This is a genomic window from Paenibacillus sp. G2S3 (assembly GCF_030123105.1).
Taxonomy (GTDB): Bacteria; Bacillota; Bacilli; order Paenibacillales; family Paenibacillaceae; genus Paenibacillus_AQ.
The window spans coordinates 4,902,074-5,017,416 of sequence record NZ_CP126095.1; the positions used below are offsets into that span (position 1 = coordinate 4,902,074).

Genomic DNA, 115,343 nt, shown 5'->3' on the forward strand with positions numbered 1-115,343 from the left:
AAGGCTTCTTGAGAAAAGAAAATTAAACCGGGCATTCTCCATCCTGCTCATTTATTTCCTGTTCGCGGGGTTATTCGTTCTTTTTTGGATTTTAGTCTGGCCAACGTTGCAAGAACAAATTCAGAATTTTATTGATAATACTCCTTACCTTGTTCAGGGACTACAGGATCAGTTCAATGCATTAAAGGAAAATCCGACACTGTCACGCTTTTTTACAGGAGAATCGGACATTGCCGCTCGTCTATCAGAATATCTTAGTGATGCTATTACCTGGGTGACTAACTCGATGTCTAATTTGATCGGCGTAGTTTCGAGTATTGTTATTCTAATCGCTACCTTGCCCATCATTCTGTACTACATGCTGAAGGATGACTATAAACTGTCACCAAAACTACAGGGCTTAATCCCTAGAAAGTACCGTAAGGAAGGAAAAGAGATGTTTGGAGATATCGACAGTGCGCTCAGCAGTTTCATCGTCACGCGTGTGGTGCTAAACGTCGTACTCGGTATTATGTTGTATATCGGTTTCCTTATCATCGGACTGCCCTACTCACTGCTGCTCGCAGTAATTTCTGTACCGCTCAATTTCATTCCTTATGTAGGTTCTTTTCTTGCGGGAGTACCAGTAGTTATTGTTGGATTCATTGAGTCACCTACGATGGCCATCTGGTCCCTGGTCGTCATCTTCATTGCACAGCAAATTCAGGATAATGTGCTCTCCCCGATCATTTACGGAAAATCATTAGATGTTCATCCACTGACCACTGTCATTCTTGTTCTTATAGGTGGGGATTTCTACGGTATTATTGGCGTGCTTATTGCGCTGCCCGTCTATATGATTGCCAAAATTATTTTTCTGCGAGTGTATGAAATTATTGTTGCAGATCGAGAAGAAGAATCTGAGCCGCTCAAGAATGAGAATCTATAGCACTTACGAACTGAATGCAGTTTTATAAATAAAAAAAGGTGCCGTCTCCAATTGGAGACGCACCTTTTTGTTTTTCTTTTATAGGGTTACTGAAATTAACCCCGTAAAGAACGAACCACAAATATGTGATTGCCTTTCATAAGGTTCTGTCCATCTTGTAGTGTAACTGAACCTTTCGTATGCGAAACGATGGTCGTATTCAGAGCAATCAATCGATCCTCTTTCCAAACGCTTACCGCCGATTTAAAATACACTGCATTATCAAATTGCTGCCGTTCCCTCATCACATAACCCACAGAATGCAAGACTGGAGGCAGTGCTCTTTCTCTAGGAGCCAAAGCCTTGATGACCACAATATCCTGAAACGGCACAGCGATTTCCTGATGACCGATAACCGCTACAGAAGCGGAAAGATCCCATTTGCGCAAAATGCCCTTCATGATTGTGTAAGGTTCGTCGCCGCAGTACATGATAACCGGTTTACCAACCCAATGCTTCATAGCTCCCTCCTCCTTCCCAACATCCCATTAGCTATAAGTCCGAAATGAACCAATCGATCCCTTTCATTCCCTTCGACTCCAAAAACTGATTGACCTTCGAAAAAGGACGACTGCCAAAGAATCCACGATATGACGAGAGCGGACTCGGGTGTGGAGACTGAATAACCTCATGTCGACTTTGGTCTATGAAGGCGCCTTTTTTTTGTGAATGACTTCCCCATAAAATAAAAACCATCGGTGTAGTTCTTTCATTTAACTTCTTCATTATGGTGTCAGTAAATGTCTCCCAGCCTAGACCTTTATGAGAATTCGCTTCTCCCTCACGTACCGTTAGTACCGAGTTGAGCATAAGCACTCCTTGTTCTGCCCATTTCATTAAGTAGCCGTGGTTTGGAATCGGTGCACCTATATCCTCCATTAACTCCGTATAAATATTACGAAGAGAAGGGGGTATACGCACCCCCGGATTTACCGAGAAGCTCAAACCATGAGCTTGCCCCGCTCCATGGTAAGGGTCCTGTCCCAAAATAACAACCCGTGTCTCACTATAAGGTGTATGCTTTAACGCCGTGAACAGTAATTCTTTTGGCGGATAGACTGTATGTTCCTTATATTCATTTTCCAGATTAGCCATTAGCTCCAGAAAATAGGGCTTTTGCATTTCATCCTGTAATATCTCATCCCAATCGTTGCCGAACATCCCCAATTCTCCTCCTCTAGCCGAAACCCAGAACCTTACTGTACCTATTTCCGACCATAATCTGCTTTGATCTCGCCCCACTCTTTGGTCTGCCACTTAAGTACCTTATTGTCATATGTATTGGTTTGCAACCAACGTTCTGCCCGATCAATAAGCACCCATATTTCCTCTGTTGAAGCATCACGTGGCAAGGTTGTAGCAACCTTTTTCTGTTTTACCCACTTCATTGCATTCACAGAGTCACTGTAGACCGTTTTAGTGCTTCCTTCTTTCTTCAGGAGCGCCAAGGCATGCACAATCGCTAAAAACTCACCTAGATTATTAGTGCCCTTCTTAATCGGACCACAAGAGAAAATAATATCGCCCGTTTGTGTATCCACGCCTTTGTATTCGACTGGACCCGGATTTCCACGCGTACCTACATCCACAGAAATGCTGTTGTAATCGATCTCCGCTGAGGTCTCCACTGTAGCGCTTCGTTTAAAAGAACTTGTCCCTTTAGTCTTAGCCGCACCTGATGCCGATGCCCCAGTTCCCCAATTACCTTTCCAACCTGCTGTATAAGCCGCATCTGCCGCCGCTTTAGATTCATACGATTTATATTTGGCTCCGGTATAGTGATCGGTCTGCGCCTGGCATTCTGCCCAAGTGCTGTAGACTCCCGGCTGCTTGCCTTCCCATACTACATAATATTTCTGTTTAGCCATTGGTACAGCTCCTTTTTTCACCTTAACTTATTGTAATCCAAAATGCTGCTTCATCAAAAGAAGAATGTTATTTTCCGTAAATTTCTTCGAATAATTCATTTTTTCCAGGTCATACTATACGCCAGAGATGTCCAGGCCTATATTACCATTTGTAGAATGATCGGTAAATATTATTGTGTCCACAAGCAGAAACGGCTTCAGCGTACCTCAAGGACGGTAAGCGTTTGTGTGAGAAATATAAGGATAATGTATGGCGCGAAAATTATACTTTCTTATATTTTATGAAATACAGCACATTAATAGGAACTAATCAGTCTATATTAAGCACGAAGGATATCAGTACAATTACTCAGGGAGGTTATACAGATGAGAAAGATAGCAAGCGTAGCCGCAGTATTTGCAATTGTGCTATTGGTCGGATGCGGAAACTCAACCAATAACAACGCTAACGTCACCCCCACCGCCACAACTACACCTGGTAACACCAATAATGCTGGCAACACTAATAACACCACAGATGCTGTAACCTCAGCGTCGGTAGTGGACAATGAAGAGGCCTTTAAAAAGGCTATCAGTGCAGAAGGTACTTGGATTGCTGCTACACTGAAAGACTTGACCTTCACAGAGGATCTCGTGCTGGACGGACAATTTACGAATAAAGATGAACCCGCTCGTAAAATTGCTCTCTACACACAAGATGCAGATCACAATATCACCAACTCCTTTAAACTAACTGCACCTAAACTTACAATCAAAAGTAAAAACGCTCGTATTCAAGGCGGTACATTTATTGGTGATGTATACGTAGAAGCGGATGGCTTCAGCTTAGTAAATGCAACGGTTGAAGGGAATGTTTACTTCGCAGATGCTAAGTATCAATCCACCTTCGATACCTCGGATCAAGGAAAAGTAACGGGTGTAACAGAAGTGAAAAAATAAGCAAAAAGGTGCTCTCAAGTCGATAAGACCTGAGAACACCTTTTTTCATGACTTCATTATTCTTGATAAAATCCATTTTTGAAAAAGTTATACCATCCATCGATTTGTTCTAATGGTATAACCTTTAACTTCTTCAAAACTTCCCTTGTAAATTCCAATGAAGCTGTGCCATTAGCAGTAATGATATCGTCACTCGAAACGGTCTGTTTTTCTAAAAAATTTGCGTGTCCTTTATAATTAGGAGCGAACTCTTTTAAGTAATCTAATGAATTTCCAGTGTGAGGAATCTCATCTAAATAGCCATGTTCTGCTAAAAAGGTTGATGCGTCACATATAGCGGCTATAGGAGTTCCATTCTGTATACATCTTTCAATCACTGGAGTAATTGCTGAATTATCTTTCCAGCCTGTACCCCCAATTAAAATTAACATTTCAAACTGGGCGGGTAAACTGTCTATAGTATAGTCTGGAATAACAGTAAATCCGCCCATAGATTGTACATTGTCATTATTTAAAGAAACTGTCCTAACTTTGTATTCACTTTCTGGCTTGTTTAGTTCAGCACTTATATACCCAGCTTCCCAATCCGCGTATCCATTAGAAATAAAAATCAATACTTCTTTTTTCATTTACTGACCCCCTCAAGTTTCAACAACGTATCTGCAACTTCCCGCCCGTTAACCAACAACACAATCCGATGTTCCCCGGGATAATGACGACGAGTGGTTAAATCCGCCCAGCGATGCGTCCGTTTGCCCGACAGAACTGTACCCCCAGGTACTGTTTTATCCGATAGTAAAAAAGATTTACGAGAGGTTCGACCTGAAGCCTTCACGAAATAGATTCCATATTCTATTCGAACACGGGCAGGAGTTCCTTCACAAACTTGAAGTTCGTATTGTAATTCAGAGCTTTCGCCAATCCGCAGGATAGAAGGATCAATCCCGATGGAGGCACTCGTTATTAGCGGTGTTGCTTCGTCTGCTTGCTCCGCATAACCGAATAAAGCCATAATCTCCGGATTAGCTTTACGGATTAATGAACGACAACCATGCCGCACAATCCAGTCTGTAAGGGGATCTGTACCTATCCAGCGGCGAGCTGTCTCAAGTACCACCTCGGGGTGATCCTTCGCAATATCGTTCAGATTGTTAGCCACGCTTTTGCGCACATATAAGGAGGAATCCTTCTTCAGTTGCTCAAGTACAGGTAACACAGGGGCTGGATCTACCTTAAACATTGGGAGCGCCTGTCCCCATGGTAGACGAGGGCGACAACCCTCACTTGCTAATCGTCGCACATGCTCATCGGGGTGCTTCGACCATACTAGCATTTGCGCCATCATCCGCTCCGGTTCACGCAAGAGAAACGGTCTAACCGCAAACTCTGCTGATGATTTCGGTGTGAACCTTTCCAGCGCCTGCATAGACAACTCCCAATGCTCAGCCCCTTGACCAAATACCTCAACAAAATCTGGAAAGATCAAGTATGGAAATCCCACACAATCCTCAGTAATGGCGAACAAAATCGCCAGCGCTTCCTCATAAGGAAGCTGTAAATGACTTCCCAATGTCTCCGTAATCCGCCGCATCCTCGCCTTCAGTTCAAGCGAATCCCAGGGCTCTGTCATAGCCGAAATTACAAATGCATCCGTGTCGAAAACACTATGTACAATGCGAATCTTTTCGCCGAAATTATGCAAAAATTGTTCATTATACATCGCTTTTAAAGGTTCAGCCATTGTGTATCCCTCATTTTCTTCTATAGATCATCAGAGTTAATCTGTTATGAAATCGTAGCACACCCAATTTGACAACAGTATGTCAACTTCAGCCACTCCCTAATCTAGAATATCAACCTGCCTAGTCTCGAGATTAATAATGCGACTTCTCGTATCATTACGCGAAATATAAATAGGTTGTCCGGTAGAGTCGATCCAATATGAGATGGGAATCGAGATTTCACAGTTTCGGTAAGATCCGTCAGCATGGCTTGTCCCAATAATCATCGTGTTATATTTCACGGCGATCCTAGTGGCTTCCTCGATCCATAATGCAAGCTGGTTTTCGCTGAACATGCCCACCCCAATCGGATGCGCAATGAAATCTAACGACTCAGCCTGTCCTTCCAAACCAACATACCCCTGCAGCAGCTCAACGCACAGCAAATAACCAATACTGAGGCCATCCGCTTCCGCAACTGACGGGCGATACAGCTGTTCATCCATCGGCGATTTGGCTCGTTCCAAAATGATGTCCCCAGAAGAATCAACCATTAGCGCTCTATCCTTGTTATTGCTGTTTCTATATCCTGTAATGATCAGCTTTTTATATGTTTTGGCGACTTCACATAAGGTCTTTACACTGGCTTCATCTGCTACATAACCTTCTGGATACAACACCGCGTCAAAAGAATCCTGTCTGCTCATTTCTTCGAGCAACTGCTCCAAATGGGGTTCGTGATTAGGTTGCGCTACGAGTAATCTCATATTTCCCCTCCAATGGTTAATTAATTAGCACCTTCACCTGTTCTAAGCTTTGCTCTGCACGACTATTCAAAGCTCTCTTATCTTTTAGGCCAAGCTCCTTAAGCTCATGTCCAGGGTCAATGACCAGCGGCTGAGAGATTACATTTTCGAGAATTTGCACAGCAACTTTACAGGCCTCAAATAACAGTTCTTTTGGAATCACTTGTTTATGAGAGCCAATAATTCCAACCAGTTTCTCTGCGTAGATCAATCTAACCAGACTATCCGCACTCATCATATTACGCGAGGCAAAAGAGGACACTTTCTCCACAATCCAGCTATCTTGATAAATTCTCGCTAAGGCATCTAATGCAGTAATTGCACCCCAATCTCGGATCGACAACTGCTCGGCGTGCTCCGAGGCCATTTCATTGAGCCATTCTATCTCTTGTTCTCTAGGAATTTCAAAACTCTTATACTCTTTAAGCAAACCTGCCTTGTGCATATTTAAAAAATGACCCAGAAATCGTGTGTATAACTCCTTGGCTCTTTGTAGCTGTTCTGTCATTTGGCGATCATCCTTTCACTACACAAATCATATCCGTCCGCAGGATTCTTTTCAAACCAGAAAGTAAAAAAAAGACAGACAGCGAAACAACTTCGCTACCTGCCCTCGTATGATCTTCGGATTTTAATACAATTACAACCAAATTTCGCATATTTTTGAGCAAAATCAAGTAATTCCTCCTCAAAATCATCCGAAAATCGTGGTAAAATAGTTCCTTAGGATTATTTATATTCATACATGTTGAAGATATCACCGGAGGGAATACCATGCCACATACACTTAATAAAAATATTGATTTTTTTATAGCTGCTTTATCCCAAACTTATATCACTGCCCTACAGCTTGACCCTGATGGAATGTATTCTGAGGTAGCCTCAGGAATCGTTGAACAGTTCTCTGATGAACAGGTACGCCTAAGAAGATATGATGGCTCCGTATCGCACTATGCTAGGGACAATACAAAATTCCAGCGCAATAAAGGATAGGCTAAAATGCACAACAAAAAGACGTGACTGGAGGAATCATCACAATGATCTATCCTCCAGTCACGCCTTTGCATCCTCTATATCCTACTAGTTAAGTACAATCCATTCTCCTTCAGCATTCGCTGACTGTACTTCCGCCTCTATGATTTCCAAAGATTCTGCTGCACTCTCCGGCGTACAAATGACAATAGGCTTATCTTGAACAATCGCATCCAGGAAATAAACCAGCTCTCTGTAGTAACCCGCATCCGGGGATAGCTCCACCGTAAAGCCTGCTCCATCATTGGGATTCACCTTGACTTCACTACCATCAAATACAACATTTCCTCGCTCGAAATTCACCCGATAGCCCATGTAAAAACCGAAATCGCCCTCCAGTGTCCAGTCCACCTGAGCATTGATCACCTTGGCATCCTTATAAAAATAGTGTGTAGAAGCTATATCATATCCGCTTCCCGGCAGAACGTTCCGTCCCAAAGTCGATACTTTATCCGGTCTGCCGAACAGATAGTTAATCATATCCGTATCGTGAATATGCATATCCACAATGCATCCACCGCTTAGCTTCTCATCCAGAAACCAATCTTTAGGAGCCCCTGATCCACGGTAGAAATACCCTTCCATCACTTTACCAAATTGCTCAGTTTCCACTACTTCTTTCAAATACTCATACCCCGGCCAAAAACGAAGACACTGTCCGATCATTAGCTTCTTTCCACTGCGTTCCGCGGTTTCTACCATTTTCTGCGCTTCTACTGAAGTTCTAGCCATCGGCTTCTCACAGAAGACATGATATCCTCGTTCCAGCAGCGAACAAGCCATTTCAGCATGCAGATAAGTAGGAACTGCAATATCGATCATATCCAGTTCCTCATTCGCTATCATTTTCTCCAGATCATCATAGAGACTGTAAGCTGTTAAATCATACACTTCTTGAGCGGTACTCATATTGCCGTCCGCTTTACCGTCCTTCAATTCCTCAATTCGCAAGTCACAGATGGCTTTAAGGGCGATGGGATGCCCCTCTTCCGTTAAGCGAACATAATTATCAAAATGCATCCGGCCCATAAAACCAAAGCCAATCAAACCTATTTTCAACATAGTGAAGCCTCCCCAGCTAAATGATTAATAATTAAACAAGCTCTATCCAAGCACCTTCCAGACCAGCGGATTGTATCTCAGCCTCAATGATTGCTATAGACTGAGCATCGCATTCCCCCTTACTTTAAGCTTTGAAAGTGGTACGTCCGAGAATGGCATCCATAGCTGCGGAAGTATTAAAAATAATCTGCTCCGTATAATGTTTGTATGACGGTATCATTTCACCGGTAACATAATTGTCGTATCCAATGTCTTCAAGCGCTTTCATGACTGCTGGATAATCCACATCCCCAGCGAGCAGATCAACAAATCCGTGAAGCCCACCAGCCGTCCGACGGTAATCCTTGAAATGCACCTTTTTAATTCTATGGCCTAGAATCCGTATCCACTGCTCTGGATAACCGGAATGCACGATATTCCCAACATCAAGATAGGAACCTACATAACTGGAACCGACGGTATCAATAAAAGTACGTAATTCGAGCGGAGACAACAGGAATTTATTCCACACATTTTCAAGACCAATAGAAACGCCTGCTTGCTCAGCATCCTTGGCTAAATGACTAATCGCTTCCAGCGCTCTATCATAAGCTTTTTCATAATCAACAACCTCACAGCCCTCGATGAAATCCACACCAACAGCGCCAGGAATGACAAGAATCGTATCTACACCAAGCGCAGCTGCCAGCTCCAGTTGCTTTTTGCATACGTCGATTGCCTTAGTTCGATTAGCTTCAGATTCACTAGTCATTGCATAAGACCAATACAGACCTGTTGCCAGACCAGCGATCTCAAGACCTGTTTCATTAATAGAATCCCGAAGGATACGTGCCTCTTTCTCAGTGGTTTGCAGACCAAGTTCACCTGACTCATTTAATGACAGCTCGATCCCCTCAAATCCAGCCGCTTTGGCTAGGCGTACGCATTCTTTAATTTCAGTTCCTTCGCGAAACGACCAGATGTTTATTCCCTTTTTCATTTGAATCCTCCTCCTATTTGTTCTTTTCCGTTTTCCACTTTCTAGACTTAGATACACTTTGTATCCCTTAATTATTTATATTATACTAGATTTAAAATTCGATTTATTTAGGCGAAGAAGAGACTTTTTGCATTATTCCGGTCTATTCTATTAAACATTCAGGAGGCAGTGACATGTCTGACAAAGATCCCTCTTACCCACTGAGAAAGCAGGTACCCTCTCGTGATTGGTCACCCGGAATTCACTATGCACAATTGCAGACACTTCCCCCTTGTACCTTCCCAAGAAGAAGACTATATGACTTCGAGCTACTATATGTTCGCCAGGGCAAATTATTAACAAAGATGGATACGGAGGAATATATACTGAACGCTGGGCAGCTAATTTTCCTCTCATCTGGGGTATATCATCAGAATGCTATCCTGTCAGATTCAGATACTAAGCTTATTGGAATCCATTTTGATTTCTTTGGGGAGTCAATCATTACACATGATGAAGATATGGTAGTTAATGAGGATGAAGTCATGCACGATAAATTTGCCTTTGAAGCCGTAACCGCTCCTTTCATGCCATTATCACAAGAACCGATCTACTCCCCGCCACCCGAATGTGTTCATGCCATGGAACAACTCGTTCATGAATTCACCATGCGGCCTGTCGGCTATGAGTGGGTCTGTCGAGGGCTACTACTTGGTATTCTGACTTCGTTGCTTCGAACGCAAAACTCCCGAGATGCAGCTAAATCTTCAGTTCACACCGAGCGGATCAGGGCATTAATAGATGAGATAGAAGAGCGGTCAGCAGAGCGCTGGACCAATAAATCCATGGCCGCAGTCATGAATATGCATGAGGACCATTTTGCCAAGCTCTTTCGTGAAGTAGCGGGTATGCCCCCTGGAGAATACCTCCGCTCGATCCGGCATAGGGAAGCGCGTAAGCTACTGCGAGAAACGGATTGGCCGATTGAGAGGGTGGGCGATCAGGTCGGCTATCCCGATATCCATTATTTCAGTAGAGTGTTCACGGCGAATGAGGGGATTTCTCCGCGGGCGTATCGCAAGTTGTCTCGGATTCTCTAGATACGGAAACCCCAGAACATCTCAATCCAAGTAAGAAGAACTCGCCAAAAACATTGCGGTTGATGGATTCATGCTTATGATTAAAAAGCAAAAGCCCCCTTCCCTGAAAAATGGAAGAAGGGGGCGGTTCTAAAACTAATTAGGGAAAAACTCCCTGAAAATAATCAAAATTCGCTCTAAACGAACGAAATCAGGGAATTCCTCCCTAATAATAAGGGGGATTCCTTTAATTGCTATCGAATCAGCTAAACTTTAGGGAGGTTTTCCCTGATTATTAGTCTAATGACCAAAAATCCCGGAATTTCAGGGAGAAATTCCCCAATTACTCTATCGAAGCGGTACAATTCAGGAAAGTTTGAGACAACAGCGGCCGGAAGTCCAAATATTCTCCGTAGTTACGACTGACTCCTTAAATGTATGTCTTAAAGTGAAGTTACATATTCATGTCCATCCACACACTTTCCATCCCGTTCAATTCCAGCTCTATTCTCAAATCATTCTCCATCAGGATCGTCGTCTTTTGGGTCTCCGCTGTGTTATTTATAGCACAATATCGGCCAGTTTCAGGGTAAGCATGACACTCCACATTCGGATTCAATGAGAACCAAGAATACAATTGTTCCTCTTGATGTGCAGCCCAATAGATCGCCCGGCTCAGTAATCTAGTATTCTGGATACTATACGGCAGTCCTGCAATATAAACGCCTCGCCCCTGCCCAAATGAATTCACGGCAAGATTGCAGCTATTGTCGTGCACATCCAAGACTTGTGCTCCAATCTCCGCTTGATAAATCATGGTCATCCCTTCACCATAATCAATGTCGCCTTCCAGATCTTCCGTAATGAAATGCTCCTTTACTGGCGTTACCTTAGGCTTATTAACGCTTGCTGTAAAACCCATTTCCTTTTGAACACCTAAAATATCTGCTAGTTGAAAGAGAACCCCTTGATGCTCATAAGCCGTTGGATCACCAATTCCAATAAAGCCGCCGCCTTGATGCACCCATTCACGAATGCTAGAAACCACTTTTGGATCGCCCCAATGATCTCCGCCACTCCAAGAAGTATGAACATCACCCGCGTTAATAATCACACCGATAGTAGGATCAATCCCGTGTTGTCTAATATCATCAAAGCTTATAAATTCAATGTCGAAAGGCAATCCTGCGAGTGACTCCAGTGCCCCTATGTAGGAATAACATCTTTGATTCCATAAAGAGTGAGCCACTTGGTGCGTCTGCCAGCTGCGAATGTAGCCCCAAGTATTAAGAATCGCCACTTTAAACGATGCCTTATACGGCAGAGTCCCTTCAGCATTTGCATGAATTCCTTTAAACTGAGTCGCAATCTCCGTCACATGATCAATAAAATTAGGGAATTGGTACGCCAGACTTAGATATCCACCATACCCCATTCTTCCAACCGATTTACGCATAAGTGCCCGGCGACATTTTATCCAGATCGGCATGGACTCTCCAACAGGATCTCCACCTTCAAAGAATACATCTGGGAAGAAGTACGGGTAGAACCGGGCTTCGGTATCCTTAATCGGAATATCCGCGATCATACGGGTCGTAACCCCATCTCCGGCAGCCCCGACCACTGCATCTAGCCCAATCTCGGAAAAATATTTACCATAAGGCTCTGTCCCTGCCCAGTGATCCCCAAAGAACATAATGGCTTTCTTACCGAAATCATGCACCATATCCACACATTGTTTGGCATAGCCTGCAATGAATTTCTGATTAAATTCCATCCAGTCCAAATACCTTGGCGTCGGATTCATAAACGGTGTGTTATATCGTCCTTGATCCACAAAATCTTCCGCAGTCAGACGATATCCATAAGCTTGCTCAAACTGATCTAATGCTAATGGACTTACGCAGCTTAGATAGCCAAACCAATTCACTTGCTTCTCCTTACCTTCCTTATTAAAAATCAAGTCGAAATTATAAAAGAAGGTAGTAAAACGAACGATATCAGTCTTCGGATGCTTTGCTAGCCAATCTTTCAGCACCTTCAATACATGCTCTTGCGCCTCGGGATAACGAACATCCAGTGGTAAGCGATGCTCTTCCGTCCAGTTATTCGTGATGTGATTGTACATAGAGACCGGTTCCCAAATCTGATAGGCCAAGAAACTGACGGTATATTTGTGAAACTGTTCCGCCTGCTCAAGCGTGACGATCCCCTCTGCATAACTCCAATGTGCCAAAGGTACTATTTCTCCTGTGGTCCGGTTTACAACCTGCCAATACTTTTTAATATCCACATCTGTGTTAGGAACAAATTGATCGGCAAAAAAATCTGCCATAATATCGATGGTCTTCACCTTCGATGTCACAATCAATGGAGCAGACATCAGATAAATCTGCTGTCTATACTGTGGATGCTGCTTTGCCCACTCGTTGTCCTCACGTACCAGACAAAGCGTTGAATAGATTTGCAGACCCATATCAAGAATGTCCTGCGATAGACTCGTACCATCACTGTCACGTACAGCATCTACGCCCCATCTCTCTACAAGATCGGCTATGACCTCTTCCATTCCTGTTTCACCAGGTAGTGTAAATCTTCCTTTGTCCACACAAATTCCCTCCATGACTTTGTAGTTCAGCCCTTAATTCCACCAGCGCTTATTCCTTGGAGCAATTGTTTTTGTCCTACCACATATAGGAGAATCGTTGGAATGAGTACCAAGATCAATGCGGCAAATAGTGCGCTCCAATCTGTAGCATACCTTTGAACCTCAAACAGATTGGCTAAACCCACCGGTAATGTTTTTTTGCTATCCGTTTGAATTAGAACTAATGCCAGTGGATACTCATTCCAAAAGCCCATCGCTGCCAGCATACAGACCGTTACAATTCCCGGCTTAGCTAGTGGCGCAATGATTCTGACGAGTACCCCTGTATTCCCGCAACCGTCAATCTTGGCGGCCTCTTCATAATCTCTAGGGACAGATCTTAGAAATCCGCTTAACACAAAAATCGCAAAAGGAAACTGAAGGACAGCATAGATCAAACCGAGCATCCCGCGATTGTCCAGCATTCCGAAAGAATTCACCTGAATAAATAAAGGAACCATGATATAAGAAGCTTGGAGAAAGATACAGGCCATATAAATATTAAGAATCATTTTAGAACCCCAAAACTTAAATCTCGTTAATACATAAGCTATAGGGACCACAAAAATAACTAGAATCGCAGTGGAAAGCACCACTAGAAAGATAGAGTTCAGGAAATAACTCCCCATCTTGGATTTCTGAAAAGCACGTACATAGTTATCCAAGTGTAAGGCTTGTGGAAAGGAGAAAGGATCGGTTAGAAATTCCGTGTTGCTCTTAAATGAGGCTAAAAGATTCCATACAAACGGATATAACAAAACAATAGTAGCTACAATCAGAAACAGCCGAGTGATCCAATTGATAATGTTCATTTTCAAAAGACTCTGTTGATTACTATTCACCCTTCTCCCCTACCCTTCTGCTCGATTTGTAAGTAGTCTAGACAGAAAAGAAAGGACAAAGGCAAATGCAAGCGTAAAGATTGCGATAGCCATGGCATAACCAAAGTTCGCATTTTGGAACCCTTGAGTGTACATGTAATGGAGTAATACAGTAGTACCACCTGCCGGTCCACCGCCGGTCATGATTGTTACGACGATAAAGCTTAAATTGATCGTACCCGCCAGGGACAGCACGAAGGTTATTCCAATGATTTCTTTTAACAGTGGGATCGTAATGCTGACAAGCTTCCGGAAATACCCCGCACCATCAATGGTCGCCGACTCGAACACATCCGCGGAAATCCCATCTATTGCAGCGATATACATCACCATATAGTAACCAACCGCCTGCCAGATCAGTGTGACCGCTACGCACCATAATGCAGTTCGGCTATCCCCAAGCCAAGTCATAGTCAGTTGATCCAGCCCAATACTTGAGAGAATATTGTTCAAGATCCCCATGTTCGGATGAAACACAAAGGACCATATGATCCCGACTACCGTCAAAGAGATAATGCTGGGGAAAAAGAATACCGTCCGGTAAAAGCCTCTCTCTTTCAGCTTCGTCTGCGTCAATAGAAAAGCAAGCACTAAGCCAAAGGCTAAGGTAACCACTGGCACGACCAGCATCAGCTTGAACGTATTACTAAGCGCTTTGAGGAACATCTCATCTTGGAACATATATTTATAGTTATCCAGAAAGATAAACTTGTTCTCATCACTCATCCCGGTTGCATCCGTAAAAGACATAAAGAATGCCCGAAAGGTTGGAATGATCATAAATACGAGAGTCAACAGGAGCGCAGGAATGGTACAAACGGCTATGAATAGCTTCGGATTTTTAGTTTTCGTTGGCTTAGTCTTTAATTTTCTGTTTCTAGGAGCTACTTCCGTTAGTTGCATCTCAGACATCTTTCTCACTCCTCTTCATGCAAAATGCATCCTGTTCATTGATGTCCTTATCCATTCTTAACAGGATGCATTGGCATGAGATGCTATAAATTATTTACTAGCTGCTTTCTCTTTACGAATCTGTGCAAAAGCTTTTTCAACATTATCCATCCATTGGTCAGTGGTCATTTGACCTGTCATGACTGGCGTCATCGTATTTTTGAACATTTCAGTGACTACACTAACTTTGGAGCCCTTCGGTAAGGATTGCCAGCCTTGCAAAATTGAAATGGAACCATTGTAAGCCTCAAACATGTCATATACACCTTTGGTCAAGTATGGCTTCGACAGCTCCTTCGCACCATTAAGTGCGTACGCACCATTAGCTTTTTCCGCGAATAATTTAACGGACTCATCCGTATACAGGAACTTTAAGAATTCTTTAGCCAGCTCTGGATTTTTAGCTTTTGCTGGAATGGAGAATTGCTCATAGCTGGAAAGCACGTACTTCTGATCTCCTTTATTAAATACAGGGACGGTTGTCATCCCAAATTCAAAGCCATTTTCTCTTGGTGAATCCTTCATTTCATTTTCCATCCAGTTGCCGTTTACAATAAACAACGCTTTCCCCATCATCATATCGGTCTGCGATTGGGTATGGTTCAAGGCGACCGTGCCATCCATCAGATATCCGTCTTTAGATATTTTGTAGAATATATCCAATACTTTTTTGATCGTGTCGTTCTTAAATGAACCTTCCTCATAAGCAAAGACTTTATCTAATGTTTCTTTACCACCCGCACTAGCAATGGCAGGATACAGAATTTCTTCCAAGTAGTCCGGATAGATGCCTTGGTAAGTGAACAACGCTCTTTTCGTTTTCGTCCCATCTGCATTGACTAAGAAGTTTTCTTCTTTTTTCAGCTCATCCCCTAAAGCAAAGAACTCGTCCCAAGTCTCAGGAACACTCCAGCCTTTTTCCGCGAACAAAGTTTTGTTGTAAATCAAGCCCATCGGTCCAGCGTTAAAAGGTGCCAGATAGATCTTCCCGTCTTGATACGGCTGGAATCTTGTGCTGTCCAGCATCCCTGGAAGAATCATATCCTTAAGCGTCTCATCTTTATCTAAGGCCTTGCTTTCGAATACATCAGTGATGTCTAGAAGTCCTTTTTCTTTAATGAGGGAAAGCATAATCCCACTTTGCTCTGTATCCGTAACGGATAGGAAGTCAGGAGGATTACCGGCAACAATCTGTGGTCTGATCACTTCACCAACCTTAGGGTTGATCGTCATATTCACTTTTACCCCTGGATAAGTACTCTCGAATTTACTAACAATTTCATTCCAATAATCGGCGCCATATCCACCTTGGAAGACAGCAATACTCAGTTCCTTGTTATCAAAATCCTTCTTAACATCCTCTTTAGAAGTATTCTCGGCGTTCGTTGTACTTGTCGCTTCCGCTGTACTCGTAGCTTTTGTAGAATTAGAATCCTTTGAGGCAGCAGGTGTATTCGTGCTATTCCCACAGCCAATCAACCCCACACCCAGCAGCGTAACTGCTAATAACGTACTCATCGTCTTTCTCATAAACGCCCTCCTTAAGATGTTCTTGCTAATGACCCAACCACAGATTAAATATTGAAAACGCTTTATCTGATGACTTAAGTATAGAAGTGTTTACGTTTTATTTACATTTACAATACAAACGTACCTATGTATTATTTTATCCATCTATCATTCAGGTTTCAGATATGCTTATTCATCAGAATCACATGACTTGTAAACTTAGCGGTCAAAGGAATGGATAATACTAACGATTCCATAGATTATTCTTGCTTTTCGCCCGTGCATATATATTCCATTCTTCTTTTTATGTTAACTTGTAAGTAAAGGATATCGAATGGGAGGTCATCCACCTGAGTCATAACAAAGGGAAGCGGTATTTTCCTAGTCCCCCACAAATCATACGAAAAATTAAAATTCAAAATCGCTTAACCGTTATCTTCTTAATCGTTTCCGTGATTCCCATCATCTTTATAGGTTTCTATTCCTATACTATCTACTCCAAATCCATTCACAATAAATTAAGCAAATCTACCTTTCAGGCTTTGACACTGCTCAATCGAACGATGTTAAGCGAGCTTAATAACTATCAATATCTTGCCGGATCTGTTTCTACCAATCCTATTATTCAGGAGCGTTTAACGGCAGCACCTAATGAACCCGCTCCTAGCAATGCTACCATTAACCACGCTATGGATAATGTGTACAGAACCATTTATCCGGGATATGTTCAGAACGTTCGGATCATAGATTCCAAGAACGAACCTATTTATGAATTAGGCTATGATGGCATTCCCAATCCAAAGTATGGGGAAATCATGAAACAGGTAGATCTGAATGCCCCTTATGACAGTCTTAATTATGTAAAAAGCTATCGTGCTTCCCATACGATTGTCCTGGGGCGTAAAATTTTTGATCAAGATGACATTGGCGTTCCATTAGGTTATGTGTTTGTTTTTATCGGCGGGGAGTTATTCTCAAAAGTCATTCTTTCCAGTGTGGACTTAGGAACAGGTTCTAATCTGCTTATCATGAATAGAGAAGGAATAGTGATGTCCTCCAACCTAAAGGGTACAACACTTGGAGAAGCCTATGATAAAGGTCAACTGTTGAAGCAAATCAAGGAACAAGAGGCTCAGAAGAACCATTCCTTTCAAGGCTTAGTCAATGGCAAAATGCATCAGATCTCCTATATCAATAATAATCAATTAGGCTGGTATATGATTTCTACGGTTCCTTTCTCTTATATTAATTCTGAGACAAGTAAAATCACCACTGGACTCCTTATCGTCGTCAGCATCATTGTAATCCTTTGTATCCTAATTATCATCGTCTTGTATAAAAGTATCCTAAAGCCTATCAAACAAATTATTGTCTTCTGTAATCAAATTTTTTATGGCAATTTATCCAATCGTATAGAAGATCACAGCAACGATGAGATGGGTGTTCTGGCTAATAGGATTAATAGCATGGTCAGCCGGATTGAGCAACTGATAGAGGATCAACAGAAGGATCAAAAGAGGCAGCGTTCGCTTGAATTACAAATGCTACAATCACAGATTAACCCTCATTTTTTATTCAACACTCTAAATTCCTTGCGATGGCTCGCAATGATTAACCAGGTTCCGGTGCTAAGTGATGGTATCTCCTCTCTCGCAGAATTACTGCGCAGTACCATCATCGATCAAGATGAGGAAATAACTATCAAGCAAGAGCTTAATAATCTGGACAATTACTTTGCTATTCAAAAAATACGTTATGCTGATCGATTTGACGTTGAATATGATCTAGATGAATCGGTATTACATAGTCTGATCCCTAAACTTATTCTGCAGCCGATCGCTGAGAACGCTATCATCCATGGGGTTACGGATATTGGAGGAAAAGTTCTTATCCGCATTAAGGCTTACGCAAAAAATGAATACACACTTGTTATAGAAATCATTGATAACGGAAAAGGCTTTGACACGAAAAAATCGGAAAAGGCTGATACGCTGTCCGGTATCGGAATTTCTAATGTAGCCGATCGCATTAAGCTTCAATATGGTGAGAGCTACGGACTATTCATCACAAGCTTGGTGGGTCAAGGAACCTGTTGCCGCCTGATTATCCCCAAACAAACCTACGAAGAAGATAAGGGGTGATACTAGTGTATCCAATGTATAATGTAATGCTGGTGGATGATGAACCTATTGTAAAAGTCGCGCTCAGAACCATGATTCCATGGGAAGAGCTTGGGTATATGATCTGTGCTACAGCCTCTGACGGAGTTGAAGCTTTAACCCTTGTTGAGAAGTTTAATCCCCATATCATCATTACAGATCTCAAAATGCCTAATATGGATGGCTTGCAGCTGATAAAAGAACTGAATAACAGAGGGTTTGCAGGAAAAATTCTAGTGGCAAGTAACCACGGGGAGTATGAGTTGGTTCGTGAAGCATTAGTTCTTGGCGCAGTAGATTATATGCTTAAGATTAGTATGAAGACTGCGGACCTCATCCAGTTGCTGGAGAAATCCACGCAGCTAATCCAAGAACAGCTTCAGTCCAGACAGCAGCTGGAGACACAATCTCAGCTATTGCAACATAATTTAAAGAGTGTAAAGAATGCGATTTTAAAAGATTATTTTACTGATCCATATTATGATATGAACCAGCTTGAGCAGCAAAATTCTATAACATTCTCTTTTAGTGAAAACAGCTGCTACTTGTTCTACATCACCTTTGAGCAAAATAGCGCCAGCCCTAGCGAACGGAAAAACCAACTTTCGGTATCCTTCATTGAAAACATCATCTTAGATATCCTGGAAACCGTAGATCAATTCGAGATTATTCAGCTTGAGTCGAATGCATTGTTGCTGCTTATCTCCACTGATACCTTAGACAATCAGCAAATTATCCGTACCGACTTCATTCATAGAGTCATTCAGTTGATCAAAATGTATATTTCCATTACTCCTACCATTGTTTATTCCCAGCCCATTAGAGGATATGCTGAGGCGAAAGTAATGCTAGAGCGATGTAAAGAATCCTTGGAAATCCAATTTTACAACGAAATAACGATTATTGATCCCGAGATTGTCCATTTAAATGATACGCTCGATTTCGAAAACGTTCATGAGTTCTCTAAGAATTTAATACAGGCCTGGAAACGTTCCGGCGTTGAAGCCGTTAATCAAGCCACTCAAAATTTTCTTGAGACCTGCAGATCTAAACAATTAAAGCCCGCTGAAGCCAAAACATTCATCGTTAATTGTCTGCACTATCTTCCATTATGCGATGCTCATATTATCGTTGAAGATCCAAAGCTTTTGAAAACAACTATTGAGAATATAGCAAATAGTAAACGAAGTGCCGAGATTCTAACGCAGATGGAGCTTTTGTTTCAATTATTCTCACATCAAAAACAACAGATTGTGACTACCCATAATAGGGATGTTAAACAAACGATTGATTATATCAATGCAAATTATCAGAAAAAGCTGACCTTATCTCTGATTGCCAAGCAGGTCAACTTAAGTGAGAACTATCTATCCAGAATCTTTAAAGAAGAAGTCGGCCAAAGTATCATCCATTACATTAACACCGTAAAAATGGAGAAAGCTGCAGAGTTAATTCTAAAGGGCAACCCTTATGTCAAAGAGATTTCTACTCAAATCGGTATACATGATCAATTTTATTTCACCAGACTTTTCAAGAAGCATTTTGGAGTTAATCCGAGTGAATATAAAGATTATGTTCAAGCGACGCTTGGTTCAGGAACTTAAGATCCTTTCTTTTACGACGAAAGGCCTTTGCTGTAGATCAGCAAAGGCCTCTTTTTTGGTATTACATCACTTTCCGAAACAATTCTTTGTTTAATCGCTCCAGCTGCAGAAGATGATGACGATAGTGCATTTCAATAAGTAGGAACCATTCCTCCGCACATAGTCCACCAAATCGCGGGTGAGATACGGTGTTTTGTTTGGACGCTTTTTCAAGGGACGGTTGGATCTCCCTCATTCTCTGGATAACTGAATGTAACCCTTGAATTAATTGTTCTTTGCTCTCCGGCTGCTCCGGTGTATATTGGGCGGAAGGCGGAACCTGAATACGAATGGGTGGAAAGCTTCCTTGTGCAAATATAGCCGCACCATCCTCGGTTTTCCCTACATAAGATGCTAAGGGATCTTGGTTGGGCACTAGACATTGATCAATATTACGAAGCTGCATATACAGTGCCGAGTTAATGAGATGTTGAACCATCTGTCCGATGGACCACTCGTTTTCACTCGGCTTTTGCTTCAGCTGCTCCAGATTGAATCGCTCTAATTCATGAATATAGTATGTCGCAGTTTCTTCAAAACGTTGTAAGGCTTCTTTAGTTGTAATCATTATATATCAGCTCCTGTAGTCATTGATTATCCAAGTATACAAAAACGCTACTGACAGCGTTATGTCAGTAGCGTTTTAACATTATTTCTAGTTCGTTTCTAACTTGATGGCGAAAAGATTCCGGCTCTAGCACAACCATGCCGCCTCCCCAGCCCAGCACCCATTGCAGCAATTCCGCTGGCTCTCGAACTCGAAAAGTAACCAGTAAGCCTTCCGCATGATCCTCTATAGTTTCCATATAGAAATTGTTCGATTCCCTTACCTTATCAGCTATGTCAGAATGGACTAAGATAAGCACATGAAAGTTGCGATCATCAGGAGGTTGGTATACCTCCAATTGAAAATCCGCTGGCCGTATAAATTTATCTTCCAGATCAATAAGCTCCCTCATTCGGGATAACCGGAAATGACGGATGTCTTGACGCAATTCACACCAGGCGACGAGTACCCATGATCCTTGATGAAGCACAAGTCCGTAAGGAGCAACCGTACGAATACTTTGACGGTTCCCATCGGCTTCGGCGATTCTTTTGGAATAACGAAATCTTATTTTCCTTTCCTCCAATATCGCTCGACGAATGGCTTCCAGACATGCCTTTTCTTGTATTGGTGCTATATCTGCTGCGGATGCAAATAAACGAAAACTTTTGCGGATCTGTGATGCTTCACTGCGGATGGCTTCTGGCAGGATAGCTTCTATTTTCGCTTTAGAACTTCTAGCCTTATTGCCATAGTGGGCATCAAACCACTGCTCGATAAAGTCAGTCCCGATAAGCAATGTCACTGCTTCGTCCAGCGTGAAACTAACGGGTGGCAGGAAATAGCCCTCAATCAAGGAGTAGCCCTGCCCTGGCGCTCCTATTATGGATACGCCCGCTTCACTAAGTGCCTGAATATCCCGATAAATAGTTCTCACGCTCGTTTCAAACGTAGCCGCCAAATCCTCCGCTCGCAACACTTTATTACGCTGCAATTCAAGCACTATAGCTAACAAACGGTCCATTTTGTTCATACGGCTCTCCCTCCCCGAGAAATTGATTTTCTATCTCTAACGACAATGCAAAAAACCTCTAAAAGCTTCTATATCTATAAACCATTTTTATATTAGATATTATAAACATTAATTTTACTTATATCGCTCTAAAAGGGTATAGTAATATAGGGTTTATAACCATTACTTATATATAGAGTATACTCTTATAAGAGGAGAGATCATATTGGAAAGAGTAGTTGGAACAGTAGTACGTGGACTCCGCGGGCCTATCATTAACAATGGGGATAACATTGAAGAAATCGTAGTGCAAACGGTATTGAATGCAGCAACAGTCGAAGGTTTCACGATCGAGGATCGTGATATTGTAACCGTAACGGAATCCATTGTGGCTCGGGCACAAGGAAACTATGCGACAATTGATAATATTGCTGCTGATATAAAGGCAAAATTCGGTGAAGAAACTGTGGGTGTTATTTTCCCTATCCTTAGCCGTAACCGATTTGCTAACTGCTTACGTGGAATTGCCAAAGGAGCAAAAAAAGTAGTCTTAATGCTAAGCTATCCAGCTGATGAAGTGGGCAACCATCTTGTAGACATCGACGAATTAGATGCTAAGGGCGTTAATCCATGGACGGATGTGTTAACAGAGGCTCAATTCCGTGAGCTTTTCGGCTATATTAAGCACCCATTCACAGGTGTTGACTATATCGAATATTATAAAGGTTTGATTGAAGCTGAAGGTGTGGCTTGCGAAGTCATCTTCTCCAACAACCCAAAAACCATTTTAAACTATACAAAAAATGTATTAACTTGCGATATTCACACTCGCTTCAGAACCAAACGCATTCTCACAAACAACGGTGCTGAAAAAGTATTTGGCCTGGATGATATTCTTACACAATCCATCGATGGCAGTGGCTTTAACGAAGCTTATGGTCTGCTTGGATCCAATAAAGCAACAGAAGAAAGTGTAAAGCTATTTCCAAACAACTGCCAACCTATCGTAGATGGAATCCAAGCTAAAATCAAAGAGATTACAGGTAAAACTGTAGAAGTTATGGTTTATGGCGATGGAGCATTCAAAGATCCAGTCGGTAAAATATGGGAACTGGCAGATCCAGTTGTATCCCCTGCTTACACTGCAGGACTTGATGGAACACCAAATGAAGTGAAATTGAAATATTTGGCCGATAACAACTTCTCTCATCTTCGTGGTGAAGAGCTGAAACAAGCCATTTCTAAATACATCCAGAATAAAAATGATGACCTGGTTGGTGCGATGGAAGCACAAGGGACTACTCCTCGTAGATTAACGGACCTGATTGGTTCATTATCTGATTTGACTTCTGGTAGTGGCGATAAAGGAACACCGATGATTTATATTCAAGGTTATTTCGATAACTATACAAAATAAGATTAGTACAAACAGGGAGTCTCGTAAATGAGGCTCTCTTCTTGCTATCTGGGGTATAATAAAGCAAACAGCGGTAAGCGGAGGATCCTATGAACATAAGAAGGATTAAATATTTTATTGATCTCGTTGAATGCAGAAATTTTACCGAAACAGCTAAAAAGAACTATGTATCGCAGACCACCATTAGTCAACAAATCGCCGCGCTTGAAGAGGAATTCAACATTCAATTGATTGACAGAAAGCAGATCCCTATCGAACCAACCAAAGCCGGATGGCTTTTTTATGGCGAAGCCCTCATCCTCTGGAAGCAATACAATCATATGAAGATAAGTATGGAGAATTTCCAAAAGTATAATACGCAATCCCTGAGTATCGAATATGCGGCGATGACAGATATCCAAAGCTTGTTGACATTGATTCCCTCGTTCCAGGATCATCATCCGAATATTAAGCTTGAACTGAATAAAGTATTGCTGAAGGATATTGCGGAATACTTACAAAAAGGAATTTATGACGTAGCGATTGCCTTTGACTCCGAGTTTCATGGAAAAGAGGACATTGTAACCTATCCCTTATATAAGGGGCGGTATTGCGCGGCTGTGAGTCATCACCATCCCCTTTTCCATCATGAATCGATCACTAAAGAGGAGTTATACGAACATGCACTTGTCATGTTGAATCCAACGGTTATTGGAAGCTCCTATCATCTGATGATCCAGCATGCAATTGAAGACGGGTATCAGCCGAACATTCTTCGAACCGCGGACGATGTGGAGACAGAGTTGTTTTATATCATCACGGAGAATTTAATCGGTTTTTTTCCGGATAACTATCAGCTCGCCTATCTTCAAGATAAAGTCCGGTTAATTCCATTAGATGATTCACATCATACCTTTGCAATCGAAGCAGGGTATCTTAAAAACAATACAAACCCTGCCCTGCCCTCCTTCCTTCAGCAAATCCAAATTGGTTTTAGCAATCGACCATAAGTTTTATGTGTTAGACTATGTTCATTTTTTCACATACTATAAGGATATAAATCATATCCACAAGGAGTGACGATGATCATGGGTAAATTATTGTTGACAGGTGTCGATGGAAATCTAGGGAAACAAGCAGCGGAATATTTGTTGGAACTGGTAGATAAAGACCAACTTATTTTTTGCGCCTACGATCCAGCCTGTTTGAAGGAATATGCGGAACAAGGGATTGAAACACATGTGACCAACTTTAATAATAAGGACGGCCTTGCCGAAGCTTTTGCTCATGCTGATAAACTTGCTCTGATCTCCATGCCTTTTGTTGGGGAGAAACGCCAAAATGCACACAGAAATGTGGTCGATGCTGCCAAAGAAGCCGGAGTCAAACAGATCATTTATACTTCTCTAGTAAACGCGGCTGATGAAACCAATCCAAGCGTTGAGAAAATTGATCATATTTATACTGAACGTTATGTTCAAAGCGTGGGTTTAGATTATATTTTCCTTCGTAATTCCCAATACGCGGAAGCGATGATTACCAACTACTTCACTTATGTGAAGGGTGACGGGGTATTAACAAACAATCAGGGTGACGGTAAGATGGCTTATATCTCGCGGAAGGATTGCGCAAAAGCCGTTGCTCATGCCCTAGCCTCTAATAATTATCATGAAGCGATCCTTGATATCAATGGACAAGAATTAATGACGATTACCGACTTCATTAAGATCGGGAATGAAGTAACCGGTAATCATATCACCTACAAAGAAAACACGGATGAAGAGAATTATGCCGTATTTGAAGCCATGGGTGTGCCTAGAACTACCGACGGTGCATTTAAAGAAGGTTCCGAAGCGCCCTTTTCATCCGAAGGCATGGTTACTTTTGGACAGGCTATCCGGGAAGGGAAAATGGATATTTTTACAGACGACTTTAAAAATTTGACGGGGCAAGAGCCACTAACCGTGAAATACATGTTTGAACATGCCGATGAATTTCAGGTTGGCGAAAGACATGCTAAAGACAATTAATAAGTGGCACCTCATACCTCTTAGACTAAATCACCCCCGTTTATAAACGGGGGTGATTTCTTTTATGCTGAGGGTGGCACAAAAACAACCCGTTCTCCAAGGTGAGAAGGAGCATTCCAAGCTTCCTCTACTTACTGAACACTCACAATTTTCTGCCATTGCAACCACAATCGTGGGCAACTCAGCAAGTGGCGCGAGTTAATAATTCCAAATTAATTCTCTGTCTCTCTGCTCCGTAAAGCTCAATCGTATGCTCGCTCTGGAGATAATTAGGGAATTCCTCCCTTATTATCAGAGGATTCTGGTCATCAGACTAATAATTAGGGAATTCCTCCCTGAAATTCGACTGATTTGACGGTAAAACTTGATTTCACTCTGTTTTTTAGGGAGGAATTCCCTGATTCCATTCATTTAAAGCAATTATCGGCTTTTATTAGGGAGCTTTTCCCTAATTACTCTCAATCCACTGGTATAGTGACAGCACGCCAAGTAAATCCATGTACACTCTTTAAATCAAAATACACCTTTAACCGTACGGATAAACATCCGAATGGTTAAAGGTGTATTGTCTCTGTCTACTTTTTAATTAGAGTTAATTCCAGATCTCTTCAGCAATCTCTTTAATATAAGCAAGCTTACGCCATTGCTGCTCTTCTGTTAGGTGGTTGCCTTCTTCCGTCGAAGCGAAGCCGCATTGTGGGCTCAGGCATATCCGGTTTAGATCGACATATTGCTTCGCTTCCTCAATACGCTTCAGAATATCTTCCTTGCTCTCCAGCTCACCAAATTTGGAAGAGAACAGGCCAAGCACAACCTGCTGATTGTCTTTCAAGAAGCGCAACGGCTTGAAATCGCCTGCACGTTCTGTATCAAACTCCAGGTAGTAACCTGAGTAGTTATTAATGTTCAGAAGTGTTTGCGCGATAGGCTCATAACCTCCACCTACTCCAGCATAAGTAGAAACATAATTGCCTCGGCATACATGTGTCGTTACAACGAGATCTTCCGGCAGACCGGATACCACTTCCTCGTTCAATTTTGCAAGCTCGTTCGCATATTCAGCTACATTCACACCTACCTGATCCATAAATGCTATAAACTGTTCGTCGCACAGCGCTCCCCACGTGCAATCGTCGATTTGAATGCTGCGGCAGCCCGCTGCATAAAAGGCAAGAATTGAGGCTTTGTATGCTTTGGCAATATCCGAAATTAGCTCAGCACGATTCGGGTATAATTCATTCGTGCTTTCCTTATTTTCTGCCCGATCCAGCTCAAACAGGAATTGCGCAGCCGCAGGAATCGATTGACGCGCAACAATGTCCTCACCAGCAGCGCCTTTTAAAAATTCATAATGTGATACAAAAGGGTGGCTGCTGTAGCTTATTTTTCCGGTCAGTCGGGCAGTTTCTGGTCTCGACTCCGCGCCATTAAATTGGTAGCCTTGATCAATAATGGTCCGCTCTACACCGTCAAAGCCCCAGAAGAAGTCGAGATGCCACCAAGAGCGGCGGAATTCGCCGTCGGTTACCGCTTGAAGACCTACCTCTTTTTGTTTTTGTACGAGCTTCACGATCTCGTCGTTCTCTACTTCCTTCAACTGCTTAGCAGTAATTTCGTTGTTTTTGAATTTCAATCTAGCCTCTTTTAACGCTTGAGGGCGCAGGAAGCTGCCAACAATATCATATCGAAATGGAGTAACAGTCCGCTTTTTAGGTTCGGTTTGAGTGCTCATATATTAATCTCCTCGTATAAAAAATTATTAAAATTAATATAGCACATCCGACCAATTATACCGTTACACCAATGAGCTATGGCAGGCTATAAGTATTAGCTATACCCGGGCGGTGAAACGATTGTGTACGCTAGTATTGCCCCAGAAGACCCTTCTTCATGGCTATTTTCTCGCAGCGATCAAACACAACAAGCCCTAGAATCAAATAAACCAGCGAATTTAATATTAATACGCCATAGTCAGATAAAGGTAAATCCGATAACGTTAGATTCTCTAGCATCACCGTTCTTACCATATTCACTCCTTTAACGAAAGGGGCAAAAGCTAAAAACGGAGCTACAGTTATCGGAACAAATACAAGTCCCATCAAGACAAATTGGAATATCTGTAGAAATGCTTGAATTTGTTTCACAATAATAGCCAAACCAGCAATCATAAAACTAACGCCTACCATGCTTATCATAGTAACTATAATGATTGGGATCGTTGTCATGGGATTAAGACTCAACCACTGTCCCGAGGTTAGCATCGCACCAAACAGCAAGAGAATCATAATGACGGACTGTAAGCCCAATTGACTGACGATCCGCGTGAGCATAATTTTCCACACACCCATGGGAGACATATATAACTGTTCTAACGTTCCACGCGTCGCTTCTGTGATTACCGAATAACCAATAAAGTTCATCGTCATCATCGTTAAGCTCCAAAAGACCACACTGACAATTGAATATTGAACATTCGTATCAAAACTAGCTGGATCCCCTATAAACATAATTCCAAAAAATGCAGCCAGAAATATAATATAAAAAGTGACTACTAATGCAATCGTGTTCGGTAAATAACGTTTCATCTCAATATATTCCTTACGAAAATTAGCATTAAATAAATGGAGCCATTTCATGAGTCTTACCTCCCTTCACAATCTGAATAAACACTTGTTCAAAATCAATGGTTATTCGATCAATACTTTCCACCATCGTTCCCTCCTCTTTCAGAAGGTCGAACAACTCGTAGATATCCTGACCATGCTCTAAATTCACTTCCACGATCGTTTCATGAGAGCTTGCTTTATAAGTACTTAAAGGAAATATACTCAACAGTTTGTTCTCCTGTTCTAGGCTTAATTGCTCGCCCAGCTTAATGGAATATGCTCTTGTTTCAAATAGCTTAAGTAAATTCTCCACCCTGTCGTCAATCACAACTTCACCTTTGTTAATGATAATGGCACGGTCACACAGCTCCTGAACGACAGGCATATCATGTGAGCTAATAATGATCGTACGTTTCTCTTCCCTCACTATCGTTTTTAGAATATTTCGTAATTCATAACTAACCTCAACATCCAAACCGAGCGTTGGCTCATCCAGCAAGATGACATCCGTATTAGCTAATAGCGCCACAGCGATTGCCAGCTTTTGCTGCATCCCCCGAGATAATCCATTAACCAGCTCATCCTCCTTTTCTTTAAGGTTGAATTGCTCTAATAATTTATCTGTTTGATCGGCTATTTGCTTCCGAGAGTACCCCCGGTTACCTGCAAAATATTCTAAATTTTCCCGAACCGTAAGACGCCAATATAAATTTCGGTTCCCTTCTAATACAGCGCTGATATGCTCTAGCGCTTTGAGTCTCTTCTTACAAATATCTAAGCCATTAATGGATATAGAACCCCCATCCGATTCTAACAAACCACAGAGCATCTTTATTGTTGATGTTTTCCCAGCACCGTTGGGACCTAGTAAACCAAGCACCTCTCCACGATTCACATGAAAAGAAACATCGCGAACGGCATGGATCTTTTCTTTCGTCTTTCTTTTCTCGTACACCTTGCTAATCCCTCGTACTTCTATAATTTTCTCCACCTTATAACCATCCTCTCTCGTACGATTTAACAGAGTGTTCCATTGTTAAATTCATTTTATTTTAGTATCTAAATTTAGATAACTGGCTCCAGATGGATACTTTCTCCGTCTGAGGAATGAGATTTGGGTATGGTGTGCGAAGGCTTTTTAAGTTCTTTTATTCACAATATTGACACAAACTAATAGACAGGTTACTATAGTAAAACAATAAACTTTATAAAAGTAAGAAGCTAAACATTAATAAGCACTTGCGATTGTGAAGTTCACTGTAAAGGTATTTCATCATAGAGAAAATGAGGCGAACATCATGAACCACAACAAGAGAAAATCCATTTCGCATGGTGGGTATTAGTAGGACTAGCTTTAATGGTTGGAGTTGCAAAAGGTGGCGTTATGACAGCAGGCGGACTATTCTTGACACCTGTAACACAGGATTTAGGTATTGGTATGGGGAGTCTATCCTTATACTTTAGTATTTCATCTATAGTAACGATGATATTTCTTCCAATTGCAGGGAAGATGATGGGTAAATTTGATATTAAGGTGCTGTTAATCGGAGGGGTTATTCTACAAGCTGGATCCTTCGCAATGTTTGGATTTATGAACTCGGTATGGGGATGGTACTTATTCTCGATCCCTATGGCAATTGGTTCTATATTTGTTACTCAAATGGCGGCTCCCGTACTTATCAACAACTGGTTCAAAAAACATAATGGATTAGCCGTGGGAATTACAGTGGCTTCAGGTGGTATCTTCGGAGCTATCCTTCAGCCTATGGCAGGTAACTTAATCGCTAGCGAAGGCTGGAGATATACCTACATCTTCTTGGGCATATTAGTAATGGCAGTTGTTATTCCAACGGTTATCCTTACAATCAAAATGGCTCCAGGGCAAAAAGGCTTGCAAGCCTTAGGCGCGGATGAAGTAAAAGAAGAGAATACAGCACAAACAACTACAGCTAAAGGCATCAAAGCAGCTGTAGCAAGAAAATCTACTGCATTCTATGCACTACTTCTGTTCTTTTTCTTTATTACTTCCATCGGAAGCTTTGGTCAGTACGTAGCACCGTTTGCAATGGGAATCGGTTATGATGTCACATTTGCAGGTAGTGCAATGGGTGGCTGGTCTATCGGTGTAATGATCGGGGCATTAGCTTTTGGAGCATTAACAGATAAAATAGGCGCTAGAAATACAGCCATCTTTGCAATGGTACTAGGCTTAGTTCCAATTATCTTACTGACAACTATTCCTGAGAATCCAGTCGTCTTTAATATAGCTATTGCAATCTATGGGTTCGTAGTCGCTTCAATCGGAACATTAGGCCCCCTACTCACAACTGCATTGTTTGGGAATAATAAAGAATATGCACAAATCTATTCTTCAGCTGTTATCGGATTAGCTGTCGCAGGTATCGTCGCACTACCAGCTTACGGTTTCATCGCTGAATGGACTGGCAGCTATTCCTCCATTTTGTATGCAGTTGGGATTATGTTAATCGTAAATATTGTATTACTGGTCATAGCTTTCAACGGTAAGAAGAAACTAGAAAAAGCAGGACTTTGGAATTAAACAACAGTTCGGCATAGAGAAGAGCATTGTTCACAAAATATATTAAATACGTTAGGAGAATATAAAATGAAAAGATTAGACAATAAAGTAGCTATCATTACAGGCGGTGCTTCGGGTATTGGCGAGAGCATGGTAGATCTGTTTGCACAAGAGGGAGCTATCGTTATTGCTGCAGACATTAATGAAGCAGCGCTAGAAAAAGCAAGCCAGAAGCAAAATGTTTATGGAATGAAATTAAATGTTGCCTCAGATGAGGATTGGAAGGCGCTAGCAAAGGAAATACATGATCGTTTTGGTAAGATTGATATTCTTGTCAATAACGCTGGTATTTCTTCTGAAAAACCATTTGATCAAATTAACATTGAGGATTGGCAGAAAATCAACTCCATCAATGGCTATGGTCCATTCGCTGGGATTAAACATGTCGCACCTTATATGGCAGCCCAAAAGAAAGGCTCGATCATCAATATTTCTTCTTACACAGCTCTCATCGGCCAAGGCTTTAATCACTACTCGGCATCCAAAGGCGCGGTTCGCGCATTGTCTAAAGCGGCTGCTACAACCTTTGGTCGTAAAGGCGTACGAGTAAACACTCTATTCCCTGGCATCATTGAAACACCAATGACTCAAGCTTTAAGCACCTCAAAGGACCTGTTAGACCAATTAATTCAGGCAACGCCTTTGCAGCGTTTGGGCCAAGCCATCGATATTGCCCAAGCGGCGCTGTTTCTGGCAACAGATGAATCTTCGTACATTACAGGTTCGGAAATAGTCATCGATGGAGGATTCTCAGCTCAATAACGATAAAGACAGCTCTCAAGTTTAATGAGGGCTGTCTTTTTTTGATTACAAGGCCATTAGAAGATCCATATGAGTAAGAAAATAACCGCAATTATTGCCACCGCGATCAACAGATTGGTTACCTCGCTCCAAAACCCAGGGACGCCTTGTGTATGATATTTTTGCGCATTGACATCATGGTTTGCTTTATGACCACCAGGATCCGTCATATTTGAATTAGATCCTGGATCAAAAAAGTCTGACATAGGAATCAACCCCCTCCATGATTATAAACCATATTATACCAGTTAATTCCCTTTTTAAAAATAATCTCCTTTGCTCAATTCATTTGAGAATAAAAATAAGGTAAGTGTTTCTTTGATAGAGCTTTTTCGATTAGTTCTTGATCGTAGCCATATTTTTGCAATGCAGTAATAATCGCTTGTGTCCTGTCTGACCGTTGTCGTCTTAAATTAGATTCTAGCTGTATTTCTAGAGGAACCGTAGGAATAGTGTACCGTCCGATTGTCACATTCTTAAAATGGCTCCAAATGAATTGTCCGCCTTCCCATATCCCATCGCCATCCATAGAATCAGGAATTCCCGCTGAGTTGGAGATATGAACGACTTCCACTTTAAATCCATCGATGATCCAACTCCCCTTTGTCCATGAAAAGCCCGAAGAAAAGGTCTGCGTGTATGTAGGTTCTTCTAAAGAGGATAACCAGTTCTCTCCATGAGGGAATTCACATTTATCCAGCAGGGAATAAGCTTTAAATAGTTCTGCAAATTGTGCAATCCCCTCTTTATTCTTTATATAAATATCAACGTCTCCCGGAGTCATTTCGCAGCCCTGTAAAACCGAACCCACCGAGCCAACCAAGATCCATTCTAATTCCGAATTCACATCCGATGAAAAATAAAGCTCACATACCTTTGACAAAGCTGTTTCCCAGCTATTCATAGCTCCACCCCAAATTGACTTGATAACGATCCGAAATATTCTACAACTACCTCACGAAATTCCAAAGCAGCCCGAGAAATGTACCGACTCTTGTGCCATATTAGAGCAATTTCCCGTACCAATTCGTGATTCTCTATTTGGAGATATTTGATGTCTTCCCGTGAATTTCTTGCCGTACTTGGTATGAAGGCTAGTCCGATTTCAGCTTCCACAAGAGTGATTAATCTTGCAGGTTCATCCCCCTCATACACATATTTAGGCGTAAATCCAACCGATTGGCACACAGAGTCTATTAAATCGCGAGTTCCATAACCACTCTTAACACCTACAAACCATTCATCCCTTAACTCAGTCAAGGATACACTGCTTCGATCTGCCAAACGATGCCCCTTAGGTACAGCGACAAGGATTGGGTCGATAAACACGATTTGGCATTCGATGTCATCCCCTTCTATAGGAGGGGATGACAAGCAAAAATCCACCTCTCCTCTATCCAAAAGTGTAACCATTTCCTTCGTAGTCAGCATCTGCACATGAAATTGAATATCGGGTCGCTTTTTCCGAAACTCGCGAAGGATATTGGGTAATGTACTGGCGGTGGTCACCGCTAATTCTAGCGTGTTATGTTCCGGGTGAGATAAATCGCTAAGCTCCTGCTTTCCCTGTTCCAATTCAAACAAAGCTCTTTCCGCACGGCGAAGGAATCTTCTTCCGAACTCATTCAGACGCAGGTTCCGCCCTACTCGATCGAATAAAGGTACCCCTAAATCCTCCTCCAAGCGCTGTATTGTTTTGCTAAGTGATGATTGAGTAACGTGCAGATTTCGTGCAGCTTCGGTCACATGTTCCAACCGAGCTACCGCGAGAAAATATTGCAGCTGTAGAAGTTCCATTTCGCACCCCATTCATTCCTTTAGGTCAATGAGAATATAACATAAAATGCGTTGGAATGAATAATTAAAATCAAGTAGGATGACATTAATACGCTTTAGGGGGACCCAAAATGAGTGCTCGTAATCGGTGGTTAATGATTTCAGTGGGTCTAGGGATACTATTGAACCCATTAAACTCTTCAATGGTTTCTGTTGCTATTCCAAGATTGCAAAATGTATTTCAACTTGACTATACAGGTGTTTCCTGGATTATTTTTTCATTTTACATTGCTAGCAGCATCGCTCAACCCGTCATGGGAAAGGCCAGCGATTTATTTGGTAGGAGGAAGATATTTCTTACCGGGCTTGTAGTAGCCTTCATTGCCTCATTATTAGCTCCATTCGCACCAAGCTTCGCGTGGCTCATCGTGTTCCGCATTGTGCAAGCCATTGGAACAAGCATGATGGTTGCCGTTGGGATGGCTATAGTGCGAATTCATGTAACGGAAAAACAAGCGACAGCGCTGTCTGTTTTGTCCATCTTCCTATCCGGTGCGGCAGCCATTGGACCCTTTATTGGCGGGGTTATCATTCACTGGTGGGGCTGGCCGGCTATCTTTTTCGTCAATATTCCATTTGTGGTAGTGAGCTTTCTATTGTCTTGGAGAAATATCCCTAAGGAAAACTCTTCATTAACCGTTGCATCAGGCATGTCCCTTCGCAAATGGTTCGATTGGATGGATGGATCAGGGATCCTGCTCTTCACAATGGGTCTGGTTGCTCTCCTCATTGGATTACTCTCAGCAAAATCATCTGGGCACATCGCTTTAGAAAATGTCATTGTTTCACTGATAGGACTCGCTCTGCTGGGAGTATTCGTACGACATGAGTTAAAAGCGGCCTCACCTTTTATTCCTTTACGCACATTCGCTAAATATCCTGCGATGACTTGGGTTAATGTAGAGTTCATGCTCGTTAACGTACTTTATTACTCACTCTTTTTCGGAATTCCGTCCTACTTACAAATGGTTCGCCATATCAGCGAGTATCAAACAGGGATACTTATGCTAACCTTAGGCCTCTGTTCTCTAGTTACTTCGCCAATAGCAGGACGATGGATCGATAAATCCGGACCAGGACCGGCATTGCTGGTCTCTGCAATTTTAATGACTTTGGGATCGGTATGGCTCGTGACCTTGAATCAATCTTCACCGGTTATTAGCGTGTGTCTGGTTTTGGCTGCATTCGGGATTAGCAACGGGTTGAATAATGTAGGTATGCAAGCAGCTTTGTTCCAAAGTTCACCAAAGGAAATCATCGGTGTAGCATCCGGATTATTTAATACATCAAGATATATGGGAACTATCCTCTCTTCCTTGTTGATAGGAATCGTAATGAGAGATAAGTTCAGCTTCGAGGGGTTTCAAGTACTTGGGATTATTCTCACGATTATTGCATTATCTTTAGTATTCATGAGTCGTCGGCGCCGGAAGACAGGGGAGTTGCAAAAGCACTTAAATTGATTAACTACTAATAAGTTTGCGAATTTCTTTATAATCTTCATCCGTTATCAGTCCATCATAACTTGAGAAATCTAAAGTGAATTGCTTTTTAATAAAGAAAGTCCCTATGAATGATCGCATCATAAGGACTTTCTAATTGCAGCTTATTAAAGATTCTCCGTCACTTTTTTCTTGTGAATAAATAATCGAGCAGGTGACAACAAATAGACAATACTAATCAATCCAAACAAACAGGCGCTTACTTGAAAAGGCAACAGTTCATTTCCTGAGCTTCCCAGCCAGCCTCCAATTAGTGGACCAATAACTACCCCTAAACCTTCTATGGAAAACAATAGTCCCCAGCTGATCCCTACGGAATCTTCGGGAATGTAGCCAGCCATTAAGGCATTCCAAGAGGGAAGCAAAGCCGCATAAGCACACCCCAGCAGAAGCGAGAGCCCAATGGCGGCGGAGAAGGAGTTAATAGAAGTTAAGCCGAACAAGGCAACTGCAAACACGCCAAACCCAACGACAAGGAACCATTTACCTCCCACTTGATCGAACCATTTTCCCATAGGTACAAGAAATAGAACTACGCCTACGCCTCCCATAAATAACACGATAGACAGCTGAGAATGGGACAGACCCAGATGAGAAACAGCAAAGCTTGTTAGAAAAGGTACCAGTATCCCGCCCGCTGTAGTCTGCAGCAACATGCCAGGGACTAGAAATCCTCCCTTCTTCACTTTTTTCCATAGAGATACAAACTGCTCACCTACGGATATATCCACACACTTCACCGAGACCTTGTTCATCCTTACAAGACCTACCATGCTCCAGCCTGCTACGAAAAATAATCCAATGACGGCAAGGGACAGTGACAGCCCACCACCAATTAACAAATTCATCATTACGGGGCCCAGACCTAGACCAGCCATCCAGTATACGTACAAGGTTCCCATCTGCTGTGCTCGTTTTTCCTCTGATACCTGGCTCATACATAGAATCCAGATCGGTGAGAATCCAGCACCCAAGCAAGCTGAAGCTACAATAATCATCCACGGACTATGCGTTGTCACCATTATCAATAATCCAATAAACCCAAGAAAGAACCCTCCATGAAGCACGGTGCGCCCAGGATATCTATCCAAGAGATAACCGATAAAGCTTTTGATCAAACTGTCTGTTAAATAGTGTATAGAGACCGCAAGGGCTACCACTGAGGTTGTAAGATCCCCATTCGTCAATACATAAGCCGGCAAAAAAGCGATCAGAACAGCCCCTCTTATCCACTCCATAAAAAAAAGAATCACTGCAAGGCGGGTAAACGTCTGCTGTGATCTTTCTTTCTTACCAATAATATCCATGAATCGTTTTCGCCTGCCCTTCAACAACCATAGATTTTGCAGATACAACGGAAGGCTGACGCAATTTAATAGCCTCTAAAGCTTCGGTAACGATAATATCCGAGGCTGATTTTCGCGAAAATCCCTTCATATGCCGTTCTCTTTCATCGCTGTAGACCGTATCCTCTAATCGTTGAAGCCGCTCTACTAACTGCTCCTCATTTCGTGCGATCTCTATCAAATGGTGCTCAGATAACCATTCTGCATTGCCTGCCTCCTGGCCAGGAAGCGGTCGATAGACGATAACCGGAAGTGTCTGAGCCATCGCCTCCGTCAATGTAATCCCACCTGCTTTGGTCAAAAGACAGGAAGCTATGCACATCAGCTCCTGCATTTCTTCCGTATATCCCAAAATGTGAACTCGTGGGTTCACTTGAAAAAGCTCCATCGTAGCTGTTCGAAGCTTATGATTATTCCCGCACAATACGATGACATCGAAGCTTGATTGAAGAAGTATTCGTTTTATTAAACTGCCAATGTCACTTAATACGCCATAAGCTCCTGCCGCTAGTAATAGATATTGACGATTTCCGTTTAACCCATGTTTACGCAAAAGCGCTTCACGGTCCTGAGTCTGTTCAAAAGCCTCGCGAATAGGAATCCCACTGACTACAAGCTTCTCTTCAGCGATCCCTGCTGACATCAAAGTTGCCTTCATGCTTTCTGAAGCGATAAAATATTTCGTCGTTTGTGGATGAAGCCACCTGCCATGAACCACATAATCCGTCATAACGGTGAACAGAGGCATTCGACTGCCTGTTGTTAATGCTAGCTCAGCAGCGGCCAAATAAGGAAAAGTATGAATAATGATATCCGGCTGTATCTCGTTGATGATCCTTCGTACTTTTCGTTTGCCCATAGAATGTAAGAGTTTACCCATGAACTGTTCTGGTCTCATCTTGCTCGTCACCGTGTACAAGAATCCATAAAATTCTTGCGTATACCCTGTGTTGTTTAAATAGAATTTTCGGGACAACTCATTCAGGGTAGGATGGACTGCAGCGAATAGATCCAAGGTGGTAATCCGACTAATCCCTCTACGTCGAAATGAATGTTCGATGGCCTCAGCCACTTTCATATGCCCGTCTCCAAATGCCGAAGTAACAATAAGTACCTTAGGATCTGTGTTCATGACAAAGCTCCTTTTTCTCATGGCCTCCTTTAACTCTAACTCTGAATCGTAAACTGATAGTGAAGGGATTCTTAACTGAATATTAATTTCAATATTTATAAAAAAAAGATCTCGTCTTTGTATGACCTGCCATTCTCTTTAGAACGCAAAAAAACGCTGACTTATGGCGATTAGCCTATAGTCACCGATTCGAAATAAGTATTCTGATTAATAACATCAGCAAGGTATGGATATACATAATTATGACAAAAAAGAAAAATTAGTTAGTAAAATACCGATTAAAGCGTTGATTGTTACAAAGTTATATAGTATTTTATGGAAGAAAGGTAATTTAAAAGAAGGGAGGAATTAAACATGGACAAGATGTGTATGGAAATGATGATGAACATGTGTATGGATGATATGATGGCGAAGATGAACTGTATGAAGATGGGCATGGAAAAAATGTCTGAAATGGGCATGATGGACATGAACATGGATATGATGATGAAAAAAATGCAGGACTGCGATGAAATGATGACTATGTGTATGACAATGATGCGTGAAGGAATGCAAATGTCTAAGTAGCCAATAGACCATCGTAAGTTTGGCAGAGCAGACTAACTGCATGCCTTTTTTTATTTTCTCTTTAGAAACAAAATAGGCTTGAATTATATCCTGATAAATCTATTCTGAATTTTCTTCGATATATTAATCCGTTCCAGCTTTAACTCCCAGATTTTCTCTTTCCACCGATACTGCTCTACTAGATCTCCACTTTCCCTCAGCTTACTAAATAAATCCATTAATATTGCGTTTATATCATCGAATTGAATCCACAGCTCTTTCACGCTTTGTTCTGTTGTCTCAGCAGGAGAAGCTGTATTCAGCTTTTTCAAATGGTCTATGATGTCAGCTTGCCACTGCCCATCGTTAATTGCTTTGGCGTAGTTTAGTAGATCCAGATAATCATCGACAGACATTTTCACCGACTCCTTATTCTGTGTATACCCAGTATTATACTCGGCATTATAGAAATTGCAATAGCAATACCTAAGAAAAGGCATCTTTTCAGATGCCCTGACAATAGGATTCTTAATAATTCACTGAACTTTTCCACCTTCGACTACAAGCTCATCGGTAAACCCTTCGCCGTAAATTTCATTTAATGTTTCTTTGTAGGCTTTGTGGATAAATTGTTCTTTACCCAGGGTATCAAGTTCTGTATTAATCCAGTCCAGCAATTCCTTATTCCCCTTGGCCACCGCTGGGGCAATTGTATCCTGTCCCCCGAAGGCAGGAATACTGACTGTAAATTCAGGATTGGATTTAGCCCAAGCAATGAGTTCTGTATTATCGTTAGCTATTGCCGCACCCCGGCCATCTTTAAGTGCCGCGAAGATCTCTGTGTATTGATCGAATTTGAGTAACTCAATGTCCGGATATTCTTTAGTAAAATAGGTTTCTGCTGTCGTCCCCTTAGCCACAATAAGCTTTTGATTCTTCCCTTTCAATTGATCGATAGAAGTAATTGGAGCACTGTTTGGAGATACAATTCCAAAGGATAATTTCATATATGGATTGGCAAAATCCACTTTTTCCTTTCTTTCATCAGTGACCGTAAAGTTAGCCAAAATGATATCAACCTTACCCGATTCCAGATAAGCCACGCGACTGGCCGCATCGACTAGCACAAATTCAACCTTCGATTCATCTCCTAAAAGATCCTTAGCAAATCGCTTGGCAATATACACATCAAAACCTTGGTTTTTACCCTCAGAGTCCACATAACCAAAAGGTGGTTTGTCTGCAAATACACCAATCTTTATCTTCCCTTTCTTCTTTAGCTGTTCAATAGAAGTAAATTTAGATGATGATGAATCACTATTGTTATCCGAAGTATTGCCGCAAGCTGCCAATCCCATCAATAATATACTAACTCCTACCAGCATCGTTAGCCATTTCAACCTTCTCTTCATTTCTCTTCATCTCCTATTTCTATAGTTTATCGTACTGAAATATATCCAGAAAATGCTGAGCACGTTCTGTCACAGGGAGGGTGAAAAATTGTTGGGGTACAGCGATCTCACATATCTTGCCTTGATCCATAAATACGATTCGATCTCCAACCGACTTGGCAAACCCCATTTCATGGGTCACGATGATCATCGTCATGCCTTGCTGAGCAAGCCCCAGAATTACGTCAAGTACTTCTCGAACCATTTCAGGGTCCAGTGATGCCGTCACTTCATCAAATAACATGATTTCCGGATTCATACATAAAGCTCTCACTATAGCTATTCTCTGCTTCTGTCCTCCGGAAAGCTGTCGTGGGTAGTCCAGTTTCCGCTCAAGCAGCCCAACCCGCTCTAATAGCAGTTCCGCCTGCTGCGTGGCTTCCTTAAGCTCTCTCTTTTGGACCTTAAGAGGGCCTAAAAGTATGTTATCTATAACCGTCATATGCGGGAATAACTCATAATTTTGAAACACCATTCCGATATGCTGCCTCAATTCACACCAATCTACTACTGCCTCCGCAAGGTTCTGCCCGCGATATTGTATCGCACCTCCCTGAACCGGTTCCAGACCGTTAAGACAACGTAGGAATGTACTTTTCCCACATCCAGAGGGACCGAGAATAACGATTACTTCTCCTTTTATCACCTGCAATTCAATACCGTCCAGAACCTTTCGCTCTCCAAAATATTTTTGTAATTGTTTAACCTCCAGTAAGAGTTCTCCGGAATCTGCCATTACAAACGTTCCTTTCTAAGCCTTAATTTTGCCATCTAGTTTCAGCTCTTTTGGAGAGTTTAGACAATGGAAAGCACACAGAAAAATATAATATAAAGATGAAGCCATATACCCAGACTGAAGCGGTAGGTGCTTTTATCACGCCGAGTTCAATAATCTGCTGTCCGATCTTTACCACCTCTATTACTCCAATCAGTACCACAAGCGACGTTGTCTTGATCATTCGTGTAGCAAGATTAATCATTCCCGGTAGCATTCTGCGTACCGCCTGAGGAATCAAAATATGCCGATAGAGTTGTATGCTACTCAGCCCAAGTGCCCTTGCTGATTCCACCTGATGTTTCGGCATAGATTGCAAGGCTCCACGAACAAGATCTCCAATCTCCGCAGCCCCCCATAAGCTGAACACCAATACAGAAGTAGCCTCCCCGCTGATATCGATATGAAGTAAGGGGGAGAAGCTGAAATATACTACATACAACCACACCAAGATCGGAATAATTCTAAAGGTCTCCAGATAAAGACGTAATAAAAACCTTAATGGCTTCGATTCCAGCGTCCTAAGTAATCCCATAAGAATGCCTAATAGCGTACCAATAGCAATGGAGAGGAATGAAATTTCAATCGTTACAAGCAACCCTCCCAATAAACGTTCAAAATTAGAGCCTTCAAACAGCACCTCAATCCCCGAATTCTGCATATCTCACCTTCCTTTCCACCCAAGTCAACAAAAGCGACAAAGGCAGGACTAACACAAGATAGGCAAGTACCAGAAGAAGCAGGGATTCCGCTGTTTTGTAATGCAAGCCGATCAAGTCTTTTGCCACATTCATCAGATCCATTAAAGCAATGGCACCCACAATAGAAGTCTCCTTCAGAAGAAAAATAGCATTTGCCCCCAAAGAAGGGATACTTATCGCAAAGGCCTGGGGGAGGATGACATATCTGACCAGCTGCACCTTAGACAATCCAATGCTCTGCCCTGATTCTATCTGTGATTGACTAACTGCCTCGATCCCACCGCGAAAAGCCTCCGTCATATAGCTCCCACCCAAAAAGGTCATACCTACAATCGCACAGGTCATCTCACTAAAGTGAATTCCAATCTTAGGTAAGCCATAGTAAAGAAAAAAGAGCTGCACAAGTAAAGGCGTGTTCCTTGAAAGCTCGATGTAGATCTTAATAACATCACTAACGACTCTGATCTTATAGTACAAGACGACACTGAACATTAATCCAATAACGAGTGAGAATAGAATAGCTAAAAAAGCCAGCTTCACAGTCAACCACATAGCGTCACCATAAAGCGGTAAACTCTCGTAGATAAACTCCCAGTCAAAATTCATAGGCACTTACCTTCTATTTGATAGTGTATTAATCCGATAAACACGATCTCCTTTTTGTAATTTCTAATAATTATCAAAATCTTACATTAATCCTTACGCGGGGTGATATGATTTTATTCATACTATTCCAAGTAATTAACTACGATTTAAAAAGTTGGATAAAACCCATAAAAAAAGAAAACCGCTAAGAGATTACTCTTAGCAGTTTTCTTCTTCTATAGTCTAGCTTCGCCTCACTCTAAACTCCCACTACCAATATCCTCGGATTCCAGTTTGCATGCGGATTAGAGCTTCTAAGTAATAATAGTCTCCCCAAATCATATGACCATCAGGCACACGTCCACCTCTAACATGATAGGAGCCATGCTTCAAAAGTCCCTCCGCCTCCGGATTTCCAGCCGTCGCATAATGTTCCACTAAGGATTTCATGCTGCGGAGTAAGGCTGCTTCATAAATAGCCCGGTCTGGATCATCAGCGTCTAGAAGATCCAGCAGCTCCAAGAAACCTGAAGCCGCAATTGCCGAAGCCGAGCTGTCACGAGGGGTTCCCGCTTCCACCGTCACATCGAAATCCCAATAAGCCACACTGTCCTCTGGAAGATGACTGATAAAATAATGAGCCAGGCTTTTAGAGGTATTCAGAAAATCTTCATTCTGCGTATAACGATAAGCCAGAGCAAAACCATATATTCCCCAGGCTTGACCACGAGTCCAGGTCGATCCATCCTCATAGCCTTGATGTGTTCCACCACGAATTGCACTTCCCTTAGCCGGATCAAAGTAAAAAGTGTGATAAGAGGAAGCATCCCCGCGCACAAGAAATTTCCGGCTCTTTAACGCATGTTCGAGCGCTATATCATAATAGCGATTGTCCCCTGTTTCCTCCGTAGCCCAGAACAGCAGAGGCAAATTCATCAAGCAGTCAATAATGATACGTCCCGCATTCTCGGGATCACTCTCTAAACCCCAGGCCTGGAGGATTCCAGCGGTTTCCCGCCAGCGATTGCATAGTGTATCCGCAGCCTGTAGACCGACAGATCGGGCTTCTTCGTTGCCTGTTATTTTCCACTCCGCCACTGCAGTCAGTGAATACAAAAAGCCAATATCATGATGGTCCAGGGCGATGCGCTGATCCAGACGATGCTTAAAGTCTCCTAACCAAGAAGCTGCCGCCTCCTTATAGAATGAATCTTTGCTATATTCATAAGCAAGCCACATCATGCCAACATAAAATCCCTCTATCCAATCGTCATTATCTCCCCATTCGTATTGTTGCCCCTCTGCGATATGAGGCAGTTTGCCTGGATGTCCCGTGATATTACTCCGGATCTTGCGAATAGCCTCTTCAATTGCCGTTGTCCACATCTTTGTCTCTCCTTTCTGATACATCAACAGTATGGAGTACTTCATGGTTACGAGGATCGTAGATAACAATCCTTCCGTCCGGCTGTCGCTGAATAATCGGCGGCGAAGCCATACTGGCCTGGTTCTCTGGGGTATTCGTTGCTCCGAAGACAGCAGAGATCAATACTTGATCTCCAGGCTCCAGTCTGGAGATCAAGCTCGGAAGAAGAGTCCGTGACTTCAGCAGATTAGTATTCGGTTCGGGTTGCACGCACTCACCCCGGTCAAAACCGCTTAGCATATGTATCGCACTAATTCCCCAGGGCAACTGCACCGAGACAGCAGTGTTAGATATATTAATGATTTCTCGTTCACTGCGCGGGAAGCCAGCAGACTGGCCAATGGCAAATCCCCCCTCCGCTACGTCGAGACGCCGGGCGCTGTGAATGCTATGAATACGGACATGCCATAGACCTGCTGGAATAATCCATGTCTGCACATTTACATCGCTCCAAGGATGCCAGCGGGAATATACATAACGCTCTCCAATTTCCCAAGTCTCGCAGAATCTACGTACGCGGTAGTGTTCATCACATTCGCACAGCGCTAGTGTAGAGTCGTAAGCACCTTGACTCAACCCATATCCTGACTTCGGCACACTGAAGCCAAACAGCGTAGAATAAGCAAACTTGGAATATTTGGCCGCGCTATGGGCCATATCAAAGTTAGCCATCTGACCAGAGGTATAGGCAATAACATGCTTATTTCCTTCCGGACGACTCACAAGCATACGCGCCTCTTGAAGCGGCAGTTGATCTTTCAATACAGGCAGAGGTTCTTCTTCCGCTTGCCAAAAAGGATGATCATCTGGCAAGGCAAGAATAAGCATAGCTTTAAAGGCCCAATACGGTGATCCTGGGGCATTGTAGTTCTCTGTCATTACCAGATTCGGGTAAGCATATCCGATGCTTAGTAGTCCGTCTATTCCCACAATAGGTTTATCAAACCACCAACGAAAATGACGCATTATAATTCCTTTGAGAACGCCATATGAAAAAGGAAGGACCTCGGCATACACCAGCGCACTCCAGAAAGAGACCTGTGCAAAACGATAGGTCAGACTACGTCCGAAAGGAATGGCACTTCCGTCCTCAGCAAACCAATAAATAAAATCCTGGGCAAATTGCGCGGATCTTTCCCGGTATACTGCAGCCCTCTGAGGATCATCATCCGCCATCAATTTAGCGTATATCAACGTGTAATAGTGCATAGCAAAAGCAATATAATAGTCTCTCTGGTCGGTCAGCCCGTCGGAATACCAGCCATCACCGAGGTAGTAGGTATCAATCTTCTCCAAATAATCATCCATTATCTCTTGATCGTAAGGCAATCCGATTTTCTTAAAACCCACGTTTACAAGGACCGTGAACATTAGCCAGTTATTCGGATTGGAACGATCCACATGATTGATCTGGTTCAACCAGTTATATACATTCTGCTTCTGAGTCTCGCTCAACGGCTCCCACAGCTTATGCGGTGCAAGAGCAAGTCCCAGTCCTAGCACAGCCTGTTCCACCATACGCTGGTCTTTGGTCGAGAATTCACCCCAATATTCTTCATGTTCAGGATCAGTCCCATTAATGATCCCCTCTAGGAACATCGGCCAAAGTGCACTTTCCCCTCCACCACTAGCATGGGGAACAAGTCCCCATAAAGGACGGGCGAAGGCTTCCATAAGCGCAGTAGCTTCATTGTATATAGATCCTGTCGCCCCCATTTCGATGCCTGCACGACCAGCAGTAAAGCGATTCTCTATTGGAGCATATAGGTCATTTAAGAACATTTGTAATTCGTTTTTAGTACCCTTCAGTTCCACAGTAATGGTCCCTCCAATCCATACTCAATGCCAAGCCGCATATTCACTGGGCCTCATGCCCATTTCTCGTTTAAACAGCTTGATAAAATAACTTTTGTTGGCATAACCCAGATACTCGGAGATCTCTTCCACAGTCTTTCCAGACTGATTAAGCAGCTCTTTTGCCTTTTGAAGCTTTAGCATATTTACATATTCAATGAAATTCTGGTTTGTTTCCCTTTTGAAGAGACGACTAAAATAGCTGGCATTCAAGTTCAGGCGTCCAGCCATGTCCTCTAGCGTTATTTTCTCCGTTACATGACTAATCACGAACTGCTGGGCTTTGATAACCTCGCTCCGTTTGGACTTAATGGAGAAAATACTTATTTTCCGCGCTAATTCCTCCAAGTACTGAACTAACCAATCTTCCAAATGCTCTAGGGTTTCAATGTCACCCACCACGCTGAACAGCTTCTCTTCGGCCATAGGCAATGGAGATTGCAGCAGCTGTTTCGTCTTCATTTGCAAGTCCATCAGCAAGCGGAGCACACATTCCTTGACTTCATTGGGATGGAATTTTTGCGAGTACACCCATTCTCGCCATTCCTTTATATGAACGCGAAGCTCCGTGTCCCTGTTCAGAGCAATATCATCATTGATAACAGCGTACAGGCTTCCATATTCGGCATAAATATCTTCCATTGAAAAGCAAATCTCTTCAAAACGGTGGATTCCTGCCGTAGGAAAATAAAAGCGTTGGCTCTTCTCCCTTAACATCCGTTGCAGTGTTCCGCGAATTTCCTCAGGACTGCGCGCCTCAGCGCCAAATATGCAGGAGACGGACAGCTTGAGATATTTCTGCACTGCAGATGCTGCATTTTGAATAGAATGATAGATCGCTTGGTGGTCTTTGGATGGCTTGTCGCTACAAAAGAGAATGACAATTTCCTTATGGCTGTATCTCGAAATAAACAAGCTGTGATCAGCCTCAAGCACTTCCTGCATGATATTCTCAACTGCAAAAGAAATCGTATATTCACTCATCCGGCGCACCCTTGAAGCTTCCTCAGGTCGGTCAATTACAATAAGCAACGGAATATAATTCTTAGCATGGATCAAGATTCCGTTTGACCTGGCTTGCTCGATCCAAGCCTCCTTGTCCCAGGACTGATACAGTGTATCTTTTAGAAACTTTTCCTTCAACGCGGCGCGGTTTTGAGACTGTTTTTGCTTATAAACTAGCATTTCTGAATGCTGCTTCCTATTCAAACCCACTTCCGTCACAAGGGTTTTAAGGGCTTGCTGTAGCTGCTCGATATCCAGTGATTCCTTTAAAATGTATTCTCCTACGTTTAATTTCAGCGCCTGCTGAGCGTATTTGAATTCGTTGTGGCAGGAGAGAATGATCGCACGGGTTCCGGGCTTCACTGCTCTGAATTTCTCAAGCATCTCCAGACCGTTCATCTTGGGCATGCCAATATCGGTAATGATCAGATCTGGTGGATTCAGCTGTGCTTTTTCCCAAGCCTCGAGACCGCTATAATAACATCCGATAAGTTCAATACCGAGTTCGCTCCAAGGTACGGCCTGCGACAAATAACGGATAACCGGATAGTCATCATCCACCAATATTGCCGTCAGCATTCACCACACCCACCTTTCCCTCATTCAGTGGAAACTCCAGACAAATCTCCGTACCCACATCAGGTTCGCTTTGAATATTCAGCTTGAAAGAAGCGCCATAAATCATACTGAGGCGTTGGGCCACATTGCGTAAGCCTATGCCAGAGAAGCCTTTTCTGTCCTCTTCTGCAATTTGCTCACTGCTGTATGCGGTTTCACGAAGCCTTTTTAAATTCTCCTGTGACATTCCCATGCCATTATCCTTAATCGTGATAACCAGCGTTCCGGTAGTTGCAATTATACGAGCATCAATGTAAATCTCACCACCAAACTGCTCGAAACCATGGATGATGGCGTTCTCGATCATTGGCTGAATCATAAAGCGAGGTACTAGCGCTTCAGCGCTCCCATCCGCTAAATTCATTTCCAGCCTGACCTGATTGGCATGACGAAAATTCATCAAAGTCACATAATGAGATATCGTGTCTGTCTCCTCACGAAGCGGGATAAACTCATTGTCTCTGTTAAAGGTCATACGGAGCAAAGACGACAGCGAACCAATCAGCTCGGCGTTCTCCTTGTCTCCTTGCATCAGAATATTTAACCGGATCGAATTCAACAGATTAAACATGAAGTGCGGATTGATCTGCGCCTGCAACATCTCTAATTCAGCTTTTCTTTTTCCCGTTTGCTCATAAGTAATTTGTTCAATCATAGACTCGATTCGATCTAGCATTTGGTCTATGGTGCGGGCTAGCTGTGCCGCCTCATTATTTCCTCGAATGAATGAACGTTCGTCCAATTGACCACGACCAATTCGCTTTACAAAAGTACTTAATTTTACGATAGGCTGAGTTAGCTTAGAGATAAGAACGGTTAAGAGAACGGAAAACAAGGTAAAGAATAGAATTTGCACGGCTAAGCTGATAAATAAAATCTGTTTATTCTTTGACAATGCCGCCTTCATAGGGATAATGCTCACCATCTGCCATCTGTTGCTGCTCAGCTCCTGGTCAACATACAAAAATTTCTCCCCACTGATCTCGACAGTATCAAGCTCACCATCCTTTTTCCACCACGTCATCGTTTCACCAATTTGAGCCTTATCAGCATGCGAGACGACAGTTCCCTTGTCATCCAAAAGCATCATCTCTTTGCCATTGTCGTTATTCAGATAAGGGCGGAGTTTACGCTCATTAATGTTGATAATCATATATCCGATCGTGCTACTGGAAGTCGATTGAATGGGTCTCGCAATGGTTACCCAATTAGCTGAGTCCTTATCCGAGTAGTTATAGTAAGTATCGTGTTCCGCTTTCCAATAGGTCGAGATAGGTTGAATCTGTTTCATCAGCGACATCCATTGCTCGTTATAAAAGGTTTTCGGATTGAAGTCACTGTAAGGATAGCTGGTATAAATAAATCCATTTTTTCCTATCAGCGTTACTTTCAAATATTCTGTTAGAACGAACATATCATCCAGCATCCGTGACATACGGTTGTACTGGATGATTTCCTTCGCTGAACGGAGCGTTTCTGCATCGGCAGACATCATCTGCCTGATTTCGCTGTTCTGAAGCACGAAATTGGACTGCTCCAGCGTTTGTTCAAAAATGGCATTCATATTGGCACTGGATGCATTGAGAGATTCTCTTGCGCTGCCAACGGCCTTCTCCAGAATCAGATCCCGGGTTAAATAATCTGTAACCATGTAAATGCAGACTAGCGGGATCAGTACGCAGATCATTGAAGACCAGACAAGTTTCATTCGAAGTGATTGATGCTTTCTAAACACGGATGACAGGCCCCATATCTGTTTTAAATTTGGAGCAGGAGGCAGAAATGCTTTCCTGCCCCCACATTATAAGCCCCCTTGGGGAAGCCTACAATCAGTCTCCGCCTACTTTCCGCTGTTGTTCTGAACGACTTCCGAAATTTTCTTATCGATATTGGCAACGGTGACATCCAGATCCTGTTGGCCAAGGAGATACATTTCCGCTTCTGGAATAACGTTGTTCTTCGCTTCATCCGCATATTTAGCCGGAACTTGCGTCGCACCAGGTGTCGAATTCTCCATCGTATATTTCAGGGAATCAACATCAATCTTAGATGGATCCTTAGAACCACTCACAATCGTATCCACCAATTTGTTCGTATCCGATTTCGCCCAGCCAGAGAAGACACGTCCGCCGATTTCCAGTCCTTCTGAGGTATACCAGCGCACAAAGGTGTAAGCAGCTTCCTTATGCTTAGATTTAGCAGCTATCCCCATATAGGTTGGCTGAACAGGTGAGTAATGTTTGCTCTCACTATCCAGTCGAGGGATCGGGGCAAACGCTGTAACGAAGGTTGCTGGAATGGCATCCGTTCCACCCGATTCTGCAACCATCCAGTCTCCCATCGGAAGCATCGCTGCTAAACCGTTAAAATACTGATTCCGGTAGGCAAGTTTCTGCGAAATAATATCCTCATAAGGAGTTGCACTCTTATCCTCGTACATCATTTTCTTCATCATCTGCAGATTAGCCTTAAACTGCGGGTCCAGGGCATTGGAGGTTCCGTCAGCTTTCAGAAAAGTATTATTCTCAGGTTTACTCATTAGCTGGAGTTGGAAATAATCCGGCCAATTGTGCAAATATGCGCCAAAACGCTTCGTTGCACCCTCACCCTTGGTCAGTTTCTTGGCATACTCTTCGAAATCCGCCCAAGTCCAGTCGGTCGGAACCGGCAGACCAGCCTCATCTAGCATTTCTTTGTTGAGGAGCACGAACCAGCGCTGCATAGAAGACGGTAACGCATAGATTTTGCCATTGACCGAAGTGTCCACTAGGTATTCATCTGAGAGCTTATACCCTTCTTTCTGAATATAGTCGTCCATCGGTGCTAACAAACCGATATCTGCACGCTGCGAATAGTTGGTATACGGCAGTTCGACAATATCCAGCGGATCACTTGCAGCGGCCATCAAATCCAGCTTCTGCATGGAAGCTACAGAATCGCCTTTTTCATTTAGTAGATCCACTTCTACATGAATGTCGGGATGCGCCTTCTCAAACTCTGCGATAATCGTGCTCCACTTCGCTTTGGCTTCCGTCTGCCAGGTACTCAGCTTCAGCGTAACCTTCTCTGCTGCAGGCTCCTTATTTCCACCAGCATCAGGCGCATCTGTTGCTCCTGCATTATTTGTTTTCGCATTTCCACCGCAAGCAGCCAATGACAACGCCATAGATGTGATCATAAGCACGGATAATAATTTCTTTTTCATATAGACCCTCCTATTAATGTGTTGGGTATACCTCGCTTTACAGCCAAAGCTATGTAACTGCTTACAAGAACATCCTAACATGCAGGATAGACGAGGAAAGTTCTCATATTCTACCGAAGAGAAACTATTTTGACTTTTATTATCCTTTCACGCCTCCGAGGGCAATTCCCTCAATAACCTGCTTCTGACCGAGAGCAAAAATAATCAGCAGTGGCAGAATTGCAGATACCGCACCAGCCATCATGAGGGAATAGACATCCCCATATTGGTCCCCAAACAACCGAATACCTAACTGAATCGTAAACAGCTCTTTAGATTTCAAAAAAATGAGTGGATACTGATAGTCGTTCCAGGTCCAGATAAAACGCAGAATAGCATAAGTAGCTACAGCGGGACGGATCAGCGGAAATGCAATTTGTAGAAAAGAGCGAAAATGACCTGCTCCATCCATCCGCGCCGATTCAAGATACTCGTTGTTTACCCCCATAAAAAATTGCTTGAGCATAAACGCACCAATAATACTAAAGCTGTTAATTAAGATCAATCCTAGGTGCGTATCAATCAGATTCAGCCAGTTAAACAGTAGAAACTGTGGAACTAGCGAAGCCTGCGGAGGAACCATGTAAAGCGCCAAGACAACTACAAACATGGCATCTCTACCCGGAAAACGTAGCTTGGAGAATCCATAAGCAGCCAGTGCGCATATCAGCACATTAATTATAGTCGTGGCTAGCGTAATATAAATGGAATTTCCATAATAGCGAGCGAAGTCACCCGACCAAACCTGTTTATAATTTTCAATGAGGTTCCACTGCTGTGGCAACCATTGAATTGGAAAGTTAAATACATCTTTCTCCAGTTTAAAGGAAGTGGACAACATCCATAGAAATGGTAAAAGAAATGCGATGCCTAGCAGGCCCATTGCGATTGTCCAGATGGTTCTGGATAGAAGCTCTTTTCTCACTGTAATTTCTCCTTTCTGCCTTTAATAATTGACCCATTTTTTTTGCGCTAACATCTGCAGGGCTGTAATGATCAGGCAGATGAGGAACAGGACAAGTGCCATACTAGAAGCATAACCCGTCTTTAACTGGTTGAAGGCAGTGTCATATAGCTCATATACGATAACTGTCGTGGAGTTAGCAGGTCCGCCTTGTGTTAGTACTTGTATTAGATCAAAGATCTTAAAGGAGCCGATGACCCCCGTAACCAGCAAGAAAAAGGTGGTTGGGGAAATGCAGGGAACCGTGATATTGCGGAATTTCCGCCAGCTATTGGCGCCATCAATATCAGCTGCTTCATAAAGATCCTTCGGAATGCTCTGCAACCCTGCGATAAAAATAATAATGTTGTAACCGAGCTGAATCCAGATTTGGATCAACATAAGCGACGGCAAAGCATAATGAATATCAGCTAACCATTTTGGCGGATTACTCCACCCCAGTGACATCAGGAATTGATTGACAGGTCCTAGTGAGGGATGGAACATTACCTGCCAAACCATAGCGATGGCAACTACACTGGAGATGTACGGAAGGAAATAAATCACTTTAAACAAATCCTTCAGAAACACCTGTTTATCAATCAAGATAGCCAGCAATAGCGCAACGATGATCGTAACCGGTACTGTGATAATAAAGAGCAGATTGTTCAGCAAGCTTTTCATAAAAGCATCATCATGAAAAAGCCTTATGAAATTATCCATGCCCGCGAACTTAATCCCCCCTAGCCCAGCCACAAAGTTCCAGTTCGTGAAGCTTAACAGCAGTGAGCCCAGCACGGGGATCAACGTCAAGATGACCAGCCCCAACATAAGTGGAGCGACGAATAAATACCCAGCGATTGCTTCGCGTGTATCCATTTTAAGATGAAATTTTCGTATCATAGTTCTCCTCCTTTACTTATCCATAATTGTAGAAAAAGTAGGCGGTGATCATAAGAACTATAATTGTTCATTTTGGAACTAATTTTACCGATCCTTTAGTTGCGAAATCTTCTAGACAACCAAATATAAACACCTTTGGCGTCCTTATAAGGACGCCAAAGGTGTTTATGCGAGAAATATAAGACATAAAGTATATTGTAAAACTTATACTTTCTTATATTTGCAAAAAAGCGCGAGCCAAGCTCCCGTCATCCACTACATTCATTTCTCGTATAATAGAGATCCTCCGAACTTTTATAGACTTGAATTTACTTTCTGTAGTAAAAACTTTAAGGTTGCAGTTTCTTCTGAGCTGAGTGCTTTTGTAATGCTTGCTTCTACCTCAGAAAAAATCTCATTAAACTCCTCAACCAACAGAGCACCCTTTTCCAAAACAAAAATACTCTTCTGTCGTTCATCATTCTCAGGAGTGACTCGCTTGATATAGCCTTTCTTCTCTAGCCCCTGAAGCATGCTGGTGATGCTCGCTCCTTTTCTATTAAAGACCTCCGCCAAATCCTTCTGAATAACACCTTTTTCTTGATTTTCAAAAATATAGCTGATCATATGTCCTTGCTGTGAATTCAAACCTAGCTCATTTAACCTAGCGTCAGCTGTACTTTTTATTTTCATCCCGATCTCTCGAATCAAATTAGAAAAAGGTGTATTTTCAACGTGTTTGTTCATTATTAATTCCTCCTCATACCTATTAGTTAGAACACTTCCTAGCATCATTATCCTAATAGTTAGAATTCTAACTGTAAATGTTCTAACTAAATTTAAAAAGCTCCTCTCCAGCACTTGTCGAGTAGACAGGTACTGAAAAGGAGCTATTAGAGCATTTTACTTCACAAGTTCCTCTAAACTTCCGAATAATGCTTTTGTCGATTTCAGCTTCGACGCATTGCCGACCACTGTGAAATAGTTCTGTTCCGTCACAGCCTTAAGTAAATCGGCGTACTGTCTGATGTCTTCCGGTGTGGTCGACAAGATTTCATCCCGTTCTTGCTGTAGCTCGGCTTCCGTCACCTGTTCAAAATAATGTCGGTCTGCCCGCCGCCCCTGAGCGCTGGGACTAAGTGGCTGGTCCAGCATGGACAAGGTGCCGATGATCGCTTTGGTCATCTCGTCGGCATCTGCTTCATATCCCTCAGCAAAACGGTACGCCTGATCATAAACCTCCAGCGTCTCCTGCAAATTCGGATCACGGTAGGAAGTGAACATCAGCATCCCATCTCTGCGCAGAACCAGGTTTCCACCATAGGCACCGCCCTTCACACGCACCGCATTCCACAGATAGGTGAGGCTCAAGATTTTTTTGAGCACCTGCATTTTGCCGGAATACGTGAATCCTAATTTAGTAAAGTTGTATCCCTTGACCACATATTGTACCTGGCTGGAAGACATAAATCCTTCATTGTTTGCATGTCCCTGCGCCGTAATCTTTGGCATACTCACTACTGGTCGATCCTGGATATCCAGCCTCGCAACATTATTGGCGAATTCCTCATACAAGTCAGGTGTTCCGGTCACGCTGATGATCAAATTGTTTTTATTGAACAAAATCCCACAGATGTCCTTCAGTGTGTCTGCCACCTGAGCTCCCTGTTGGTCGAATGTCTCAGCAAGCTCACGGATAAAGCGGTAATAAGTTACACCGCCCTGTTGCTCCTGATACGCTCCCATATCCGAGAAATAGGACATCAGGCGGCTGGCCGCAATCTCATTCCCTCTTTGATTCAGAATCGATTCCATCTGCGAGGCTTCCCGGCGGACGATTTCCTGCAGCTTAGTCAGATTGTCAAGCGCACTTGTATAGAGGATCTCTCGCAGCAGATCCAGTGATTCACCAATATGCCCCGCCATCACCTTCACCAACGCAGAGAATTTAGGCTGATAACCCGCCCCCGTAGCTTTTGCAGCGCCAAAGAGCTCATTCCTGAAATATATGCCCCCGGTTTTGATCCCGATTTCACTGGTAAGCTCTTCAATGCTGTAGGATGCAGTCCCCATTTGGCCCAATACCTCTGCCAATAGTACCAAATAAGGAACTCGTTCAGGAGCTATAACACCCGTATCCCAATAAAGCTTGCAGTAGGCAATCTTATGGGTAGCTACCTCATGGTGGATCACCTTTATGCCCTCATGGGTTTGTTCATGGGTCGGCACCTGAGGTTCTATGCTCCGGTTAATGTCCTGTAGCGACAAGCTCGGTAGCTTCTGCAAATCTTCGGCTGCATCCGGACGACTCTGCCGCGCCAAGAGGTTCTGTGTACGCTGAACTAGTTGCCCTAGTTCGTCTGGTTGCAGTGACGCTTTGTATTCACTCAATTGATGCTGAGTGGATGCTTCCTTTTCAGCTGCGATCGTCTTGGACGGGTTCAGCACCACCAGACTGCAATGATCACTGTTCAGCAAATAATCCTCAATCAGCTTCTCAAAATAACGGTCCGCAAGCTTTTCCCGAATGGCCGTGAGCACCTCTTCATAGCGCATGTGAGTAGTCGGCTGACCGTCATAGAGCCAGGACTTCATCACTTCGATATTGTAAGTAAGACCCTTCGGATACTGGTTAAAGTCCCCTTCCCGCAGTTCAAATTCCTTGCTGTTGACCGCTGCCAGCACCAGCTTCTCATCTAGTCCGTCCTGGGCCAAACGCTTTAATGTAGTCTTCACCAGCTCCACGAAGGCATCTTTGGAGGAGGCATTGGAATGCGTCAGCGTAATGCCAAGCAGCGGTTGAACCATACTGTCAGAATAAAAAGCAAACGCGTCTTTGCCCAGTCCGCTTTCGAGCAGGGCTTGCTTGAGCGGAGCTGCGTTGCTGTCCATCAGCATACTTTTTAAAATATCAAAAGCCAGGTTCAGTTCCCGATTTGTAGAGGTTCCAATCACATAATTTAGACTCAAATAAGTCTTGTCTGTGGCGGCTTCTGCTTCCAGAATCGGATAATCCGCTACCAGCTCCGTCATTCCAATGGGCTGTTGTAGGGGAATGGAAGTATCGAAGCTGTTTCGTTCATAAGACTCAAGATATTCTTGGTCTATAAATTGCAGCTTTTCTTCAATATTAACGTCTCCGTAGAGATAAAAATAACTGTTGGACGGGTGATAATAATTACTGTGCGCCTTAAGAAACTGCTCATACGTTAGCGCAGGAATCTCCTGTGGATCTCCACCTGAGGAATGGCGGTAAATCGTGTCCGGATACAATGTCTTTTTGATTCTGTCCATCAATACCGTAGTCGGCGAGGAATAAGAACCCTTCATTTCGTTGTAAACCACGCCTTTATAGATAAGCTCATCTTCGGTATGCCGAAGCTCGTAATGCCAGCCCTCTTGCTCAAAGATTTCTTGTTGCTTATAAATATTTGGCTTAAAGACACTATCCAGATAAACCTCCACCAAATTGGAGAAGTCCTGATCGTTCCGGCTCGCCACTGGATACATCGTCTTGTCCCCAAACGTAAATGCGTTCAGGAACGTCTGCATTGAGCCTTTCAGTAATTCTACAAAAGGTTCCTTGACCGGATATTTCTCTGAACCACATAATACGGAATGCTCCAAAATATGAAAGACCCCTGTACTATCCTCAGGTGGGGTCCTAAAGCTTACGCTAAATACCTTGTTGTCATCCTGATTCTGCACGAACAGCAGCCTGGCGCCGCTCTTTAGATGTTCCAGCGTAAATACGTTGGATTCGTTCTCCCGGATATATTCCTCATTAACGACCTGAAATCCATAATAAGTGTTCCCTGTGATCAAACAGCTCATAGATTTCCCTCCTCTGTTTAGGGATATGATAACTCTACATGAGCTTATCATATCCCTGGGCGATTATTCCATCAGTAGAAGGTTTCCGGGATTAATTTCTGGTTCACATAAAACAAGACCACGCCAGTATAATCACTGAAAAAGCCTTGTTTTATTTCAAATGATCTTTTAATATTGCTCCGAGTTCAGCTGTGTATTTAGTTAACCTTAAGCTTATCTCTGTACGCATAACATCTCGAGTTAATCCAAAGCGTTCCTGATATCCTCGGCAAAAGATTTTGTAATACACCAAGAATTCCTCCTGTTCATCTGCCAGCACCCTGATATTTCGCTGTTTCAGCCCTTTTTGCAGCCGATAGGTATCCTGCATGATCCGGCGTTGAATGGCTTGACCAGCCATCAAATAGGCACGTTTAAGAATGTTGCTGGAGGGCTCAATCTCTTTCAGGCTCTTGCTAACCATAGTATCTATATAAGGAAGCAAAATGAGGTCTCGAACCATCGTACGTTCCTCCATAGTTATCATTTTATCTGGGTGCTCACGCTGCTGTTCCTCGTACTGCTCAACATGCTCGGTCATGATCATTTTCGTTTTCCAGCGTTCATTACCCTCAAGTTTACTCATTTATAGTGACCTCCAATCTGTTCAGCTCTTTCTAGGGCAACACCGGATTCAAGCATAGATGAAGCTCTGATTAGAGCTTTACTGCCATAACGGGCTTTTATTTGATCGATTGCACGTTCTTTGTTGTAAGCCCGAACCCTGTCATCAAAGAGTGTAAGTTGGATGACGCTATCATCTGATAGGTTAGACAAGGAAATCGCTAATCGACCTATCGGGAGACCCGACCAGTTGTCTGCAAATAATTTTTGCGCAGCTGCAGCTACTTCGTGTGTTAGTGATGTTGGTTCGGGCAATGTCATCTGGCGCTCGTAAGCGTTTGAACGCTCTCCGTCCGTCTCAAAAACTGAAATAGATACTACCGATCCCATATAACCATACCGCCGAGCTCGCTGGCATACTTCAATGACAAGCTCAAGCAGCACAACCTCAATATCCGTATGCCTGGTGTATAAATTCCAGCGCAAAGCCTTGCCATGTCCCACTGATTTGATTTGATGACGCATTCCTGTGACCACTGGACTAGGATCTAGCCCTCGCGCAGTTTGCCAATAATATTCCGCTTGAATATCACTTTGCTTGCCCATGGTAGTTCGCATTCGTTGCTTAAACTCTGACAGTTCCATTCGCGCAATATCTCCAATTGTGGATATACCCATACGCCAAAAATTCTTGGTCATTCTAGCCGCTACCATAAACATATCCTGCACGGGAAGTTTCCAAAGGGTCGTCTCTAATTGGTCAAAAGAAAGTTCATAGATCCCATCCTTCATCTTTTTGGCGTAGTTATCTGTCGCCATCTTTGCCATAACCTTAGTAGATCCAATACCTACCCGTGTCCAGACTCCCGTCGAAAGTAAAACATGGTGCTGAATTTTATGAATCATATCCTGCAGCGATCCTCCGAAATACGCAAGAGATCCTGTAACATCCAGAAACTGCTCATCGATACTGTAGGGTTCTACCAGATCGGTATATGTTCGGTAAATCTCTGATATTAAGAGTGATACTTTAATGTAAGTCCCCATACGTGGTCTTATTACGATTAGCTCTGGGCATTTTGCTAAAGCTTCACCTACACGCGAAGCCGTTGTTACCCCCTTCGCTTTTGCAAGCGGGCAGGCTGCCAACACAATACCGTTCATTCTTGTTGGATCCCCTACTGCAACAGGTTTATCTCGATATTCAGGGTGGGCAGCTTTCTCCACAGAGGCGTAAAATGCCTGGCAATCAGACAGTAGAATGACGCGATTCTTAGGCATGACGTTGTTCCTGCACGGGTTGCCATGAAAGAATATTTGCTTCCAAGAATATGCGAGGCGTTCCTTTAGTTAGACAGCTTGCTCGTATGCGGCCGTCACGGATACTGTGTATTTCAATTTTCCGCTGGCTGATATTTCTCGCTTTATCCTGATATATAATTTCAATTATTTGGCCGATGCTGATTTGCATGCGATCGCCTCCATAAAAATAAGAACACTTGTTTGTATTATATGCGTAATCGGGAATTTTAAGCAACAAAAAAGGTGAGGTAATTTCCCCCACCACACCGGATCTATTTTTTTAGAGCTGAGAATAATCTAACCCAAACCGAACGAGATCACAGTTCATTAGAGTGCATCCATATGCTATAAAAAATGAGTATCCAGCCTTGCGTATTCAACAGAGATTGAACAGATAACGAAAAAAGTTTACACTTTGATAGAGTAAACAACAGTAGTAAATTATTGATCTGTACTCAAAAGCTTTTTCTAGAAAGGAAAGTTGCTAATGTTCCGTTCCTCCTACACCTTTCGCTCGGAAGAAGAAGCTTCCATGCTTCTGTTTGATTCTATCGGCTGGGAACAACTTGATTCACCTACCTACTCCTTCAACGGCCAGAACCGGACGGAGAGAAGTTGTGTTATTTTTCAGTACACATTATCTGGAGAGGGTAGAATTGAAATAGATGGGGTTGTTCATCGGTTAACGAAGGGCAAAGCTTTTCTAGTGACTGTCCCCAGCATACACAGGTACTATTATCCGGAAGAAGGCACCGAGCCTTGGGAAGTTTTATGGCTCAATCTACGGGGGCCTTTAGCGATTTCACTTTGGAACCAACTCGCTGCTCATTGCGGTCCAATTGTAGAACTCCCCCAAGAATCGGTTTCGATTGATTTATTGTGGAGTACATTCAAGGACATTCAGGTTCATGAAGAAAGAGATTTGCATCTTTTAACGGGAAAAGTCTTTCAATGGATCTTGTCCATGGAGAAATACCTCAAGAAACCAAATTTGTTAACCACCTATATAAAAAATGACAAGCTTCACGCCGCTATTCAATTTATGAAGGATGATCTGCATAATAATAATCTAAGCTTAGACGATGTTGCCGCTCATGTTGGTGTTTCCAAGCATCATCTTTGCAGACTGTTTCAAAAAAACATCAATCTTTCACCCTTTGAGTATTTAAAAAGACGGCGGATCGAGTTGGCAGCTTCTAAACTTAAAACAACAGATTTGAGTATCAACCAGATTGCGACGGAAACCGGATTTGATAATGCCAGCTATTTCGGAAAGGTTTTTCGGTCCTATTTTGGGGTCAATCCTTCGACGTACCGCGAGCAGGATCTAGAGTTCCAAACCAAACATGTATTTTTCGAGAATTGATTCAGCGTGGTGCACCCTTTCGAGGTCATAATCGTCGAATCATAAACCCTGCTGGTTCCGAGTCATCACCATGCCCCCGCTACTTTCGAATCATAACCACCTCCTTTGGCTATTGGACTCAGATGACGCTATTTGCCAATTCTTCGCCTTTTGAGCCTAGTTTCGGACTCCAGTGCAGCTATTCACTCGAAAGTGACTAATATTAGGTGGTTTTCGTGACAATAGCGACTATGCTGTCCGACAAAACTCCAAATGTGTGAAAATGTCGCGTTTAGCGGCATCTGAGTCCGACTCATAACCACCCCCTCTGGCTTCCGGACCCAAATGACGCTATTTGCCACTTTTCGTCCTTTTAAGCTTAGTTTCGGACTCCAGTGCAGCTATTCCCTCGAAAGTGACTCATATGGGGTGGTTTTCGTGCCAATAGCGACCATGCGGTCCGACAAAACCCCAAATGTGTGAAAATACTGCGTTTAGGGGCATCTGAGTCCGAGTCATAACCACCCCCTCTGGCTTCTGGACCCAAATGACGCTATTTGCCACTTTTCGTCCTTTTAAGCTTAGTTTCGGACTCCAGTGCAGCTATTCCCTCGAAAGTGACTCATATGGGGTGGTTTTCGTGACAATAGCGACTATGCGGTCCGACAAAACTCCAAATGTGTGAAAATGTCGCGTTTAGCGGCATCTGAGTCCGATGCGGCATCTGAGTCCGATAGCGGCGGCTGAGTCCGATAGCGGCATCTGAGTCTGATAGCGGCGACTAAGTTAGTATCTTGCTGGCGCACCCATTCAGCCGCCATCTCCCGCTGGGACTCACCCTATTCGTGAGCAACTTCGGACGCGCAACGAAAACTCAAAAAAAGGGAGGGTATCCCAAAGCCAATGGCTTGTGGGACTACCTCCCTCTTTTATTAAACTTCTTTAAGTACAATGAGTAAACTCTTGAAATCGCCCTCAAGCTGTGGAAGGGAGAGTCCGAAGTGCATCAGCTCATCCCCTCTGTATACTTCACCGTTAAGCTCAAGTTTGTAGTTTTTAGCTGGGTCGAGTCCTTTCAACCGCAATCTGCGGAGAGGTGCATTAGGCTCGGCCAGAACTCTGAAATACGTGGCAAAAGCTTCTTTTTTATCATCCGAAACAAACATCCACGCAGTCTGATTCCCCTCAAATGGACTAAGCAGTCGATAGAAATCACCGAACTGAATCAGCATTCTCAGTTCTTTGTACTCAGAAACCTGCTTGCGGATATCTTCGCGTTCAGCTTCAGTGAGCTTGGTCATATCTAGTTCGTAGCCGAAGCTACCAGACATCGCGACATGACCACGTGTTTCCAAAGGCGTGATACGGTGCACCTGATGGTTAGGAACAGCCGATACGTGAGCACACATAGAACTTGAAGGATACACAATACTTGTTCCATATTGAATCTTCAATCTTTCAACGGCATCTGTATCATCGCTAGTCCAGGTCTGTGGCATATAGTGCAGCATTCCTGGATCAAAGCGTCCACCACCGCCGGAGCAGCTCTCGAATAGAATATGTGGGAATCGGGTGACGATACGTTCCAGCACATCATACAGCCCAAGAATATAACGGTGAGCCGTTTCGCGTTGACGTTCCGCTGGCAGAAGAGCAGATCCAATCTCCGTCATATTCCGGTTCATATCCCATTTCACATAAGTAATCGGAGCCGATGACAGCACGGAGCTAACCGATTCTACAATATAATCACATACATCCTTACGGGATAGATCCAGAACAAGCTGCTGGCGAGCTAACGTTCTTTTGTGCCCTGGTACATGAAGACACCAGTCCGGATGCTTACGATAAAGATCGCTTTCTGGCGATACCATTTCCGGTTCGAACCATAATCCGAATTCCATGCCCATTGCCGTAATGTCTTCCCCGAGTTTTCCGAGACCCTCTGGAAGCTTGCGGCGATCCTCTACCCAATCTCCGAGTGAGCTATCATCATTGTCTCGCTTCCCAAACCAGCCGTCATCCAGAACAAACAGTTCAAGGCCAAGGTCTTTGCCTGCTTGAGCAATTTCTTTGATTTTATCTGCGTTGAAATTAAAATAGGTCGCTTCCCAGTTGTTGATGAGAATAGGGCGCTTCCGATCACGAAACTCGCCTCTGCATAAACGGGTCCGGTACAGACGGTGATATGTTCTTGATAATCCACCAAGTCCTTGACTGGATCTTACCAGCACAGCTTCAGGAGCCTGGAAGGATTCTCCCGGTTCAAGCAACCATTGAAAATTAAAAGGTTGAATGCCGATGCCCACTCTGGAAATGCCGTATTGATCCACTTCCGCTTGCGCAAGAAAGCTTCCGCTATACACAAGGCTGAACCCGTATACTTCACCGTGATCCTCTGTTGCATCTTTTGCAAGCAAGGCCATAAACGGATTCTGCTGGGAGCTACTAGCGCCGCGCTTACTGTCAATTCGTTGGATACCAGGTACGAGTGGTCTTTTGTGAATATGACGTTCTCTCGTCCAAGTACCAGATAATTGCAGCATGTCATAATCAGAATCATGGAAGTCAACATTTGCGCTTAACACACGCTTCAGCACCACATTGTCATTACCTTGATTCTCAATCCGTACAGAACGTGTGATCACATCTTGATTATTAAACACGGTGTAGCTCAATACAGCAATCAGTCCGCTTTTGTCATCCTGAAGAAAAAGTTCCAGTGTCTCTGCTTCTTCTTCACTTTCAACATAAGTGGATGGCAGTCCCGTTAATTCAGGCTTTCCTTTATTGAGCTTATAGCTCTTATACAGGAAATCCGTAACGGTCGTACCATCTACCAATTGAACCTCAAGCGCTGGTTCCCGGAAGTCACCATTCCCATAAGACGGAAATTCACTTGGAATAGTGTCAAGGGAGATTCTCTTGTCCTCCATCGTATAGGTCGGGCTAAAGGAGCAACGTTCCACTAAATTCAGCGGTTGTACTATTCCTTCTAATTTAGGACCCCAATAGACATGCGCTGGAAGCTCACCTCTAACGACTTCAATAACGTAGCTGGATTGCTCAGACTGTAAATGAAAAACCTTGCGGCTGTCATCATAATAAATACTCATAATATCCTCCTACTCTTCTTATCAGATCTTGTTGTAATATAACTGGCTTAATTTATCTTGTTGTTTGAAGTCTATTTTAAAGATAATTGGAAGGGGATACAATCTTAATATCTATACCTTGAATAGTAAAATATTGATCTATAAAAAAATCAACTTCATGTTATTAAGCATTGCAAAACAATAAATGATTATTAGCAGCTATAGTAAAAAAAATACATAAAAAAGAGGCCCCAGGTTAAGGGCCTACTTCCTGTGAATCTTCCTATTTAAATATCAAAAACAGAGCGTACAGTAAGCTGTGCACGAAGTTCTTCCGCCGTAGCTGGCTTATCGAGATCTTTTTTAGCAATTGTAATGGTCCTAGTTGTGCCACCCGACATATCAAAATAGTTGTCGCTGAAGATGGCATCTCTTGCCTTGAAGTCTAGGCCGACAAAACGAGCATAAGCCTTAGCCTTCACAGAAATGACGAATTGCTCTTCTTCCTCGGTAAGTACCGCTTCAAGCTCAGGGTCAACGAAGCTAAAATGCTTCGGCTTAACAAACAGGACCGTTCCACCGCTCTTCGTCTCGCCATCTACCTCAAAAGAATACTCCAGATAAGTCTCACGTTTCTTCCCTTTCGTATCCAGGATGCGGCCGAAATCAAGCTGCTCGAACTCATCAGTGCTTAACGCGGCAATCTCCACTGGCTTTGTACCTTCCAGCAAGACCTCCGATGCCCGAGTGAGCAGTCTCCAACTCAGTTCACCAATAACTTGTTCTCTGCTTTCGTTAGAGACATGAAGGGAGACCTTCGTTCCTTCGTCATGGGCAGAAACAAGAATCGGCGCGAAGAAATGTTTAGCCGCATAATGCATGGCCTTCCACCGGCCATAATAGTCGATACTAGACCAAGAAGCTACCGGCCAGCAGTCGTTCAACTGCCAATACAATGCACCCATACAGCGCCCTCTATGTCTGCGCCAGTGCTCAACGCCGCAGCGCATCCCTTCTGCTTGGATCAACTGCGAGGCATATAGAACAGACTCGAAATCTTTCGGATATTTGTAGGTCTCCCCGATATAGTAGAGAATTTTCTCATTCCCGGTATTGTTCTTCTGATGAGACTCCATCACATAAGAGAAGATATTGCGATCCTCCGGAAGCGTGAACGATTCGATAGTCTTCAAGCCCGGAAAAGACTGCAATCCGAATTCAGACATATAGCGCGGATATAGCTTCCGGTAATCGGTAAACGGTTCCTTCCCATGCCAGACCCCCCAGTAATGCATATCTCCGTAATTCTCGTCATTCGGCTTGTCAAAGCTACCCTTGGAGGAGGGTGAAGCACGCCAATAGAAGGTATTCGGATCAATTTCTTTAGCGATTGCCGGTAGAAGCACCTCATATTGCTTAATATAATCTGCCTTAAGCTGCAGTGAGTAATGCTTCTCCCAGTCCCATTCGTCCCAAGCCAGCTCCTGCTCGTTGTTGCCGCACCACAAGCCTAGCGAAGCATGATGGCGAAGACGTTTCATGTTATCGATGGTCTCGTGAGTGATATTCTCCTCGAAGGCTTCCGTCAGAGCATAAATACCGCAGGCATACAGATGATCCTGCCAGACGATGAGGCCATATTCATCGCAGAGATCATAGAAATAGTCATCCGGATAATACCCGCCACCCCATACGCGAATCGTATTGAAATTGGCAGCGACACAGCTTTGGAGCAAGCGATCCGTGCGATCCCTAGTCACGCGAGGTAGAAGATTGTCTTCCAGAATATAGTCGGCACCTGTAGAGAAAATAAGCACACCGTTGACTTCAAAAGCAAACGATTCTCCCCACTGATCTTCTTCCTGCTTCACAGTAATGGTTCTAAGTCCAATCCGCAATTCTCTACGATCTAACTCCTGCGCCTTTTCCTGAATTACAACCTCTACGTTATACAGTGGCTGAGCACCGAGATTATTCGGCCACCACAGCTCTGGCTCCATAATTTCCAGTGCAATATGATGATCCGTCCCAATCATTTCAGACACACGATGCTCCATGCACAGACCCGCTGGTGTGTGAACTTTAACCACAATTTCTCGATCAGCCGCTTGCCAGCTCTCTGTTCTAACTCGAACATCCAGCATGACCTTATCCTTCTCATGGAATTGAGTAATATAAACATCATCAAGGCGAGCACTGTTGTAGCCCTGAATAGAGAGACTACGCCAGATTCCTAGATCGGGTAACTTTGGACCCCAGTCCCAGCCGAACATGGAGTGTGCTTTGCGCAGATGCGATATCCCCTCTACCGCATCAGCACATCCACTGAGCGGCAATTCTGCTTGCTTCCGTATAGTGAATTCTACTGGGGAGCGAAAAATGGCGTGGATAGTATTATCACCAGGCGTCAATACAGACTTGATATCCACTTCATACGTCCGGTGCATATTGTCACTGTTCAGAATATTAGTTCCGTTCAGGTAAAGCTCACAAAGCGTATCCAACCCTTCACACAGCAGAAATACTCGATCATGTTCTAGTACGCCTGCTTCCAGCTGAAAACTACGCTTATATTCGTAATCGTAATTGGACAGTTCCAGAACCTCATACTCCTGCTCGCGGTAGAACGGATCTGGCATTTCACCAGCATTCAATAAATCATGGTAGACGGAGCCTGGCACACTGGCTTCCAGCCATTTCGGTTCATGAAGCCGTTTCATTTCCCATTTTCCGTTTAGATTGACAAGTTGCATATTTTCGCCTCCACAAATGTGCTATTTTGACTTCTTGTTTTAAAATCTTAACAATAATATGTATACATATCTTCTATTGTTTTCGCAAAAATAGTGTGCTATTTTAACATCAATAACACTGGAGGAAAAACATGATCAAATACACCGAGGCAAGCCATATTAACCCCGAATTGCTAGCTGATCCCTTCTGGGTAGAATCTCTGAGTCAGGTATCCCCAGAACATACGCATGATTTTTATGAATTTTTCATACTCACTGAAGGTCGATGCCGGCATATCGTCAACGGGGCTACCCAGCTTCTTCAATCTGGCTGCCTTGTCTTCATCCGGCCCAATGATACCCATCGCTATGAAGCTGACGGGGATAGCGATTGCCGCTTTCTGAACATTCCCTGCCGAAAAAGTCTCATTAATGATGCCTTTAGCTACCTGAATGAAGAAGAATTCCTGCAAGGGCTATTAAATACTCCGCTCCCTAGAATCGCCATGTTATCTCAACTGGAGATGGATGATTTCATTCGTTCTTTCGAACGCATCAGAATGCTCTCTACCTTAGACAAAGTAAAGTCCAGAATTTATCTGAAAGGAATACTCGTAGATACACTTACCCAGCATTTTTTCTCTCCACAAACCATCGAGCAGCCAGAATTCCCACTGTGGCTTGAACATGCCGTTTCCAAGATGCATCTAAAAGAAAACTTAAACAAAGGTCTTCATGCCCTGTACGAGTTGTCGGGCAGAAGCGCCGGTCATGTCAACCGGGCCTTCCGCCAGTACCTGAACCAGACACCGACAGAATATATCAATCAACTTAGGCTCAACGTGGCACGTAATCTGCTACTTACTACTGAACTACGTGTGGTCGAAATTGCTCTGGAGTCCGGCTTTGACAATGTAAGCCATTTCTATCATCAATTCAAAAAGTACTATCACCAGGCCCCGCTAGATTTCCGCAAAAATACACATGCTAATAGACTAGTTTAATTATTATTTGAAAACATAGAAAAAGGCTCCCCCTCTGCCTGAATGCAGAGAGGAAGCCCTTACAATAATTATTTTGAATTCCACAATTCCATACGTTCAGCGTACTTCTGGTTGAAGATTTCTTCTACTTTTTCATCCCCAGCTTTTTTCATATCCGCAAGCATCTTGTCGAATGTGGAATTGGCATCGGCTTCAGTTGAAGCAATAATCACTCTCGTAATGCTTTGATCCATAATATCTTTTACCTTCTGAGCAGTCAGTGCTTCAGGTGTTCCGCCGTCAGGACTGAGATTGTCATATTCCGCAGTATCCCATACGGAATCTCCAAGACTCTTAATCGCCATTTGATCTACTTCACTGCGTTGATATTTAACCGCCATATCGTAAGGCTGTTCATTTGCATCCAGACCATTCTTGATAAACCACAACCATTTACGGACACCGCTCTTTTTCACTGTGTCGTCCCAGTTTTCCTTGAAGCTATCCAAGAATGCAGGGTCCGGTTGTCTCTTGCCATCCACCATGGTGTATTGAACGCCTTCTTGGCCCCACAGCAGTAAATGCTGTCCTTCATCACTTGCCAAGAAATTGAACAGCTTCATTGTTTCTTCAGGGTGCTTGTTATTCTTAGTAATAGCGATGGCATCCCATCCAAGCGAGCTTCTTGGTCCAAATGTCGTTTGGGCAGGGTCTACACCTGGGGCAACAACCTTGTAAGGGAAGAGTTGATTATCTTCTCCGCCATCCTTCTTCAAAGTTCCATTCCCGTTACCTGGATCCCAATAAGCGCCTGGTGTGGAGAATACTGCGCCGGTAGCCAGCTTTTGAACCCAAGTTTGTGTTTTGCTAATGGCAAATTCCTTCTCAACCAGACCTTCTCTGTATAATTTATTCACATAGAGCAGCATTTCACGATACTTTGGATCTTTAACATCATATTGTAATGTTCCATTGTTATCATAGTAGGTTTTCAGACCCCACATACCTTTGAACGTTCCAAGGTTAGCGCCCATATTCTCGCCGTTCATGGTCATTGGAATGGATTCTTTTCCATCAATCGTCTTATTTTTTGCTTTAAAATCCTTCAGAATGGCTTCTAACTCATCTGTTGTGAGCGGTGTTGTGCCATCTGCTTTGTCTGGAGCCAGATCTGCAAGCAGATTTTTTCTCATCAGCATCCCGAAGACTGGATCACTATCTAGTCCGTACCAGTTTGCCAAGTAATAGTTCTTTCCGTCTTTATAACGAGTCTTGGTCAGTGTGTCACCATACATTTCCTTGATATCAGAGCCATTCTTCTCAATCAACTCATCGAGTGGAACGAACGCACCGCTTGTAATGTACTTATCGAGGGAAGCATCCCCACGGCTCATCACGACTACATCCGGATAGTCTCCACTGGCAAGCATCAAGCTTAGCTTCTCTGTCGGATTTCCTGTTGGTTGCTGAATAGAGATCTCAATGCCAGTCTTTTTTGTGATTTCCTGAGCGACTGCATCGGTAAAAGGCTCTCCCTTAGTATTTGAATCAAACCATGTAAGTGTAATCGGCTCTTGTTTTGTATTGTCTCCAGCCGCGTTATTTGTATTGTCTTTTCCGTCATTAGAGGAGCAGCCCGCTAATAAACCAACGGATAATGCGGCAGTCATACTTACACTCAACCATTTGCTTTTCTTTATCATAGACACCCTAATTCCTCCCATTAAGTAAATTACTTTACAATTCTAACCAAGCAAGTCTATCCGCTCACCCCCCTTCAGGGCCGCCAGCTGGACAACTCCTCTCCGGCTGGCGTTCGGTTATTTAATCATATTAACTCTTAACAGCTCCCAAAGTCATACCCTTAACAAAATACTTTTGCAGGAACGGATATACTAGAACGATAGGCAATGTTGCAACCATCGTCGCTGCCATCCGGATCGTATCGCTTGAAACAGCATTCCGTTTGGCGGAGTTAGCCAGCATTTGCGATTGCGAGACCATACCTCCGGTCTGGAATTGACTCAGTATTTTTACAAGCACAGCTTGCAAGGTCTTCAGGTCCGAGCTGTAGGTAAATGCATAGGAGTCAAACCACGCGTTCCAATGCGATATTGCCTGAAAGAGGCCCACTGTCGCGAGTACTGGTGTTGTTAACGGCAGCACGATCCGGAAGAAAATCATTAAGTCGTTCGCTCCATCTACTTTCGCTGACTCCTCAATCTCACCAGGTAATCCCTCCATAAAGGTACGGACAATAATCATATAGAAGACATTCATCAAGCCTGGCAGAATAAAAACAGAGAAAGTGTCGATCATATTCAGGGCTTTAAGCACCATGTAATAAGGAATCAGCCCGCCCCCGAAATACATCGTGAAGACAAAGTAAAGGTTCCAGCCCTTGCGGCCCATCAAATTCCGCCGGCTTAGCGGATAAGCAAGCATCGTAATCACAAGAACCGACAATGGTGCACCAATTACGGTCCGTTTAACCGTTACCCATATCCCATTCATAATTTCGGTATCTTTTAAAATTTGGTTGTAGCTATCAAAGGTGATATCTCTTGGCCAAAAGTAGACGCCACCTCGAACAGTGTCCTCAGCAGCATTTAATGAAAGAACGAGAATATTCCAAAAAGGTAAGAAGGTAACTAGCAACACAAGGACAAGAATCAAATATACAAAAAACTTAAAGATATGATCTCCGTATCTATTCAAAAGCATCTCAAGCGCTCCTCTCCATTTTGTTATTTAGAACAACGCCTGGTCGTTCACTTTTCTAGAAATTCGATTTACAATTACAACAAGAATGAAGGCAATCACGGATTTAAATACCCCCACGGCAGCCCCGTAAGAGAACATGCTGTTTTGTAACCCGTATTTGTATGCATAAATATCGATAACTTCCGAGTATTCAAGCACGGTATTATTTTGCAACAAATATTGTTGTTCAAAACCAGCATTCAAAATACCACCGACTGCAAGGATGGCCAATATAACGATCGTTGGACGTAAGGCAGGTAACGTAATATTCAACATTTGCTTGAATCTGCTGGCTCCATCTACTCTTGCGGCTTCGTAAAGCTCCGGGTTAATAGCGGATATTGCAGCTAGGTACATAATGGCGCTAAAGCCCATTTCTTTCCACATATTAGACAAGGCGATAATCCACCAGAATAAAGGTCCGTTTTGTAGAAAAGCTACTGGTTCATTAACAATGCCGAGCGTTACTAGAAGATTGTTGAACATCCCATCGGAAGCTAGCAGCGTAATTACAATGTTAGCGGCGATAACCCATGAGATAAAATGCGGTAGATAAGAAACCGTCTGCGTAAAGCGTTTGAAAAATCCCTGTTTTGCTTCATTCAGCACAAGCGCGAGTATGATCGGCGCAGGAAACCCGAATAACAAGGTCAAGAGGCTTGTCGCAAGCGTATTACGCATTACACGGTAGAAGTCTCCTGTTGTGAAGAAATATTCAAACCACTTAAAGCCAACAAAGTCAGCATGGAAAAATTGTTGAAAAAATGTTCCTCCACCCGGTTGATAGTTTGTAAATGCCATATACATACCAAACATAGGTCCATAGGAAAATAGCAATGTCGCAATTATGGCAGGGAGCATCAGCAAAAATAACCATTTCTGCTCTTTTAATCTGTACCAAAAATTATTGCCCCTGACTGTTTTGATAGCGCTTGCTTTATGCATCAAATACCCTCCCTTTTTATTTAGTGCAGCATATCGAGCTACATCTCGATTCAACTTCTCTCCTATTTATCTTAAGTCCGCATAGGGCTCCTTTCTATACTTCAATCCTCCGAATGATAGCGCTTTTTAAAGGAGTTTCGGAACATTCGAGCATTGGATTTCGATATTCAGTCTGATATGATAAACTTGGCTTTCCGTGAATTTACAGTAAAGAAGGGACTTCTACGATGCGTCATTTTTACAAAAAGTATATTTATATGCCTTTTATTGACCTTAGCTTTCGCTCCAAGCTGTTCCTCGTGTTCGTTCTGGTCACCATTCTTCCAATGATGCTATTTGTCTATTTTTCATTCGAACTTACAAAATCAAAGCTGACCGATCAAATCTACATCAACATGATGAATTCGACGGCCCAGATCAACAAGAACCTGGAGAACAAGCTGGACAGCTATGAGCATATTTCCGCTTCTATTTACTTAGATAATAGACTGGCCACTTATCTCACGAGCGAATACCAGGATGATCCATCCTATTTGGATGTCTATCAATATATTGGCAATCGTATAGACACAGTAATGGCTGCCTATCCCGATTTTGGTAGCGTTTTCATTTATTCCGACAATCCATCACTGCCCAAAGATAATTACTATATCAAGCCGGTTACACCCGAAGTGAAGGAGACAGAGCTGTACAAGCAGCTGATGCAGTCTCACGGGAATATTATTCATCTGTCCTCACCACAGTCACAAGATAATCCCGCAATGTTTACACTGGCTAGGTTACTGAACAATAATCGCAACCAATATCCCTACGGTATTCTGGTCTTCGAAATATCCGAATCGGTGATCTATTCTTTAATGGAGAAAGAAGCAGGCGGCAAAGATATTTTTATTCTTAATGACAAGGGCCTTATTTTATCAGCTGCCGACAAACACTTGTTAAATACAAGTCTGCCGGAAATGCTTGATCAGAACTTTGATGAATTGCCTTCTGGCAGATTTGATACTACCTATAAAGGGGAAAAGGCTTTCGCCGTCTATAACACGCTCACAAATGGATGGAAAACCGTCTCTATCTTCCCTTATGACAGTATCATTCAGGATGCGAAATCACTGTCAGAGCTCATCATCAAAATTTCTTTAAGCTTTATAGTCGTTGCATTATTGCTGATTTATATTACTGCATCGATGTTTAGCAAGCGTATTCGAATGTTAATCCGAATGATCCGGCGGCTAGAACGTGGTGACTTCAACCCTACGAATGATGAATATTTAGGTAATGATGAGATTGGCCAGCTTCATTTTGCCTTCAAGCAAATGACTACACGCTTAAAGAGTCTAATCACCGAAGTGTATCAGAAGGAGCTACAGAATAAGGAGGCAGAGCTTGACCTGCTTCAGGCCCAGATCAACCCCCATTTTCTGTACAATACACTAGGCTCCATTTCGTCTCTTGCCCTAAAGCATCAAGATACTCGCATTCAGGATTTGGTGCTTCATCTCGCCAAGTTTTATCGCATCTCCCTGAATAAAGGGAAGAGCATCTTAACTATTAATGAAGAATTGAAGCTGACGCAAAGCTACAATGCCATTCAGCTGATCCGATTCAAAGGACAACTGAACATCACCTACAATGTGGATGAAGCGATCTTACCTTACTCTACAGTCAAGCTAGCCTTGCAGCCTTTTGTAGAAAATGCGGTGCTTCATGCTGTGTGGAATCAGGAAAGCCCGCTAAATATTCATATCAAAGGCATAGTCGAAAATAGTGATATTATTCTATCTGTAATTGATGATGGCATGGGGATGAGTCGTGAGACACTTCACACTTTACTTGACGATAAACCCGGGCGAGGTTATGGGATTTCAAACGTAGATCGACGAATAAAGCTGAGATTTGGTGAGCACTACGGCGTTACAGTGTTTAGTAGGCTCGGAATAGGAACCACTGTGCAAATTCGTTTGCCGCAAAAGGAAATGTGAGGAACCACGCATCTGAATAACCGCAATATGGTCCGTAGGTAGCTACAGATCGTTTGGATTTATTAAAGCTTATTGAGAAATCAGAAATATTGATTAACAATTAGGGAAATCCTCCCTGAAATTTGGCGATTTTTGCTCATTATACTGATAATCAGGGAAATCCTCCCTGATTATTTGCTGATTTGGAGGTAAATTCAGAATTCGCCCGATTATTAGGGAGGATTTCCCTAATTACATTGCATCCAGGAATTTTCTGGCTATTTTTAGGGAGATTTTCCCTAATCACTCTCACCTAGCCTAGTTGCCACGATCCCCTCGATATAACCTGTATCATTAGGATGCTAGCTACTTAATAAAGCTTCAGTGAACACCAAAAACGAAGGAGCTAAGCAGGTAGAGATCGCTTAACTCCTTCGTTCATTTGTATATTTGCAATGTATTACTTCATAATCAAGTTATAAATCACTTGGGTCGCTTCTGCTCGGGAAGCGATCCCTTTTGGTGCAAACAGACCTTGACTTTGACCTTGAACCAGTCCTAGGCTGGCTGCTCCCTTTACAGAAGCGGCTGCCCAAGAGGAGACCTGCTTCATATCGGTGAACGCCACGTCAGTCGAAGCAATGATTACGCCGCCATTCTTCAGTTCATAGGCTTTCATTAACATGACCGTGATTTCTTCACGGGTGATCTGTGCAGCTGGCTCGAACTTAGTCGCACTTCTGCCACTCACAATGCCCGCCTTGTAAGCGATAGAAATGGACTCCGCGTACCAAGCAGACGATGTAACATCAGCAAAGCTAACCTCTCCCCTTGTGGTCAACCCAAGGGAATGAACGAGCATAGAGGTGAACTCGGCACGCGTAATCGCCCGGTTCGGTTCAAACTTGTCTTTGCTAGTCCCTTGAACATACAGCTTCGCCGCCAGCTCTTGGATTGCTGGACTAGCCCAGTGATTGGCTGGCACATCGATAAAGTTCCGTTTGAGCTCCAGCACAGCATATTTACTGAAGTGGTTAACTTGTGCTGTCAATACACCATCAGTATAATTCGCTGAGATATATTCCAGCTTACCGTTATCCGCAATATAGTAAATGCCTCCACGCTTGGAATCAAAGCCTTCTCCCACTGCCAGGCTTAGCGTAATGGGTTGATCGAACGTAGAAAGCGTTTCTGTTGTGCCAGTTTTCGTGGTCACCGACAGACTGAACTCATAGATATCACCCATGAGTCTAACCTGCGCTTGAGTAGTTCCCGCCGCTGCAGAAATGATCTCACTAGCTTTGCTGCTCAGTGGTGTTAATTTCAGGGTTATCGTGCTATCATCCCGCTGACCTTCCGGTAGCTTATTCTGCAGCTGTCGTAGCAGATCCGCAGGCACCTTGATGGAGAACTTACCGGACTTCAAAACCAGCGTGTGATTCGCCAGCTTGCTAACTACATCAGGGGATAATTGTATTTGCTGTATGTCTCCCTTAATCTCCACGACCACTTCACCAGACGCACTATCCACTTTCAGCATTTCCGGTGTAAGGATTAGAGTTCCTGCTCCATTCTCTTGGCCTACAATGCTGCCAGGGGTACCGCTGTTGTTACCCGGATTCGCAGGCACTTCAGGATTTCCCGGTTCTCCAGTGGGGGCCGCTTTGACTGTGACTTCTGCCGTAGCTTTGAAGCCACCGTCTACTGTTTCCACAGTAATTGTGGTTTTCCCAGCATTTACAGCCGTTACCGTTCCATACACTACGTTAGCTACAGACGTATCGCTCGAAGTCCAGTTTACTGCTTTATTCGCCGCCTCTTCTGGAGAAAGCGTAGCCGTCAGCTTTCTGGTTTCACCAGCGGTCAAGGTTAGCTCTGTCTTATCTAGCGTTACACCTGTTACTTTCTTAGGTGCAGCTGTCAATTTTACCAATATCGATTCAGTCGGCTGCAAGGACAATGCGAGTGTTCCTGAAATAGTCGAAACCTCTCCCGTCCATAGGTCTTGCATCGTGTACGATTCCGCTGCGTCCAGTCCGGCGCGACCAAGATTCACGGTTTTGTCTGCAGAAGCACTGGCGCTGTAGTTGAATACAGCCAGATAATAATCGTTGCCGTCTTTCATCACAAAAGTATCCGCTGCGTTTGCATTCGTATTTCCTTCAAGTGGCTTAAATACTTTTCCTTTTAACGCTAATTCGAGAACCTCCTTGTTGTTAAACAAGGCAGTCATATACTCTTGTGCCTTTGGATCGTTAACATCATCAGAGCCGAGAAGAACTGTACCGGCGATAACGCCAGAGTTCATGCGGCTACGAGCTTCAGTTAAGCTGGAAGCACGGGCCAATGCCAAATGATCGGGATCCGTATAGGTGTAGATCGTGCCATTTTGCCAGAAGCCATAAGTTAACGAATTCAGCATGTATTCCGTTTCATTGATCTTACCGTAGGTGTCGCAGGAAATGCGTCTGCTGTGTGCATATTGGCTCGGAAAGATTGGCGCAATAGATGCGCTAATGAACATTTTTCCATCCAAACGTTCTTTTACATAACGCATTCCTTCATTATAAGCTTGAATTCCTGTCGTTACGGTTGGATCGAAATGTTGTCCCTCAAGCGAACCGTGCGTCAAGAAATCCAATTTGATGAAGGTAAAGCCCAGATCCTTAAATTTGTCCAAAAAATAATTCATGCGCAGCTTAGCACCTGGATGTGTCACATCCAAAGGAAAAGCCCCATCCAGCGTCGGCAGCGGTTTACCCTCAGCATCTTTGAGGACAATATCGCCATACGTATACTTATTGTCGGTCCCCTCTACCGGCTGGCTCATATTGTTACCCCAATATACAAAGGGTGCCCAATAGATACCTGCATGCTGACCATTGCCCTTAATTACTGATACAGCATCAGCAAGCTGCTTATCATTCAAATTATCCCAATAGGAATCCATATTGATAAATACATTACCGTTATTATTGAAATCATTTAGGTGCTCCTTATAGTAATTGGAGACATCCACAACGTCTTGATATGAAAGTGTACCTTCGTAAGCTCCCCAGCTGTTGAAGCCAACCGGTACGCCTTGCGGCAACTCAGGATTCAGCAACAGTGGAGGTGTGATGATCGCATTAGCTTTTCCGTATTCCTCAAGTCCTGTGCGGTAATCACTGAATGCTCCTACCATAATCATCGGTGAAGACAAGTCCATGCCTGTAAGGATGCCATGAGGTTGTGTATCTCGGGTAACATCACTTGCTGCTCCGCCATAAACCGCTAGCTCATTCAGCCGATTAGAAGAACCTTTCCAGTCGATCCCGGTCTTCCACGTATCATGAGTTACTGACCCGAGCACAAGACCACTTCGTGTCGAGTTATTAAAGATAGTCGTCATTTCATAGCTGGTATCCGCACGGTTCATAGATTGAGATTTATAACGAATCCAAGCATCATTGTCAAAAGGAACGGTCAGCACTCGGTTATCTGCACTGGCTCCGATATCCACACCACCCGTACGTTTTACTGTAATAGGTGACATATAATTGCTCTGAAGGGCCGTATCACTAACGGCATCCAGACGAGTTAAGAAATACTTCTGATCGTCATAAAACTTGTAGACCTGTTTGAGCGTTGGCTGTCCAGCTGAAGTGTGAACAAATGTAAGCTCCACTCCTTTTCCGAAGCCATCCTGAATTTCTACTGGAGCACCAGTACTAGTATGATTCTCATAGCTTTTAGTCTCAACGAGATTATCGCCGAGTTTGATACTGCTATAGATTCCTTGCAGCTTCTGACCATCCGTCCACTTGTAGCTTGCGTATCCAGACTTGGTATTAAAGGAAACTTCATATTGTCCATTCGATACGAGCGTTCCATAAGTATATTCGGTAACGGTGATGGCTCCGTAGTTATTTGAAGCCCCTGGTGTCCCCAGATCACCATCCTCTTCAACTGGAGGATTAGGATCTGTACCCAATGCCGGTTCTACAATAATTCGATCCAGATCTGGCGCGTACCAGTTGCCATCTGAGAATTTGATTGCATTCTCGCCTTCGTTCAGGGGCAGGGTAAGCTCATATGTGAGAGCTGTATCCCAGTCCGGCGTCTTGGGCAGCTCATAATATTGTTCTGCGCCGCCATTGGCGCTAACATAGAAACTGCGTGGGTCTCCTGAAAAATATGCTACCTTGATTCGGTAATCACCTGTCATAGGAGCTGTAATCTTGTTGAAGGTTATAGAACTACCTCCATTCAGGTACCCTACCTTCTGACCGCCAGAAGCATTCGGGCTATCGCCAACTCGTGCTTCTCCAGTTAAATCATTGACCGGAGACTCCGCTTCATAACTGATCGTATACGGAATGACTTCAATCCGGTCCAAATCTGGAGAGTACCAGTCATGATCCGAGAAAGTGATCGTGTTCAACCCTTCCTGCAAGGAGGCTTCTACATCATAAGTTCCTACCGTATCCCAACTAGCCGTCTTCGGCAGATCAACCAACTCATCCAGTCCATCATTCACCTGCATATAGACAGGCCGCTGGTCACCCGAAATATAGGAAATACGGATCAAATACGTTCCCGCTGCCGGCACAGTGACATTTGTGAACTGTAAAGTACTGTTTTTATTCATATCCTTTACAATTTTACCACCGGAGCCAACGCTGCTGTCTGCTACTTTGGCGTTGCCTGTTATTATATTTTCAGGCGCTTCGGCTTCTATGATTGCACCATGCAGCTTCTCCTTCCAGTCGCCTCCAGATCCTTCACCCGGATCGCCGTCGTCCAGTCCACGGATTACGATCTTGTCGATGTCTGGAGAATACCAGTTGTTGTCATCAATCAGGATGCTATTCACTCCAGCGTTCAGCGGCAGTGTCACATCATAAGTTCCCACCGTATCCCAGTCCACTGTCTTGGGTGGTTCTTCAAACTGCTTATCGCCGCCATTGGCACTGATATTGAACGGCCGCGAATCGCCAGAGATATAGTACACTGTAATTTTATAATTCCCAGTCTCACTTACAGCTACATTATTGAACTGCAAAGTGCTTCCTTGATACATACCTCCGACTTTCTGCCCCCCGGAAGCCGCTGGGTGTTCAGAAATAGAAGCATTGCCACTCAGAACATTTCCATCAGCTTCAGCTTCATAGGTATTCACCGTATCATCGGCATAGACTCTGCTGGCGAACTGGCCGCCGCTACCCATTACCAAGCAGATCATGACAAAGAACAAAAATCCTCTTTTCATTGCTTTCCCAAACATTTCATCCCTCCGTTTGTAGGTCTACTTGCACTTTTGTGATATTCCAGCCCTATCTGTCCATCAAGTCATCAAAGGAGTTAATTAAGAAGCATTTTGAAAGCGCTACCCATTTTCGATGAACTAAAACGCCTTTGATTTCCTTGATGAATGAGGCCCCTCACATGCGCTAGTTATAATACATGCTTAATTGTAAAAAGCAGAGGGGTTAATATCCATATCGCAAGTTTACTATTCGTAAGGGAAAGTAACTTTATTTCCTATGTGCCGAACTGAAGCACTGGCACAATCATAGACTCTTCCTATACTCGTTAGGTGTAACCCCTTGGTTCTTCAGGAATAGGGAAATAAAATAAGACGTGCTTTCATAGCCGACTCTTTGGGCGATATCCTGAATTTTGAGCGAGCCGTCGGCTAGCAACTCTGTGGCCTTATCGAGCCGGATACGTGTTAAATAATCGTGAATCGTGATACCAGTCTTGTCTTTGAAAATGGAGCGTAAATAGTTGGGCGACAAATAAACCTGATCAGATAAGCTATTGATCGTAATCGGCTGATCAAAATTCTGGTCGATCATACTGCGAACCTTGTGAACTAGCTTTGTATTTTTGTCCATAAGACGTTCACCCAGCATATTCATGGCATTGCCTGCGGTACCCAGAATTAAATCCTCAATCTCATTTAAAGTCAGTGCATTATAGATAAAATGATATAACTCCGCCCGTTTAACCCCTTCAGGAACAGGCTGATGCAGTTGCTCCAGCAGCTCGTCGACAAGTTCAATCGCCCAGTCACAAATATTTTTTTTCTTGATTCTCAGTGTGGCTAGCCCCTCGAAATACTGATGCAGCTTCTGTGCAGCTTGCTCGAAATCTAGCCGATTGATGACTTCAAACCACTCTTTTTTCGCAAAAGGCGGCACATGTTCACTATCGAACTGGTTCGAAATCGCTAAGGCATGAATGATTGAACCCGTACCTTTATAAAATCGCTCGTTCAGGATTTCACGCGTCTGCTTATACAGACAATGTACCTCCGTTAATTCGGTTTCCTGCGCACCGACTGCTGCTGTCACTGTGAAATCCAGTCCACTTCGGATAGCCTCGGCCAAATCCTCCCACGCATAATACCCGGGCTGTTGGCGCGCTTCCATAAACACACCTACCTCCCCATCATTATAGGGCACAAAGACCGTCTCTATATTCTTCGATTTGAAGAAATGATCCAGTAAAACTACTAACCGGTTCTTGCAATCCTCCAGACTCTGCTGTTCCCCCTCTGCCTCAATGGGATCGATACTGAACAGTGCCATTGTGTAGCGATTCTTCTCAGACTCACGGGTAAGCTTGCAATAGCTGGTCGCCAGTTCAGCGGCATGTTCCGCATTTTTTTCATAGGAAAGCTCCTTAAGAAGGTTCGTTTTAGCCGCCTCCATGGAACGTTTCTTCATTTGAACTTCCTCACAGCGCTGCTTCACCTTTGCGATAACGCTTCCAATTTCATTCAAGTCGAGGGGCTTCAGTAAATATCCAACAGCACCTACATTTAGAGCCGATTTTACATAGTTGAATTCGTCATGCCCAGTCAGGAACATTAACTGCATCCAGTCATAGTTCTCATGTATTTTTTTAGCCATTTCAATACCGTTCATAATCGGCATCTGGACATCCGTAAGAATAATATCAGGTCTAATGGCCTCAATCTTCTCTAGAGCCTCTCTACCATTACTCGCAGTGCCTACGACATAGATACCCATTTGCTCCCAGCGGATATAGTCTCTCATCATCTCAAGGCCCATTTCTTCATCATCAACTAGAAAAATGCTGTACACAGATGTCCCCTCCTCTTTGTTGTCAACTTCCTCTATTATATTCTTTTCCTCTTAGGCGAATATGTTCCAAATAAATGAAAGTTATTTTCAGGCATGAATCGTTAATTTGCAGATCAAATCATAACATATAGGCAAAAGGGCTATCCGGTCCATAGCAGACCGAATAGCCCTTTAATCATGCACTAATAACTAATAGACCAGCATTCAAACGCATAATTAAAGCGGGGGGCTCTTATCACCCCCGCTGAATCATTATACCAACTCTAACTGACTGTTAAAATAGTAGCTTCCTCCTATTTCTCCTTGAACAGTAGCTCTTCTATCTCCCAACCGAAGTGTCACGGTTCCTGGTGAGTAGGTACGTATCGTAGCTTCCACCAATTGACCATTGTCCCAAGCTACATCAACCTCAGCATTTCCTTTGGCCCGCAGTCCAGATACCGATCCTGTACCCCATGCTTTTGGAAGTGCAGGCAGCAGATGAATCTCACCCTCATGGCTTTGCAGCAGCATCTCGGCAATAACAGCCGTACCCCCGAAATTCCCATCGATTACAAAAATATTGCACTCCGCTCCTCCAATGCCCGATTTGGAAAAGCTAAATAAATTATCGAAACTGAGTCCACCAATCAAATGGGAAATATGATTAAAGGCCTTTTCCCCGTCATACAATCTGGCAAAGCCGAGACCGAACAATGCGGCGGTAAATTCCACATCCTCCAGTTCTTCCTGAACCATCCGGTTCTCAAGTGTTACTCTCACCGCAGCGCTAAGTTCAGGTGTCTTACTTGGTGTGATCTGATTACTTGGATATACCGCGAACAAATGGGCCAAATGCCGATGCTCCGGCTGCGCTTCCTCGTAGTCCTCTAGCCACTCTTGCAGCTGTCCTCTCTTGCCGATCTGAAATGGTGGCAGCTTGGATATCGCTTGCTCCAGCTGCTCCTGTAGTTCCTCGTCCGTATTCAGTAGCTTCGCAGACTTCAAACAAAACTCAAAAAGGTCTTTCACCAGCATCTGATCCATAGTGGTACCCATAGACAGCTGCTGTGCCCCATCGCTGCTATCCGTAGGATAGAAATGATTCTCCGGCGAGTTCGAAGGTCCAGTCACCAACCAGCCGTATTTGGGATGAATGGTCATATAATCTAGGAAGAATGCTGCTGCTTCTTTTAGCACTGGATAGGCCTGTTCCTCCAGAAATACACGGTCCTGACTGTATTCATAATGCTCCATCAGATGCGTCGCAATCCATAGTCCACCTGTAACGTTTAGCCCCCAAGATGTCTCCCAGCCCGGAGCCGTGAACCCCCAGACATTCGAGAATACATGTGCTACCCAGCCTTTACTGCCATAGAAATCGCGAGCGCTTGCCTTTCCAGCATGAGATAAGTCCTCAATATAGCGCATTAACGGTAAATGACTATCCCCAAGATTTACGACTTCCGTCGGAAAGTAATTCATTTGGGTATTGATGTCCAAATGATAGTCACAGCTCCACCCCATACGGCAAGCCTCACCATCATTCCATATTCCCTGTAGATTTAGCGGTAAGGGGGAGTCCTCACGAGCTCCAGCAATGGTCAGGTATCGTCCATATTGCAGGAACAACGCAAATAGCTGCGAATCCTCCTCCGGGTCCTGTGCCAGTAATCGAATACGTTGATCGGTAGGTAGATCCACCTTCCCAGTGGTGCCTAATTGGATATCCACCTTCCCATATTCTTGCTCATAATCAGCGATATGATCCGCTTTTAACTGCGTATATCCTTTGCGCAAAGCCTGCTGTACGGTGCTGCTACTCTCCATTTCCCAGTCCGAGTTACTACGGTGGTAATCAGTGCTGACCGCAAAATAAATTCGAGCCTCATTGGCTCCCGCAATTCTTAAGTGGCCGTCCCCTCTGTACATTGTACCGCCGGAAATTCTTACCTTAATTTGTCCCTTTGCCCATACCCCGCAAGTGCCGTCACTATGCACATTCTCTGTGGCTTGTCCTTTGAATTCAATGGTGTTATCATTCACAACTTCAGTCGTAAACGATTCTGAACCACCCTCCAGGCCGATTGTAAAGGATACACCCCCTGGCTCATCACTCCAAATTCTTGAAATCACCAGATCATCAGCATGGGAAGCGAAAATCTCACGATGCAGCTTTGTTCCTTTACTTTGAACCACTGTCCGAGCCACCGCACAGGTCAAATCCAGCTCTCGCTCGATAGCTCCTGCTGACCCGGAATCTATGTCCTGTTCTGCAAAGTCAATGACAACCTCGCATAATCCAAGATTCGTACCGAAATTCCGCTTCTTCGGCTGCAGATGTTGCTTGGCTAGACGGTCACCTTCGTTATAATCGCCAGCAAAGAAGTGCTTCCGCATCTCTTCCAGCGCAGCTTTGCCTCCGAAAGGAGCAGGCTCTGACTCAGCTTGACCCGACCAGTAGGTAACCTCGGTCATGTTCCATACCTCACGATACGGAGCAGCTATCACTACTGCACCTATTCTTCCATTACCTAGTGGCAATCCTTGTGACCAATCCGTTGCAGGGGTAGAATACCATAATCTAAAATCGCTCATTTTATTTTCTCCTGTCCATAGTAGAATCTGTGCAAGCGCGATAACCCTCTAAAAAATGTTGTTAATTAATCCGCTATATAATGTGAAATAATTCATAATTCCATCTCTTTCAAGATGAATCATACTTTCTTAAACCTATCCATTATGTTGCGGATTCACTGTATTTATCGTATCATTTGAATGAATCACTGTCTTTGTTGACCTGTTCGATTATTTGACGATTTGTACGGTAAGATAAGAAAAGAGGGGCCGCATGAATAAACTATCTGAAATGACTCCGTATGTCGGCGCAATCATGCCTTATGTGTACGACGGCAGCAGCAATGAGCATCTGAGAGTCGGTAATGCATACGCGTTCCACTTGTTTACTGATGGCCCCGGTGAGATGGAGATCGATGGAATACGTTATCCGATTGAGCGAAGGACGCTTGTGTTTCTCCGTCCCGGTCAGCCCCATGCTTTTCATATCATGTCTTCTCATCCACTGTCGTCTTACAACTTCTATTTTGATTTATGGGACAACCGCTCTCCAGTATCTAATAATCTTTCATTTATCCATGCCCCTGAAGTCTTACAATTTGAAAAAAAAGCCATCGAAGCACCTTGTGCAGAGCTGAGCGAGTTACCTTGCATATTCCCACTAGCTAAATATCCTTTGCTATACGATAGTCTTGTGATGATTGCCAAGGCTTACAATGACGCGCTGTTCTATCGCAATGAGACGGCCAATAGCTATCTGTACGGCTGGATCTTAAGCTGGTATAATGCCCTCCATCAGCATCAGCCAAGTGATTATCGTATTGTCCGCCTGCTGGAATATTTGAACACCCATCCCGAGCGTGGTAAGTCTATCGAAGATTGGGCACAGTTCTGCGGGCTCAAGCGAACGTATTTCCATGAGCTGTTTCTACGGGAGACCGGAATGACGCCACGCATCTATCATCATAATTTAGTCATGAGGCGGGCGGCAGGACTGCTCCTGGAGAGTGAGCTTAGTGTGACTGCGATCGCTGAGAAGCTGGGCTATCCTTCCATCCATCCCTTCTCCAGACATTTCAGTACCTGCTACGGCATTAATCCAACACAGTACCGCCTTAATCCGCAAAGCCGAATACGAATGTAAGACTCCAATAAAAAAGAATACGCGCTATCCGCGAGAAGCGGTTGCACGTATTCTTTTTTCAATGTGTATGATCAGTTGGATTTTGCCATTAATTTGAAGATTTTGGACTCTGCCGGCTCAAGCGTAACTACAAGCTCTCCTGCAATTTCCCCTTGTGTACCTTCCCATAAATCAAGCAGTTGGTATGCTACTTGACTATTCAGTCCTGCACGCTCTAAAGAAATAGATTTATGAGCAGAGTTCGCAGCATCATAGTTAAAGACAGCAAGATAAAATACATTGTCTTCTGCATCTTCAAGTACGAAAGCATCGGAAGCTTGCTTGCCAAGATCCCCTTCGACAGGGCGGAAGGTCTTCCCTAGGCGGGCGACATCCATAATCTCTTTATTGCCCAGCCACGATTTAGCCCGAGCGGCTGCTTCCTCTTTTCGAAAATCATCGCCTAGCAGAAGTACCGTTCCAGCGATGACCGAAGCAGTCAAACGACTCCGACCTTCATGCCAGCCAGTGGCATCTTGGTTATGGCTCTTGTACAGCACGGAATGATCCGGGTCATTGTAACGATATAAGGTATGGCTCATCCACCAGCCATGTGTCAACGAATTCAGCAAATACTCTGTATCGTGCAGTGTACCGAAGACGTCACAGGATACCCGGCGGCTATGCGCAAATGCATAAGGGAACAATGGAGCGATGGATAGATTGATAAAGAACGGCCGACCGATTACCTCTGGTGAGAGCTTGTTCTGCAAGTAAGTCATCCCATAGTGATACGCCGCAATTCCCGTCGTAATTTCCGGATTGTAATGTTGCCCTTCCAGTGCACCATGCGCCAAAAAGTCTAGTTTGACATACTCGAAGCCTTCCGAGATGAATTTATTCGTGTACCAATCTATTCTTTGCAGGTTGCCTGGATGTGTCGGGTCAATAGCCAGTCCTCCATCAACATCCGGCAAAATCTCTCCTTCGCTGTCTCGCAGCAAGATATCACCATAAGTGTATTTGCCGTTTGTACCTTCCACGAGATCTCCGAACTGAGCCGGACTTCCCCAGAAGGCAAAAGGCGTCCAGTAAGTTCCCGGTCTATGACCGTTCTCCCGAACCAGGTCCAGTGCATTCTTCATTTCTTCTGGTGTGAAATTGTCCCAGAAAGCATCAAAGTTGATGTACAGTGTGTCCTCATTCTGGAATCCTAGCGGCTGCACTTCATTTTTCAGAAAATTACTGGTGGACGTATACAGATCGTAATCAAGCTCAGCCATTGCCGCAGACCAGCTATTCCAGCCGATAGGAACGCCGCCATCCCATGACAGAGGAGCCTCTATCCAGGTATTAGCCTGACCGTACGCTTCAAGCCCTTTTCTATAATCATCATAGAACCCTACGAAAACGAGCGGCGACTCTACTCTTGTTCCTTTTACATAACCATGTGGCTGGAAATCACGGGTCATTTCACTTACAGCGCCGCCGTAAAGATCTAGCTCCTCGATCCCTCCGCTCCGTTCGCTTTTGATACGAATCCCTGTCTTCCACACCTTGTGCGTAATAGAACCCATAATAATTCCCTGCCGACTTTCCGGCGCGAACAATGCAGTTACTTCATAGCTTTCCGTATCCATCGGCGGCTTCACTACTGTATATCTGACCCACTTGTCGTTGTCGTACGGCACACGCAGAATGCTTGGTTCTTCGGGTTGCCCTGACTCCCCGCCAAGTGACACCGATTTGGTCTGAAGGACAGCCATCCGGTTTGCCTTGATCTCCTCATCGCTTGCAATTACGATTTGCATCAACACAAATGATGAAGATTCATAAATATAGAAATGCTGCTCCAGCTGTGGCAGCAGGGACGTTTCGTGCAAAATGACTACATGAACACCTTTTCCAAAGCCCTCACGCACTACCACTTCCTGAGACTTCAGTGTGTGGCTCTGATAATGTTCTGTGTTGTATTCTCGGCCCTGACAGCGGAATGCGCTGCGAATCCCTTTTACATGAGAAGTGTTTCCGCGGGCAACGGATGCTTCACCCGTCCCGAGATCAATCTCTAGATTCACCTCATCATTGGTTACACGGATAAGAGATGCTGTGTCCGTATTCACTTTTACCGTTGTAGCACTATCAGTTAGCATGATTTGCCTCCTTGTTACTGCGTTTTGGACCTTGAAGGCGGCAGGCTCTGTACCTGTGTCCCCCAAGTATGCCCTCATTATAAAGATCAGATAAAGCGTTTTCTATACAACGATCTTCCGATCCATACCGCGATCTAACACATCTAGCACAAACCTAAATCCCCCTAGTATTCATGTCGATGACAAGAAGAAGAGGCTGTACATAAAATACTGCTCATGCTCAACAATTTCGTATCCACACTCCGTTTTCACCTTCGGGCAGCTAGAAGAGATAGATTAGGGAAAACCTCCCTAAAAAAAGCCAGAAAACACCATATTCCAATGTAATGAGGGAATTCCTCCCTAAAAAACAGAGTGAATTCCAAATTCACCACCAGATCGGATGAATTTCAGGGAGAAATTCCCTGATTGTTAGTCTTGCGAGCAAAAATCGAATTTCAGGGACTTTTTCCCTAATTGTTTATCAGCATTATATTCGTACAAAAAAACAGCAGCAGAACCTGTATTTCAGGTCCCTGCTGCTGTCCATATTCCTATGAAACTGACTATTATTGCTTACCAACTAAAAGCTTGTAGGTCTGCCCAGCGGTCGTAGAAAAGCTCACCGTTCCATCTGCGGAACGGTCATACTTCATCTCGTTGCCGCCATTACTCACCAAGAGCGAAGCATCTGTGCGGATCACACATTCATTGCCTAGAAGGGAGGTAATCTGTGCTTCCACGAGATGGCCTCTATCCCACTGAATGCTAACTTCAAAGCCACCGCGGGCACGTAGCCCCGCCACGCTTCCCTCCTGCCATTCATCTGGCAGTGCAGGCAGCAGATCGAGATACCCGAGGTGAGATTGCAGTAGCATCTCAGCAATTCCGGCAGAAGCGGCGAAGTTACCATCAATTTGGAACGGTGGATGTGCGCCAAGCAGATTGGCATAAACGCCGCCGTGACTATACTGTTCGGACTCCCCATCCTTCACCAGCCGCAGCATGTTTGAGAGCAGGCGTAGGGAGCGGTTGCCATCCCGGAAGCGACTCCATAGAGCAACTCTCCAGCCTAGACTCCAACCTGTGCTCTCGTCCCCACGACGTTCAAGCGAGGTTTTGGCTGCAGCGAACAGCTCAGGGGTCTCTTCTTCTGACAACTGCCGACCCGGATAGATACCGACCAGATGTGAGGTATGTCTGTGATACATATCCTCATCTTCAAAGTCTAAGGACCATTCCTGCAACTGTCCGTACTTACCAACCTGTAATGGCAATAAACGTTCACGAGCACTTACCAATTCTGCACGCAGATCCTCATCCATTCCAAGCGTTTCCGAAGCCTCAATACAATTCGTAAACAGCTCCCAGATGAGCGAAATATCCATAGTAGCACCTGCACTGACTGCAGCTAAGCCCTCCGCTGTCTGGAATTTATGCTCTGGCGAAGTGGATGGGGAGGTCACAAGCCTTCCGTTACCATCGTCAATAAGCCAGTCCAGTGCAAACAGAGCCGCCTCCTTCATCACAGGATAAGCGGAAGTCCGTAAATATTCCTCGTCCCCGCCAAAAGCATAATGCTCCCAGAGATGTTGTGTCAGCCAAACGCCACTCATCGTCCAGTAAGCCCAGCTTGGATCTCCGTCACCATAATCCCCCACTGGTGCTGTCTGTGCCCAAAGATCCGTATTATGATGAGCCACCCAGCCTCGGGCACCATAGTTGACTTGAGCAGTCTCCGCACCCATCTCCGCCAAATTTCCGATCATATCCAGCAGCGGCTCATGACATTCCGCCAGATTACAAATTTCAGCTGGCCAATAATTCATTTCTGTATTAATGTTCAGCGTATAGTTGCTACTCCACGGCGGACGGGTAACCGCATTCCATATTCCCTGCAGATTAGTAGCTTGTGTTCCGGGGCGCGAGCTTGCAATCATCAAATAGCGCCCGTAATGAAACAGCAACTCGACAAGACCAGGGTCTTGTGCCGCGTATGTCGTAATCCGTTGCTCCGTGGTCATCGACTCCGGGGCTAGTGTCTTGCCTAATTGGAGCTTCACTCGGTCAAAAAGTGATCGGTAATCCTCGACATGCGCTTGAAGAAAGCTGTCGTAAGACTTTCCATTCACATCTGCCAAGTAAGAAGCGGCAATAGCAGAAGCATCTTTCCCCTCAGCTCCCGGGATTTTGTCAAAGCCATTAAAGCCTGTAGCCGCGCTGAAATAGAAGGTTGCAGCCGTTCCTCCCAACAGATGAATTCCACTACCGTCAACGGTAACTTCCCCACCCTCTGCCACTACGGAGAGTTGTCCTTCAAAGGCCATGCCCTTGCTCTTGCCAGGTTCTCCGTATTGGATCGGATTGTCACTCCAAAAATAGCTTGGATCAACATGCTCCGGTGCAGTTCCCGAGAGCACAAAGCGATCACCCTGCGCGTGAAGGCTATGCCGAAGCGAACTATCTAGCGTAGCATGTACATTCAGCGCTCCCGGTACACTTGCAGTCAGACGCAGCACGAGCAACTGATCAGGATGTGAAGCGAACATCTCACGGGTATAAGTAACATTACCAATCTTATATTCAATGCGGTGAACCGCAATTTCAATATCTAATGTCCGCCGATAGGATTGATAAACACCACCATGCTCAAAACGAAGTAGTAAATCTCCAAAAGGCAGATACGATTGGGTGTACGGACCTAGCATCTCTCTAGTCAGGGTGTCCGCTTCTGTATACCGGCCCTCCTGAATCAGCTTCCGAACCTTTGGCAAAGCGTCCTTAGCACCTGGATTGTTCCCATCCTTCGGGAATCCCGACCATAATGTATCCTCGTTTAGACTGACTTTCTCCTGCTCCACACCGCCGAAGATCATACCACCCAGACGGCCATTCCCAATCGGAAGCCCTTCGGTCCATACATTTGCTGGCTTGTCATATTGAAGTTTCATTAGTTCTCTCCCTCACGATCTGTCATGAATTAAATGATGTATTCCCCCAAGTCTGCCCTCATTATAAAGATCAGATAAAGCGTTTTCTATACATCGATCTACCGATCCATACCGCGATCTAACACAATCTACCCTAACTCATTGAACAAATTATCCTGAATGTCGACCTCGCTACAGGCGGTTAAACGTATCGCATCCGCAACACTGGAAAGGCAGTTCGTACTTTCCCCACCAATGACAATTTCGTTAGCACTGAAGACCAGTCCGCGGGTACTCTTGGCACTAAGGACTAACGTTTCACCAGTCTCGAACCTGTTGTTCTTAATAACTATACCCTGATGAACAGGAGTGCTCTCATCAACCTCTGTGTTCTCTGGCGAAATGAAAATAACCGGATGCTCCATGCCCCCGCATTCAATAAAATGATTCTCAGCGATGGTCACATTCTCCACCTTGCCAGACTCATACCAAGACTCCGCATCCAGAGCAACCAGAATCGCACTCATTCGCATCCGATCAAAAACATTCCCCTTAATCTCTACTTTATGCCGGGTTGTCACAAGGATACCGCGGGTCGGTACCCGCGCGAGGTGATTATTTACGACTTCAACCTCCGGTGTCCAGGTTACATTCTCGATCACATCATGGCTGCCAATCCCTTCAGGAATAGGCTGTGCTAGGGTCAGCATAAGCTCGCGCGGGTTTATACGCTTAACCTCTACCACTTCGTTAGCCGCATAGGTGGTTAGAGAGCCAGAACGAACAAATTCAATTTCGTCTCCCGGATGGAAGGCCATAAATCCGTACGTCTGCGGATGCATGAAGCGAACCTTCACCGTATTTGATGATGTCTGCTCCACGATCCGTAGATAGGTACCATGGACATTGACGACGTCATCATGAGAACCGGAAAAACGGCTGTCCGCAACAGTTATTTTACCTCGGCAGCTGGACATGTGGATGAAATCCGCAAAGCCAGTAACCGTTCGTCCGGTTTCCAATCGCGGTGAAATATCCATGCGATGAAAGGTGAGATTGTCGCTAAACTGACCCATAACACCAAGTCCGTGCAGAAAATGCAGCCCCACATTGCTGAAGGTGACGTTAGAGCTTTCCACAATGAAGACACCTACCTGATCGCGAATACCATCACGGCTTTGCAGGACATGCCCGGGGACAACCTCAAGCCCATGATCAAAATGCAAGCGGAGCTTCATCGGCTCCAGCTCTTCAACAGAATCAGCCAGCTCCGACCAATTGTCCATCCGCCAAGTCGTATTGCGTAATGGATCATAGGTCTGCATTGGTCCTTCCGAGAAACTCCAGCCCTCACCGATCCACACCAGCTTGCCATCCCTGATCTCATAACGCGAATCGGGGTGAACCTGGACATCGAAATAATGAGTACCGCTTTCAGTAATCGTCATCTCTGTCACAGTCGGCCGAGCGTAGTCGGTATGTAAATTACGAATCTCTACATTTTTGCATCCATCCAGCAAGAACATAGTCTGCTTGCCATGGAAGATAAATAGTGAGCCGTTGCCCTCAAATGTTAAATTGTACAGCCCCTTCAGTAGAATCCCTATAGTCTTGGTGACATCAGGATTCTCTTCTTCACTGGTAGTGTTGGAGATGTAGTAGGGTTTCCGGATCGCCTCTTCCGGATAGAAATGATAGCAGCCTTTTGGACAATCCAGCAGGACCGGCCCAGTTATTTCGGCGGCCGCCTGAATAGCTATTGTCATGGCTGGCTGAGCATCCAAGTCGGAATCCGGCAGAACACCATAATCAGTCAGGCGGATTACGAGAGGAGAAGAATCGACGCTGTGTTCTGTAATAGAAATGATCAACACCCACTTTCTTATGATTGTAAACGCTTAATATTGGGCAGTATAATGCCCAATGCTAAAATAATCAATTGCACATTAGCTTCAGAATACGCAGACTGGAGCCCTTACTCTGTTCATCCTTTTCCCCTGTAATTCGCACGGTTACTTGCAATTCCTGACGTTGTTCCTGGATTCCGAACATAGCGATAATAGGCCGAAACGCAAGCGGGCACCATTCGTCGAATAAGTTAACCGCATGAAAGGGACCGCCATTGAGCGAATATTCGAATATCCCACTATCCGGGCCGTAGAGCAGCAGCAGACCCACACTCTGTCCGGTTACTGTGTAAGAAAAAGCTGCCTCTTTGCTGTCTGTATATAAATGCTCCGTTCCAAATCGCCAGTTCATCAGTGGATCATCGGGGGTAAGCTCGCGTAGCTCGAACCCATCTGCATGATCAGCGCCTCTGAAATCCAGTAAATTACCGTATTCATAATTTCGCTCCTCCAGAGGAGCAATACTTAACGCGCTTCCGGTATTTAAATGTGTGTTGTCAGGAACAAGTGCTGCATCCAAATACTCCTGTAAAAAAGAAGCATACAGCGCATGTCCGTCATCATTGGGATGATATCCATCCGGAGCCAGCTCGGTCCACTCCATTTGTCCGGCTTGGGTCTGTGTATAAACTCTAGCTGCAAAATTAAGAGATGGAAGATCGTAATGCTCAGCTACTTCTTCGTGGACGGCAATGTTAAAGGGGTTGCTCCCTGACAGATTCTTCTCTGCTGCCGTATACAAGAAGCAAATGTCAGTGCCGGGCGACAACCGTCTGCACTGGCGCACAATTCCTTCCATACCTCTAATGGATTCTTCTCGGTCGTTGCCGTCATTGACGCTAAACTCAACAAATAGCAAATCAATCTTACCGTATTGCAGGACATGCGGCTGTAATCGGTGAGCGCCCAGCGTGGAATTCGTTCCACCCACTCCCGCATTGATGAAGCGGAATTCATGATTCGCAAATCGCTCCTGCAGATACTTACCAGTCAGCGCTCTCCAGCTAAATGTATCCGCGTCGGAAGCACCCGCCCCCTCTGTAATGGAACCACCCAAAAAGGCGACAGTTACCGGCTCCTTTCCCGCAAGTCTTTCGCTTGTATTGGGTAGTCCTCGTCTTGGAACTACAAATGAATGATTGCAATGTTTCTCATCTGTCATGGCTAATCCTCCGTGAATAGAAATGTATATTTTCCCTTAAAATCAAGAAATCAGATGCTGGGGTATATCATACAGCACCTGATTCTGATTTCAATATTTTATTTTTTAGAAGTGTCATAAGCCTTTTGCAAGATTTCGAGATAACGATCTAGCTTCAAGTTCTGCAATCCCTTTACATAAGCGTCCCAGTCCTTATTCAGATCTTTGTTACCCGTGATGAATTGCAGCTCGTTTTGTTCGATATAGTTCTTCAGGTTGGTTTGTAACAAGCTGGCTTCATCAATCTCACTTGGATCAATCCAGATGGACCAGATTGGGAACAATTCCTTAGGCTCATGGCCTTCGTACAGCAGAGTCGCATCATACAATCTACGTTCATAACCGTCAGAAGCAAAGATGTCGGTACCTTGAACGTAAGTATCACGATATTCTTTAGGCTCATAGAAGTGAGCCATACCGCTCCAGCCCGCATTACGAGGTGCTGCACCTTCTTCACCTGGAATTAATTTGATCATCGGTTTAACGTCTTTACCTAATGCCACATCGCCTTCAACCGGATCGGTCCAATCGGTTCCTTTCAGACCAGCTGCGCCATTGGTTTGGCCTTCTGGTGTAAACATATAGTCCACCATCTTGATCAAAGCAATTTGTGCTTCCTTGCTTGCTTTATTCGTAATTACAAATTTCGCACCCGGAACTACACCGCCACCATCATGAGTCGCATAGGAAATTCCTTCAGGCCCCGAAATCGGAGCTAGCGGGTTGTAATGTGCTGAACGGGTATTCCCCGGATCGATGTTCACGAAGATCGCAGGGTGCATACCCGCTCCAGCGCCTAGAATTTCTGCATCAGCATTTTCACCGATTTTCTTAAGGGCTTCAGCGTTTTGTGTAAAAGCACCCGGATCAATCAAACCTTCGTCAAACAGAGACTTAATATAGGTCAATCCTTCTTTCCACTCCGGTGTAATGGCAGCAGATTGAACCTTTCCATCCTTCATATTCAGGTAATTCCGGTCATCATCATAGACAAAAGCGTTCATCAAGAAAGGAACCACCCGTACGCCGAACTCCTCGATGGAACCACTCAGCGGTACTTCATCTGCTTTACCGTTACCGTTCGGATCTTGCGTTTTAAAAGCTTTCAGGACATTTTTGAATTCTTCTGTAGTCTTCGGCATCTCTAGATTAAGCTTTTTCATCCACTCGGTATTCAACCACATTTTGCTAGGATAGGAGCAGTGGAAACATTCTGTATAAGCTACAAGGCCGTAGATATTGCCGTCAGGTGCTGTATTAAGTGTTCTTAGATCTGAGTTCTTTTCCATAGCTGCTTTAATATTAGGCGCATATTCATCAATCAGATCATTCAGGGGAATGATTACGCCCTGTTTGCCGTATTTCAGTAGATCAGCCTGCGAGAATTGATCGATGTAGTGAGTAAGCAGATACGCATCAGGATAGTCGCCGCTAGCCAGTGAGATCTGGCGTTTTTCCTGGGCACCATCGGAAGGGTTGATCTGCCAATCGAATTTGAAATTAAATTTTTCTTCCACAAATTTTGTGAACTTATTGGTCGGAAGATCGATGCCGGATTCCTGAACAGAAAACACACTGATGTTAATAGGCTTGCCAGACGAATCCGAACCACCTTGGGAACTGGATGCGTTCTCTGTATTTTTATTTGCACATCCGCTAATTACAACCGTAAACGCCATGACCAGAGCTAGTAAAGTTATTAAGCTTTGCTTCTTCAAATCTTATCACTCCCTTTTGTAGTTTAGCAGGTGATACGATGATACCTTAAGTGTGTACTTCGGGCATACCTCCTTCCCAAAAACGAGAATCCAAAGATTAACCCTTGACCGAACCAACAAGCATCCCCTGCACAAAATAACGCTGTACAAACGGATAGATGACAAGCACAGGCAAGGTGGCAATCACAATTAAGGAATACTTCAGGAGCTCGGAAAGCTGTTGTTTTTCAACTAGTTTCCCTACGTCCATAGCCCCACCAGCGCTGTTGTTCTGAATGATGATGCTTCGCAGCACCAGCTGCAGTGGGAACAGATCTGCTGATTTCAGATAAATCAACGCATCGAAGTACGCATTCCATTGACCTACCGCATACATAAGAACCAGCACGGCGAGAATCGGCTTGGACAACGGGAGCACTACACTCCAGATAAATCGCATATCACTACAGCCGTCGATTTCACTGGCTTCCAAGAGCTCCTCTGGAATTGAGGATTGAAAGAAGGAGCGAGCAATAATGACCTGCCATACCCAAATAGCGTTCGGAATCAGCAGCGCCCAGCGGGTGTCAATTAAATTCATCTCCTTTACCACCAAATAGGTGGGAATCAACCCGCCATTGAAAATCATGGTGAAGGTGATGATCATCATCAGCATATTCCGTCCGAATAAGCCTTTACGGGACAGTGGATAGGCAACCATAACCGTCAAAGTTATACTAATCAGCGTTCCCGCTGCGGTGTAGAAAATCGAGTTTCCATAACCGGTGATAATTTCTGTGGTATTCAGCAACACTTTGAAGCCTTTGAAGGATATATCTACAGGCCAGAGCCAGACACGACCGGAAGTAACGGCTGCAGGACTACTGATCGAGCTGCTGATGATAAAAATAAGCGGATAAAGTACAGCGATTACCACGAGAGTGAGCACAACATAGATTGTGATCAGGAACGCTTTGTCGCCGACGGATTCTTTGATTCTTTTTTGAACTGCTGCTGCCATAGACAAGCTCCTTTCTTACCAGATGCTGTTCTTAGTAATTCTTTTCGCCAAGCCGTTTACTGTAAATAAGAGAATCAGGTTGATGATGGAGTTGAACAGCCCCACCGCAGTTGCAAAGCTGTAATTGGCATTCAACAGTCCGACCCGATATACATAGGTGGCAATGATCTCAGAATTGACCAGGTTCAATGGATTCTGCAACAAGTACACCTTTTCAAAACCAATCGCCATTACATTCCCTACGTTCAGAATCAGAATAATGACGATGGTTGGCACAATCCCCGGCAAATCGACGTGGCGGATTTTTTGAAACCGTGATGCACCATCGACTTTGGCTGCTTCATAGAGGGTTGGATCTATTCCTGCAAGCGCTGCTAAATATACGACTGCGCTATAACCTGCTGTCTGCCAAATATCAGACCAGACATAAATTGAACGGAACATACCAGGTTCACCGAGGAAGTTAATAGAATCCAGTCCGAAAAAATTGAGTGCAATGTTGGCAAAGCCGAGGCGCGGCGCCAGGAACAGCATAACGATCGACACCATGACAACCGTCGAGATGAAATAAGGTGCAAACGACACGAGTTGAACGAATTTTTTGAATCTTCCTCCCCGTATTTCATTAATCATGAGCGCAAGAATAATCGGGATCGGGAAACCCGCCAGCAGCTGATAGCCACTAAGCATGATGGTATTCTTGAGCAGTGTCCAAAACTGAGGATTCTCAAAGAAGAGACGGAAATTCTTAAATCCGACCCAAGGGCTTCCCCATATTCCTTTAGTGACGTTATAGTCCTTAAAGGCTAGGACAGCGTTCAGCATTGGATAATATTTGAAAATGAGAAAAAATAACAAGGGTGGAATTACTAGCAGATGTAATTGCCAGTGTTTTTTTATGCTTTTACTAGCATTTTGTAAGAATACAGGACCCTTGCTTTTCGGCAACGACTTGCGATGTAATACTATTTCTTTCTCCAGAACAATTCCCCCTAAGCAGATGTCTGTGATTTGTGATAGCGCTTTCTAGGATTTGATCATAGATGACTTTTATCCCTAAATGAAAGGTACACTTGGGCAGTTCAGCGTACAAATTACCTTATTCAGGGAGCACAAAATAGCTGTAGAACGGCCATTTTTCCGGAATCAGGGTTCGGACTCAAATAAGCATGACAAATAACCCTCCAATCACTGGATTCATTTAATGCACTCCCCTAATTTTGATTTACCGGTGGCCCCTGTGATTTCTTCTTATCGCCCTATAGCATCGCTTGTTATACGGGATCTCACATACGAACCGGCAGGATAATGGAAATGATTTGTAGAAAAAAACTATAAATGAAAGTGAATTTTCAATCCGGACAATTCTACCGGCAGTTGAATAAAGCGCATGTGACCATTCAACCATCGCTTGATAGGATTGCGTTTACGGAAATGCTATGCTGTTTTTGACAGTGCGCACTGTACATTTTGTTTTATTGGAGGTATACAATGCTCGACTTGCGTAAAATTGGAGCTTATATTTCGAAGCTTCGCAAAGACCAGGATCTGACTCAATTGGAAATTGCAGATCAACTGAATGTAAGTCATCAAGCGGTATCGAAATGGGAACGGGGTGAATCGCTACCGGATATCGGAACGCTTCCGCTGTTTGCGAGGTTATTCGGAAAAACGGTAGACGACATTTTAAATGCAGGAGACAACGCAGAAAATCGGGAGCACCCGCACCTAGGAACGATCGTTGAGGAGATCGCAGAGAACAGGCCGGAACAAGTTGCAGAGATGGTCAATACCGGAGAGGCGGAGGTGGAGGAGCTTGTAGAAGTAGCCCCGTTTGTAAAAGCAAGCGCTCTGCATAAGGTTACAGAACGATTAGACAGCAGCATCCTTAAATTAGACGTGATCATGCGGCTGGCTCCGTTCCTTGGAGCAGATACATTGGATGAACTGGTTCGTCAGGCAGAAGAGGGCGAAATTGTGTGGGATGCCATTACTGGACTCGCTCCGTTCGTCAGCAGCGACACATTAAGCCGACTGGTAGATAAATCGATTGACGGTTCCTTAGAAGTGCACAATCTTTTTGGAATTGCCCCGTTTCTTGGAAGAGAACATGTAGATCGGTTGGTACAACAAGCAGAAGAGGGCAGCTTGAGCTGGCATTCCGTTCAAGGGCTGGCACCCTTTATTAGCAGAGAAACGTTAAACCGTTTGGTAGACCGGGTTACAGATGGCACCATCGATGCGGACCGGATCATAAGCCTCGCACCTTTTCTGGACAGGGAAAATCTCGAGAAGTTGATTGGTGGAGTCGAAGCTGAACATCTTAGCCCAGATCTGCTGGCAAGTCTTGCTCCTTTCGTCGACCAAGGGACATTGAGCAGAATGGTGACAAACTTATTAAATAAAGTAAAGTAGACACGTATATCGGAGATCGGAGATTGGTGATGCTTAGACCGTCGGTGATCCCCAAAGCTAACGGGAAACGTTAGTTAAACGACAACAGCGGCAGTCTAAGACTTGATATGCTCCCCATACGGTAGACAGGCGAAATAAAAAAACCTGCTACTGTGAGGGGAGCTTATTCATGTCTAGAGGGAAATATAACGCTTTGGAGAAACTCACCATCCTCGAAGAGGTATCGAATGGGGAGATTGGTTTTTTAGCAGCTGCGACGAAATATGGGATTAACAAGACGACTTTAATGAAATGGCAACGTCGATATAAGACACATGGATATAAAGGGTTGGAGCGCCGTACACATCTTCAAAGGTACAGTGCTGAACTGAAGATCCAGGCGGTGAAGGACTATCTTGAGGGGGACTTGTCTCAGTATCAGATCATCGATAAATACAAGATTGCTAGTACGAGGCAGCTCTTCAATTGGATTAACAAGTATAATGGTCATAGCAGCTTAACAGCCTACAAAGGGGAAAGAAAAGCTATGACAAAAGGGCGAACTACGACTTGGCAAGAACGGATCGAAATCGTTCAGTATTGTCTGAGCAATCAATATGATTACCAAAAGACAGCTGGACAGTTTCAGGTCTCCTATCAGCAAGTATACCAATGGGTGAAGAAGTTTGAAGGTGGCGGCCAGGATGCATTAAAGGATGGTCGAGGAAGAAAAAAAGCCCCAGAAGAGTTAACGGCGGCCGACCAACAGAAACTCAAGATGAAGCAAATGGAGTACGAAATTGAGCGACTTCGGACGGAAAATGCATTTTTAAAAAAGTTAGAGGAACTAGAAAGAAGGCGACGCTAAATCAAACACGGCAGGAAACGATCTACCTTGCCATTCAAGCACTTCAAAAGGACGTGTCAGCAAGCATTCAACGGCTATGCGAAATTGCAGGAATTGCACGCTCAAGCTATTACAAATGGCTAAATCGCAAGCCCAGCCCTCGTGAGCAGGAGAATGAGCAGTTGATCCAGGTAATGATGACCATCTATGAGAAAGTGGAGCGCACTTTTGGGTACCGTCAATTAACTCTGCATATGCGCAGACAAACCGAAAAAACCATTAACCACAAGCGCGTAAAGCGGCTAATGAAGGTCCTGGGAATTCAGTCCGTTATTCGGAGAAAGAGGAAAAAGTATGCCAATGCTACTCCACAACAGGTCGCGGAGAACGTCCTAAACCGCAACTTCCATGCGGATACGCCGAATGAAAAGTGGCTCACCGATGTAACGGAATTCAAGTATGGCAACGGCCAGAAAGCGTATTTAAGCGCTATTCTCGATCTCCATGATAAATCCATCGTCTCTTATGTATTAGGGCGTTCCAATAACAATCCACTTGTATTCCAAACGTTGAAACTCGCCTTACAAGAAGCCCCAGAAAACAGCCCATTGCTTCATAGCGATAGAGGCTATCAGTACACTTCACTGAGCTTTAAGAAGCTTCTGGATGGCAACAAAATGGTTCAGAGTATGTCCCGAGTTGGGCGATGCATCGATAACGGTCCAATGGAATCCTTCTGGGGGACCTTAAAATGTGAGAAGTATTATTTGCACAAGTACCATACCTTTGAAGAGCTTAAAAGGGACATTGAGGCCTACATTCACTTTTACAATTACGAACGGTTACAAGCAAATTTAAACGGCCGTAGTCCGATGGAATTTAGGACCAAGGCCGTTTAAACGATTTTGATTATTTGTACTGTCTACTTGACGGGGTGCAGTTCAGACTTTATTTATCAAGTCTTGGTCCGCCGCTGCTCCTTTTAATGGATCAGTCTAATACTTAATTTTCACCAAACAACTATTTATTCATCAATAGACTGTCTATAAGCGCTCGGTGAAACGCCGATTAACCGCTTGAAGGCCCTTCTGAAAGAATGTGAACTGTTATAGCCCACCCGCATGGCAATCTCATCAACCGTATACCTACTATCTTTTAGCAGAATCATAGCCTGATCCATTCTAACTTTTATCAGATAGTCAGAGAAATTGACACCCGTAACCTCCTTAAACAATTGAGAAATATATTTTTCAGGCCGTTCCACCTGTTCAGCTACCCGGTACAGACTCAGCTCTGTATCCGAATAATTCTCTACGGTATATTCCTTGATCTGCTTAATAATCTGAATATGAACATCCTTCTTTTTATTTGCAATAAGTCCGCACAGCTCTTCCATAATGACAAAAAATTCGGTCTGAATTATTTCAAGCCGTTCCGACGAACCAATGTCTATAATCCGCCGCTTCACACTCTCGATGTCTAGGTATTCTGTAAAAGCCTTTTGATCCAGAAGCTTAAGAAACGTCCCTTTTATTTCACCAACAAGCTGTTGCTTCATTTCCATGGATAATTCACGCTGTTCCATGTTCTGGGCAACGATCGCACGGACAATCCGTTTAGCCTCCTCTAGCTCTCCAGCCCGAATAGTACTGATCAGACGTTGCTCTGTATCCAGTGGATAATAGTAGGTCGTATTCTCATTTTGGGCTTCGCTACTCCAGACAATTCCTTTTTTATTCATGTAGACGGCATATTCCAGAGCTTGCTTGGCTTGGTCAAAGGAAAGGCTAACCTCCGTTATTTCTGTGAAAAGATCACCGAAGCCCGCCTGAGTAGTAATACGGTACTCATTAAAAACGTACTGCGCCAAATTCTCCAGAATGTGAGTGATATTCTCTGCCTCATGCGCTTTAGTCTCTTCTTCCTTGGAGAAAAACAGAGTTACAACTTTGTCAGAGCCCATATCCGTCATTAGTACATCCACTCCGAGATCCGATAGGGACTGCTTCAGCAGCAAACGGGAAGCACTCAGCTCATTAAGAATCTCAACACTGTCCATACCGGCATAGCCGTTAATTTGCACGATTCCTACGTACCCACTGTTCTGTTTCAAGCTGATCCCCACCTGCTCGGCGGCTGTGAGAATCTCATCATTCGTTTTGAATTCACCTGCTAGCAGGCGCTTCAGGAATGCATCTCGGACCAAGGGAAGCTGGCGATTAAGTTCGGTTTCCAGCAGCTTGTTCTTGGTGATCATATTGGCGATATTTCCGCTTAGAAAGTCAAATTCATTCTTTGCAGAGGCCTCTTCCTTGCCGAATTGGTCCTTCATTACGCTAAGCATGCGGTTGATTGGAGCGCTGTTACGATATGCTAATATCAGTCCTACAATCAAGCCGATGATTAGCGTACCTCCCGTAATTTGTATCGAGATTCTCTTAATCTTGTTCGCATTCTCCATCAAAATATTTTGAGGAATCCCTGTCTGATAGACCCAGCCATTGGAATCGGATCGGGTAGTAATCACCAAATCGTCCTTGTAAAACTGACTAACCTTGTTCTTATCAAAAGCGGGATCGTCCGTCATTTGGATCATTTTCTGCTCATCGCTGCCTTGTAAAGCAATCGTATTCCCTTTGGCATCACTTATATGTACCCAGCCTCCGTATCGCTCGGTCAGGCCTGAGAGCAGGTTCGAAATATTTTTCTCATCAATAATCACTACCGCGACAGCCGGCGAGGAATCGTTAAAGCTATCCAAGGGGAGAGACTGCATATATGTAATGACCGAGGTTTCCATCCCCCTGCTAACAAAATCACTGAGTGGCTTGATCTCGCCGCGGTGGGTTTTCTCAAGCACTTCTTTGGTCCAATCCTGTAGCGAAAGATCCTTATAGTTAAAATTAGAGTAGTAATGTTCCGGTCGGTAAGAAGAGCCTGGGGTTAGAATTAGATTATAATTGGCGAGGTAAATATAATAGTCTTGCAAAAAATCATTAGTCTGACCGAAGGTCAAAACATTCCGCATTGTTTTCCAAATACCATAAACATTCGTCTCATTTTCGTTTTCATTCATGAGTACATTTAACTCCTGGTTGACAGCCAATTGCCTGGTAAAACCTTCAGCCTCCGCCATACGGCGCTCCAATATTTCCTGACTCTTCTGAAGCTGAGTGACTCCATTCTCAATCGAGATGGACTGTGTCACGGAGATCGAGGTTAGGTAGGACATGTATCCACCAATGCTGGGTATGACCAAAATGACCACATAAGAGATTAAAAATTTTCGAAAGATATTGGAATATTTAAGCGTAGTGACCCCTCCCCTAAACCCATTTCGATAGCGCTATCATTACCATAGGTTAAAACATTTTACTTAATAGTCAAGTGTTCAAGGCCAATTTTATAGCTTTTCAAACTTTCAGAATTGGATAAAAAGCAAAGATATACGCTGTTATCACTCCTTTTTATCGGCAACTCCGATTTTTTATCTTTTTGACGCGTTAATTCTTTTGATTCCGTTCACTCGCATGACGTGTGGAGCCTCCAGTGCCGCAGTAATTCCCTCCACCACATCCTCTGCATGGACATGCGCCAGTGTGATGAACGGGAGCGGTGGTTTGGACCCAGCTTCCAAGACAGGAGGAATCCAGCCTGGGGAGGCTACAGCTCCAAAGCGAAGATTAATAAAGTCGGTATCTTTATGACTGCGGTGAAAATACCGGGTCAACTCCTCGACCATCCCCTTGCTCAGCCCATAGGCATCCGCTGCCAAGCAGGGATGATCATCTGGGATAGTCTAGCCCGCTCAAATCCTTCACCGAATCAAAAGAACCCTGAACATACTTAAAAGCCCCTTCCGGAGCTTGACGTGACAGACAAATCACTGTATGTTTATCCGCCAAATACTTGACTAGAGCCGTTCCGATAAATCCACTTGCTCCGGTAATTAGAATATTCATGCTCATCTTCCCTTCTTTTTCTCGTCTCATATCATTCAGAAAAAAGGGGCCAAAGAAGGCCCCTCCGTTCATTCATCGCTCAACTTATTTTGTCCACTGTTCTCCGCCTTGTGTACTAGGCTTCGAGATATGGTCGGTCGAAGCCTCCTCAATATCACTGAATGCCCAGTGGGAGACTGGAACATCGTTCCACCCTGGCTGTGTGACCCCCATTAGCGGGCCTCTGCCCAAAACTCTGTTGATAGCTGTAACGGCTTCCGCACGAGTAAGCTTGGAATTGGGGCGGAAAGTTCCGTCACTGTAGCCATTCATTATGCCTATATCTTGAGCTTTTAGAATCGCCGCCTGTGCCCAGTGGCCTGTGATGTCAGAGAAGCCACGGCCCGATGTTGTAGAATTCGGGCTCAGTATGGCCGCCAAACTAGCCATTTCTGCACGTGTCAATGGTTGATTAGGCTTAAAAGTGCCATCGCTGTAACCTTTCATTAGTCCCATCTTAGCTACTTTGGCAATAGCATCTGTCCCCCAATAGCTGGAGGGTACATCACTGAATGTTACGCCTGATCCAGTGGCCTCTTTCTCAGCTACCTTCGCTAGGATGGTTGCCATCTCAGCACGAGTAATGGGAGCATCAGGTTTAAAGAAGCCGCCCGGATAGCCGTTGATATACGCCGAATGTTGCATCGTCTCGGTGTCATCCTTCCCATCAGTTCCAGATACCGGAGTTGGCGTCGGACTCAGGGTAGGTGTGGCTGAAGGCTGAACTGGAATAGACGGGCTTCCTGCATCAGTTGGTGTCGGTGTTGCTGCCGGCGTTGGTGTTGGTGTTGGAGGTTCCGTAGGGTTCGTTGTTCCGCCATCGCTGGTTGGGACTGTGAATATCAATTGATCCGTCAGCATGAGTTTACCTGATTTCTTGACAGCTTTAAGTGTGTGTAAGCCACTTGCTAATCCAGAAATACTGTAAATCTCCTGTTTAGTTAGCCGGCTTGAACTAAAAGCGTTTGCGGTATGAACTAGTTGTCCGTCCACATAAATATCTACTTCAGCTTGATTTGGACCCGTAGGTGTAATCAGGCGGATTCCAGTGCCCTTGAAGGTATATTCAAAGAAATCGCCGTCCACTGTCGTTGAATGCACGTCATTGAGATAATCGCCACCAATAGTAAAGCTAAGGATCAAATTCCCCACTGGTTGTGCTGCAAGATAAGATTTGTTCAGTGTAACACGGTCACCAGCTACCGTATAATCGGTCCCAGGAACCAGATGATATGATCCGTTCGTAATGCCTATGAAGCTTTCTGGCTGTTGCAGAAGTGTCACCTCAATGTCCTCCTGAGCAGAAGGCGATTTATCAAAGCTCCCTGCTATCGGATTAATCATATTCGGAATCTCCACCTTAAGCATGTCAAGCAGCATGAATCTGCCCGATTTCTTCACGACCTTGAGCGTGTGCAATCCATCCGAAAGAGCAGAGATGCTGTACAAGTTCTGCAGTGACAATTGTCCGTTATGATAAGCACTTACAGTTTCCTTGAATTCGTCGTCCAAATAAATATCCATATCTCCTTGTGACCCGTCTACCTCCGTGAACAGCTGAATCCCCGTTCCTCTGAAGGTATATTCGAAAGAATCACCGTTCTGCTCCGTATACTGCACATCGTCTTTATAGTCACCCAATCCTCTGCCACTACTGCGGTTCCAGGTGCCATTGTATTTGATTGTCGAATCATCGTTATTAATCATCACATAACGAATGCCTGTAGAGTCGCTAATGTGTACCGCTAGTGTCTGTGGATCACCGGCGTTAAAGATGATGTTCAGACTTGCTAAGCCAGCAGCTTGCTGCGCAAGATATTCCTTCTTGATGGTCAATTTATCATTAGTCACCGTATAATCGTCTTCATGGAGTGCCACTCCATTATTTTCGATATTACTCAGCGTATTACCATTCAGATTAAGCGTGACTGTGACATCCTTCTGTTGTTCCGTTGCTTTATCAAAACCAGCGGATGTCGGAGTAATGGAACTGTTCTGACCCCCTGCCGGACTTTCTGTTGTCACTTTCAGCGCGTCGAGCAGCATATAATTTCCCGAGCCCTTGCTCACCTTAAGCGTGTGAGGCCCGTTAGAAAGTCTAGTTACACTATAAAGAGATTGTTGTACCTCTCTAGGTCCACTTGTATACGCATTTACAGTCTGTGTTGCCCCATCGTCCAATGTAACAATCATGTCTCCTTGCGATTCATGCTTTTCCGTCAGCAGCTCAATGCCTGTCCCCGTAAAGGTATAGTCAAAAGAATCGCCGTCAATCTCGGTATAATGTACATCGTTATTGTAATCCGCATGTTCTCGAGAGGAGCTTACCTGCCATGAGCCGTTGTATTTAATATTGCTGTCATTATCATTAATGTAAACCACATTAGTAACCGTGATATTGTTTGCCGAAGCTGAATCCGCAGCAGGGTCAGCCACAGAGTTCAGAGCATCCTCTTGAGGAGTACTGGTAGCAGCAGCCGAGGAATCCTTAATTGTAATGTTCAGATCCTGCTTCCCTTCTAACAGCTCCTTGCCTCCATTTCGCTTCCAATCTCCGCTGTAGCGCATCCCTGTATCATCGTTATTAACAGCCGATGTCCCGCTTAGCGCGGTTACTTTAAGCATGCGAGAGGCATGGGGTTCAAGGATGCCACCGCTAAATTCCTTCTCAAAGGTTCCCAGCTCGGAATGACTCCATAAGTCGCGTACCGAAGCCGGACCTTCAAGGCCGAGATCACTCCATTTGACTTTAACCTCCGCACCCCGACTACCCAGATTGAACAGAGCTACGCTGTAGGTCCCATCTCCATTATTGGCATACCAGACCTGCTGCTGGGTATCCATCGATACAGGATGACCAGGACGTCCCGCCTGATTTACAGCAATTACCTCATCATTTGTAAGCAGTTCTAGTCCATAACTATCCAGCCGTGTCATGTCATTCCCTGTATAGAGCGGTACGGAGGAAATGGACCAGAACGTCATCGCTGTCTTCCGCTCATCCTTGGTCAGACCATCCATGGAGCCGTTACCAACGTTCAGAGAATCGAAGTCGTTCCAGCCACCAGGGCCTGCGTCCCGCCACCAAAGTGCTGCTTTGGGGAATAATCGAGAAATACTCGGCCATGCTGTTAACCCACTGCCGTCATAAGATTCAACATCCCAATCAATTCGCCATCCGTTAGCATATTTTTTCCAGAATTCTACGTAATTGTGGTCGAGCGCCCAGGACAGCTCAAACCAGATGTTATTTCTATCCAAAGCCTTGGACCATGCTTCTACATCGCCGCGTGCATCCCGGCTCAAGTTGTCAATCCCCGACCCAGGGGTTACGCTGTCGAATTTGACGAAATCAATCCCCCACTCACCAAGCAAATCTGCAATGGAATCCACATACTTCTGGGCACAGGGATTCGTGAAATCAATTTTATAGGTGTAGGAATTCCAATAATCCATAATGGTAAGCGGCTTGGCCGTAATATCCTGAATACGACATTCGCCGCCTGTCCCATACACCTCAAGATTTCGGTTATATGCATCGATAGATACCCCCGGGATCAGATAGATCCCAATCTTTTGTCCATTATTATGAACATAGTCAATAACCTCCTGAAATCCGTTCGGATAAAGGACTTCACTAGGAATGGGTCTCCCGTATTCATCCATATCGCCATTCCAGCCCGCATCAATATTAATGTATTCATATCCATGGGCTTGCAGCTTCTCATGCATCGCGTCCGATTGCTTCTTAACGCTCTCCGCCGATGTCCAGTTTCCTGCCCCATCATACACTTGCATACTGTAACTGCTCCAGCCCATATACGGCTTTTGAGCCAAACTCTTCTCCGCCGCTTGCGCCACGTTACCTTTCATTCCTGTAAAACCGAACTGTGCCGCTGCAATAATGAATACTAGCAGACTCATACCCAATCTTTTTCCCATTCGCTTCAAATCATCCTTACCCCCTCATGAAATGTGGTTAAAATTACTTTGATAGCGCTTTCTTTCGGAAAGATCATAATTGAATATGGATTTCCAAGATAGGTACATTTCGGTATTTTACGTACAAATAACCCAAAAACAGAGGGGCAAATAAACAGCATAACAAACATAATTCCCTCGATTCTATGGAACTTAGTGAAAACACTGTACCCTGGTTATATTGGACAATCATAAAAAAACTCTTGTTTCCTTGTTCCAGTGATGAAAATCACTTACTATATTGGTAAAATAAAGAATAGTTTAGAGATACAAACAACATAGCAATAACAGATGAATGATATACATAGAAGAAAGGAAGATCGCATTGAAGTTGGATTTGGATGGATTAAATGCTGATTCCTTAACTTGTATGCTTAAGGCATCTTTTTCATTGGAAAATTGGGATGCTATGATTGAAATTGCAGATAGATTGATCACCCAGATTGCACTCATATATGAGACAAGCAGTGACACATTGAGAGAACAAAACCTGAAGCGGAGTATTCCCTATTATTTTGGATTTAGCTTATGTTCAAAAGGAATCGCACTGCAAAAGCTCGGTAAGTATCCTGAAGCTAGAATGTGTATTCAAAAATATGCTGAATTAGGCTGGATCAAAGGGTTAGATGAAGAAGGAATTAATGAAGTCAAATACTACCGTAATATTGCAAAAGCCAATACCTACGTACTCGACCTTTTGGAAGGCCAGAAAGGGGTCCTAAATGAATATGTTCAATTTATTAGAAACAGCGCTGAGGAAGAGTTACTGCCAGGACTTATAACCATCTTGGAATCCTCAATAAAATATAATTATTCCGTAGATTGGATTCTGAGAGAATTCGAAATCAACGCAAACGACATAGGAGCACGAGGAACTAAAGAGAGTATAAGATATTTTGTGGATTACAAATTCTTGCTGGCGACGTACCACTACAAACTGGAGAATACGTTCGATGCGATAAACATAATTCTGGAGACCTTACTATTAAGTATTACGCTGAAAGATGATACAGGCTTTAAGAAAGCAGCAGCATTATTTGAGATCCTTAGAGATGATGCTAACCAATCACAGCTCCAAGTGCATCACAACATAATGAAAACTATAATAGAGAGGGAGTTAACTAATGAAAAAGAAAATGTTATTGCTTACAGTCGTAATCTTGATTAGTTCCAGCTTAATGATCGCCTCTGCAAGTGCTTCCGCTGTCGATTCGGGTTCCACAATTTACACCGTTAACAATCACGGAATGGGTCATTAATTGAAACTTAATCATTGGATTATACAAAGGAGCGATCATCCGGTTATTGGATGATCGCTCCTTTGTTTGTAAATGAACATGATAGATTAGCTAAAATTCAAGGTACTCAGAATCATGCAGGATTTTTTCGCCATAAATCCTCTTCATAAACTGTTCTTGAACTCATGCGGCGTCATCCCATATTGGGATTTAAACAACTTAATAAAATACTGTGGTTTCTGATAGCCTATTTCATGCGCAATTTGACTGATTCTCAAGTCCTTGTACTTCAACAATTGAACCGCCTTCTCCATTCGCAAACGGAGCACATAGTTCGAGAAGTTCTCTCCTGTTTCCTGTTTAAACAGGTTAGATACATATACTGGATGAAGATTAACATTATCGGCTACCGCTTGAAGAGTTATATCTTTTATATTTCCTTGTATAAACCGGCGGATTCGCTCCATCAGATCAGAACGTATATTGTCCGAGCGACTGTCACTAAATGCTTTGATTTGGACATAGCTACTGAAGGCCCATTCTTTTAACGGCTCATCACTCCAGCTGGCATCCATTTTCAGCATCTTCTCGATATCTCTTCCAAACACCTCAAAGATCCGTTTGCCTTTCTTGTGCAAATAATAAGCGTATGCTTGCAGCAGGGTGACATAGATTTCAATCCCGTATTCACGGGCTCCACTGCCCGCCCCTTCAAGTTCACTGAATATCAGTTTCAGCTTACTCTCAAATGCCGTCCATTGCTCGATATCGATTAACTCCATTAAAGTTTGGGGACGATAAAGCTCTGCCAGCGGCTGGATTTCAAAGATTTCTTTCTTTTGCGTCACATGAAAAAAACTTTCCGTTTGATAGCCGATATAATCGGTATATATCGATAAAGCAGAATGGTACATAGATAGAATGTCTTTTGGAAAACCTCCCCAATCGCTAATGACCAGGGAAACTTTCGATTTCAAATACAATTTGATCTGATGTTGGGAGAGTCTGGCCAAGTCTTCTATGATAGCGGAACCCGCTTTGTCTGATTGCTCCATAAGATTGGTCTGAACCAGAAAAATCAAATAATCATGTGAATCTTTACAGTGCATGATATTAAATTTCTCCGAAAAAACTTCCTCTACGATGTTATACATAGCATATTCAATCAATGAGAGGCTATAAAGATCCGTATTTGAATAATCCTCCTCCACTCTCATACATAAGAGAATGGTCTCCCTTTCAACAGAAAAGGGAAGCTCGTATAGTTGAATCTTGTCCTTCAAAACAGATAGGGGATAATTTTTGCCGGAGATCAAATCAAACAATAACATTTCTCTTAATTTGGGCAAGCTCTCCCGGAAACGGTAAACGAATTTTTGCTGATTCAACAATTCATTTCCTTCTTCTGTAATCCTAACGATAATATTGCGTAGGGTTTGCTCCAGTTCCTCGTTCGAGACTGGTTTGAGCAGATATTCAGCTACTTGCTGTTGGATAGCTTCCTTCGCATATTGAAATTCATCATAGCCGGTAATAATAACGGCCTTCGTATTTTTCCATTTCTGATTTATTCGGGCGATCAATTCGAGGCCTGTCATTCCATTCATATGAATATCCGTTACCACAATATCAACGGAATGGTAATTCAGCAGCTCCAGGGCCTCCTCGCCGGAATATGCCTTATAGACATTGGTGATCCCCATTTTCTCCCACGGAAGTCCAATCGCCAGGCTGTCTACCAAATGGGTATGATCGTCTACAATTAATATTTGGTACATCCCTTTCCCCTCCTTAGGTCAAGACTCACCTTCCCTGCTGCTCCAACATAATTCTACGCAAAGTCCACCCAGCTTCGATTGACTAAGCAGCACGCCTGAGTCACTGCCATACATCAAACGCAGACGTTGATGAACATTTTTGAGTCCGGATTCTATTTCTTCGTTAGTGGACTGAATCTTCATTCTGATAGATTCGATCACTAAATAATCAATTCCTGTGCCCGTATCCTCAACGGATACATGATTCATACCTTCCTCTCTCCACACACGGATATGAATCATTCCATAGTCGGAATGATTCTTGAACGAATGAAGGATTACATTTTCGACAAGCGGCTGAACAATTAACCGCGGAACTTCCAAGTCTTCCATCTGCGGCTCAACCTCAATATGAAATTCAAAATCATCTCTCAACATACAATGTATTTCCAGATAAAAATGGATCAAATCCAGCTCTTCTTTCAGCCGTACCATCTTATTCCCCGTTTTAGTCGTGTAACGATAATACTTGCTCAAATTCATGGTCATCGAAACCGCAGCCTGGTCTTCATTGAGCTCAATCATACTTTTGATATAAGCAAGGGTATTGTACAAAAAGTGCGGATTGATCTGCGATTGCAGCTGTTTTAGCGTCGCATCCTTTGACCGGAGTTGCTCTTTATACACATCCTCGATCAGTTCCTCTATTTTAGAGGCCATGGAGTTGAATTTTTCATACAATAAACGGTATTCCCCTTCAGGTTTGTCCACCATTCTTACGGAATAGATGCCTTTTTCGATCAAGTTCATGTTCTTGAACAGTTTCCGGAAGGGGATTTGAATATTCCTGTACATCACAAAAGCAAGATACGCCCCCATAAACAGAAGCATACCGCTTATCACATAAAACATAGTCTGATTTCGGCTGATAGGTGCCATAATATTACTGATAGGTACATAATCAACAAGATACCAACCTAATGATTCCAGTTTTTGATAGTGAACCTGAAACCTCGTCTTATCGGATTTTAGCAGCATGTATCCGCTTTCCAACGAGTGGTCGATCTCTCCAAGCCGGGGAAGAAATTCATCAATTTGATTAACATTTACGGAGTAATTATAAATAGGGTCCATACCTGGATGGTACAGGAACGGATCTCCTGAACCATTCGTTTTAAATTCAGATAGAGCTCTCCGCAATTCGGCTACACCAAATTTAAGCACGACTCGCATATGCGCCTCGCCTGACTCCGCTGATTTTTCGGGATAAGACAATATCCCCAGGAAATAATCCTCATTAGAATCGGAATAGTATTGCCAAAATGTATCCTGCGCGGGAAGCACTTTTGGTAGTGCATTTAAGCTGGAGTTGCTTTTGATGACAATTCCGGTACGAGGATACAGAACTGCGATCACTGCTTTCCAGTCACCATAACCGGCAAGACGGTTTATTTCTTCAGAGACAGTTCGGTTGGTTCTGTATTTATCCAGAACATCATCAAGCAAATCAGGGTATGCCAAATTTCGTACATCCGTACTTTCGTACAGCATTTTCTTATAGGTATCCAGCCGAAAAAACAACTGATCCAACTGATTAGCGAACGTTTCAATCTGATATTGCTTTACCTTAATAATTTCCTCCGTCAGTACATCCTTGCTTGTTCGATTCGACACCGCAAACAGGAGCAGGATCGGGATAAGTAAAATCAACAAAGTGGCTATTAGTTTTGTGAATATGCTGAATCTACTCATGATCAATTGTCCTCTCAAAGCCGGGTTCAGCATCTGGATGCCCGCGCTCAAATTCTGAGAACTGCTTCTTTAATTCAGTATAAACAACGTCAAAGCCTGCCTTCTTAAGATCTGTAATTGCATCTTGATAATATTCTTCATAATTGGCTAATCCAAAATTGATTGGCTCGAATTTTTCCTTATATACAGCCATTACCTGCGCTATCTCATTCTTGACAGACGCCTCATTGAAATGAAATCCGAATAGTCTGGAAATGCGGGAGTTTTCGTCATTCTTGAGCAAGTCATGGATAATATCGTCCTCTACACTGGCAGGTGCGATAAAATAGTCCTTATTACGCCACATCCATTCGTACATCAGCTGGTCATTCGTTAATTGCTTAATTTTCCCCTTTTCAAGTTCATAATCCTTTCCCTGTACTCCATAAATAATAAAATTATAATTCTCTTGGGTTTGCAGAATCCAATTCATAAACATCATTGCGCGTTCAGGATTTTCCGCTGCGGCCGTAATCATAAAGGCTTCGTTACTTGGGGTAGTGATAAACTTTGGCTTCTCCTTAGCAAGATAATACTCGCGAAGCCTCGCATTTGGATCGGCATTCCGTACCGTTTGCAGGTTCTCCATCGCCCTCGATACTGCACCTACCCGGAAAAGAAGCTTACCTGCATTCTCCTGATCGATCTTTGCTGCCGGATTACCCACCAAATTCTTGTCGATGATTCCCATCTTCACCCATGACTCTCGTAAATGGGCTACTTTTTTGTATAAATCAGACTCCACATAACTCAAAATTTCTCCAGAATCCTCATCAACCATAAATAACAGCCGCTCATCCAATGAAGAGTAGTTTCGGTCTGTCAATTCACGCCACAACATTTCATGCCCTCGGTCTGTTTCCAGATAGCCATAATAACTTGGATCTATCACCTGCATTCTTTCATAAAACAGTTCCAAATCAGCGATTGTCTTAATTTCTGACATGCCGACCTTCTCCAGCAGATCCTGGCGGACCATAACTGAAGAGAATTTCCCCGCAGACGTAAATGCCTGAGACGGTATCGCCCAAAGCTTGCCATCGATCACGTTCTGCTTAAAATTTTCTTCGGGGATGTGTTTAATAAGATCCTGGCCATATCGATCCAGAAGCTCATCTAGAGGCTGAATATAACCTTTATAAACAGTGACGAATGATGCGCCATACCAGAACAGATCATATTTTTCTCCAGTGGATAAGGCCAGCTCCAGTTTTTGCTGATAATTGGACCATGGGATATAAGTCAATTCAAGCTTCATATTTAAATCTTTTTTAAGCCTCTCATTCAATTCATTTTCAACGAAATCACCCATTCGTGCCGACAAATCGCCAGGCATAATTACCTTCAAGGTGACGAAGGGTTCCGGCGCATCTCCCGCCCGTTCATTTGCTGCATTAGCATTCTGTAAACCTTGCGGACCGGACACGTCCGGGCGGAAATATTCGCTGTACAGCATGTAGATTATAGATAGGAAAAAGATCGCAATTATAATAGTGACAGCGGGCTTCTTCATGAACCGCTACCTCCTTCACCATAGAGCCTCATTGCTAGTCTACACTAAATATATGAAAGCGGATACAATATGTATTGACCTCTAAGCTGGAACAGGAGCACATGAATTCCATATCATGTGCTCCTGTATTCCACTCAACTATTTAGTTCATAAATTGGACGTACTGCAGCAGCCGTTTGATCATGACAGCAGCTTCAGCCCGGCTTGCATGGGCAGCTGGATCGATTATCGTTGTAGATTTCCCCTGGATGATTTGTGCAGTAAGCAGTTCGGCTACCGGATGTTTTGCCCAAGAACTGACAGAATCTTTATCCGTATATTTCCCGAGAATAGTGTCATTCCCATCACTTGCCGGGACGGATTTATCCACATAATCCAGCGCTCTAGACAGCATAACAGCCATTTGTTCACGGGTGATTTCTTCACCCGGTCTAAATGAACCATCACTGAAGCCTTCAATGATCCCTGCCTCAGCCGAGGCTGCAATTGCCCCCGCATACCAGTCTCCTGTAGATACGTCCTTAAAGGCGGCTACCTTACCTATAGAACTAAGTCCCAAGGAACGAACGAGAATGGCCGCAAACTCTGCGCGGGTTACCAGATTGTCTGGTAAAAAGCTGTTAACTGCAACACCGTTTATAATCCGCTTGGAGGCCATGAGCTCGATGTCCGATTGTGCCCAGTGCCCATGAAGATCGGTGAATGTCTTAGTACCCGAAGCTACTACATAAATACTGTTTCCGTTCCGTTTGATTACAGCTTCGGTAGTTCCGCCATTATGAAGCAGCAGGGCCGGAACAAAGCTTAATGCCGCTGTATCTGGGTTGAACAGGAGTGCAGTGGTTTGCTGCGGATCGACTGATCCCGGAAGAATAAGGGTTCGTTCGATATAGGTACTGCCGAAGCTGTCCAGCTCAATCGACAGACCGTTTGCTTGCGCTAAGATTCTGTAATCGAAAGCTGGAGTAAGCAAGGTCAGACCTTCTTTGCCCGCCTGCTCAGACAATAGCTCTGCCCTGCTGCCTGCAACCCGGTCTATAACTATACTTATGGTCATATCTGCCGGGCTTACGCCAAGCTTCGCCGCTAACGCCGCTACGTCTAGAACTTTGATCGGAACCTTGTAGCTTCCAGAATCCGTCTGAATCACAACGGACACTTCCGACAATTCATCCACCACACCTGCAAACGCAGAGGATGGAATATTAACCTTCACACTTCCGCCGTCACTCTTCAGTTTAATGATTACTGAACCTGATTTGGCTGCAGTCGGATTGTTCTGAAGGGCTAGAAAAGCATCCTGCAGCTTCTTCACATCAACAGCTGCTATCGTTTCGCTTACCCCATCCTTATTCGTTGTCCGCTTAAGTGTTGTCTCAGCCAGCTCCAGATTGATTCCATTATTCTGGATTACAGGTGCTGGTGTTGCAGGAACTGGCGTTGTAGATACAGGTGCTGATGTTGGTGTTACTATCGGTGTTGGTGTTGGTGTTGGTGTTGCTGTTGGTGTTGGTGTTGGCGTTGGTGTGCCACCGGTGGGCGGGTTCGGTTCAGTTGTCACAATCACAGTAAAGCTCTTTGGCAAATTGCCATCGGAAGACTTCGCCGTAATAACAGTTTGGCCGACACCCACTGCCGTGAGCAGGCCTGCGGCGGATACATAAGCAACCTTAAGGTCTGCTGATGACCATGCTACCCTTGAATTGCCGGCTTCTGCCGGAACTACACTAACATCTATCTGCTTACTTGCACCTGGAGCCAATTGCAACTGCTCCGGCGTATTCCCCTTTAAGCCTGTAACCCTTACTGAGGTCTGGGCGGCACTATTCGTCACCTCTACGCTACCCAGACTCAGCCAGCCGCTTTCATCCATCTCAGTATTTGCGAAGTGGAATGTTTTGGCATCAGCATTAATTTCCTCAAGTGGATTCACATAGCGCAGCAATATTTCATAGCTTCCATTACTTAATTGCGGATTATCAGCTGATACAAACAGCTTGTTGTTATCAAATCCATTCGTATTCGGAAGAATGTCTTTCAGATCCCAATCCGGCTTCCAAATTTTAATGATGTCATTTCCTGATTTGGCCGCAAGCTCGACCTTCCAGTTGTAGTAAAATGGTGCTACTCCTTTGTTCTCAAGCTCTACTCCCACCTTCAACTTTCCATCTGAAGCGTCCAGATAAGCGGTGGGCACATAATATTCATATCCCATCCTGCGTGAACCTTCAGTAGCTCTCGCCAAAGGCGCAGCATCCAGCGGAGTCTGGAAAATCCCCTGTGCAATCAGCCAGGATGCATGGGTCAAGCCCAGACTGGTGTAATAATCCTCTCCCTGCGCCCCTTCGATCGGAGTCGACGGCTCATTATATTTAGGCGGATCATTATTCCACATCTTCACTTGAATTTCCGGTCTCATCTCGCCGCCCATGGTGTTATTCTTCCAGAACTCAGTGGCTCCTGCGTCATTGACTCTGCCCCAGAAATGCCAGCCCTGTCCGCCCAGACTTGGCGGGAGTGTCTGGAAGGCAAAAGAATCATCATGATAACCGACATCGAAATTTCTGGTCTTAAGCGTGCTGTTGTCCATTGGATATCTTAGAACGAGCTGCGTTTGGTCGAAGGCGTTGTCCATAGCGGTAAGAACACGCTTCAGGTTAGCATCGGTTGGCATCAGGTTAGGCGATTTCAGATTCCCGTCATACGGATACGTATGCCATTCGCCCCAGAAGCCGATTAATCCGATCATCACCGATCCGATTCGCGGGTCGCCGTCATAACGTTCTCCAAGCGCGCTGATGAAATTATCCAAAGCACCCAGTAAACGCTCATCATTATAGTCAGGCGCTAAGCTTGTGGCATCTTTACCATTGTCGAATTCATCATAAGCATAAGTCTTCAGCCCTTCGTCCAGCAGGAATTGCGGTATGCCTGAAGGTTTGTTCGGGTAGTCCAGGTACACCCTGAATACGGACTGATTGCCTCTGGAGGCGACCGCTGCAAGCCGTTTATCCAGCTCAGACCAATCAAAGTCGTCCAGATTGTTCATCAGCTTGCTGAGCGGCAAGTAGAAGAACTCCAGGCTGTAAGGCAGCTGTGTAGGGCGATCTCTCCAATCATCGCCTACTTTGAAATAAGCCTCCTCCGAAGCATCGTAGAATGGCAGAAACCCCTTGAGCGGGTTAGCAACAGGTGTCTGCGCATACTCCAAGGCATGGGTTCCAGCCGATGTTGCCCAGTCTGGCTGGCTTGGATGGTCAACTGGAGGATTCTCCGGCCCTTCTCCAGATCCACCTGTTCTGCCCGCTAATGCATATAATCCAATCTGGTCGATGCTGAGGACATTATCAGCCTGATTGCTAGGAGCGAAGCCAAACTGAATTTGCAGCACTTTGCTCGCGTCGAATGCAGCATCACAGGCATCGCAGCCCTGCCACTCGGATTGGGCGAACGCGCTCCAAGGAATTCTCACCATTCCTGTGTAGCCTGGTGGGATCGACAGGGAACCTCCACCAAGAGTGGTTGACTTCCAGCCTTCTACTGCATTGTAGAACTTGACAACACCCCCAGCCTTTAAAGAGAACTCACCTTTAGGCGCATCGGTTACAAGTGAGATATTCAAATCCATAATTTTATTGCTTGATGATGTATGGTTGACCCAGAAGGTGAGTCCATCAAAGGCCGACCAATTCGAATCTGTTCCGGTAAACGCTGCGCGTTTGATATTGACCCAATCGGATGCTGCTTTGCCCGGAGGAGGTGCAACAGAGAATTTCATCGCCTGATTGCCATTCGAATAATAAACCTTATCAAGCGAGCGGAGTGTAGACGGTTCTCCTGATTCCCAGTCTATTCTCCAAACACTCTGCAGAGCGGCATCGTCTGTGTACGATTCGAAATCCTCCAATACTTTATCTGCGCGATAGAGCATGATGTCATCAATCGTGATCACGTTATGAACATATCCTGCTGGCGGATATCCGAACTGAAGCCCGGTTACTTCGCTAGGGTCCAATACAGCGGCGCAATCGGCCTGAACACCATCGCACTGCCAAGCGGATTGTAAGAATTGATCCCAAGGAATTCTTACAACGCCTTTGAAGCCTGCCGGAACATTAAGCGAGCCTCCATTAAATGACGCAGAATGCCAGCTTCCATCCGTAGCCATCGTCAAGGCTACCCCGCCATCTTTCAGCCCGAACTCTCCACTCGCTACAGGAGTCTGCAGCGCAACATTTAAGCTGAAATTCTTGTTATCGGTTGTTGTATTGTCTACCCAGAAGCTTAATCCGTCATAAGTGGACCAGTCTCTTAGCTCCGCAGGGATAGCATGAATAATATTCGACCACTCCGAATCCGGGATTGCGACCGAAAGCTTGAGACCCTTGCTTCCGCTCGCTTGGCCCAGCGCCCGTGTAACCGAGCCTGACTTATCGCTCCACGCTTCTGTCCACGCTTGCCCAAGAGCAGCATTATCCGCATAAGCTTCGAAGTTCTCAATCAGCCCTGGTGTTTCTGTACCATTACCCGGATTAGTACCAGGGTCAGTTCCAGGTCCAGTACCGGGATCATCATCTGAGTCATACTTATCAGTGAAGTAGATTTCATCAATATATATGGTACCTGTAGTATCCCAAGTAGCTTGTGCTATCGCTACACTCCAGATCGTCTGCGATAAATCCACTCCCTGGGCAGGCAAGTCGATAACGATATCTTTATAGCTGGTTGTTATCGTATCTCCACTGAATTGGCCGAGTGTCTTCGTTACGCCGCCAATACTGACACTAACCTGATTCTCCTCTCCGCCAACGGCTCCTTTCACCCGGATGACCAGCTTCCCCGTATCTGAAAGATTCCGGCCGATGTTGGTTTCTAGCCGTGACATATTCTTATACTGCAGGACCAGTGCGCCATCTTCGATAACACCTGCACCGTTCCCGTTGGCGAAACCGCTTGAACCGGTCCATTGATTCAGATCATTTTGGGTACTTCCGGACCACGCCCTAGTACCATCATAATCATCCACAAGCAGACGTTTTGGCGGCAGAGGGGGTGAAGTTGGAGGTGTTGTTGAATGACTCTCCCCGATCAGCACGGGTCCCAAATTGAGCCACCCTTCTGTGTCTTGATCCGTATTCGAAAATCTCACCTTCTTCGCCTTATTGCTAATAGCTTCTAACGGATTCACGACCTTCATCACTAAGTAATAATAGCCGTCATTTAATTCCGGAGCGGCAATAGAGGTATCGAAATAATAGGATTCACCGAATGGGATGTACTGCGGATCACCAGCAAGATTCCACTCGGGATACGTTCTAATTTGCACAGGCATAACCTTTGTCATATCCCAGGTTGTATCCCACTCTTTAATAAGCTTCCCTGATAAATTCTTTACTCCCAGTTCTACTTTCCAAGGATATGCGAAGGGAGCAACGCCATTATTCTGAATGGCTACTCCGACCTTAAGCGGAGCACCTTGGGCAACATTATTATAATAGGCGCTCGTCACATTTAGATCGTAGCCCATCTTTCTCACGC

At 44.1% G+C, this 115,343-nt stretch carries 85 protein-coding genes and 1 pseudogene (2 of these 86 running past the window's edge); 23 read left to right on the plus strand and 63 right to left on the minus strand.

Annotation, left to right across the window (positions count from 1 at the left end):
- Window positions 1-928, plus strand: partial view of an AI-2E family transporter gene (locus QNH28_RS21600; protein ID WP_283908485.1) — the 3' portion only. Its footprint begins 182 nt before the window's first position; only the last 928 of its 1,110 coding nucleotides appear in the window; its start codon lies beyond the left edge, outside the window; it ends in the stop codon at window positions 926-928.
- 95 nt (window positions 929-1,023) lie between these two features.
- Here QNH28_RS21600 and QNH28_RS21605 read toward each other — a convergent pair whose 3' ends face one another.
- From QNH28_RS21605 to rnhA, 3 genes are read right to left on the minus strand one after another with little or no spacing between them, the layout of a single operon-like run.
- Window positions 1,024-1,428 carry a hypothetical protein gene (locus QNH28_RS21605; protein WP_283908486.1) on the minus strand — a complete coding sequence of 135 codons (405 nt, stop codon included), beginning with the start codon at window positions 1,426-1,428 and terminating at the stop codon, window positions 1,024-1,026.
- A gap of 31 nt (window positions 1,429-1,459) precedes the next feature.
- Window positions 1,460-2,128 carry a uracil-DNA glycosylase gene (gene ung / locus QNH28_RS21610; RefSeq protein ID WP_283908487.1) on the minus strand — a complete coding sequence of 223 codons (669 nt, stop codon included), beginning with the start codon at window positions 2,126-2,128 and terminating at the stop codon, window positions 1,460-1,462.
- Between the two features lie 44 nt (window positions 2,129-2,172).
- A complete protein-coding gene (rnhA, locus tag QNH28_RS21615; protein WP_283908488.1) occupies window positions 2,173-2,835 on the minus strand; it encodes a ribonuclease H in 663 nt (220 codons plus the stop codon).
- Window positions 2,836-3,201: 366 nt separating this feature from the next.
- Here rnhA and QNH28_RS21620 point away from each other — a divergent pair, with 366 nt between their 5' ends.
- Window positions 3,202-3,774, plus strand: a complete 573-nt coding sequence (locus tag QNH28_RS21620) for a hypothetical protein (protein WP_283908489.1) — start codon at window positions 3,202-3,204, stop codon at window positions 3,772-3,774.
- Window positions 3,775-3,830: 56 nt separating this feature from the next.
- Here the strand turns inward: QNH28_RS21620 and QNH28_RS21625 are convergent, their stop codons facing one another.
- The 4 genes from QNH28_RS21625 to QNH28_RS21640 all read right to left on the minus strand — a co-directional run bounded on the left by QNH28_RS21625 (window position 3,831) and on the right by QNH28_RS21640 (window position 6,809).
- Window positions 3,831-4,403 (minus strand): type 1 glutamine amidotransferase family protein, encoded by a 573-nt coding sequence (locus QNH28_RS21625; RefSeq protein WP_283908490.1) that lies wholly within the window; start codon window positions 4,401-4,403, stop codon window positions 3,831-3,833.
- On the minus strand, window positions 4,400-5,515 hold the full coding sequence (locus QNH28_RS21630) for a DNA alkylation repair protein (protein WP_283908491.1): 1,116 nt from the start codon (window positions 5,513-5,515) through the stop codon (window positions 4,400-4,402). Before QNH28_RS21630 ends, QNH28_RS21625 begins: the two co-directional genes overlap by 4 nt.
- Window positions 5,516-5,614: 99 nt before the next feature.
- A complete protein-coding gene (locus QNH28_RS21635) occupies window positions 5,615-6,262 on the minus strand; it encodes a hypothetical protein (protein WP_283908492.1) in 648 nt (215 codons plus the stop codon).
- A gap of 16 nt (window positions 6,263-6,278) precedes the next feature.
- Entirely contained in the window at window positions 6,279-6,809 is a 531-nt protein-coding gene (locus QNH28_RS21640) for a hypothetical protein (protein ID WP_283908493.1), read from the minus strand.
- A 266-nt stretch (window positions 6,810-7,075) separates the two neighbouring features.
- Between QNH28_RS21640 and QNH28_RS21645 the strand changes: the two genes are divergently transcribed.
- Complete coding sequence (locus tag QNH28_RS21645) at window positions 7,076-7,294, plus strand: hypothetical protein (RefSeq protein ID WP_283908494.1); 219 nt, start codon at window positions 7,076-7,078, stop codon at window positions 7,292-7,294.
- 87 nt (window positions 7,295-7,381) lie between these two features.
- Here the strand turns inward: QNH28_RS21645 and QNH28_RS21650 are convergent, their stop codons facing one another.
- Entirely contained in the window at window positions 7,382-8,395 is a 1,014-nt protein-coding gene (locus QNH28_RS21650; protein ID WP_283908495.1) for a Gfo/Idh/MocA family protein, read from the minus strand.
- A 124-nt stretch (window positions 8,396-8,519) separates the two neighbouring features.
- Window positions 8,520-9,374 carry a sugar phosphate isomerase/epimerase family protein gene (locus QNH28_RS21655; RefSeq protein WP_283908496.1) on the minus strand — a complete coding sequence of 285 codons (855 nt, stop codon included), beginning with the start codon at window positions 9,372-9,374 and terminating at the stop codon, window positions 8,520-8,522.
- A gap of 173 nt (window positions 9,375-9,547) precedes the next feature.
- Between QNH28_RS21655 and QNH28_RS21660 the strand changes: the two genes are divergently transcribed.
- Window positions 9,548-10,453, plus strand: a complete 906-nt coding sequence (locus tag QNH28_RS21660) for a helix-turn-helix transcriptional regulator (protein ID WP_283908497.1) — start codon at window positions 9,548-9,550, stop codon at window positions 10,451-10,453.
- A gap of 433 nt (window positions 10,454-10,886) precedes the next feature.
- Here QNH28_RS21660 and gnpA read toward each other — a convergent pair whose 3' ends face one another.
- The 4 genes from gnpA to QNH28_RS21680 form a co-directional block, all read right to left on the minus strand.
- A complete protein-coding gene (gene gnpA / locus QNH28_RS21665; protein ID WP_283908498.1) occupies window positions 10,887-13,040 on the minus strand; it encodes a 1,3-beta-galactosyl-N-acetylhexosamine phosphorylase in 2,154 nt (717 codons plus the stop codon).
- A gap of 26 nt (window positions 13,041-13,066) precedes the next feature.
- Window positions 13,067-13,891 carry a carbohydrate ABC transporter permease gene (locus QNH28_RS21670; protein WP_149647056.1) on the minus strand — a complete coding sequence of 275 codons (825 nt, stop codon included), beginning with the start codon at window positions 13,889-13,891 and terminating at the stop codon, window positions 13,067-13,069.
- Between the two features lie 39 nt (window positions 13,892-13,930).
- A complete protein-coding gene (locus QNH28_RS21675) occupies window positions 13,931-14,872 on the minus strand; it encodes a carbohydrate ABC transporter permease (protein ID WP_283908499.1) in 942 nt (313 codons plus the stop codon).
- Between the two features lie 90 nt (window positions 14,873-14,962).
- Complete coding sequence (locus QNH28_RS21680; protein WP_283908500.1) at window positions 14,963-16,441, minus strand: carbohydrate ABC transporter substrate-binding protein; 1,479 nt, start codon at window positions 16,439-16,441, stop codon at window positions 14,963-14,965.
- 431 nt (window positions 16,442-16,872) lie between these two features.
- Here QNH28_RS21680 and QNH28_RS21685 point away from each other — a divergent pair, with 431 nt between their 5' ends.
- Both QNH28_RS21685 and QNH28_RS21690 read left to right on the plus strand, forming a co-directional pair.
- A complete protein-coding gene (locus QNH28_RS21685; protein ID WP_283908501.1) occupies window positions 16,873-18,561 on the plus strand; it encodes a sensor histidine kinase in 1,689 nt (562 codons plus the stop codon).
- A gap of 14 nt (window positions 18,562-18,575) precedes the next feature.
- A complete protein-coding gene (locus QNH28_RS21690; protein WP_283912225.1) occupies window positions 18,576-20,183 on the plus strand; it encodes a response regulator transcription factor in 1,608 nt (535 codons plus the stop codon).
- Between the two features lie 61 nt (window positions 20,184-20,244).
- On the opposite strand, the gene QNH28_RS21695 is transcribed toward QNH28_RS21690, so the two are convergent.
- Window positions 20,245-20,787, minus strand: coding sequence for a DinB family protein (locus tag QNH28_RS21695; protein ID WP_283912226.1), 543 nt, complete (start codon window positions 20,785-20,787; stop codon window positions 20,245-20,247).
- Between the two features lie 67 nt (window positions 20,788-20,854).
- Entirely contained in the window at window positions 20,855-21,802 is a 948-nt protein-coding gene (locus QNH28_RS21700; RefSeq protein ID WP_283908502.1) for a helix-turn-helix transcriptional regulator, read from the minus strand.
- Between the two features lie 205 nt (window positions 21,803-22,007).
- On the opposite strand from QNH28_RS21700, the gene QNH28_RS21705 reads away from it, so the two are divergent.
- From QNH28_RS21705 to QNH28_RS21720, 4 genes are all read left to right on the plus strand, one after another.
- Complete coding sequence (locus QNH28_RS21705) at window positions 22,008-23,198, plus strand: coenzyme F420-0:L-glutamate ligase (protein ID WP_283908503.1); 1,191 nt, start codon at window positions 22,008-22,010, stop codon at window positions 23,196-23,198.
- 89 nt (window positions 23,199-23,287) lie between these two features.
- A complete protein-coding gene (locus QNH28_RS21710) occupies window positions 23,288-24,187 on the plus strand; it encodes a LysR family transcriptional regulator (RefSeq protein WP_283908504.1) in 900 nt (299 codons plus the stop codon).
- Window positions 24,188-24,265: 78 nt separating this feature from the next.
- The gene (locus QNH28_RS21715) at window positions 24,266-25,207 is read left to right on the plus strand and encodes an NAD(P)H-binding protein (RefSeq protein WP_283908505.1); all 942 of its coding nucleotides are present in this window, start codon (window positions 24,266-24,268) and stop codon (window positions 25,205-25,207) included.
- Between the two features lie 73 nt (window positions 25,208-25,280).
- The gene (locus tag QNH28_RS21720) at window positions 25,281-25,409 is read left to right on the plus strand and encodes a hypothetical protein (RefSeq protein WP_283908506.1); all 129 of its coding nucleotides are present in this window, start codon (window positions 25,281-25,283) and stop codon (window positions 25,407-25,409) included.
- 390 nt (window positions 25,410-25,799) lie between these two features.
- Here QNH28_RS21720 and QNH28_RS21725 read toward each other — a convergent pair whose 3' ends face one another.
- The 3 genes from QNH28_RS21725 to QNH28_RS21735 form a co-directional block, all read right to left on the minus strand.
- Complete coding sequence (locus QNH28_RS21725; RefSeq protein ID WP_283908507.1) at window positions 25,800-26,939, minus strand: 5-methyltetrahydropteroyltriglutamate--homocysteine S-methyltransferase; 1,140 nt, start codon at window positions 26,937-26,939, stop codon at window positions 25,800-25,802.
- A gap of 130 nt (window positions 26,940-27,069) precedes the next feature.
- Window positions 27,070-27,843 (minus strand): ABC transporter permease, encoded by a 774-nt coding sequence (locus tag QNH28_RS21730; RefSeq protein ID WP_283908508.1) that lies wholly within the window; start codon window positions 27,841-27,843, stop codon window positions 27,070-27,072.
- A complete protein-coding gene (locus tag QNH28_RS21735) occupies window positions 27,821-28,804 on the minus strand; it encodes an ABC transporter ATP-binding protein (protein ID WP_283908509.1) in 984 nt (327 codons plus the stop codon). The genes QNH28_RS21730 and QNH28_RS21735 overlap by 23 nt, the downstream gene beginning before the upstream one ends.
- A 366-nt stretch (window positions 28,805-29,170) precedes the next feature.
- Here QNH28_RS21735 and QNH28_RS21740 point away from each other — a divergent pair, with 366 nt between their 5' ends.
- Complete coding sequence (locus QNH28_RS21740) at window positions 29,171-30,373, plus strand: MFS transporter (protein WP_283908510.1); 1,203 nt, start codon at window positions 29,171-29,173, stop codon at window positions 30,371-30,373.
- Between the two features lie 66 nt (window positions 30,374-30,439).
- Window positions 30,440-31,174 (plus strand): SDR family NAD(P)-dependent oxidoreductase, encoded by a 735-nt coding sequence (locus QNH28_RS21745; protein ID WP_283908511.1) that lies wholly within the window; start codon window positions 30,440-30,442, stop codon window positions 31,172-31,174.
- A gap of 56 nt (window positions 31,175-31,230) precedes the next feature.
- Here the strand turns inward: QNH28_RS21745 and QNH28_RS21750 are convergent, their stop codons facing one another.
- From QNH28_RS21750 to QNH28_RS21760, 3 genes are all read right to left on the minus strand, one after another.
- On the minus strand, window positions 31,231-31,419 hold the full coding sequence (locus tag QNH28_RS21750) for a hypothetical protein (RefSeq protein WP_283908512.1): 189 nt from the start codon (window positions 31,417-31,419) through the stop codon (window positions 31,231-31,233).
- 74 nt (window positions 31,420-31,493) lie between these two features.
- Window positions 31,494-32,117, minus strand: a complete 624-nt coding sequence (locus tag QNH28_RS21755; RefSeq protein ID WP_283908513.1) for a nucleotidyltransferase family protein — start codon at window positions 32,115-32,117, stop codon at window positions 31,494-31,496.
- On the minus strand, window positions 32,114-33,010 hold the full coding sequence (locus QNH28_RS21760) for a LysR family transcriptional regulator (RefSeq protein WP_283908514.1): 897 nt from the start codon (window positions 33,008-33,010) through the stop codon (window positions 32,114-32,116). The genes QNH28_RS21755 and QNH28_RS21760 overlap by 4 nt, the downstream gene beginning before the upstream one ends.
- Before the next feature lie 110 nt (window positions 33,011-33,120).
- Between QNH28_RS21760 and QNH28_RS21765 the strand changes: the two genes are divergently transcribed.
- Entirely contained in the window at window positions 33,121-34,512 is a 1,392-nt protein-coding gene (locus QNH28_RS21765) for an MFS transporter (protein ID WP_283908515.1), read from the plus strand.
- A 146-nt stretch (window positions 34,513-34,658) separates the two neighbouring features.
- Here the strand turns inward: QNH28_RS21765 and QNH28_RS21770 are convergent, their stop codons facing one another.
- Both QNH28_RS21770 and QNH28_RS21775 read right to left on the minus strand, forming a co-directional pair.
- Entirely contained in the window at window positions 34,659-35,858 is a 1,200-nt protein-coding gene (locus QNH28_RS21770) for an MFS transporter (protein WP_283908516.1), read from the minus strand.
- Window positions 35,842-37,029 carry an MGDG synthase family glycosyltransferase gene (locus tag QNH28_RS21775; protein ID WP_283908517.1) on the minus strand — a complete coding sequence of 396 codons (1,188 nt, stop codon included), beginning with the start codon at window positions 37,027-37,029 and terminating at the stop codon, window positions 35,842-35,844. The genes QNH28_RS21770 and QNH28_RS21775 overlap by 17 nt, the downstream gene beginning before the upstream one ends.
- Window positions 37,030-37,383: 354 nt before the next feature.
- On the opposite strand from QNH28_RS21775, the gene QNH28_RS21780 reads away from it, so the two are divergent.
- Window positions 37,384-37,596, plus strand: a complete 213-nt coding sequence (locus QNH28_RS21780; RefSeq protein WP_283908518.1) for a hypothetical protein — start codon at window positions 37,384-37,386, stop codon at window positions 37,594-37,596.
- An 83-nt stretch (window positions 37,597-37,679) separates the two neighbouring features.
- Here the strand turns inward: QNH28_RS21780 and QNH28_RS21785 are convergent, their stop codons facing one another.
- The 17 genes from QNH28_RS21785 to QNH28_RS21865 form a co-directional block, all read right to left on the minus strand.
- Window positions 37,680-37,991, minus strand: coding sequence for a hypothetical protein (locus tag QNH28_RS21785; RefSeq protein ID WP_283908519.1), 312 nt, complete (start codon window positions 37,989-37,991; stop codon window positions 37,680-37,682).
- A gap of 120 nt (window positions 37,992-38,111) precedes the next feature.
- On the minus strand, window positions 38,112-38,987 hold the full coding sequence (locus QNH28_RS21790) for a cysteine ABC transporter substrate-binding protein (RefSeq protein ID WP_283908520.1): 876 nt from the start codon (window positions 38,985-38,987) through the stop codon (window positions 38,112-38,114).
- 19 nt (window positions 38,988-39,006) lie between these two features.
- Complete coding sequence (locus tag QNH28_RS21795; RefSeq protein ID WP_283908521.1) at window positions 39,007-39,762, minus strand: amino acid ABC transporter ATP-binding protein; 756 nt, start codon at window positions 39,760-39,762, stop codon at window positions 39,007-39,009.
- A gap of 22 nt (window positions 39,763-39,784) precedes the next feature.
- On the minus strand, window positions 39,785-40,462 hold the full coding sequence (locus QNH28_RS21800; RefSeq protein ID WP_283908522.1) for an amino acid ABC transporter permease: 678 nt from the start codon (window positions 40,460-40,462) through the stop codon (window positions 39,785-39,787).
- Window positions 40,443-41,108, minus strand: a complete 666-nt coding sequence (locus QNH28_RS21805) for an amino acid ABC transporter permease (RefSeq protein WP_283908523.1) — start codon at window positions 41,106-41,108, stop codon at window positions 40,443-40,445. The genes QNH28_RS21800 and QNH28_RS21805 overlap by 20 nt, the downstream gene beginning before the upstream one ends.
- Before the next feature lie 249 nt (window positions 41,109-41,357).
- Window positions 41,358-42,473 carry a glycoside hydrolase family 88 protein gene (locus tag QNH28_RS21810; RefSeq protein WP_283908524.1) on the minus strand — a complete coding sequence of 372 codons (1,116 nt, stop codon included), beginning with the start codon at window positions 42,471-42,473 and terminating at the stop codon, window positions 41,358-41,360.
- Window positions 42,454-44,328: a DUF2264 domain-containing protein gene (locus QNH28_RS21815; protein ID WP_283908525.1), complete on the minus strand. Its 1,875-nt coding sequence runs from the start codon at window positions 44,326-44,328 to the stop codon at window positions 42,454-42,456. The genes QNH28_RS21810 and QNH28_RS21815 overlap by 20 nt, the downstream gene beginning before the upstream one ends.
- Window positions 44,329-44,352: 24 nt before the next feature.
- On the minus strand, window positions 44,353-45,951 hold the full coding sequence (locus QNH28_RS21820; protein ID WP_283908526.1) for a response regulator transcription factor: 1,599 nt from the start codon (window positions 45,949-45,951) through the stop codon (window positions 44,353-44,355).
- Window positions 45,926-47,698: a cache domain-containing sensor histidine kinase gene (locus QNH28_RS21825; RefSeq protein ID WP_283908527.1), complete on the minus strand. Its 1,773-nt coding sequence runs from the start codon at window positions 47,696-47,698 to the stop codon at window positions 45,926-45,928. The genes QNH28_RS21820 and QNH28_RS21825 overlap by 26 nt, the downstream gene beginning before the upstream one ends.
- Window positions 47,699-47,830: 132 nt before the next feature.
- Entirely contained in the window at window positions 47,831-49,195 is a 1,365-nt protein-coding gene (locus QNH28_RS21830; protein WP_283908528.1) for an ABC transporter substrate-binding protein, read from the minus strand.
- A gap of 139 nt (window positions 49,196-49,334) precedes the next feature.
- Window positions 49,335-50,117, minus strand: coding sequence for a carbohydrate ABC transporter permease (locus QNH28_RS21835; protein ID WP_283912227.1), 783 nt, complete (start codon window positions 50,115-50,117; stop codon window positions 49,335-49,337).
- A gap of 63 nt (window positions 50,118-50,180) precedes the next feature.
- Entirely contained in the window at window positions 50,181-51,080 is a 900-nt protein-coding gene (locus tag QNH28_RS21840; RefSeq protein WP_283908529.1) for a carbohydrate ABC transporter permease, read from the minus strand.
- 294 nt (window positions 51,081-51,374) lie between these two features.
- Window positions 51,375-51,806 (minus strand): MarR family winged helix-turn-helix transcriptional regulator, encoded by a 432-nt coding sequence (locus QNH28_RS21845; RefSeq protein WP_283908530.1) that lies wholly within the window; start codon window positions 51,804-51,806, stop codon window positions 51,375-51,377.
- A 156-nt stretch (window positions 51,807-51,962) separates the two neighbouring features.
- Window positions 51,963-54,893, minus strand: a complete 2,931-nt coding sequence (locus tag QNH28_RS21850) for an insulinase family protein (RefSeq protein ID WP_283908531.1) — start codon at window positions 54,891-54,893, stop codon at window positions 51,963-51,965.
- A gap of 151 nt (window positions 54,894-55,044) precedes the next feature.
- On the minus strand, window positions 55,045-55,518 hold the full coding sequence (locus tag QNH28_RS21855; RefSeq protein WP_283908532.1) for a YhjD family protein: 474 nt from the start codon (window positions 55,516-55,518) through the stop codon (window positions 55,045-55,047).
- Window positions 55,515-56,777, minus strand: a complete 1,263-nt coding sequence (locus QNH28_RS21860) for a DNA polymerase IV (RefSeq protein ID WP_283908533.1) — start codon at window positions 56,775-56,777, stop codon at window positions 55,515-55,517. The genes QNH28_RS21855 and QNH28_RS21860 overlap by 4 nt, the downstream gene beginning before the upstream one ends.
- A complete protein-coding gene (locus QNH28_RS21865; protein ID WP_283908534.1) occupies window positions 56,770-56,967 on the minus strand; it encodes a hypothetical protein in 198 nt (65 codons plus the stop codon). The genes QNH28_RS21860 and QNH28_RS21865 overlap by 8 nt, the downstream gene beginning before the upstream one ends.
- A gap of 318 nt (window positions 56,968-57,285) precedes the next feature.
- Between QNH28_RS21865 and QNH28_RS21870 the strand changes: the two genes are divergently transcribed.
- Window positions 57,286-58,164 carry a helix-turn-helix transcriptional regulator gene (locus QNH28_RS21870; RefSeq protein ID WP_283908535.1) on the plus strand — a complete coding sequence of 293 codons (879 nt, stop codon included), beginning with the start codon at window positions 57,286-57,288 and terminating at the stop codon, window positions 58,162-58,164.
- Between the two features lie 911 nt (window positions 58,165-59,075).
- Here the strand turns inward: QNH28_RS21870 and QNH28_RS21875 are convergent.
- Both QNH28_RS21875 and QNH28_RS21880 read right to left on the minus strand, forming a co-directional pair.
- Entirely contained in the window at window positions 59,076-61,259 is a 2,184-nt protein-coding gene (locus tag QNH28_RS21875) for an alpha-galactosidase (RefSeq protein ID WP_283908536.1), read from the minus strand.
- A gap of 266 nt (window positions 61,260-61,525) precedes the next feature.
- The gene (locus tag QNH28_RS21880) at window positions 61,526-63,991 is read right to left on the minus strand and encodes a beta-mannosidase (RefSeq protein WP_283908537.1); all 2,466 of its coding nucleotides are present in this window, start codon (window positions 63,989-63,991) and stop codon (window positions 61,526-61,528) included.
- A 131-nt stretch (window positions 63,992-64,122) separates the two neighbouring features.
- Here QNH28_RS21880 and QNH28_RS29755 point away from each other — a divergent pair.
- Together QNH28_RS29755 and QNH28_RS21890 are read left to right on the plus strand one after the other, a co-directional pair.
- Window positions 64,123-64,356 (plus strand): annotated as a pseudogene (locus QNH28_RS29755) (cupin domain-containing protein); the annotation flags it as partial.
- A gap of 120 nt (window positions 64,357-64,476) precedes the next feature.
- Window positions 64,477-64,974, plus strand: a complete 498-nt coding sequence (locus QNH28_RS21890; protein ID WP_283908539.1) for a helix-turn-helix domain-containing protein — start codon at window positions 64,477-64,479, stop codon at window positions 64,972-64,974.
- A gap of 68 nt (window positions 64,975-65,042) precedes the next feature.
- Here the strand turns inward: QNH28_RS21890 and QNH28_RS21895 are convergent, their stop codons facing one another.
- The 3 genes from QNH28_RS21895 to QNH28_RS21905 all read right to left on the minus strand — a co-directional run bounded on the left by QNH28_RS21895 (window position 65,043) and on the right by QNH28_RS21905 (window position 68,661).
- Entirely contained in the window at window positions 65,043-66,656 is a 1,614-nt protein-coding gene (locus QNH28_RS21895) for an extracellular solute-binding protein (protein ID WP_283912228.1), read from the minus strand.
- A 130-nt stretch (window positions 66,657-66,786) separates the two neighbouring features.
- Window positions 66,787-67,677 carry a carbohydrate ABC transporter permease gene (locus QNH28_RS21900; protein ID WP_283908540.1) on the minus strand — a complete coding sequence of 297 codons (891 nt, stop codon included), beginning with the start codon at window positions 67,675-67,677 and terminating at the stop codon, window positions 66,787-66,789.
- A gap of 27 nt (window positions 67,678-67,704) precedes the next feature.
- A complete protein-coding gene (locus QNH28_RS21905) occupies window positions 67,705-68,661 on the minus strand; it encodes an ABC transporter permease (RefSeq protein ID WP_283908541.1) in 957 nt (318 codons plus the stop codon).
- A gap of 227 nt (window positions 68,662-68,888) precedes the next feature.
- On the opposite strand from QNH28_RS21905, the gene QNH28_RS21910 reads away from it, so the two are divergent.
- Window positions 68,889-70,643 carry a cache domain-containing sensor histidine kinase gene (locus QNH28_RS21910; RefSeq protein WP_283908542.1) on the plus strand — a complete coding sequence of 585 codons (1,755 nt, stop codon included), beginning with the start codon at window positions 68,889-68,891 and terminating at the stop codon, window positions 70,641-70,643.
- A gap of 439 nt (window positions 70,644-71,082) precedes the next feature.
- Here QNH28_RS21910 and QNH28_RS21915 read toward each other — a convergent pair whose 3' ends face one another.
- From QNH28_RS21915 to QNH28_RS21925, 3 genes are all read right to left on the minus strand, one after another.
- Window positions 71,083-75,888: an S-layer homology domain-containing protein gene (locus QNH28_RS21915; protein WP_283908543.1), complete on the minus strand. Its 4,806-nt coding sequence runs from the start codon at window positions 75,886-75,888 to the stop codon at window positions 71,083-71,085.
- Between the two features lie 286 nt (window positions 75,889-76,174).
- A complete protein-coding gene (locus tag QNH28_RS21920) occupies window positions 76,175-77,716 on the minus strand; it encodes a response regulator (protein ID WP_283908544.1) in 1,542 nt (513 codons plus the stop codon).
- 252 nt (window positions 77,717-77,968) lie between these two features.
- The gene (locus QNH28_RS21925; RefSeq protein ID WP_283908545.1) at window positions 77,969-80,293 is read right to left on the minus strand and encodes a glycoside hydrolase family 95 protein; all 2,325 of its coding nucleotides are present in this window, start codon (window positions 80,291-80,293) and stop codon (window positions 77,969-77,971) included.
- Between the two features lie 253 nt (window positions 80,294-80,546).
- Here QNH28_RS21925 and QNH28_RS21930 point away from each other — a divergent pair, with 253 nt between their 5' ends.
- Window positions 80,547-81,416, plus strand: coding sequence for a helix-turn-helix transcriptional regulator (locus QNH28_RS21930; protein WP_283908546.1), 870 nt, complete (start codon window positions 80,547-80,549; stop codon window positions 81,414-81,416).
- 71 nt (window positions 81,417-81,487) lie between these two features.
- Here the strand turns inward: QNH28_RS21930 and QNH28_RS21935 are convergent, their stop codons facing one another.
- The 7 genes from QNH28_RS21935 to QNH28_RS21965 all read right to left on the minus strand — a co-directional run bounded on the left by QNH28_RS21935 (window position 81,488) and on the right by QNH28_RS21965 (window position 93,231).
- On the minus strand, window positions 81,488-83,548 hold the full coding sequence (locus QNH28_RS21935) for an alpha-amylase family protein (RefSeq protein WP_283908547.1): 2,061 nt from the start codon (window positions 83,546-83,548) through the stop codon (window positions 81,488-81,490).
- Window positions 83,549-84,096: 548 nt separating this feature from the next.
- Window positions 84,097-86,478 carry a glycoside hydrolase family 95 protein gene (locus tag QNH28_RS21940; protein WP_283908548.1) on the minus strand — a complete coding sequence of 794 codons (2,382 nt, stop codon included), beginning with the start codon at window positions 86,476-86,478 and terminating at the stop codon, window positions 84,097-84,099.
- Between the two features lie 128 nt (window positions 86,479-86,606).
- Window positions 86,607-88,328: an alpha-1,3-galactosidase-related protein gene (locus QNH28_RS21945; RefSeq protein WP_283908549.1), complete on the minus strand. Its 1,722-nt coding sequence runs from the start codon at window positions 88,326-88,328 to the stop codon at window positions 86,607-86,609.
- Window positions 88,329-88,392: 64 nt separating this feature from the next.
- Window positions 88,393-89,526, minus strand: a complete 1,134-nt coding sequence (locus QNH28_RS21950) for an SGNH/GDSL hydrolase family protein (protein WP_283908550.1) — start codon at window positions 89,524-89,526, stop codon at window positions 88,393-88,395.
- A 98-nt stretch (window positions 89,527-89,624) separates the two neighbouring features.
- Complete coding sequence (locus tag QNH28_RS21955; RefSeq protein ID WP_283912229.1) at window positions 89,625-91,244, minus strand: extracellular solute-binding protein; 1,620 nt, start codon at window positions 91,242-91,244, stop codon at window positions 89,625-89,627.
- Between the two features lie 136 nt (window positions 91,245-91,380).
- Complete coding sequence (locus QNH28_RS21960) at window positions 91,381-92,283, minus strand: carbohydrate ABC transporter permease (protein WP_283908551.1); 903 nt, start codon at window positions 92,281-92,283, stop codon at window positions 91,381-91,383.
- Window positions 92,284-92,298: 15 nt separating this feature from the next.
- Window positions 92,299-93,231, minus strand: a complete 933-nt coding sequence (locus QNH28_RS21965) for an ABC transporter permease (RefSeq protein ID WP_283908552.1) — start codon at window positions 93,229-93,231, stop codon at window positions 92,299-92,301.
- Window positions 93,232-93,774: 543 nt separating this feature from the next.
- Between QNH28_RS21965 and QNH28_RS21970 the strand changes: the two genes are divergently transcribed.
- The 3 genes from QNH28_RS21970 (at window position 93,775) to QNH28_RS21980 (ending at window position 96,423) form a co-directional block, all read left to right on the plus strand.
- On the plus strand, window positions 93,775-94,698 hold the full coding sequence (locus QNH28_RS21970) for a helix-turn-helix transcriptional regulator (protein ID WP_283908553.1): 924 nt from the start codon (window positions 93,775-93,777) through the stop codon (window positions 94,696-94,698).
- A gap of 169 nt (window positions 94,699-94,867) precedes the next feature.
- The gene (locus QNH28_RS21975) at window positions 94,868-95,545 is read left to right on the plus strand and encodes a helix-turn-helix domain-containing protein (RefSeq protein ID WP_076301172.1); all 678 of its coding nucleotides are present in this window, start codon (window positions 94,868-94,870) and stop codon (window positions 95,543-95,545) included.
- Window positions 95,503-96,423: an IS3 family transposase gene (locus tag QNH28_RS21980; protein WP_283912230.1), complete on the plus strand. Its 921-nt coding sequence runs from the start codon at window positions 95,503-95,505 to the stop codon at window positions 96,421-96,423. Before QNH28_RS21975 ends, QNH28_RS21980 begins: the two co-directional genes overlap by 43 nt.
- A 125-nt stretch (window positions 96,424-96,548) precedes the next feature.
- On the opposite strand, the gene QNH28_RS21985 is transcribed toward QNH28_RS21980, so the two are convergent.
- The 4 genes from QNH28_RS21985 to QNH28_RS22000 form a co-directional block, all read right to left on the minus strand.
- Window positions 96,549-98,756, minus strand: coding sequence for a helix-turn-helix domain-containing protein (locus QNH28_RS21985; protein ID WP_283908554.1), 2,208 nt, complete (start codon window positions 98,754-98,756; stop codon window positions 96,549-96,551).
- 255 nt (window positions 98,757-99,011) lie between these two features.
- Window positions 99,012-99,299 carry an NAD-dependent epimerase/dehydratase family protein gene (locus QNH28_RS21990; protein ID WP_283908555.1) on the minus strand — a complete coding sequence of 96 codons (288 nt, stop codon included), beginning with the start codon at window positions 99,297-99,299 and terminating at the stop codon, window positions 99,012-99,014.
- Window positions 99,300-99,309: 10 nt separating this feature from the next.
- Window positions 99,310-99,516, minus strand: a complete 207-nt coding sequence (locus tag QNH28_RS21995) for an NAD-dependent epimerase/dehydratase family protein (protein WP_283908556.1) — start codon at window positions 99,514-99,516, stop codon at window positions 99,310-99,312.
- Between the two features lie 54 nt (window positions 99,517-99,570).
- Entirely contained in the window at window positions 99,571-103,467 is a 3,897-nt protein-coding gene (locus QNH28_RS22000) for a X2-like carbohydrate binding domain-containing protein (protein WP_283912231.1), read from the minus strand.
- A gap of 364 nt (window positions 103,468-103,831) precedes the next feature.
- On the opposite strand from QNH28_RS22000, the gene QNH28_RS22005 reads away from it, so the two are divergent.
- Window positions 103,832-104,674 carry a DNA-binding protein gene (locus QNH28_RS22005; RefSeq protein ID WP_283908557.1) on the plus strand — a complete coding sequence of 281 codons (843 nt, stop codon included), beginning with the start codon at window positions 103,832-103,834 and terminating at the stop codon, window positions 104,672-104,674.
- 234 nt (window positions 104,675-104,908) lie between these two features.
- On the opposite strand, the gene QNH28_RS22010 is transcribed toward QNH28_RS22005, so the two are convergent.
- The 4 genes from QNH28_RS22010 to QNH28_RS22025 form a co-directional block, all read right to left on the minus strand.
- Complete coding sequence (locus QNH28_RS22010; RefSeq protein WP_283908558.1) at window positions 104,909-106,522, minus strand: response regulator transcription factor; 1,614 nt, start codon at window positions 106,520-106,522, stop codon at window positions 104,909-104,911.
- 18 nt (window positions 106,523-106,540) lie between these two features.
- Window positions 106,541-108,253, minus strand: a complete 1,713-nt coding sequence (locus tag QNH28_RS22015) for a sensor histidine kinase (protein ID WP_283908559.1) — start codon at window positions 108,251-108,253, stop codon at window positions 106,541-106,543.
- A complete protein-coding gene (locus tag QNH28_RS22020; RefSeq protein ID WP_283908560.1) occupies window positions 108,246-109,805 on the minus strand; it encodes an ABC transporter substrate-binding protein in 1,560 nt (519 codons plus the stop codon). Before QNH28_RS22020 ends, QNH28_RS22015 begins: the two co-directional genes overlap by 8 nt.
- 142 nt (window positions 109,806-109,947) lie before the next feature.
- Window positions 109,948-115,343: the 3' portion of an S-layer homology domain-containing protein gene (locus QNH28_RS22025; protein WP_283908561.1), read on the minus strand. Its footprint extends 1,093 nt past the window's final position; only the last 5,396 of its 6,489 coding nucleotides appear in the window; its start codon lies off the right edge, out of view; it ends in the stop codon at window positions 109,948-109,950.

What these genes read in the sequence shown, in the direction of transcription:
- QNH28_RS21895 (WP_283912228.1), bottom strand. Translation starts at nt 66,656, where the DNA reads ATGATAAAGAAAAGCAAATGGTTGAGTGTAAGTATGACTGCCGCATTA.
- ung (WP_283908487.1), bottom strand. Translation starts at nt 2,128, where the DNA reads ATGTTCGGCAACGATTGGGATGAGATATTACAGGATGAAATGCAAAAG.
- QNH28_RS21675 (WP_283908499.1), bottom strand. Translation starts at nt 14,872, where the DNA reads ATGTCTGAGATGCAACTAACGGAAGTAGCTCCTAGAAACAGAAAATTA.
- QNH28_RS21725 (WP_283908507.1), bottom strand. Translation starts at nt 26,939, where the DNA reads ATGAGCACTCAAACCGAACCTAAAAAGCGGACTGTTACTCCATTTCGA.
- QNH28_RS21940 (WP_283908548.1), bottom strand. Translation starts at nt 86,478, where the DNA reads ATGAAACTTCAATATGACAAGCCAGCAAATGTATGGACCGAAGGGCTT.
- QNH28_RS21775 (WP_283908517.1), bottom strand. Translation starts at nt 37,029, where the DNA reads ATGAACACAGATCCTAAGGTACTTATTGTTACTTCGGCATTTGGAGAC.
- QNH28_RS21630 (WP_283908491.1), bottom strand. Translation starts at nt 5,515, where the DNA reads ATGGCTGAACCTTTAAAAGCGATGTATAATGAACAATTTTTGCATAAT.
- QNH28_RS21760 (WP_283908514.1), bottom strand. Translation starts at nt 33,010, where the DNA reads ATGGAACTTCTACAGCTGCAATATTTTCTCGCGGTAGCTCGGTTGGAA.
- QNH28_RS21935 (WP_283908547.1), bottom strand. Translation starts at nt 83,548, where the DNA reads ATGCTAACTGATAGTGCTACAACGGTAAAAGTGAATACGGACACAGCA.
- QNH28_RS21830 (WP_283908528.1), bottom strand. Translation starts at nt 49,195, where the DNA reads ATGAAAAAGAAATTATTATCCGTGCTTATGATCACATCTATGGCGTTG.
- QNH28_RS21745 (WP_283908511.1), top strand. Translation starts at nt 30,440, where the DNA reads ATGAAAAGATTAGACAATAAAGTAGCTATCATTACAGGCGGTGCTTCG.
- QNH28_RS21900 (WP_283908540.1), bottom strand. Translation starts at nt 67,677, where the DNA reads ATGCTTTTGAATAGATACGGAGATCATATCTTTAAGTTTTTTGTATAT.
- QNH28_RS21860 (WP_283908533.1), bottom strand. Translation starts at nt 56,777, where the DNA reads ATGCCTAAGAATCGCGTCATTCTACTGTCTGATTGCCAGGCATTTTAC.
- QNH28_RS21975 (WP_076301172.1), top strand. Translation starts at nt 94,868, where the DNA reads ATGTCTAGAGGGAAATATAACGCTTTGGAGAAACTCACCATCCTCGAA.
- QNH28_RS21635 (WP_283908492.1), bottom strand. Translation starts at nt 6,262, where the DNA reads ATGAGATTACTCGTAGCGCAACCTAATCACGAACCCCATTTGGAGCAG.
- QNH28_RS21930 (WP_283908546.1), top strand. Translation starts at nt 80,547, where the DNA reads ATGAATAAACTATCTGAAATGACTCCGTATGTCGGCGCAATCATGCCT.
- QNH28_RS22000 (WP_283912231.1), bottom strand. Translation starts at nt 103,467, where the DNA reads ATGGGAAAAAGATTGGGTATGAGTCTGCTAGTATTCATTATTGCAGCG.
- QNH28_RS21715 (WP_283908505.1), top strand. Translation starts at nt 24,266, where the DNA reads ATGGGTAAATTATTGTTGACAGGTGTCGATGGAAATCTAGGGAAACAA.
- QNH28_RS21690 (WP_283912225.1), top strand. Translation starts at nt 18,576, where the DNA reads ATGTATAATGTAATGCTGGTGGATGATGAACCTATTGTAAAAGTCGCG.
- QNH28_RS21655 (WP_283908496.1), bottom strand. Translation starts at nt 9,374, where the DNA reads ATGAAAAAGGGAATAAACATCTGGTCGTTTCGCGAAGGAACTGAAATT.
- QNH28_RS21755 (WP_283908513.1), bottom strand. Translation starts at nt 32,117, where the DNA reads ATGAATAGCTGGGAAACAGCTTTGTCAAAGGTATGTGAGCTTTATTTT.
- QNH28_RS21700 (WP_283908502.1), bottom strand. Translation starts at nt 21,802, where the DNA reads ATGAACAAAATGGACCGTTTGTTAGCTATAGTGCTTGAATTGCAGCGT.
- QNH28_RS21640 (WP_283908493.1), bottom strand. Translation starts at nt 6,809, where the DNA reads ATGACAGAACAGCTACAAAGAGCCAAGGAGTTATACACACGATTTCTG.
- QNH28_RS21835 (WP_283912227.1), bottom strand. Translation starts at nt 50,117, where the DNA reads ATGGGCCTGCTAGGCATCGCATTTCTTTTACCATTTCTATGGATGTTG.
- QNH28_RS21910 (WP_283908542.1), top strand. Translation starts at nt 68,889, where the DNA reads ATGCGTCATTTTTACAAAAAGTATATTTATATGCCTTTTATTGACCTT.
- QNH28_RS21810 (WP_283908524.1), bottom strand. Translation starts at nt 42,473, where the DNA reads ATGTGGACAACGGCAATTGAAGAGGCTATTCGCAAGATCCGGAGTAAT.
- QNH28_RS21840 (WP_283908529.1), bottom strand. Translation starts at nt 51,080, where the DNA reads ATGATACGAAAATTTCATCTTAAAATGGATACACGCGAAGCAATCGCT.
- QNH28_RS21680 (WP_283908500.1), bottom strand. Translation starts at nt 16,441, where the DNA reads ATGAGAAAGACGATGAGTACGTTATTAGCAGTTACGCTGCTGGGTGTG.
- QNH28_RS21950 (WP_283908550.1), bottom strand. Translation starts at nt 89,526, where the DNA reads ATGACAGATGAGAAACATTGCAATCATTCATTTGTAGTTCCAAGACGA.
- QNH28_RS21890 (WP_283908539.1), top strand. Translation starts at nt 64,477, where the DNA reads ATGTTATCTCAACTGGAGATGGATGATTTCATTCGTTCTTTCGAACGC.
- QNH28_RS21905 (WP_283908541.1), bottom strand. Translation starts at nt 68,661, where the DNA reads ATGCATAAAGCAAGCGCTATCAAAACAGTCAGGGGCAATAATTTTTGG.
- QNH28_RS21605 (WP_283908486.1), bottom strand. Translation starts at nt 1,428, where the DNA reads ATGAAGCATTGGGTTGGTAAACCGGTTATCATGTACTGCGGCGACGAA.
- QNH28_RS21770 (WP_283908516.1), bottom strand. Translation starts at nt 35,858, where the DNA reads ATGGATATTATTGGTAAGAAAGAAAGATCACAGCAGACGTTTACCCGC.
- QNH28_RS21750 (WP_283908512.1), bottom strand. Translation starts at nt 31,419, where the DNA reads ATGTCAGACTTTTTTGATCCAGGATCTAATTCAAATATGACGGATCCT.
- QNH28_RS22020 (WP_283908560.1), bottom strand. Translation starts at nt 109,805, where the DNA reads ATGAAGAAGCCCGCTGTCACTATTATAATTGCGATCTTTTTCCTATCT.
- QNH28_RS21710 (WP_283908504.1), top strand. Translation starts at nt 23,288, where the DNA reads ATGAACATAAGAAGGATTAAATATTTTATTGATCTCGTTGAATGCAGA.
- QNH28_RS21625 (WP_283908490.1), bottom strand. Translation starts at nt 4,403, where the DNA reads ATGAAAAAAGAAGTATTGATTTTTATTTCTAATGGATACGCGGATTGG.
- QNH28_RS21955 (WP_283912229.1), bottom strand. Translation starts at nt 91,244, where the DNA reads ATGGCGTTTACGGTTGTAATTAGCGGATGTGCAAATAAAAATACAGAG.
- QNH28_RS21875 (WP_283908536.1), bottom strand. Translation starts at nt 61,259, where the DNA reads ATGAGTATTTATTATGATGACAGCCGCAAGGTTTTTCATTTACAGTCT.
- QNH28_RS22010 (WP_283908558.1), bottom strand. Translation starts at nt 106,522, where the DNA reads ATGTACCAAATATTAATTGTAGACGATCATACCCATTTGGTAGACAGC.
- QNH28_RS21925 (WP_283908545.1), bottom strand. Translation starts at nt 80,293, where the DNA reads ATGAGCGATTTTAGATTATGGTATTCTACCCCTGCAACGGATTGGTCA.
- QNH28_RS21730 (WP_283908508.1), bottom strand. Translation starts at nt 27,843, where the DNA reads ATGAAATGGCTCCATTTATTTAATGCTAATTTTCGTAAGGAATATATT.
- QNH28_RS21790 (WP_283908520.1), bottom strand. Translation starts at nt 38,987, where the DNA reads ATGAAGAGAAGGTTGAAATGGCTAACGATGCTGGTAGGAGTTAGTATA.
- QNH28_RS21805 (WP_283908523.1), bottom strand. Translation starts at nt 41,108, where the DNA reads ATGAATTTTGACTGGGAGTTTATCTACGAGAGTTTACCGCTTTATGGT.
- QNH28_RS21870 (WP_283908535.1), top strand. Translation starts at nt 57,286, where the DNA reads ATGTTCCGTTCCTCCTACACCTTTCGCTCGGAAGAAGAAGCTTCCATG.
- QNH28_RS21865 (WP_283908534.1), bottom strand. Translation starts at nt 56,967, where the DNA reads ATGCAAATCAGCATCGGCCAAATAATTGAAATTATATATCAGGATAAA.
- QNH28_RS21915 (WP_283908543.1), bottom strand. Translation starts at nt 75,888, where the DNA reads ATGTTTGGGAAAGCAATGAAAAGAGGATTTTTGTTCTTTGTCATGATC.
- QNH28_RS21795 (WP_283908521.1), bottom strand. Translation starts at nt 39,762, where the DNA reads ATGGCAGATTCCGGAGAACTCTTACTGGAGGTTAAACAATTACAAAAA.
- QNH28_RS21670 (WP_149647056.1), bottom strand. Translation starts at nt 13,891, where the DNA reads ATGAACATTATCAATTGGATCACTCGGCTGTTTCTGATTGTAGCTACT.
- QNH28_RS22015 (WP_283908559.1), bottom strand. Translation starts at nt 108,253, where the DNA reads ATGAGTAGATTCAGCATATTCACAAAACTAATAGCCACTTTGTTGATT.
- QNH28_RS21820 (WP_283908526.1), bottom strand. Translation starts at nt 45,951, where the DNA reads ATGCTGACGGCAATATTGGTGGATGATGACTATCCGGTTATCCGTTAT.
- QNH28_RS21825 (WP_283908527.1), bottom strand. Translation starts at nt 47,698, where the DNA reads ATGAAACTTGTCTGGTCTTCAATGATCTGCGTACTGATCCCGCTAGTC.
- QNH28_RS21765 (WP_283908515.1), top strand. Translation starts at nt 33,121, where the DNA reads ATGAGTGCTCGTAATCGGTGGTTAATGATTTCAGTGGGTCTAGGGATA.
- QNH28_RS21960 (WP_283908551.1), bottom strand. Translation starts at nt 92,283, where the DNA reads ATGGCAGCAGCAGTTCAAAAAAGAATCAAAGAATCCGTCGGCGACAAA.
- rnhA (WP_283908488.1), bottom strand. Translation starts at nt 2,835, where the DNA reads ATGGCTAAACAGAAATATTATGTAGTATGGGAAGGCAAGCAGCCGGGA.
- QNH28_RS21850 (WP_283908531.1), bottom strand. Translation starts at nt 54,893, where the DNA reads ATGAGCTGTTTGATCACAGGGAACACTTATTATGGATTTCAGGTCGTT.
- QNH28_RS21880 (WP_283908537.1), bottom strand. Translation starts at nt 63,991, where the DNA reads ATGCAACTTGTCAATCTAAACGGAAAATGGGAAATGAAACGGCTTCAT.
- QNH28_RS21740 (WP_283908510.1), top strand. Translation starts at nt 29,171, where the DNA reads ATGGTTGGAGTTGCAAAAGGTGGCGTTATGACAGCAGGCGGACTATTC.
- QNH28_RS21855 (WP_283908532.1), bottom strand. Translation starts at nt 55,518, where the DNA reads ATGAGTAAACTTGAGGGTAATGAACGCTGGAAAACGAAAATGATCATG.
- QNH28_RS21970 (WP_283908553.1), top strand. Translation starts at nt 93,775, where the DNA reads ATGCTCGACTTGCGTAAAATTGGAGCTTATATTTCGAAGCTTCGCAAA.
- QNH28_RS21785 (WP_283908519.1), bottom strand. Translation starts at nt 37,991, where the DNA reads ATGTCTGTCGATGATTATCTGGATCTACTAAACTACGCCAAAGCAATT.
- QNH28_RS21645 (WP_283908494.1), top strand. Translation starts at nt 7,076, where the DNA reads ATGCCACATACACTTAATAAAAATATTGATTTTTTTATAGCTGCTTTA.
- QNH28_RS21800 (WP_283908522.1), bottom strand. Translation starts at nt 40,462, where the DNA reads ATGCAGAATTCGGGGATTGAGGTGCTGTTTGAAGGCTCTAATTTTGAA.
- QNH28_RS21650 (WP_283908495.1), bottom strand. Translation starts at nt 8,395, where the DNA reads ATGTTGAAAATAGGTTTGATTGGCTTTGGTTTTATGGGCCGGATGCAT.
- QNH28_RS21660 (WP_283908497.1), top strand. Translation starts at nt 9,548, where the DNA reads ATGTCTGACAAAGATCCCTCTTACCCACTGAGAAAGCAGGTACCCTCT.
- QNH28_RS21995 (WP_283908556.1), bottom strand. Translation starts at nt 99,516, where the DNA reads ATGAGACGAGAAAAAGAAGGGAAGATGAGCATGAATATTCTAATTACC.
- QNH28_RS21985 (WP_283908554.1), bottom strand. Translation starts at nt 98,756, where the DNA reads ATGTCCTACCTAACCTCGATCTCCGTGACACAGTCCATCTCGATTGAG.
- QNH28_RS21780 (WP_283908518.1), top strand. Translation starts at nt 37,384, where the DNA reads ATGGACAAGATGTGTATGGAAATGATGATGAACATGTGTATGGATGAT.
- QNH28_RS21620 (WP_283908489.1), top strand. Translation starts at nt 3,202, where the DNA reads ATGAGAAAGATAGCAAGCGTAGCCGCAGTATTTGCAATTGTGCTATTG.
- QNH28_RS21845 (WP_283908530.1), bottom strand. Translation starts at nt 51,806, where the DNA reads ATGAACAAACACGTTGAAAATACACCTTTTTCTAATTTGATTCGAGAG.